Source organism: Limimaricola variabilis (assembly GCF_014195545.1).
Taxonomy (GTDB): domain Bacteria; phylum Pseudomonadota; class Alphaproteobacteria; order Rhodobacterales; family Rhodobacteraceae; genus Limimaricola; species Limimaricola variabilis.
The window spans coordinates 1-113,242 of the sequence record NZ_JACIBX010000004.1; the positions used below are offsets into that span (position 1 = coordinate 1).

The 113,242-nt window shown below is 69.8% G+C and carries 96 protein-coding genes, 1 pseudogene and 1 riboswitch (1 of these 98 cut by a window edge); of the genes and pseudogenes, 27 read left to right on the plus strand and 70 right to left on the minus strand.

Going from position 1 to position 113,242, the window contains the following annotated elements:
* Positions 1-434: 434 nt before the first annotated feature.
* From FHS00_RS06950 to FHS00_RS06980, 7 genes are all read right to left on the minus strand, one after another.
* Positions 435-1,493, minus strand: coding sequence for an ABC transporter ATP-binding protein (locus FHS00_RS06950; RefSeq protein ID WP_183471236.1), 1,059 nt, complete (start codon positions 1,491-1,493; stop codon positions 435-437).
* The gene (locus FHS00_RS06955; RefSeq protein WP_183471238.1) at positions 1,493-2,767 is read right to left on the minus strand and encodes an MGH1-like glycoside hydrolase domain-containing protein; all 1,275 of its coding nucleotides are present in this window, start codon (positions 2,765-2,767) and stop codon (positions 1,493-1,495) included. The genes FHS00_RS06950 and FHS00_RS06955 overlap by 1 nt, the downstream gene beginning before the upstream one ends.
* Positions 2,768-2,772: 5 nt before the next feature.
* Entirely contained in the window at positions 2,773-3,981 is a 1,209-nt protein-coding gene (locus FHS00_RS06960) for a carbohydrate ABC transporter permease (protein WP_183471240.1), read from the minus strand.
* Positions 3,978-5,282, minus strand: a complete 1,305-nt coding sequence (locus tag FHS00_RS06965) for a sugar ABC transporter permease (protein ID WP_221188750.1) — start codon at positions 5,280-5,282, stop codon at positions 3,978-3,980. The genes FHS00_RS06960 and FHS00_RS06965 overlap by 4 nt, the downstream gene beginning before the upstream one ends.
* Positions 5,283-5,370: 88 nt before the next feature.
* Positions 5,371-6,717: an ABC transporter substrate-binding protein gene (locus FHS00_RS06970; protein ID WP_183471242.1), complete on the minus strand. Its 1,347-nt coding sequence runs from the start codon at positions 6,715-6,717 to the stop codon at positions 5,371-5,373.
* A 23-nt stretch (positions 6,718-6,740) separates the two neighbouring features.
* A complete protein-coding gene (locus FHS00_RS06975; protein ID WP_343064588.1) occupies positions 6,741-7,847 on the minus strand; it encodes a LacI family DNA-binding transcriptional regulator in 1,107 nt (368 codons plus the stop codon).
* 153 nt (positions 7,848-8,000) lie between these two features.
* Positions 8,001-9,278 (minus strand): glycerate kinase type-2 family protein, encoded by a 1,278-nt coding sequence (locus FHS00_RS06980; RefSeq protein ID WP_183471244.1) that lies wholly within the window; start codon positions 9,276-9,278, stop codon positions 8,001-8,003.
* A gap of 125 nt (positions 9,279-9,403) precedes the next feature.
* Here FHS00_RS06980 and FHS00_RS06985 point away from each other — a divergent pair, with 125 nt between their 5' ends.
* Both FHS00_RS06985 and FHS00_RS06990 read left to right on the plus strand, forming a co-directional pair.
* Positions 9,404-10,414, plus strand: coding sequence for a LacI family DNA-binding transcriptional regulator (locus tag FHS00_RS06985; protein ID WP_183471246.1), 1,011 nt, complete (start codon positions 9,404-9,406; stop codon positions 10,412-10,414).
* Positions 10,415-10,433: 19 nt separating this feature from the next.
* Positions 10,434-11,654, plus strand: coding sequence for an AGE family epimerase/isomerase (locus tag FHS00_RS06990; protein WP_183471248.1), 1,221 nt, complete (start codon positions 10,434-10,436; stop codon positions 11,652-11,654).
* Between the two features lie 73 nt (positions 11,655-11,727).
* Here FHS00_RS06990 and FHS00_RS06995 read toward each other — a convergent pair whose 3' ends face one another.
* The 8 genes from FHS00_RS06995 to uxuA form a co-directional block, all read right to left on the minus strand.
* Complete coding sequence (locus FHS00_RS06995) at positions 11,728-12,021, minus strand: DsrE family protein (RefSeq protein ID WP_183471250.1); 294 nt, start codon at positions 12,019-12,021, stop codon at positions 11,728-11,730.
* A gap of 1 nt (position 12,022) precedes the next feature.
* The gene (locus FHS00_RS07000) at positions 12,023-12,754 is read right to left on the minus strand and encodes an ABC transporter ATP-binding protein (RefSeq protein ID WP_183471252.1); all 732 of its coding nucleotides are present in this window, start codon (positions 12,752-12,754) and stop codon (positions 12,023-12,025) included.
* Entirely contained in the window at positions 12,739-13,509 is a 771-nt protein-coding gene (locus FHS00_RS07005; RefSeq protein ID WP_221188751.1) for an ABC transporter permease, read from the minus strand. Before FHS00_RS07005 ends, FHS00_RS07000 begins: the two co-directional genes overlap by 16 nt.
* Positions 13,506-14,507 (minus strand): ABC transporter substrate-binding protein, encoded by a 1,002-nt coding sequence (locus FHS00_RS07010; RefSeq protein WP_183471254.1) that lies wholly within the window; start codon positions 14,505-14,507, stop codon positions 13,506-13,508. The genes FHS00_RS07005 and FHS00_RS07010 overlap by 4 nt, the downstream gene beginning before the upstream one ends.
* Positions 14,508-14,899: 392 nt before the next feature.
* Complete coding sequence (locus tag FHS00_RS07015; protein WP_183471256.1) at positions 14,900-16,147, minus strand: extracellular catalytic domain type 1 short-chain-length polyhydroxyalkanoate depolymerase; 1,248 nt, start codon at positions 16,145-16,147, stop codon at positions 14,900-14,902.
* Between the two features lie 32 nt (positions 16,148-16,179).
* Positions 16,180-16,584, minus strand: a complete 405-nt coding sequence (locus tag FHS00_RS07020; protein ID WP_183471258.1) for a CopG family transcriptional regulator — start codon at positions 16,582-16,584, stop codon at positions 16,180-16,182.
* A 357-nt stretch (positions 16,585-16,941) separates the two neighbouring features.
* Positions 16,942-17,985 (minus strand): histone deacetylase family protein, encoded by a 1,044-nt coding sequence (locus FHS00_RS07025; RefSeq protein WP_183471260.1) that lies wholly within the window; start codon positions 17,983-17,985, stop codon positions 16,942-16,944.
* Between the two features lie 136 nt (positions 17,986-18,121).
* On the minus strand, positions 18,122-19,339 hold the full coding sequence (uxuA, locus tag FHS00_RS07030; RefSeq protein WP_183471262.1) for a mannonate dehydratase: 1,218 nt from the start codon (positions 19,337-19,339) through the stop codon (positions 18,122-18,124).
* 101 nt (positions 19,340-19,440) lie between these two features.
* Between uxuA and FHS00_RS07035 the strand changes: the two genes are divergently transcribed.
* A complete protein-coding gene (locus FHS00_RS07035; protein ID WP_221188752.1) occupies positions 19,441-20,154 on the plus strand; it encodes a GntR family transcriptional regulator in 714 nt (237 codons plus the stop codon).
* 132 nt (positions 20,155-20,286) lie between these two features.
* Here the strand turns inward: FHS00_RS07035 and FHS00_RS07040 are convergent, their stop codons facing one another.
* The gene (locus FHS00_RS07040; RefSeq protein ID WP_183471264.1) at positions 20,287-20,688 is read right to left on the minus strand and encodes an acyl-CoA thioesterase; all 402 of its coding nucleotides are present in this window, start codon (positions 20,686-20,688) and stop codon (positions 20,287-20,289) included.
* A 573-nt stretch (positions 20,689-21,261) separates the two neighbouring features.
* Between FHS00_RS07040 and FHS00_RS07045 the strand changes: the two genes are divergently transcribed.
* Complete coding sequence (locus FHS00_RS07045; protein WP_183471266.1) at positions 21,262-23,193, plus strand: peroxidase family protein; 1,932 nt, start codon at positions 21,262-21,264, stop codon at positions 23,191-23,193.
* A gap of 208 nt (positions 23,194-23,401) precedes the next feature.
* Here the strand turns inward: FHS00_RS07045 and FHS00_RS07050 are convergent, their stop codons facing one another.
* The 7 genes from FHS00_RS07050 to xdhA all read right to left on the minus strand — a co-directional run bounded on the left by FHS00_RS07050 (position 23,402) and on the right by xdhA (position 33,980).
* Positions 23,402-25,747, minus strand: a complete 2,346-nt coding sequence (locus tag FHS00_RS07050) for a Tex family protein (RefSeq protein WP_183471268.1) — start codon at positions 25,745-25,747, stop codon at positions 23,402-23,404.
* 141 nt (positions 25,748-25,888) lie between these two features.
* Positions 25,889-26,173 (minus strand): SH3 domain-containing protein, encoded by a 285-nt coding sequence (locus FHS00_RS07055; protein ID WP_183471270.1) that lies wholly within the window; start codon positions 26,171-26,173, stop codon positions 25,889-25,891.
* A 147-nt stretch (positions 26,174-26,320) separates the two neighbouring features.
* Positions 26,321-27,610, minus strand: coding sequence for a guanine deaminase (gene guaD / locus FHS00_RS07060; protein WP_183471272.1), 1,290 nt, complete (start codon positions 27,608-27,610; stop codon positions 26,321-26,323).
* A 57-nt stretch (positions 27,611-27,667) separates the two neighbouring features.
* A complete protein-coding gene (locus tag FHS00_RS07065; protein ID WP_183471274.1) occupies positions 27,668-29,257 on the minus strand; it encodes a permease family protein in 1,590 nt (529 codons plus the stop codon).
* 74 nt (positions 29,258-29,331) lie between these two features.
* Positions 29,332-30,183 carry a xanthine dehydrogenase accessory protein XdhC gene (xdhC, locus tag FHS00_RS07070; RefSeq protein WP_183471276.1) on the minus strand — a complete coding sequence of 284 codons (852 nt, stop codon included), beginning with the start codon at positions 30,181-30,183 and terminating at the stop codon, positions 29,332-29,334.
* Entirely contained in the window at positions 30,180-32,507 is a 2,328-nt protein-coding gene (xdhB, locus tag FHS00_RS07075) for a xanthine dehydrogenase molybdopterin binding subunit (RefSeq protein WP_183471278.1), read from the minus strand. Before xdhB ends, xdhC begins: the two co-directional genes overlap by 4 nt.
* Before the next feature lie 12 nt (positions 32,508-32,519).
* Positions 32,520-33,980: a xanthine dehydrogenase small subunit gene (gene xdhA / locus FHS00_RS07080; protein ID WP_183471279.1), complete on the minus strand. Its 1,461-nt coding sequence runs from the start codon at positions 33,978-33,980 to the stop codon at positions 32,520-32,522.
* Between the two features lie 153 nt (positions 33,981-34,133).
* Here xdhA and FHS00_RS07085 point away from each other — a divergent pair, with 153 nt between their 5' ends.
* Entirely contained in the window at positions 34,134-35,039 is a 906-nt protein-coding gene (locus tag FHS00_RS07085; RefSeq protein WP_183471281.1) for a LysR family transcriptional regulator, read from the plus strand.
* A 164-nt stretch (positions 35,040-35,203) separates the two neighbouring features.
* Positions 35,204-35,725 carry an ureidoglycolate lyase gene (locus FHS00_RS07090; RefSeq protein WP_183471283.1) on the plus strand — a complete coding sequence of 174 codons (522 nt, stop codon included), beginning with the start codon at positions 35,204-35,206 and terminating at the stop codon, positions 35,723-35,725.
* Between the two features lie 63 nt (positions 35,726-35,788).
* Here FHS00_RS07090 and FHS00_RS07095 read toward each other — a convergent pair whose 3' ends face one another.
* The 5 genes from FHS00_RS07095 to FHS00_RS07115 form a co-directional block, all read right to left on the minus strand.
* Entirely contained in the window at positions 35,789-37,186 is a 1,398-nt protein-coding gene (locus FHS00_RS07095; protein WP_183471285.1) for an L-serine ammonia-lyase, read from the minus strand.
* Between the two features lie 174 nt (positions 37,187-37,360).
* Complete coding sequence (locus FHS00_RS07100; RefSeq protein ID WP_246391161.1) at positions 37,361-37,915, minus strand: sarcosine oxidase subunit gamma; 555 nt, start codon at positions 37,913-37,915, stop codon at positions 37,361-37,363.
* 10 nt (positions 37,916-37,925) lie between these two features.
* Positions 37,926-40,919 (minus strand): sarcosine oxidase subunit alpha family protein, encoded by a 2,994-nt coding sequence (locus FHS00_RS07105; RefSeq protein WP_183471287.1) that lies wholly within the window; start codon positions 40,917-40,919, stop codon positions 37,926-37,928.
* Positions 40,916-41,215, minus strand: a complete 300-nt coding sequence (locus tag FHS00_RS07110) for a sarcosine oxidase subunit delta (RefSeq protein ID WP_183471289.1) — start codon at positions 41,213-41,215, stop codon at positions 40,916-40,918. The genes FHS00_RS07105 and FHS00_RS07110 overlap by 4 nt, the downstream gene beginning before the upstream one ends.
* Positions 41,216-41,224: 9 nt before the next feature.
* Positions 41,225-42,478, minus strand: coding sequence for a sarcosine oxidase subunit beta family protein (locus FHS00_RS07115; RefSeq protein ID WP_183471291.1), 1,254 nt, complete (start codon positions 42,476-42,478; stop codon positions 41,225-41,227).
* 107 nt (positions 42,479-42,585) lie between these two features.
* Here FHS00_RS07115 and FHS00_RS07120 point away from each other — a divergent pair, with 107 nt between their 5' ends.
* Positions 42,586-43,587, plus strand: a complete 1,002-nt coding sequence (locus FHS00_RS07120; protein WP_183471293.1) for a GlxA family transcriptional regulator — start codon at positions 42,586-42,588, stop codon at positions 43,585-43,587.
* Between the two features lie 13 nt (positions 43,588-43,600).
* On the opposite strand, the gene FHS00_RS07125 is transcribed toward FHS00_RS07120, so the two are convergent.
* The gene (locus FHS00_RS07125) at positions 43,601-44,827 is read right to left on the minus strand and encodes an aminopeptidase P family protein (RefSeq protein ID WP_183471295.1); all 1,227 of its coding nucleotides are present in this window, start codon (positions 44,825-44,827) and stop codon (positions 43,601-43,603) included.
* 114 nt (positions 44,828-44,941) lie between these two features.
* Between FHS00_RS07125 and FHS00_RS07130 the strand changes: the two genes are divergently transcribed.
* Together FHS00_RS07130 and bhcR are read left to right on the plus strand one after the other, a co-directional pair.
* Positions 44,942-45,844, plus strand: a complete 903-nt coding sequence (locus tag FHS00_RS07130; RefSeq protein ID WP_183471297.1) for a LysR family transcriptional regulator — start codon at positions 44,942-44,944, stop codon at positions 45,842-45,844.
* A 246-nt stretch (positions 45,845-46,090) separates the two neighbouring features.
* The gene (bhcR, locus tag FHS00_RS07135; RefSeq protein ID WP_183471299.1) at positions 46,091-46,918 is read left to right on the plus strand and encodes an HTH-type transcriptional regulator BhcR; all 828 of its coding nucleotides are present in this window, start codon (positions 46,091-46,093) and stop codon (positions 46,916-46,918) included.
* Positions 46,919-46,948: 30 nt separating this feature from the next.
* Here bhcR and FHS00_RS07140 read toward each other — a convergent pair whose 3' ends face one another.
* Together FHS00_RS07140 and FHS00_RS07145 are read right to left on the minus strand one after the other, a co-directional pair.
* Entirely contained in the window at positions 46,949-49,342 is a 2,394-nt protein-coding gene (locus FHS00_RS07140; RefSeq protein WP_183471301.1) for a bifunctional diguanylate cyclase/phosphodiesterase, read from the minus strand.
* A gap of 137 nt (positions 49,343-49,479) precedes the next feature.
* Positions 49,480-49,806 (minus strand): PilZ domain-containing protein, encoded by a 327-nt coding sequence (locus FHS00_RS07145; protein ID WP_183471303.1) that lies wholly within the window; start codon positions 49,804-49,806, stop codon positions 49,480-49,482.
* A gap of 249 nt (positions 49,807-50,055) precedes the next feature.
* Here FHS00_RS07145 and FHS00_RS07150 point away from each other — a divergent pair, with 249 nt between their 5' ends.
* A complete protein-coding gene (locus tag FHS00_RS07150) occupies positions 50,056-50,985 on the plus strand; it encodes a glycosyltransferase family 2 protein (RefSeq protein ID WP_343064589.1) in 930 nt (309 codons plus the stop codon).
* Between the two features lie 6 nt (positions 50,986-50,991).
* Here the strand turns inward: FHS00_RS07150 and FHS00_RS07155 are convergent, their stop codons facing one another.
* From FHS00_RS07155 to FHS00_RS07200, 10 genes and pseudogenes are all read right to left on the minus strand, one after another.
* Positions 50,992-53,283 carry a hypothetical protein gene (locus FHS00_RS07155; protein WP_183471305.1) on the minus strand — a complete coding sequence of 764 codons (2,292 nt, stop codon included), beginning with the start codon at positions 53,281-53,283 and terminating at the stop codon, positions 50,992-50,994.
* Positions 53,284-53,391: 108 nt separating this feature from the next.
* Entirely contained in the window at positions 53,392-54,981 is a 1,590-nt protein-coding gene (xrtE, locus tag FHS00_RS07160) for an exosortase E/protease, VPEID-CTERM system (protein ID WP_183471307.1), read from the minus strand.
* Positions 54,982-55,055: 74 nt separating this feature from the next.
* Entirely contained in the window at positions 55,056-55,271 is a 216-nt protein-coding gene (locus tag FHS00_RS07165) for a hypothetical protein (protein WP_183471309.1), read from the minus strand.
* Between the two features lie 133 nt (positions 55,272-55,404).
* Complete coding sequence (locus FHS00_RS07170) at positions 55,405-56,841, minus strand: hypothetical protein (protein ID WP_183471311.1); 1,437 nt, start codon at positions 56,839-56,841, stop codon at positions 55,405-55,407.
* Positions 56,842-57,292: 451 nt separating this feature from the next.
* A pseudogene (locus FHS00_RS17665) lies at positions 57,293-58,682 on the minus strand (acyltransferase family protein).
* Entirely contained in the window at positions 58,679-59,260 is a 582-nt protein-coding gene (locus FHS00_RS07180; protein WP_183471314.1) for an acyltransferase family protein, read from the minus strand. Before FHS00_RS07180 ends, FHS00_RS17665 begins: the two are co-directional and overlap by 4 nt.
* Positions 59,261-59,506: 246 nt before the next feature.
* Positions 59,507-60,682 carry a glycosyltransferase gene (locus tag FHS00_RS07185; protein WP_246391164.1) on the minus strand — a complete coding sequence of 392 codons (1,176 nt, stop codon included), beginning with the start codon at positions 60,680-60,682 and terminating at the stop codon, positions 59,507-59,509.
* A gap of 4 nt (positions 60,683-60,686) precedes the next feature.
* A complete protein-coding gene (locus FHS00_RS07190; RefSeq protein ID WP_183471316.1) occupies positions 60,687-61,898 on the minus strand; it encodes a polysaccharide biosynthesis/export family protein in 1,212 nt (403 codons plus the stop codon).
* Positions 61,882-64,128, minus strand: a complete 2,247-nt coding sequence (locus FHS00_RS07195; protein ID WP_183471318.1) for a Wzz/FepE/Etk N-terminal domain-containing protein — start codon at positions 64,126-64,128, stop codon at positions 61,882-61,884. The genes FHS00_RS07190 and FHS00_RS07195 overlap by 17 nt, the downstream gene beginning before the upstream one ends.
* A 70-nt stretch (positions 64,129-64,198) precedes the next feature.
* Positions 64,199-65,647 carry a hypothetical protein gene (locus FHS00_RS07200; RefSeq protein ID WP_183471320.1) on the minus strand — a complete coding sequence of 483 codons (1,449 nt, stop codon included), beginning with the start codon at positions 65,645-65,647 and terminating at the stop codon, positions 64,199-64,201.
* Between the two features lie 194 nt (positions 65,648-65,841).
* On the opposite strand from FHS00_RS07200, the gene FHS00_RS07205 reads away from it, so the two are divergent.
* From FHS00_RS07205 to FHS00_RS17860, 4 genes are read left to right on the plus strand one after another with little or no spacing between them, the layout of a single operon-like run.
* On the plus strand, positions 65,842-67,233 hold the full coding sequence (locus FHS00_RS07205; protein WP_246391166.1) for an oligosaccharide flippase family protein: 1,392 nt from the start codon (positions 65,842-65,844) through the stop codon (positions 67,231-67,233).
* 56 nt (positions 67,234-67,289) lie between these two features.
* Positions 67,290-68,138, plus strand: coding sequence for a sulfotransferase family 2 domain-containing protein (locus FHS00_RS07210; protein ID WP_183471323.1), 849 nt, complete (start codon positions 67,290-67,292; stop codon positions 68,136-68,138).
* A gap of 5 nt (positions 68,139-68,143) precedes the next feature.
* On the plus strand, positions 68,144-69,238 hold the full coding sequence (locus FHS00_RS07215; RefSeq protein ID WP_246391186.1) for a glycosyltransferase: 1,095 nt from the start codon (positions 68,144-68,146) through the stop codon (positions 69,236-69,238).
* Complete coding sequence (locus FHS00_RS17860) at positions 69,235-70,299, plus strand: glycosyltransferase family 4 protein (RefSeq protein ID WP_183471327.1); 1,065 nt, start codon at positions 69,235-69,237, stop codon at positions 70,297-70,299. Before FHS00_RS07215 ends, FHS00_RS17860 begins: the two co-directional genes overlap by 4 nt.
* Positions 70,300-70,363: 64 nt before the next feature.
* On the opposite strand, the gene FHS00_RS07225 is transcribed toward FHS00_RS17860, so the two are convergent.
* Positions 70,364-71,035 (minus strand): calcium-binding protein, encoded by a 672-nt coding sequence (locus FHS00_RS07225; protein WP_183471329.1) that lies wholly within the window; start codon positions 71,033-71,035, stop codon positions 70,364-70,366.
* 519 nt (positions 71,036-71,554) lie between these two features.
* On the opposite strand from FHS00_RS07225, the gene FHS00_RS07230 reads away from it, so the two are divergent.
* Positions 71,555-73,258: a hypothetical protein gene (locus FHS00_RS07230; protein ID WP_183471331.1), complete on the plus strand. Its 1,704-nt coding sequence runs from the start codon at positions 71,555-71,557 to the stop codon at positions 73,256-73,258.
* A gap of 2 nt (positions 73,259-73,260) precedes the next feature.
* On the opposite strand, the gene FHS00_RS07235 is transcribed toward FHS00_RS07230, so the two are convergent.
* Both FHS00_RS07235 and FHS00_RS07240 read right to left on the minus strand, forming a co-directional pair.
* Positions 73,261-75,084 (minus strand): sialate O-acetylesterase, encoded by a 1,824-nt coding sequence (locus FHS00_RS07235; RefSeq protein ID WP_183471333.1) that lies wholly within the window; start codon positions 75,082-75,084, stop codon positions 73,261-73,263.
* The gene (locus FHS00_RS07240; protein WP_183471335.1) at positions 75,084-75,344 is read right to left on the minus strand and encodes a spike base protein, RCAP_Rcc01079 family; all 261 of its coding nucleotides are present in this window, start codon (positions 75,342-75,344) and stop codon (positions 75,084-75,086) included. The genes FHS00_RS07235 and FHS00_RS07240 overlap by 1 nt, the downstream gene beginning before the upstream one ends.
* Before the next feature lie 215 nt (positions 75,345-75,559).
* Here FHS00_RS07240 and FHS00_RS07245 point away from each other — a divergent pair, with 215 nt between their 5' ends.
* Positions 75,560-76,771: a polysaccharide pyruvyl transferase family protein gene (locus tag FHS00_RS07245; RefSeq protein WP_183471337.1), complete on the plus strand. Its 1,212-nt coding sequence runs from the start codon at positions 75,560-75,562 to the stop codon at positions 76,769-76,771.
* Here the strand turns inward: FHS00_RS07245 and FHS00_RS07250 are convergent.
* On the minus strand, positions 76,732-77,997 hold the full coding sequence (locus FHS00_RS07250; protein ID WP_183471339.1) for a glycosyltransferase family 4 protein: 1,266 nt from the start codon (positions 77,995-77,997) through the stop codon (positions 76,732-76,734). The two genes, FHS00_RS07245 and FHS00_RS07250, sit on opposite strands and share 40 nt — an antisense overlap.
* A gap of 532 nt (positions 77,998-78,529) precedes the next feature.
* Here FHS00_RS07250 and FHS00_RS07255 point away from each other — a divergent pair.
* Positions 78,530-79,198 carry a sugar transferase gene (locus FHS00_RS07255; protein WP_246391168.1) on the plus strand — a complete coding sequence of 223 codons (669 nt, stop codon included), beginning with the start codon at positions 78,530-78,532 and terminating at the stop codon, positions 79,196-79,198.
* A 43-nt stretch (positions 79,199-79,241) separates the two neighbouring features.
* On the opposite strand, the gene FHS00_RS07260 is transcribed toward FHS00_RS07255, so the two are convergent.
* From FHS00_RS07260 to araD, 4 genes are all read right to left on the minus strand, one after another.
* Positions 79,242-80,489 carry a hypothetical protein gene (locus tag FHS00_RS07260; protein WP_183471343.1) on the minus strand — a complete coding sequence of 416 codons (1,248 nt, stop codon included), beginning with the start codon at positions 80,487-80,489 and terminating at the stop codon, positions 79,242-79,244.
* A complete protein-coding gene (locus tag FHS00_RS07265) occupies positions 80,381-81,916 on the minus strand; it encodes a S8 family serine peptidase (RefSeq protein WP_183471345.1) in 1,536 nt (511 codons plus the stop codon). Before FHS00_RS07265 ends, FHS00_RS07260 begins: the two co-directional genes overlap by 109 nt.
* Before the next feature lie 334 nt (positions 81,917-82,250).
* Positions 82,251-83,180 carry a Gfo/Idh/MocA family protein gene (locus tag FHS00_RS07270; protein WP_183471347.1) on the minus strand — a complete coding sequence of 310 codons (930 nt, stop codon included), beginning with the start codon at positions 83,178-83,180 and terminating at the stop codon, positions 82,251-82,253.
* Entirely contained in the window at positions 83,180-84,922 is a 1,743-nt protein-coding gene (gene araD / locus FHS00_RS07275; RefSeq protein WP_183471349.1) for an L-arabinonate dehydratase, read from the minus strand. Before araD ends, FHS00_RS07270 begins: the two co-directional genes overlap by 1 nt.
* Before the next feature lie 184 nt (positions 84,923-85,106).
* Here araD and FHS00_RS07280 point away from each other — a divergent pair, with 184 nt between their 5' ends.
* From FHS00_RS07280 to FHS00_RS07305, 6 genes are all read left to right on the plus strand, one after another.
* Positions 85,107-86,054 (plus strand): LysR substrate-binding domain-containing protein, encoded by a 948-nt coding sequence (locus FHS00_RS07280; RefSeq protein WP_183471351.1) that lies wholly within the window; start codon positions 85,107-85,109, stop codon positions 86,052-86,054.
* Positions 86,055-86,260: 206 nt separating this feature from the next.
* Positions 86,261-87,349 (plus strand): cache domain-containing protein, encoded by a 1,089-nt coding sequence (locus FHS00_RS07285; RefSeq protein WP_183471353.1) that lies wholly within the window; start codon positions 86,261-86,263, stop codon positions 87,347-87,349.
* 122 nt (positions 87,350-87,471) lie between these two features.
* Positions 87,472-88,686, plus strand: a complete 1,215-nt coding sequence (locus FHS00_RS07290; RefSeq protein WP_183471355.1) for an HlyD family secretion protein — start codon at positions 87,472-87,474, stop codon at positions 88,684-88,686.
* On the plus strand, positions 88,683-90,671 hold the full coding sequence (locus tag FHS00_RS07295) for a glycosyltransferase family 2 protein (RefSeq protein WP_343064590.1): 1,989 nt from the start codon (positions 88,683-88,685) through the stop codon (positions 90,669-90,671). Before FHS00_RS07290 ends, FHS00_RS07295 begins: the two co-directional genes overlap by 4 nt.
* 24 nt (positions 90,672-90,695) lie before the next feature.
* Positions 90,696-91,274 (plus strand): hypothetical protein, encoded by a 579-nt coding sequence (locus tag FHS00_RS07300; protein ID WP_183471357.1) that lies wholly within the window; start codon positions 90,696-90,698, stop codon positions 91,272-91,274.
* 134 nt (positions 91,275-91,408) lie between these two features.
* Positions 91,409-91,696: a hypothetical protein gene (locus FHS00_RS07305; protein ID WP_183471359.1), complete on the plus strand. Its 288-nt coding sequence runs from the start codon at positions 91,409-91,411 to the stop codon at positions 91,694-91,696.
* 51 nt (positions 91,697-91,747) lie between these two features.
* Here the strand turns inward: FHS00_RS07305 and FHS00_RS07310 are convergent, their stop codons facing one another.
* The gene (locus FHS00_RS07310; protein WP_183471361.1) at positions 91,748-92,365 is read right to left on the minus strand and encodes an autoinducer binding domain-containing protein; all 618 of its coding nucleotides are present in this window, start codon (positions 92,363-92,365) and stop codon (positions 91,748-91,750) included.
* Positions 92,366-92,747: 382 nt separating this feature from the next.
* On the opposite strand from FHS00_RS07310, the gene FHS00_RS07315 reads away from it, so the two are divergent.
* On the plus strand, positions 92,748-93,422 hold the full coding sequence (locus FHS00_RS07315) for an SDR family oxidoreductase (RefSeq protein WP_183471363.1): 675 nt from the start codon (positions 92,748-92,750) through the stop codon (positions 93,420-93,422).
* Here FHS00_RS07315 and FHS00_RS07320 read toward each other — a convergent pair.
* The 12 genes from FHS00_RS07320 to FHS00_RS07375 all read right to left on the minus strand — a co-directional run bounded on the left by FHS00_RS07320 (position 93,419) and on the right by FHS00_RS07375 (position 103,218).
* Entirely contained in the window at positions 93,419-93,727 is a 309-nt protein-coding gene (locus tag FHS00_RS07320) for a hypothetical protein (RefSeq protein WP_183471365.1), read from the minus strand. The two genes, FHS00_RS07315 and FHS00_RS07320, sit on opposite strands and share 4 nt — an antisense overlap.
* Positions 93,728-93,927: 200 nt before the next feature.
* Positions 93,928-94,407, minus strand: coding sequence for a hypothetical protein (locus FHS00_RS07325; protein WP_183471367.1), 480 nt, complete (start codon positions 94,405-94,407; stop codon positions 93,928-93,930).
* A gap of 156 nt (positions 94,408-94,563) precedes the next feature.
* A complete protein-coding gene (locus FHS00_RS07330) occupies positions 94,564-94,782 on the minus strand; it encodes a DUF1127 domain-containing protein (RefSeq protein ID WP_183471369.1) in 219 nt (72 codons plus the stop codon).
* 165 nt (positions 94,783-94,947) lie between these two features.
* Positions 94,948-95,973: an L-threonine 3-dehydrogenase gene (tdh, locus tag FHS00_RS07335; RefSeq protein ID WP_183471617.1), complete on the minus strand. Its 1,026-nt coding sequence runs from the start codon at positions 95,971-95,973 to the stop codon at positions 94,948-94,950.
* Positions 95,974-95,987: 14 nt separating this feature from the next.
* The gene (locus FHS00_RS07340; protein ID WP_183471371.1) at positions 95,988-97,172 is read right to left on the minus strand and encodes a glycine C-acetyltransferase; all 1,185 of its coding nucleotides are present in this window, start codon (positions 97,170-97,172) and stop codon (positions 95,988-95,990) included.
* A gap of 67 nt (positions 97,173-97,239) precedes the next feature.
* Positions 97,240-98,205 (minus strand): HesA/MoeB/ThiF family protein, encoded by a 966-nt coding sequence (locus tag FHS00_RS07345; RefSeq protein ID WP_183471373.1) that lies wholly within the window; start codon positions 98,203-98,205, stop codon positions 97,240-97,242.
* The gene (locus FHS00_RS07350; RefSeq protein ID WP_183471375.1) at positions 98,202-98,816 is read right to left on the minus strand and encodes a thiamine phosphate synthase; all 615 of its coding nucleotides are present in this window, start codon (positions 98,814-98,816) and stop codon (positions 98,202-98,204) included. The genes FHS00_RS07345 and FHS00_RS07350 overlap by 4 nt, the downstream gene beginning before the upstream one ends.
* Positions 98,813-99,580: a thiazole synthase gene (locus tag FHS00_RS07355; RefSeq protein ID WP_183471377.1), complete on the minus strand. Its 768-nt coding sequence runs from the start codon at positions 99,578-99,580 to the stop codon at positions 98,813-98,815. Before FHS00_RS07355 ends, FHS00_RS07350 begins: the two co-directional genes overlap by 4 nt.
* Position 99,581: 1 nt before the next feature.
* The gene (gene thiS, locus FHS00_RS07360; protein ID WP_183471379.1) at positions 99,582-99,779 is read right to left on the minus strand and encodes a sulfur carrier protein ThiS; all 198 of its coding nucleotides are present in this window, start codon (positions 99,777-99,779) and stop codon (positions 99,582-99,584) included.
* The gene (locus FHS00_RS07365) at positions 99,763-100,734 is read right to left on the minus strand and encodes an FAD-dependent oxidoreductase (RefSeq protein WP_183471381.1); all 972 of its coding nucleotides are present in this window, start codon (positions 100,732-100,734) and stop codon (positions 99,763-99,765) included. Before FHS00_RS07365 ends, thiS begins: the two co-directional genes overlap by 17 nt.
* Positions 100,731-101,531, minus strand: coding sequence for a bifunctional hydroxymethylpyrimidine kinase/phosphomethylpyrimidine kinase (gene thiD / locus FHS00_RS07370; RefSeq protein WP_183471383.1), 801 nt, complete (start codon positions 101,529-101,531; stop codon positions 100,731-100,733). Before thiD ends, FHS00_RS07365 begins: the two co-directional genes overlap by 4 nt.
* Positions 101,532-101,582: 51 nt before the next feature.
* Positions 101,583-101,681, minus strand: a riboswitch (TPP riboswitch).
* 100 nt (positions 101,682-101,781) lie between these two features.
* Entirely contained in the window at positions 101,782-103,218 is a 1,437-nt protein-coding gene (locus FHS00_RS07375) for a helix-turn-helix domain-containing protein (protein ID WP_183471385.1), read from the minus strand.
* A 158-nt stretch (positions 103,219-103,376) separates the two neighbouring features.
* On the opposite strand from FHS00_RS07375, the gene FHS00_RS07380 reads away from it, so the two are divergent.
* Both FHS00_RS07380 and FHS00_RS07385 read left to right on the plus strand, forming a co-directional pair.
* The gene (locus tag FHS00_RS07380) at positions 103,377-104,900 is read left to right on the plus strand and encodes an aldolase/citrate lyase/malate synthase family protein (RefSeq protein WP_183471387.1); all 1,524 of its coding nucleotides are present in this window, start codon (positions 103,377-103,379) and stop codon (positions 104,898-104,900) included.
* Positions 104,901-104,963: 63 nt separating this feature from the next.
* A complete protein-coding gene (locus FHS00_RS07385) occupies positions 104,964-106,592 on the plus strand; it encodes an isocitrate lyase (RefSeq protein WP_221188754.1) in 1,629 nt (542 codons plus the stop codon).
* 74 nt (positions 106,593-106,666) lie between these two features.
* On the opposite strand, the gene FHS00_RS07390 is transcribed toward FHS00_RS07385, so the two are convergent.
* The 4 genes from FHS00_RS07390 to FHS00_RS07405 form a co-directional block, all read right to left on the minus strand.
* A complete protein-coding gene (locus FHS00_RS07390) occupies positions 106,667-107,317 on the minus strand; it encodes a hypothetical protein (RefSeq protein WP_183471389.1) in 651 nt (216 codons plus the stop codon).
* A 233-nt stretch (positions 107,318-107,550) separates the two neighbouring features.
* Positions 107,551-108,168 carry a hypothetical protein gene (locus FHS00_RS07395; RefSeq protein ID WP_183471391.1) on the minus strand — a complete coding sequence of 206 codons (618 nt, stop codon included), beginning with the start codon at positions 108,166-108,168 and terminating at the stop codon, positions 107,551-107,553.
* Between the two features lie 74 nt (positions 108,169-108,242).
* Complete coding sequence (locus FHS00_RS07400) at positions 108,243-109,412, minus strand: acetyl-CoA acetyltransferase (RefSeq protein ID WP_183471393.1); 1,170 nt, start codon at positions 109,410-109,412, stop codon at positions 108,243-108,245.
* 83 nt (positions 109,413-109,495) lie between these two features.
* Positions 109,496-109,927 (minus strand): Lrp/AsnC family transcriptional regulator, encoded by a 432-nt coding sequence (locus FHS00_RS07405; protein ID WP_183471395.1) that lies wholly within the window; start codon positions 109,925-109,927, stop codon positions 109,496-109,498.
* A gap of 123 nt (positions 109,928-110,050) precedes the next feature.
* Between FHS00_RS07405 and FHS00_RS07410 the strand changes: the two genes are divergently transcribed.
* On the plus strand, positions 110,051-111,106 hold the full coding sequence (locus FHS00_RS07410; protein ID WP_183471397.1) for an ornithine cyclodeaminase: 1,056 nt from the start codon (positions 110,051-110,053) through the stop codon (positions 111,104-111,106).
* Here FHS00_RS07410 and FHS00_RS07415 read toward each other — a convergent pair.
* From FHS00_RS07415 to FHS00_RS07430, 4 genes are all read right to left on the minus strand, one after another.
* Positions 111,103-111,507: a type II toxin-antitoxin system VapC family toxin gene (locus FHS00_RS07415; RefSeq protein ID WP_221188755.1), complete on the minus strand. Its 405-nt coding sequence runs from the start codon at positions 111,505-111,507 to the stop codon at positions 111,103-111,105. The two genes, FHS00_RS07410 and FHS00_RS07415, sit on opposite strands and share 4 nt — an antisense overlap.
* Entirely contained in the window at positions 111,504-111,752 is a 249-nt protein-coding gene (locus FHS00_RS07420) for a type II toxin-antitoxin system Phd/YefM family antitoxin (RefSeq protein WP_183471399.1), read from the minus strand. Before FHS00_RS07420 ends, FHS00_RS07415 begins: the two co-directional genes overlap by 4 nt.
* 52 nt (positions 111,753-111,804) lie before the next feature.
* Positions 111,805-113,037: a urate hydroxylase PuuD gene (locus FHS00_RS07425; protein WP_183471401.1), complete on the minus strand. Its 1,233-nt coding sequence runs from the start codon at positions 113,035-113,037 to the stop codon at positions 111,805-111,807.
* A 124-nt stretch (positions 113,038-113,161) separates the two neighbouring features.
* Positions 113,162-113,242, minus strand: partial view of an NAD-dependent epimerase/dehydratase family protein gene (locus FHS00_RS07430; RefSeq protein WP_183471402.1) — the final stretch only. 951 nt of this gene lie beyond the right edge of the window; only the last 81 of its 1,032 coding nucleotides appear in the window; its start codon lies beyond the right edge, outside the window; its stop codon occupies positions 113,162-113,164.

The window sequence follows — 113,242 nt, forward strand, 5'->3', positions numbered from 1 at the left end:
CGCCGAGGTGTTCCGGGCCAAGATGCTGGAGAAGAGGACGTGAGCGCCCTACCCTCCAACCACCGCGGAGTCGCGGTTCAAGTATCGCTCACCACACTTCTGCTTTGCAGAGCCGGTGACAATTCTGCTTGGTTGCAACATCTAATGAAGCTGTGTGCGCCGCTCAGGCTCAGACCTCATTACGTTCCCCGACGCGCTAATGCACCCTCCATGCCCGAGGGGTTGGATGCGTGGCTTCCTTCGCCTGCCACATATTCCGGGTCCCCGGAAACCCAGTTCGGCATCGCATGCATGCACCGCCTCCCGGCCCTCGCAAGGGCCGAGAGTTACCCACCAATAAGAGGCTCGATCGGAAAAAGGCGTGGCAGGACCTGTTTCCCTGCAGCATTGCGTCTCCTTATGAATTCCCAAGCGCGGGCTTCCGGGCCGAAGCCTCAGGCTGACCTGACGCTTTGCTCCTGAGCATCGAAGAAATGGAGCTGCGACGTGTCGAAGCCGAGGCCGACCCGGTCGCCGGGGACGAGCGTCGTGCCGCCGATGACCCGCACCGTCACCTTGCCCAGGGTGCCGCCGCAATCGACGATCACGTTGGTGTCGGCGCCGAGATATTCGAGCAGGTCCACCGTGCCGTCGCAGGCCCCCTGCCCCTCGGGCAGCATTTCGATGTGCTCGGGCCGAATGCCGAGCGTCACCGCCTCCGTCGCGCCGGTAAACATACCTCCGCGCCCGCCTTCGAGCTGCCATTCGCCACGCGCGGTGCGGCAGGGCAGCACGTTCATCTTGGGGCTGCCGATGAACTGCGCGACGAAGAGGTTGGCAGGATGCTCGTAGAGCTCCTTGGGCGTGCCGACCTGCGCAATCTGCCCCGCCGACAGCACGACGATCCGATCGGCCAGGGTCATCGCCTCGATCTGGTCATGGGTGACATAGATCATCGTCGATTTCAGCGTCTGGTGCAGCTTGGCGATCTCGTAGCGCATCTCGACGCGCAGCGAGGCGTCGAGGTTCGACAGCGGCTCGTCGAAGAGGAACGCCGTCGGCTCGCGCACGATCGAGCGGCCGATGGCGACGCGCTGGCGCTGGCCGCCCGAGAGGTCGCGGGGCCGCCGGTCGAGATACTCCTCGAGCCGGAGCGCGCGCGCGGCCTCCGCCACCTGCCGCTCCCGCTCGGCCGGCTTCACGCCGGCGGCCTTGAGCGAGAAGCCCATGTTCTCGGCCACCGACATGTGCGGGTAGAGCGCGTAGGATTGGAAGACCATGGCGAGGCCGCGCTTGGAGGGCGGCTCGGCGGTGGCGTCGCGATCGCCGACCATGATCTGCCCACGCGAGGTGCCCTCGAGCCCGGCGATCATCCGCAGGAGCGTGGACTTGCCGCAGCCCGACGGCCCGACGAAGATGACGAATTCGCCCTCCTCGATGGCGAGGTCGACACCCTTGATGACCTGCACCTCGCCGAACCACTTCTCGACGTCCTTGAGCTCGATGGATGCCATCACGCACCTCCTTTCGTGTCGGCCGCCAATCCCGCCCAGGTGAGCCAGATCGCCGCCGTCCAGGTGAAGGCATCGCCGCCGCAGGGCGTGCCGTCGATCGGATCGAAATATTCGAAGAAGCCGTGCGCCTCGATCAGCTCCGCGGTCTCGCGGCGCAGCCGCTCGGCGGCCGCGTGGTGGCCGCGGTCCTTCAGCCCGATCGCCATCAGCGCGTTGACCACCGGCCAAGAGGGCCCACGCCAGTAGCGGCGCGGGTCGAAGTCGGCCGAGGCCGGATCGGCCGAGGGAAAGCCGTAGCGCACCGCGTCCCACAGCTCGGTCATGCGGACGTCCAGCTCAGGGCTTTCGACGCCCGCGAGATAGGCGAGGAAGGCGGCCGAGCCGATCCGCCCCGAAAAGCGCCCGGTCTTGAGGTCGCGCGCGTCGTATCCACGCGTCTCCGCGTTCCAGATCGACGGCACGGCGGCGCGCAGATCGGCGGCCCAGCCCTCGATCTCGCTCACGTCGTGGCCGAGCGTGCGGCCCATGGCGGCGAGGTCGTCATGCGCGCGCAGCAGGATGAAGGTGATGCCCGGATCGGCCATCAGGAACGGGCCGTTCTTCACGATCTCGGCCTGGTCCCAGCCACATTCGCGACCGAACTGCACCATGGCGATGTAGCGGTCGTAGTCGGCCTTGCCGGGACGCATGGACGGGTCGACATGGCCGGTGTCGCGGCGGGTGTATTCGCCGACATTCGAGCCGTCGACATTTCTCATCCCGATGTCCCAGTCGGGGCAGTTGTCGCGCCCGGATTCCCAGGGATGGGTGATCGCGACCACGCCCGAGCCGCAACGGTAGTCGCGCCACCAACGGTGCCAGGCGAGCATTTTCGGGTAGAGCGCCGCGATGCGGTCGCGGCCCGCCTGCGCGTCTATGTCGAGGATCAGCCGGGCCATGGTCGCGGCCACGGGCGGCTGGCTGATGCCGGAGGTTTCGGGCGACTTGCCCGTGCCCCAGACATCGGGACCGGGGAAGTAGCCCGGATCGGGCTTGTGGAAGATGATGTGCGGCACCATGCCGTCGTCCCATTGGGCCGAGAACAGCGTGTCGAGTTCGGTCCAGGCCCGGTCGAGGTCGAAGGTCGCGAAGCCCCAGGCGGCAAAGGCGCTGTCCCAGTTCCACTGGTAGGGATAGAGCCCGTCGGTCGGCACGGTGTAGCCGCCGCGGTCGTTGCCGCGCAGGATCGCGCGGGCCTGCTCATCGAGGGCGGGCGAAATGCGGGGGTTGGTCATGGAAGTCATCCTTTGACGGAGCCTGCGGTGAGGCCTTTGGTCATGAAGCGTTCGAGCCCGAGGAACAGCGCCATGATCGGCACGGTGGCGATCACGGAGCCCGCCATCAGGTGCTGGCGCGGGATCTCGGAGGAGTTGAGGGCGGCGATGCCGCGGGTGAGCGTGAATTTCGACGGGTCGTCGAGCAGCATGAAGGCCAGCAGGAACTCGTTCCACGCGATCATGAAGACGTAGAGCGACACGCTCGCCAGCGCCGGCATCGACAGCGGCAGGGTGATCTGCCAGATCACCTTGAGCCGCGACAGCCCGTCCATGAGACCGGCCTCCTCGATCTCGGCCGGTAGCCCGCGGAAGTAGCCCTGCAGCATGTAGAGCGCGACCGGGATCGTGGTGACCGGGTAGATCAGGACGATGCCGAAGATCGAGTTGCGCAGGCCCAGCATCGAGAAGGCGATGTAGATCGGCAGCGCCAGCACGATCATCGGCACCATGTAGATCAGCAGGATCGAGCGTGAGATCATCGCCCGTCCCGCGAAGCGCAGCCGCGCCACCGCGTAGGCGCCGGGGATGGCGAAGATCAGCGTGATGATCACGGTGAGCACCGAGACCAGGAACGAGGTCCACAGGTAGCTGCCGAAGTTGAACTGGCCGAACAGCTCGGCATAGCTGCGAAACAGCCCCCAGCCCTTGGACAGGTCGATCGAGAAGTCGAGCGGGTTCTGGATCAGCTCGGACTGGTTCTTCAGCGAGGTCATCACCATCACGTAGAAGGGGATGGCGACGATGGCGGTGAAGAAGATGTAGCCGAAGCCGTTCAGGAAGCGGATCACCGCGGCCTCGAATTCGTGCCGGGTGAGCGCGCCGGGGCGGCAGCCCTGCATCATCGCCGCGATCGGCCAGCCAATGGCGGCACCGGCAACGCCGCCCGCCAGCAGCGCGGTCCAGAGCGCGACGTCCGGCCCGGTGACCACCGCCGCCACCGGCGTGACGGCGAGGATGGCGCCGAGGGCGAGGCCCACCGGCCCGGCCAGCCGCGGCATCGCCACGGCGAGGGTGCCGAGACCGGCCCCGAGAAGTCCCGCGCCGATGCCGCCGGGGCGGTAGGCGCCGCCCGTGGCGAAGGAGAAGACGACGGCGGTGGTGGTGGCGATGACCAGCGCCCAGAGAAGGCCCAAGAGCGGCCCCGCGACATATCCGTGACGGAACATGCTCATAGCCCCTCCTCCTGGCTGATGAAGCGGAAGAACAGGAAGCTGAACACCAGCAAGCAGCCGAAGATCACCACGGCCACGGCCGCGCCCGCCCCGATGTTGGAGACGGCGAAAGCCTGTTCATAGACGTTGACGGTGAGGGTCCGGGTGCCGGCATTGCCGCCAGTGAGCAGGAAGATGTCGTCGAACTTGTTGAAGGTCCAGATGAAGCGCAGCAGGAACAGCACCGACAGGATGCCCAGAAGCTGCGGCATCGACAGGTACCAGAACTGCTGGAACGGGCTGGCCCCGTCCATGTCGGCGGCCTCGTACATGTCGGTGTCGATCGACTGCATCCGGGCGAGGATGAAGAGGAACGAGAGCGGGAAGTAGCGCCAGACCTCGAACAGGATCACCATGATCAGCGCCAAGGGCCGCTGGCCGAAGAAGTTGATCGCCTCGGTCGTCACGCCCATCTGGATCAGCAGCGCGTTGGCCGAGCCAGAGAACGGGTCGAACAGGATGATCCAGGTGAAGGCCACGGCGATCACCGGCGCGACATAGGGAAAGAGGTAGAGGCCGCGCAGCACCCCCTGCCCCCGGAACGACTTGTCCAGCAGCAGCGCCGCGAAGAGACCGAAGAGCAGCGCGCCAATGGTGCCGAAGACGGTGTAGACCAGCGTCACCCACAGCACGCCCCAGAACTCGGAGCCGTCGAAGACGCGGGCGAAGTTCTCGAAGGTGAAATTGCCGGAGGTCAACACGTTGGGGGCCTGGCCGGTGAGGCCCGGCGGGCTGTCGGGCAGCTCCATCCCGGCATCGGCAAAGCCCTGACCGATGGTGACCGGGATCTCGATGGTTTCGCGGTGGCCGCCCTCGAAATCGCCGAGCTCGCAGGTCAGGGCCAGCCCGTCGAGCGCGCAGCGCGGGTCGAGATCGCCGATCTCCAGCCCCTCGGGCAGGGTGTCGGTGAGGACCACGCCGGTGATCACCTGATCCTGGCTCGAGTTGCGCAGCCGGTAGCGCAGCGTGGCGTCGTCGCCCACCGCTTCGGGGCGGCCGCGCAGATCCTCGCTGACCACCGGGGTCGGCGGGCGCAGATCGGCGAGGCCGACAGGCTTCACGCTGATCCAGAAGATCGCCAGCAGCGGCAGCACGACCACGAGGGTCACGGCGGTGACGGTGGGCAGCAGGAGCCCCCAGGCAAGACGTGCCTCGCGGCGCTCGAGCGGGTTGCGGCCCTTTGGGGGGCGCGCGGCGGGCCGGCTCGTCTCGGCGCTCTGGCCGAGCGGCACTGGCCCACTTCGTGGGGTCTGGGCGGTCATGGTCCGGTCCTCGCGGATGGCGGATGGAAAATGGGGATTTGCGGGCGGCCCCGCGCGGGGAGGAACGCGCAGGGCCGCCAGGCCGCGATCACTGGATCGCGGCCAACTCGTCGTTCATCGCCTCGATGGCGGCCGGTGCGTCGATCTGGCCATCGATGTACTGACGCACCACGCGGTTGATGGCCTGCGAGTTGATCATCTTGGAGGCCAGCGCCAGCTGCCCCTCCTCGACGCCCCAGCGCTTGGCCACGTCGAGGCCGCCGACGATCTCGTCGATCATCTCCTGGTCGTAGAGCTCGGACATCGGCTTCTTGCGATCGACGCCCATCGGAAGGGCGGCCCAGGATTCCGAGAACTCCTCCGGGTTCTCGGCGGTGCCGCGCCGCACCGGGAACTTGCCCTCGGGCGCGATCGACAGCGTCTTGGTGTAACCCTCGTTCATCGAGAACTCGACGAACTCCATCGCCGCGTCGGTCGAGGCGTCGTTGGTGATGCCGAAATAGCGGATGTCGGCCCAGGCCGCGCCCTCGGGATTCGAGGGGCCGGAGAAGTTGGTGACGATGCCGGTCTTCGAGGCCAGCTCGGGCGAGGTCGGATCGTCGTTGATGGTCGGCGGGTTGCTGTCGCGCAGGCCGGCAAGCTCGTCGAGGATGAAGGGCGACCAGATGATCATCGCCGCATCGCCGGAGAAGTAGAGCGAGCGCGACTGGTCCCAGTAGAGCTCGCCCGGCGGCGAGGCTTCGGCGATCGCCTTGTAGAACTCCAGCACCTCGGTGGTCTTCTGCTCGTCGAGCGGCTGGAAGCCGTCGGGGCCGACCGGCGAGACGCCGTTGGCGAGGAAGACGTGCTCGAGCACCTGGCTCATGAAGTTCTCGTCGACCTTGGTGGCGGCGACGAAGCCGTACATCTCGGGCGGGTTGTGCAGCGCCTCGATCGCGGTGCGGACCGCGTCGAAGGAGGTCGGCGCTTCGAGCCCGGCTTCCTCGAACAGGTCCTTGCGGTAGATGATCATCTGGGTCCAGCCATCGACCGGCACGCTGGCATAGCCGCCGCCTTCCAGCGCCGCCATCTCGAGCGCGCCGGGCGCGAAGGTGTCCGCACCGAGGTTCTCGATCACGTCGGTCGCGGCATCGATGTCGAGGATGCCGGCCTCGGCCCAGGGCAGCGCGTATTGCAACGTGTGATAGATCACGTCCGGCAGGTCGCCCGCCGCATAGGCCGCGGTGGCGCGGGTGCCCAGATCGCTCTCGGTGACCGGGATCACTTCGACCGAATGGCCCGAAGCCGCCTCGAACTCGGCCGCCAGCTCCTGCTGGGCGGCGAGCCGCTCGGGCTGCTCCTCGGTGGTCCAGAAGCGCAGGTTCTCGGCCTGCGCGGCCCCGGCGCTCAGCGCGATCAGCGCGGCACCTGCCATCAGGCGGGTCTTGTAGGTCATGATGTCTCCTCCCTTGGTGAAAATCATGTGGTTTCGGTGGCGAGGCGCTTCGACAGCGCCTCGGAACTCAGCCGTGGCGGACCGGCCGATCCGCGATCCGCGAAAGCGGCGCGGGCGGTCTCGCGCAGGGTCTCGGGGGCGGCGCCGCGGATGCGGTCGATCAGCAGTTCCGCGAGCCGGTGTCCCGCCGCGCGGGTGTCGACCGTGAAGGAAGACAGCGGCGGTTGCACATGGGCGCCGTCCGGCACGCCGTCATAGCTGATCACCGAGACGTCGCGGCCTACCGCGAGCCCCCGTTCGGCGCAGGCCCGGTAGAGGCCCAAGGCCGCGTGGTCGACCGCGAATACCACTGCCGTGGGCGGCTGCGGCAGCGCCAGCAGAGCGCGCGTTTCCCGCGCGCCGTCATCGGTGTTGAGCGCACCGCCGCGGATCAGCTCCGGATCCTCCGGCAGCCCGGCCGCATCGAGGCCGTCGCGGTAGCCCTGAAGGCGCAGGCGGCTGTAGTTGTAGGCAGTGCCGCCATTGACGAAGGCGATCCGCCGGTGGCCGAGACCGGCGAGATGCAGCACCGCGTCGCGCATCGCCGCCTCGCCGAGGATGTCGAACCAGGCGCAGCCCTCGGGATCGGCGGTGCGGCCGAACATCACGAATGGCACGCCCCGTGCGCGCAGCAGCGCCACGCGGGCGTCATGCGACAGGGTGCGCGGCAGGATGAAGCCGTCGGCCTTCCGGTCCTCGACCAGCTGCTCCATGGTGCGGACCGCGTCGGCTTCGCTGTCGGCCGTGGCCACGGTGAGGGTCCAGCCCTCGGCGCTGGCGGCCACGGAGATGCCGGCGAGGAAATCCGCGAGGAACGGGCGTTGTGCGTCGTGATCGCCGATCTGCACCACCAGCCCGAGCGCCCGCACCCGGCCGGTCCGGATCGCCTGCGCGTGGCTGAGCGGGCGGTAGCCCATGGTTTCGGCGCCCCGGCGCACCCTCAGACGGGTCCGCTCCGAGATGTCGGGATAGCCGTTCAGCGCACGGCTCACGGTGCTCTTGCTGAGCCCCAGTGCCGCCGAGAGCGCGGTGATCGTCACCCGCCCCGGCTGCGCCTCGCCCTCCCCGCGATCTTGGATTGCCTTGGTCACTTCGAATCTCCCTTGATTCGAAGCTCGGCTCCGAAACCGGTTTCGGCAATTGGTATTTCGTTAAAGCAGGGAAATTTCGACGCTGCAGCGCCGCATAAAAAGACCGGCAGTCGTGAACTGCCGATCCTTGTGGTTTCTTTGAGGCCCTGTGCCTCAGCCTTGAGGAAGGATGAGCAAGGCCCTGAAATCATTGACGTTGGTCAAGGTCGGCCCGGTCACGACCTGCGCGTTCACGCGGGCAAAGAAGCGATGCGCGTCGTTGTCCGTGAGCGCGGCTTCCGCCGCCTCCCGTCCCGCCTTGGCCAGGCTGTCAGGCCCGACGCAGGCCCCGGCCACTTCGTCCGCGCCGTCGACCCCATCAGTGTCGCAGGCCAGAACATGGATCCGTGGATCGCCCTCCAGGGCGATCGCTGCGGCCAGCGCGAACTCGGCATTCGGGCCGCCCCGTCCCTTGCCGCGGCGGGTCACCGTGCATTCGCCGCCCGACAGGAGCAGAACCGGCGCGCTGTCCGACGTCATCGCATCCGCGATCCCGCGCGCCATGCGTACCTGTTCCCGCGCGAGGTCGCGCGCTTCTCCTTCCAGCGCGTCGCCCAACATCCGGACCTCGCAGCCCGCCTGGCGCGCCAAAGCGGCCGCCGCCTCGAGCGATTGCGACGGCGCGGCGACGGTCCGGGTCTCGGAGCGGGCCAGCCGGGGATCGCCGGGCCGCACAGGGTCGGTCCCGGCCGCCAGCGCCGCGCGCGCCGAATCCGGCACGGCGATGTTCCAGCGCTCGATGATGTGGAGCGCCTGCTCGGGCCTGCTGATGTCGGCAACGGTGGGCCCGGAGGCAATCTCCGACGGGTCGTCGCCGGGGACGTCCGAAATCACCAGCGTCATGAGCCGCGCCGGGTAGCAGGCCGCGCCGAGCCGTCCGCCCTTCACGCGGCTCAGCTGCTTGCGCACCACGTTCATCGCCGAGATCGGCGCACCCGATGCCAGCAGCGCCTCGTTCACAGCCTGCTTGTCCTCCAGCGTCATTCCCTCGGGCGGCGCGCAAAGCAGCGCAGAGCCACCGCCCGAGATCAGCGCTAGCACGTGATCCTCGGGCCCCAGCCCCGCCAGCATGTCGAGGAGCCGCTTCGTGGCTTCGAGCCCGGCCCGGTCCGGCACCGGATGCGCCGCCTCGACGATCTCGATGCCCATGCAGGGCCGCGCATAGCCATAGCGCGTCAGGACCAGCCCCTCGCAAGGGCCATAGACCGCCTCCACCGCCTCGGCCATGCGGGCGCTGGCCTTGCCCGCCCCAATCACCAGCAACCGCCCCTCGGGCCGCGGCGGCAGGTGGTCGGCCATCACCTCCATCGGATCGGCCCGCGCGACGGCGGCGGCGAACAGCGCTTCGAGAAAGACGCGCGGATCATTGGTGGGCTGTGGAACGGTTGTCATGCGGTGTCCTCCTCGCCGACGGGATCGATTGCGACGCCGTTTCGGCAGACAGACGTTGCGCGGCCGAGGTATAACGTTGTATCACGTGGCTGGAAAGCACTAGCTGCGCGGGCGGAACACGGAACATGGCGCACAGACCCAAGCTCAGCACCGTCGCCGCCGCAGCCGGTGTCTCGACCGCCACGGTCAGCCAGGTGCTGCGCGGCACGGGACGGATATCGCCGCAGACGCGGGACAAGGTGCTCGCGGCGGTACAGGAGGTGAACTACCTCCCCGACGGACGCGCCGCCGCGCTGCGCTCCGGCGAGAACCGCGAGATCGGGCTGGTGCTGCATCACCTCGCCAACCCGTTCAACGCCGAGGTCGTCAGCGGGGTGAGCGACCGGCTGGAGCGGGCCGACCACCTCGTCTCGGTGCTCGATTCCCGCGACGATGCGGCGCGGGAGGGCCGCAACCTGCGCGCCCTGATCGCCAGCATGCGCGGCGGTCTGATCTGGGTCCCGGCAAGCGGCACCGACGCCGCCACTCTTGACCTGCTCGTGGCGCAGCGCCTGCCGGTGGTCACCTTCCTGCACCGGGTCGCGGAGCGCTTCGACCATGTCGGGCTGCGCAACGCGGCGGCGCTCGGTCGCGCGGTCGACCACTTGGTCGAGCTTGGCCATCGCCGCATCGCCTATCTCGGCGGCACCTCGCCGCGCGCCCCACGCGCCGAGCGGATCGCGGGCTATGCCGCGGCCCTCGCGGCGCATGACCTCGGCGCGCCCTTGGTGCTTCCCTGCGAGGACAGCAAGGCCGGTGGCCTCGCCGCCATGCTGGAGCTGCGCAATGCGCATCCGGAGGTTACGGCGATCGTGTGTAACGGCGACATGGTCGCGCTCGGCGCCTGCCTCGGACTGCACCGGCGCGGCGAAACGCCGGGGGGGGAGGTTTCGGTGATCGGCTTCGACGACGTCGCCGACGCGGCGCTGGCCACCCCGGCGCTCACCACCCTTTCGATCGCGCCTTACGAGCTCGGCCAGCACCTGGCCGAGCGGCTTCTCGCGCGGCTGGCCGACCCCGCCGCCGCCCCCGTTCACCAGGATCTCGATGCCTCGCTGGTCCTGCGCGACACCACCGCGCCGCCCCTGCCCCGATGACCTTTCCGGAGACGCCGTCATGACACTCGCCCCCCGCTGGACCGACCGGCCCGACCACCGCCAATGGCTCGCCCGCGAAGCGGATGATCTGCTGCGCCTGTTCGAGACCGAGAGCATCGACCCCGAGGGCGGCTTCTTTCCACTCGACGCGCAAGGCCGCGCCATCCGCGAGGAGAGCCTGCGCGAGATCCACGTCACCACGCGCATGGTGCATTGCTATGCCCTCGCCGCGCAGATGGGCCGCCCCGGGGCGATGACGATCGTCGATCACGGCCTGCGCTTCCTGCGCGAACGGCACCGCCAGCCGAATGGTGGATATGCCTGGGGCGTCACCTCTCGGGACGTGCCCGACCCGCGCCTGACGGGCTACGGCCACGCCTTTGTCCTGCTCGCCGCCGCCAGCGCGAAGAAGGCCGGGCACCCGGATGCGCAGGGGCTGCTGGATGACGTGACCCGGGTGATCCGGGACAGGTTCTGGGAGGAGGACGCCGGCGCGATCCGCGAGGGCTTCGACGCCGAGTGGCGCGAGATCGAGCCCTATCGCGGCCAGAACTGCAACATGCACCTGACCGAGGCCCTGATGGCCGCCTTCGAGGCCACCGGCGACGCGGAGCATCTGCGCATGGCCGAGCGGATCGCCGAGCTGATCGTCAACCGCCGCGCGCGCGAGAATGGTTGGCGGCTGGCCGAGCACTTCCACGCCGATTGGAGCGTCGATCACGGCTATGACGGCGATCCGATGTTCCGCCCCGCCGGGCTGACGCCGGGCCATTCGCTCGAATGGGCGCGGCTTCTGGTGCAACTCTACGAAACCGGTGGCCGCAGGCTCGACTGGGCGCCCGAGGCGGCGCGCGCCCTGTTCGATCGCGCGGTGACGGATGGCTGGGACCGGGAAAAGGGCGGGCTCTACTACACGCTGGGCTGGGACGACCGCCCCGCCATTTCCGAGCGCTACTGGTGGCCGGTCTGCGAGGGCATCGGCGCGGCTCATGCGCTCTCCGAACTCGACGGCGATCCCGCCTACGAGAAGTGGTACCGGCGTTTCTGGGACTTCGCCGCGTTGCACCTGATCGACCGCGAACATGGCGGCTGGCACCCGCAGATCGATGCCGATGGTCGCCCGTCCTCGGACCCGTTCTTCGGCAAGCCGGATCTCTACCACGCGCTGCAGGCCTGCATCATCCCGCTGCATCCACTGACCGGCAGCCCATTCGCGCAGCCGCCCAAACCGGCCGGATAGGGTCAGGCAGGCGGCGCCGTTTCACCGCACCGGCCCCCCGCCTCGAGGCGCGGGGCCGTGCGATGCCGAAACCTCAGGCCCGCATGTATGCCCAGCCGTCGTGCTGCCGCGTCGCGATGTGCAGCACGGCGGCGGGAACGATCCGCGCCGATTGCGGAGCGGTGAGATCCTGCGCGGCCAGCGTATTGCCGCAAAGCAGGAGCGGCGGCTCCAGCTCGCCGGAGTCGAGCGCGGCGGGCACGGCACCGGCATTGGCCACGATCTCGACCTCGGCGGTGGGATCGGCGCGCAGCAGGTTGCGGGCGTTGGATCGGGCCCGCGCGAGCGCGGCCGGGGTGGGGGCGTGGATCAGCAGTCGCAGGACCATGTCACAGGGCCTCCTGGATGTCGGTGACGAGCGGCACGAAGCCCGGATCTTCGCGGCGATCCTGCAGCGGCAGCGTGACGCGGCGGTCGAGGGCGATGCGGGCGGGCTGGCCGGAAAGGACGATGACGCGCTCGCTGAGCAGGGCCGCCTCGGCGATGTCATGCGTCACGAACAGGATCGCAGCACCGGAGGCCGACCAGATCCGCAGCAACTCGTCCTGCAGCGCGCCGCGCGTCAGCGCGTCCACGGCCGAGAAGGGCTCGTCCATCAGCAACACGTCGGGGCGCACCACCAAGGCGCGGGCGATGCCGCCGCGCTGCACCTGCCCGCCGGAGAGTTGGTGCGGGTAGCGGTCGGCAAGATGCTCCATCCGGGTCAGTTGCAGCACCTCGTCGACCCGCTCGCGGCGTTCCTTCGCGGTGAGCGAGAGCCCTTCGAGCCCGTATTCGACGTTGCGCCGAAGCGTGCGCCACGGCAGCAACCGGCCATCCTGGAACACGATGGCGCGCCGGCGCTGGCCGGGCCGCTCGGGGCTGGTGAGATCGATGGTACCGGCATCGGGGGGCAGCAGCCCGGCGATGGCGCGCAGCAGCGTCGACTTTCCGACGCCAGAGCCGCCGACCAGCGAGACGAAGCCGCCCTTTTCGATGTCGAGATCGAAGTTCTCGAGCGTCGGCCTCTCGGCGCCGGGGAAACGCAGGGTGAGCCCGCGCGCGGTCAGGACGGGCGCCATGCGAGCAGCCTCCCCTCGATCAGCGAAAACAGCGCGTCGGAGAGCGTGTAGACCACCGAGATTGCCAGCATGTAGACCACCACCGCCTCATAGGCACCGACGCCGGCGGCGGCGTTCATTTCCTGGCCCATGCCGGGCACGCCCAGAAGCTCGGCCGCGATCAGCGTCATCCAGGCCTGGCCGACGCCGGTGCGCAGCCCCGACAGGATGCCCGGCGAGGCGGCGGGCAGGGTCACCGAGCGGTGCCGCTTGAAATAGGCGCTCTGGCCGAAGGCGCGGGCCAGTTCGTGGTAGCGCGGGTCGACGTTGCGCACGGCGGCATAGGTGGCGAAGTAGTTCACCCAGAACACGCCGATCGAGATCACGAAGGCCGCGCCCGCATGGCTCACCTTGAACCAGGCGATGGCAAAGACCACCCAGGCCAGCGGCGGGATCGGCCGCAGGATCCGCGCCAGCCAGGCATGCGCGGCGTCGAGCCATGGCATGGTGGCGGTGGCGAGGCCGACAGCCACGCCCAGCACCGACCCGAGGGTCAGCCCCCAGACATAGTGGATCAGCGAGGAGCCGATCGCGGGCATCAGCCGCCCCGAGGCGATCTCGTCCCGGATCGCGGCCGGCACGAGGAACGGATCGGGCATGGTGCCGGGCGAGGTCCAGCCGAAGCTGCCCGCCGCCTTCCACAGCGCGATGAAGGCGACGAGACCGGCGGCGCCATACACGGCCCGCCGCATCCCGCGCGGCGCGGCGGTGCTCATCGTGCGGCTGCGCGCTCGAAGACGTCGAGGTCGAACAGCGCGTCGAGATCGACCGGCTGCGCCAGCGTGCCGAGCTCGATCTGGAAGTCATGCATCGCGCGGGTGCCCTCGACGATGCGGTTCGGATCAGCGACGAACTGGTCCGAGGAGCGGGTGATCGCGGCCTCGACCACGGCCGGGTCGAGACGGCCGCCGCCGACATGCTTGGCCACCATCGGCGCGGTTTCCGCGGGATTGTTGGCAAGCTGCTCGGTCGCGGCGATATGGGCCGCGACGAGGGCCTCGACCGCCTCGGGCGACTGCTCGAGAAGCCCCTCGCGCACCGCAAGCACCGCGCCCGGCTGGTCGGGGAACATCTCCGCCCCGGCCGCCACCACCACCGCGCCCTCGACGCGGGCCAGCGTCGTCGAGACGACCGGCTCGAGGATCGCGGCGCCGTCCACGGCCCCGGTCAGCAGCGCCTGCTGCACCTGCGCTGTGCCCTGATGGATGATCTCGATCAGGTCGGGATCGATCCCGGCCTCTTCGCGCAGCCAGTATTGCAGCACGGTCTCTGGCACCGAGCCGGTCGGGAAGGTGGAGATCACCGGCTTACGGCCTTCCCGCGCGGCAAAGGCTTCGAAGGCCGCCGCGGCGTCGTTGCCCTCGAAATCCGCCGCCAGCGGCGGCAGGGCGACGAGCGAGATCTGCTCGACGATGTTGGAGGCGACGACCTTGATGTCGGCGCCGCGGCCGCGCGCCACCATGGCGGGACCGATGCCGAGATAGGCAACGTCGAGCTGTCCGGCGAGCAGCGCCTGCACCATGGCCGGGCCGTTCTGGAACTCGACCAGATCGGTGGAGAGCCCGGCCTCGTCGAGAGCGCCATTCTCCAGCGCCACGAAGAGCTGCGACACCGGCAGGATCGGCATGTAGCCGATCTCGATCTCGGTGTCCTGCGCCAGCACGGGGGCTGCTGCCAGGCTGGCGGCGAAAAGGGTGGTGATTGCGGTCTTCATTTCGGGGCCTCGCGCTGGTGTGGCAGTGACTTAGCCCGGCCAAGCGACCGGCGGGAGGAGGGGCCCGAGAAAAGGGAAAGCCGTCTTCGCGCGCCTTGCCGGAAAGACCATGTGTTCCGCACCGCGCCCAGGATTGAGAAGGCAATTCCCGTCCGAGAGGCGGAAGTGCGCGCGGCACTGCCCTTTGCCCGCGGCCTGATCGGCCACGCAACGAATTTGCCGGAATCGCGCCCCGCCGAAGCGGTCGGGGAAAGGCTGCGCGTCCCGACTGTTTCGAAATCGGGCTGCGATGAAATGCCGGTCTTTCAGGGTGAGGGCCATGTCGGCGTGGCAGTCGAAGGACGCGGGATGCCGTTGCACCGCCGCGCCCTCCGACCTCCGCCGGTTTTCGCTCAGTCGTCTTGAAGGAAGAACCGGATCATGGCCTTTGAGGCGTCGGGCCCCTGCGGGTCGGTATAGGTGCCGGCGGAGCTTCCGCCGGACCAGGCATGGCCCCCGCCTGCCACGATCCAGCTCTCGGCCCGGACCCGGCCCTCCGTGTCCTTGTGGAGCCTGCGGCGATAGGGGCGCGCCGACGCGTCTTCGACCGGGGCGGCGTCCTCGCCCTGCGATCCGAGGATTCGCTGCGCGTTGGAGATATCGACCGTGCGGTCGGAGTCGCCATGGATGACGATCAGCCGCGGCCCCGTGGCAGCGGCGGCACGTCCCGCCGAGCCCTGCCCGCGCATCGCGGAGAAGGCCGACACCATGTCCTGCGCGGCACCTGCGGGCAGTCCGGAATGCACCCCGATCGCCCCGAAGAGGGCGGGATGCGTCTCGGCAAGGATCGCCGCCATCGCGCCGCCCGCCGACAGCCCGGCCACGAAGCAGCGCTTCGGCCCGAGCCCGAACTCGGCGCGCAGCGCCTCCGTCAGCCCGGCCAGGATCGCGGGCTCCCCCTGCGCGGCCCGCTGATGCCCTGCCTCGAACCAGTTCCAGCACGCCATCATGTTGTGCTCGCGGGTCTGCTCGGGCCAGGCGACCGCGAAGCCGGCCGCCTCGGCGGCGGCGTTCATGCCGGTCCCCCGCGCGAAATCCTCCGGCGTCTGGGTGCAGCCATGCAGCATCACCACGAGGCCCTGCACCTGCGCGGCGCCGCAGGAGGGAATGTAGAGCCGGTAGTTGCGTGTACCTTGGGCGCAGCTATGGCTGCGCGACAGGAACTGCGCCCCTTCGGGCATCTCCGGCACCGCCGTGGAGCCGGGCGAGACGCCAACTCCGTTCGGCAGGCCCTGCCCCGGCAGCCCGGCGAAGGCACCCGTAGGCAATCCGGACCGCGCGCCGCCAAGCGGGCCGCAATCGGCACAGCCGGACATCTGCGCTTTCAACCGTGCGAACAGCGAGTTGGCCGGGGAGGTTTCGGCCTTGCCGCCTTCGCTCGCGTCCTCGCCACCGACGATCTCCGCGTCCTCGACGTGCGGATCGCGCCGCCATTTCGCGGCACGCGGCAGGCGGGGGGGCGTCGTCGCCGATTGTTCCGGCCGTTCGGACCCTGCGGTCCCGTTCAGCGCGGCCTGTATCTCGCGGGTGGCGCCCATCGGATCCTGCGCGCGCACGGCCGCCAACGCCCGCTTCATCGCGGCGCTCATATCGAAACTCATCTGCTCGTCCTTTCACGGCCCCCTGCGGGGCATCACGTCATCCTGTCCGCCAGGGCGGTCTTGAGAGCAGGGCTCGCCTGAAGCGCGCCCAGAACGGTCAGCGAGGCGATGGTCTGCCGCGCTAGATCGGGATCGATATCGGAGGCGAAGCGGGCCAGCCCGACGACGCGGATATGGAGCATTTCGCCGCGGTCACGCAGTGCTTCGAGATCGGCACGCAGAAAGTCGTAGAGACCCATCTCTAGCTGGTGCCGGGCAACGGAGCGGTCGATATCGTTGGACTGCGCCGCCAGTTGGGTGCGGATCGCGGTCCGGATGAAGTCGGTCCGATTGGTGAAGAAGCCCTCCTGCACGAGAAGATCGATCCGACCCAGATCGACCGGGCCGAGATTTATGGTGATCTTCTCGGTCTCGGCGGTCTTGTCCCTCTTGGCCATTCCAACTTCCCTGCGCCATCCACATGGATGGTATATGGAGGGCGAAACATGATTGGCAACCACTGTGTGTCGGCCGTGACGTCACGACTATGCGAGCGGTGTACGCAGGAGAGGGGGCCTCGATCCGGGCAGGATTGGCATGCATGAATTTTGAGTGGGTGCCGGGCCCCGACGGCTCATGTCGCTCGCGATCGTAATCCGGAATTCCTCCGCTGAAATCGCGTGACCTGGCCGGGGAGTTCAAACGGCGCGCTGAAAGGCCCGCCCCGCAATCCTTGCGGGGCGATGCCATCCGCCAAGAGGCCGGGGTAATCGCGGGCAGAGAGGCCGCCATTCAGGCGGCGCTTGCCCGCTTCGTCAGGTCGTGCGAACCGGAGCCGCCGCTTCCATCGCGCCACCGAGGAAGGCCGCGAGGTTGTCGGTGAGGTCGTCCGAAAGATAACCGCCCTCTTGGACCATCGCGAAAGGCAGGCCCGCTTCGGCGATCATCCGGCCCGCGACGCGGAAGCCCTCGGTCGTCACCGCCAACCCGCGCAGCGGATCGTTCTCATGCGCGTCGAGGCCGAGCGAGAGCACCATGGCGCCGGGGGCGAATTCGGCGATCCGGTCGAGCCCGCGGCGGATGGCCTCGTGCCACGGCGCGTCATCGCTGTCGCGCGCAAGGACGAGGTTGAGGTTGAAGCCCTCGCCTTCCCCCTGCCCCGTCTCGTGGGCATGGCCGTTGAAGAACGGGTAGTAATCCATCGGATCGGCGTGGATCGAAACCGTCAGGACGTCGGCGCGGTCGTAGAAGATCGCCTGCGTGCCATTGCCGTGATGCACGTCGATGTCGAGGATGGCGACCCGGTCGTGCTTTCGGCGCAGATAGGCGGCGGCGATGGCCGCGTTGTTCAGGAGGCAATGCCCCGAAGCGCTGTCGGCATCCGAATGATGCCCCGGGGGACGGCACAGCGCATAGGCCATGGGTTCGCCGTCCAGCACCGCCTGCGCGGCGGCGACGGCGCAATCGGCCGCGCGACGCGTGGCGATCCAGCTGTGTTCGCCGATCGGCGCGGAGGGATCGGCGAGGTGCCAGCCCGCACGCCCCAGGATATGGCGCGGATAGCTGGCGCGGTGCTTTTGCGGATGGGTGTTGGGCACAACCTCGGGCCCGGCATTCGGCAGTGCCTGCCATTCCGTCCAGGCGGTTTCGAGGAAGGCCACGAATTCCGGCGTGTGCACCGCCGTCAGATCGCTCGCCGCGCAGGCAGGCGGCGCCTGCGTCGCAAGCCCCAGCCGGTCGAGCCCGGCGAGCAGGAGCCGCCCGCGCTCCGCCCGTTCGGCGTTGCGCGCGACACGCCCATGGGTAAGGCGGAACTCCGGGTCGTGATCCATGGTCTCTGGGGCGTGAAAGCATTTCATGCGGGCCGGTCCTCCTGTCGCGCGGCGGGCTTGGGCGCCGAATGACGCCGTGCCGCCACGCTTGCAGATCATTGGGCGAAAATCCAACCCGTCCGCTGCCAGCGTCGAGCCGGATCGCCGGACCGGGCCAACCCGGTCATGGCTTCAGCCCATGCGCGGGATGGTCGAGCGCGGTCATGACGCCGCGCAGCTCGGCCAGCCCCTTCAGCCGTCCGATCGCCGGGTATCCCGGCTGGGCGCGGCGCTTCAGGTCGTCGAGGATGTCCTGCCCGTGATCGGGCCGGAACGGGATCGAGGCATCGGCGCGGCCCTCGGCCCGGCGCCGCGCTTCCTCGCGCAGCACTGCCGCGATGAATGCCACCATGTCGGTGTCGCCGCCCAGATGCTCGGCCTCATGGAACGAGCAAGGCGTGCCTTCGCTTTCGCGGGTCACGTTGCGCATGTGCAGGAAATGCACCCGGTCGCCGAGCCGCGCCATCATGCCGGGGATGTCGTTGTCGGCCCGCGCGCCGAGCGAGCCGGAGCACAGCGTGATGCCGTTGGCGCGCAGCCTCACGGCCTCGATCACGGCGCGGTAATCGGCCTCGGTCGACATCACGCGCGGCAGACCGAGGAGGGGAAACGGCGGATCATCGGGGTGGCAGCAGAGCCTGAGCCCCAGCCGCTCGGCCACGGGCGCGACTTCCGACAGGAAATCGATGAGGTGGCCGCGCAGCCTCTCGGCCGACATGTCGGCATATTCGGCCAGATGACCCCGCACATCCTCGAGCGTGAAATGCTCCGCCGCGCCCGGCAACCCGAACACGATATTGGTCGTGAGCGCCCGCCGCGCCGCGTCATCCATCCGCGCGAAACGCTCCGCCGCGATCTCGGCCACGCCGGCGGGAAAGCTCTCCGCCGCGCCGGGCCGCTTCAGGATATGGATGTCGAAGGCCGCGAAATCATGCAAGTCGAAGCGCATCGCCGTGCCGCCATGGGCGACGCGGTAGGCCAGATCGGTGCGGGTCCAGTCCAGCACCGGCATGAAGTTGTAGCAGATCACCTCGATCCCGGCGGCGGCGAGGTTCTCCATGCTCTGCTTGTAGATCGCGAGATGCGCGCGCCAGTCGCCGGTCTGCTTCTTGATGTCCTCGGATACCGGCAGGCTCTCGACCACCTCCCAGGCGAGGCCGGATGGGCTGCCATCGGCGCGCGTCGCGATCTCGCGCTGCCGCCGCGCGATCTGCTCCGGCGTCCAGATCTCACCAGTCGGCACGTGGTGCAGCGCCGAGACGACGCCTTCGACCCCGGCCTGCAGCATGTCATCGATGCCGACCCCGTCCTTCGGTCCGAACCAGCGCCAGGTTTGCCGCATGATGATCCACTCCTCGGTATGCGATGGACCGTAGTCTGCAGCCTGCAAGTTTACAAGTATGGTAGTATACGTTAGCTTTGGGGCGGAACAAGAGAGCGCCCATGCCAGAAACCCAGCCCCGCCGTTTTGCCCTCGACGCCATGATCCCGGTCGGCCTCCAGCTCATCACGAGCCTGCGTGACCGCATCGTCGTCGGTGAACTGGCGCCGGGAACGCGGCTCTCCGAGCAGGACATCGCCACCGCCTACGGGCTGTCGCGCCAGCCGGTGCGCGAGGCGTTCATTCGGCTGGCCGGGGAAAAGCTCGTCGAGGTCCGGCCTCAGCGCGGCACCTTCGTGCGCAAGATCGACCTGGCAGAGGTCGAGACCTCGCGCTTCATTCGCGAGGCGATCGAAGCCGATATCGCGCGACTGGCGGCGGAGCGCGCGGATGCAGACGCCGTGGCCGAGCTGAAGCGCCTGATGGCGCAGCAGACAGAGATCGCGTCGCATGCGGGCAGCAGCTTCGTCGAACTCGACGAGCTGTTCCACGCCACCCTCGCGCGGATCGCCGACCGGGCCGACGCCTGGAGCTATCTCCAGCCGATCAAGATGCACATGGACCGTGTGCGGCATCTCACGGCGGCGAAGTTTCCGGTCGACCGGCTGGTCAGCCAGCACTGCGCCATCGTCGATGCGATCGCCGCGCATGATCCCGATGCCGCCGAGGCGGCGCTCCGGGCCCATCTCCGCGGGGTGCTTGAGGACCTCCCGAAGATCGCGCAGGCCCATCCCGATTTCTTCATCGCAGAGACGCTCAGGTCTGGTCGGTCATGAGGTGTCCGAGCCTGCGCCGATCTCCCCTGCCCTGAAGTTGAGTGACCAAAGCGCCGCGCGGCGAGCGCTCCTGCCGGCAGCACGGTTAGGATCTGGTAAGCCCGACAGGAACCGAGGGCCGTATGGTCCGCATCAGTCCTCCGGCAGGGCGCGCGAGCGGCCTTCGGCGTCGAGCGCGACGAAGACGAACTCGGCTTCGGTCACCGGAAAGCTCTCCATGGAGAAGCGATTGCGCGCCCAGGCCTCGACCCGGATCTTCATCGAGCTGCGGCCGGACGATTGCAGCCGCGCATAGAGCGTCACCTCGTCGCCGACCTTGACCGGGCGCAGGAACTGCATGCCGTCGACCGCCACGGTGGCGTTGCGCCCGCGCGAACGGGCGGCCGCGAGATTGCCGGCAGCGAGGTCCATCTGCGCCATCAGCCAGCCGCCGAAGATGTCGCCCGCCGGGTTGGTGTCCGCCGGCATGGCGATGGTGCGGATCACCAGATCCCCTTCGGGGCGCTTGCCGGAACTGCTCCGAATTTCGACCATGCCGCGCCCTTCCCTGCCACTTCCCCTACGAGGCAAGCGCACCGACCCCCGGAATTCAATCGGAGATCCCCCAGCCGCTATTTCAACGGCAGGCAATGCACCGGAAACGAGGAAATCCATGCCGTGGCAGAGCGTTGCGGGCGATCTTCTCAGCACCGCTGCAACCTATTCGGAGCGGCTGGTTACGGGTGACAAGAACTGCGTCCGAACATCACGAACCGTGAATATGACCAATACATCGATCTAGGCCAAGTACAACAAACTATAGGACAATCGCGCATCACGCTTTCGCCGAACCCCCTCCGAAACCTCATGAAATCGGCCGCAGCCGGGTTTCAGGAACAAACAGCGTCCCATCCCGATTCGGGCTCTCCTTCCTAGGAGAATTCATTACAAGCACGGCCCAATTTCTCACGAAAAATTGTGTTAATATGGACCTGTCCCCGAGACTCGTCCCATCGCATGATCCCGGCCCCTCAGAGGGCCGATGGCGGCTTTGTGCCTCCAGACCCTATCCCCATGGGTCCCCCTCCTGCGGCTTCGGGCGAGCCTGTATTGTTTTTGGAGGTTGAGATGCCCGTTTCCCCGAACCCCTTCCTGCGTCCCGCCGATGGCCGCTACACCCATCCCGACCACCCCGACTGGGGCGCCACCGGCACCGCCCTGCTGCGGATGCCGTATTATGACCCGGCCGCCTATGGCGCGATGTCGAGTTACGGCCGCCCCAACCCCCGGGCCATTTCGAACGCCATCGCGGTTCAGGAGGGCGACACCCCGAACGCGGCGGGAGCCTCCGACTTCCTGTGGATCTGGGGCCAGTTCATCGATCATGACATGTCTCTGACCAGCCCGGGCCACAGCGAGACCGCCCATATCCCGGTGCCACAATGGGACCCCCATTTCGACCCCGCCGGCCATGGGACCGCAGAGATCCCCTTCACACGTGTCGAAGCGCATGACGGGCACTACACCAACGAAATCACCGCCTATATCGACGGCTCGATGATCTACGGCTCGGACGAGACCCGGCTCGCCGAGTTGCGCACCGATGGCGGCAAGCTGCTCCTGACCGAAGAGGGCAACATGGTGCGCGACGGTCATGGCTTCATGACCGGCGACGTGCGCGCCGCCGAAAACGTGGCGCTGTCGTCGATGCACACCATTTTCGCCCGCGAGCACAACCGCGTGGTCGACGAGCTCTTTGCGGCGGATTCCTCGCTGACCGGTGACCAACTCTTCGCCATGGCCCGCGCGCGGGTCGAGGCGACGATCCAGGCCATCACCTACAACGCCTTCCTACCCATGCTACTCGGCAAGGACGCGATCGGGGGCTATGGGGGCTACGACGAAACGGTGAACCCCGGCATCACGATCGAGTTCTCCACCGCCGTGTTCCGGCTCGGCCACACGCTGCTTTCGGCCAATCTGCAGCGGATGAGCGAGGACGGCACGGCCTACCAGCCGCTCGCGCTACGCGATGCCTTTTTCAAGCCCGCGATGATGAGCCAACCGGACGTCATCGAGAACCTCATGCGGGGCGCCGCCACCCAGACCGCCCAGGCGCTCGACAACGCGGTCGTCGAGGATGTGCGTTCCTTCCTCTTCGGCGCGCCCGGCGCCGGTGGCTTCGATCTCGCCGCGCTCAACATCCAGCGCGGCCGCGATCTCGGCATCGGGAGCTACAACGACCTGCGCGAGGCCGTCGGGCTCGCGCGGGTGACGAGTTTCTCCGAGATCACCTCCGATGCCGCCCTCGCCGCAAAGCTGGCGTCTGTCTACGCCAATCCCGACGATGTCGATGCATGGGTCGGCGGACTCGCCGAGGACCCGGTCAATGGTGGGCTTCTCGGCGAGACATTCTCGCGCGTCATGATCGACCAGTTCACCCGGCTGCGCGACGGCGACCCCTATTGGAGCGAGGGCCGCGCGGATCTCTCCGACGCCGAGAAGGCGGCCCTGTGGGACACCACGCTGTCGGATGTCATCCTGCGCAACACCGATGTCGAGGCGCTGCAGAAGGACGTCTTCATCGCCATGAACCGCATGGTCGGTACCGACGGCCATGACAAGATCATGGGCGGCGGGGAGCGCGACTTCATCTTCGGCGACAATGGCAACGACAAGCTCTATGGCCGCGATGGCGGCGACGACCTGCAGGGCGGCAGGGGCCGGGACAAGCTCATGGGCGGAAACGGCGACGACTATCTCGATGGCGGCGCCGGCAACGACATGCTGGTCGGTGGCAGGGGCGACGACATGCATGAGGGCGGCGCGGGCCGGGATCGCTTCGACTTCAACGTCCGACAGGGGGGCCACGACACCATCAAGGATCTCGAGATCGGCATCGACGGCGTCAAGATCACCGGCGTCTCGCTGCGCAAGCTCGATATCAGCGAGGTGGATGGCGAGCTGACCCTTTCCTACGGACGCACCGATTGGAGCTTGACGCTCGAGAACCTCACTCTGCAGGACTGGAACCAGCACGGCTGGAACATCCTCGGCTAGGTCTTTGCGGGATACCGTCCCGAGCGGCGGCGCCCCAGCGGGACGGCGCGCCCTCGGGATTGCCGCGCGGCGTCCGTGGACGCCGAGGACATCCCTCCGAGGCGACCGATGACGCCGAGCATGGAGGCGGGCGTTTCGGAACCCCGGCCCTCACGCACCGCAAGCCCGGCAGGGACGCCGCCGGGCCCGCGTGACACGTCATGCGCCGTCAGCGCTTCTTCATCGCCTCGAGCAGGGCCGAGCCGAGGGCGCCCGGCTGGTCCGCGCCCTTGGCCGCGCCGCCCTTCCGACCATCGCCCTGGAGCGGCTTGCCGGGCTTGCGCGGCGCGTCCTTGCGCCGCTCCTGCCGCTGATCGCCCCTTGCGTTGCGATCCTCCTTGGCCGAGGCGCCGCCATCCTTGCGCATCGTCAGACCGATGCGCTTGCGGGCCACGTCGACCTCGGTGACGCGCACCTGCACCACGTCGCCGGCCTTCACCACCTCGTGCGGGTCCTTCACGAAACGGTCCGCCAGCTGGCTGACATGGACGAGACCGTCCTGGTGCACGCCGATATCCACGAAGGCGCCGAAGGCCGCGACGTTGGTCACGGTGCCTTCGAGGCGCATGCCCTCGCGCAGGTCGGTGATCTCCTCCACGCCCTCGGCGAATGTCGCCGTCTTGAAGCTCGGGCGCGGGTCGCGGCCCGGCTTTTCAAGCTCGGCGAGGATGTCGCGCACCGTCGGGAGGCCGAAATGCGCGTCGGCATAGGCCTCGGCCCGCACGCCGCGCAGCGCCTCCGGGTTGGACTGGAGGCTGCGCAGATCGCGGCCGCAATCGGCGACGATCCGGCGCGCCACGTCATAAGCCTCGGGGTGGACGGCAGAGGCGTCGAGCGGCTCCTTGCCATCGCGGATGCGCAGGAAGCCGGCGCATTGCTCGAAAGCGCGCGGCCCGAGGCGGGCGACTTTCAGAAGCTCCTTGCGGGTGGTGAATGGTCCGGTCTCGTCACGATGCGCGACGATCGACTCCGCCAGCCCCGGGGTCAGGCCGGAGACATGTGACAGCAGCGGCGCGGAGGCGGTGTTGAGGTCGACACCGACGGCGTTCACCGCGTCCTCGACCACCGCTTCGAGCGATTTCGACAGGCGGCGCTGGTCGACGTCGTGCTGGTACTGGCCGACGCCGATGCTCTTGGGTTCGATCTTCACCAGCTCGGCCAGCGGGTCCTGCAGGCGCCGGGCGATGGAGACCGCCCCGCGCAGCGACACGTCGAGATCGGGGAACTCCTTCGAGGCCAGCTCGGAGGCCGAATAGACCGAGGCGCCCGCCTCGCTGACGATCACCTTGGTCGGTTTCTTCACGTCGCCGGGCAGCAGCGCGAGCGTGTCGGTGACCAGCTTCTCGGTCTCGCGAGAGGCGGTGCCGTTGCCGATCGCGATGAGTTCGATGCCATGCACCTTGATCAGCCGCAGAATCGCGGCCTGCGCGCCTTGAACGTCCTTTTTCGGCTGGAAGGGATAGAGCGTGTCGGTGGCCAGGACCTTGCCGGTCGCGTCGATCACCGCTGCCTTCACCCCGGTGCGGATGCCCGGGTCGAGGCCGAGCGTCGGCCGCGCGCCCGCAGGTGCGGCGAGCAGGAGATCCTTGAGATTGCGCGCGAAGACGGCGGTCGCCTCCTCATGGGCGCGGGCCCGCAGTTCGGCGACGAGCTCGGTCATCATCGTGGTCGAGAGCTTCACCCGCCAGGCCCAGCTCGCCACCTCGCGCAGCCAGCGATCGCCCGGCCCGTCGCCCGAGGGGCGCAGCCGGGCCGCGACCATGGACTCGCAGCGGGGTTCGCCGACCTCCTTGTCGGGGCCGATGTCGAAGCGGATGACGCCTTCCTTCATGGCGCGCAGCAGCGCCAGGGCGCGGTGCGACGGCATGGTCGACCACTTCTCGGAATGGTCGAAATAGTCCGAGAACTTGGCCCCCGCCTGCTCCTGGCCGGCGACCACCTTGGCGGTGACGATGGCCTCCTTGCGCAGGTAGTCCCGCAGCTCGCCCAACAGCTCGGCGGTCTCCGACAGCTCCTCGGTGAGGATGTCGCGGGCACCGTTGAGCGCCTCCCGCACCTCGGGCACCGCTTCGCTCAGATAGGCTTTCGCGAGCGCCTCCGGGTCCTTGGAACGGTCCGCCATGATCGCGTCGCGCAGCGGCTCGAGCCCGTTCTCGCGCGCGATCATCGCTTTGGTCCGGCGCTTGGGCTTGAAGGGCAGGTAGATGTCCTCGAGCTGCGTCTTGGTCTCGGCGGCGTCGATGGCGCGTGCCAGCGCGTCGGTGAGCTTGTCCTGCTCGCGGATCGACTTGAGGATCGCGTCACGCCGGTCGTCGAGCTCGCGCAGATAGCCCAGGCGGTCGGCCAGCAGGCGCAGCTGCGCGTCGTCGAGCCCGCCCGTGGCTTCCTTGCGGTAGCGCGCGATGAAGGGAACGGTCGCGCCCTCGTCGAGCAGCTTGATCGCGGCGGCGACCTGGGCGGCGTTCGCGCCGATGTCCTGGCCGATGGTCCGGTTGATACGGGTGGCGCGATCCATGGTAGTCCTTTCATCCCCTGCAACGGCCTGCATACGCGCGCGGGCGGACGGACAAAAGGGTGGCCGCTGCTGCCCCCGCCCAGGCGGGCCCGCTGGGCAGGACTTCGCCGCCGCGCGTGCGCCGAGGAGGAAGGGGTCGGGTCAGGAATCCGAGAGGTAGTCCTCGGAGACGTAGCCGGTGATCTCGGGCGTGTCGGCGAGCGAGACGCGGCACCACAGCTGTCCCACCTCGGTCACGCAGTTGCGCCGGATCAGCGGCGTGCCGTCGGGAATGCCCAGGATCACGCTGTAATCGAGCCCGGGCCCCGCGCGCAGGTTGAGCAGCTCGTCGGGGCCGGCGCCCTTGACCACGGTTCGGGTCCCTGACCCGGCGCAGCCGGAGAGGAGCATCAGCATCAGGGTCGCGGCGATGGCGGGGCGGCGCATAAGCTCACCTTCTTGGTTTCCGTCTCGTGCCCTTTTGTCAGGCCGGTCGCCGCGAGTGAAGCAGGAACTCCGCCCGTGGCGGCGCGCCGCTCGTGGACGTATGGCGATCCCCCGGCGCGGCCCTGCTGCCGCGCCGGGGCGAGGCGGTCATTTCTGCGGACGGCCCGCCACGTAGGTCTGCGCCACCGCCCGGTCATCGCCCAGCATCTGCAGCACGAACAGCTCGTCCTCGAGGCGCTCCACCCGCTCCATGCGCAGCGCCATGGCCGGGGTCGCGCGGGCGTCGAGGATGACGATGTCGGCCTCGGTGCCCGCATCGAGCGTGCCGATCCGATCCGCCAGACCCAGCGCGGCGGCGTTGCCACGGGTGATCCAGTCGAAGGCCCGCAGCGCGTGCAGGCTCTGGTTCTGCAGCTGCAGGATCTTGTAGCCCTCGTTCAGGGTCTGCAGCATCGAGTAGCTGGTGCCCGCGCCGATATCGGTGGCGATGGCGTTGCAGGCGCCTGCGTCGCGCATCCGCGCCTCGTCGAACAGGCCGCTGCCCAGAAACAGGTTCGAAGTCGGGCAGAAGACCGGCCGCGCGCCGGTCTCGGCGATCCGCGCCACCTCGCGGTCGCTCAGATGGATCGCGTGACCCAGCAGCATCCGGTCGTTCAGCAGGCCGTAATGGTCGTAGATGTCGAGATAATCGCGCGCCCGCGGGTAGAGCGAGGTGGCGAAGGCGATCTCGTCGCGGTTCTCGGACAGGTGGGTCTGCACGTGGCAACCGGGATGCGCGGCGACCAGCGCGCCCGCCATCTCCATCTGTTCGGGCGTCGAGGTGATCGCGAAGCGCGGCGAGATGGCGTAGCCCGCCCGCCCGCGCCCGTGCCATTTCGCGATCAGCGCCTCGGTCTCGTCATGGCCCTGCTGCGCCGTGTCGCGCAGATTGTCGGGGGCGTTCCGGTCCATCATCACCTTGCCGCCGATCATCCGCATGTCGCGCGCCGCCGCCGCCTCGAAATAGGCGTCGGCCGAAGCCGGGTGGACCGAGCAATAGGCCACTGCGGTGGTGGTGCCATGCGCGCAGAGCAGGTCGAGGAAACGCGTCGCCATGGCCTGCGCATGCTCCGGGTCGACGAAGCGGGCCTCCTCGGGGAAGACGTAGCCGTTCAGCCAGTCGAGAAGCTGTCGGCCCCAGGACGCCACGACCTGGAGCTGGGGAAAGTGGATATGCGGATCGATGAAGCCCGCCATCATCAGATGCGGGCGATGGTCGATCACCGTCGCACCGCCCGCCTGCGGGGCCACCTCGTCATGCGTGCCGGAGGCGAGGATGACGCCGTCGCGCAAAAGCAGCGCGCCGTCCTCCTCGTAGCGATAGGCGCCGGTGTCGTCGGGGTCCTGCGGCTGCGCCGAAAAGCTGAGCAGTCGGCCGCGAAGCAGTGTGTCGGTCATGGGTCGGATCCTTGGAGAGCGCCCGGCCCGCATGCGTCGCGGGCCGGGCAGGTTGCATCATTCGGCCGGCGCGGCGGCCGTGGTGGGAGGAAGGGTGGCGTCGCCCGCCGTCTCCGGTTCGGCCTGCCGCGCGATCAGCGGGTAGACGAACAGGAAGGCGGCGGTGATCAGGTAGCCCACCGTGATCCCGTCGAGCTGCGGCCACTGCAGCGAAGCGGCGTGCAGGATGCCGACCGAGGACATCACGGCCGCGGCCAGCGCGAAGCCCGCGGCGTTGCGGAAGCGCGCGTCGATCACCGAGGCCACGATCGCGCCCCAGACGAGACCGGTGATGATCGCGCCCTGCGCCAGGGCGAGATGGCCCTCGTAATGCGCGCCCTCCTGCATCAGCGCCGCGGTGAGCGCCGCGTCTCCCAGCGCCGGTGCGCCCTCGACCCCGACCGCGTTCATCGCGTTGGCGAGCGAGCCCCACTTGGTGACCAGGAAGCTCGAGATATGCGGCAGGATCGCGATGGTGACCGCAGCCATGCTCTCGGGGCGGACCGAATGGGCGGTGTTGGTGATCAGGCTGATCGCCACGAAGACCAGCACCGGCGCGGCCGCCGCGATCGGGATCAGCCCGTTGAGAAGTGCCAGCAGCCCGAACACCGCCGACAGGCCGATCACGCCCGCCACGCCGATGATGTAGCCCGCATGCGCCTCCATCCGCTTGTAGGCGGGATGGCCGATATAGACCGTGGTGGGAAAGGGCGAGCCGAACACCGCCCCGATCATCGTCCCGGCCCCGTCGGTCAGCTGGCACAGCCCGACCGGGTAGACGTCACCCGCGGCCTCGGCGCTCTCGACGTTGTTCATCGTCTCGATGAAGTTGTAGATCTGCACCGGCACCAAGACGAGCAGCAGCTCGGGGTTGGCGATGAGGTAGCTCACCCCCGCCATCAGGTCGCCGATCCAGGGCAGCGGCGGGTAGAAGCCGATCTGCTCGACCTGCCAGGACGACTGCCCCAGCACGATCGCGGCGATGGTGCCGACGCCGATCGCCAACAGTCCCGCCGGGATGTCGAAGGGCAGCCGGAACCGCCCGACCAGCCCCCACAGGATGATCACCAGCGACGAGAAGCCGATCACCGGGTTCTCGAAGATGGTGGCCAGCGGCACCGATCCGATGAACACCAGCGCGATGCCGCACAGCGTGCCGAGCATGCCCGCGCGCGGCGTGATCCGCTTGAGCAGCGGGCCGACCAGCGCGCCGCAGGCGGCGACGATGCCGCCCAGGAAACCCGCGCCGATGCCGACCTGCCAGGCCAGCAGCGCATCCTGCGTCGCCCAGTAGATCGGCCCGATCACCCCGAAGAGATAGACGAACATCACCGGCGTGGAGATGCCGTAGGGCAGCGCCGTCACGTCGCGCCCGGTCCGCTGCGCGATCCGCCGCGCCAGCCAGACATAGACCGCGACCCCGGCCAGGATGGCGATGGCCGCCCCCGGCACGATCCGCCCGTAGACGATCTCGGGCGGCATGCGGAACAGGAACTGGCAGACGCCCGAAAGCACCATCAGGTTCACGAGGTTGTCGGTGAACAGCGCCCAGAACGCGCTGTAATCGCTCCGGGCGAATATCTTGTAGCTGTAGCCTTGTCGGGTCATCTTCGGGCTCCTCCCCTTGTCCCCACCCGCCCGCACCGCCGCAGATCCTCCCCCGCGCGGCCCGAGCGGAAAATTCACGTCATGACGTGGTTTTTCGCGTGCTCCTCAACACGCGCCTTTGCGCCGCTCCTCGCTGCGGCGGCATGGCCCAGCACCGCGGCCAGCGCCTCGGCCGCGACGAAGGCCGCAATCACCTCTGGCCGCTTGTCATCGGCATGTGCACCCATCGGGCAGACCAGCCGGTCGACCGGACGATCGGGCCATTGCGTGCGCAAATAGCGGGCGAACTTGGCCCGCTTCGTCGCCGATCCGATCATGCCCGCATAGGCCGCGTCGTCGCGTGCCAGCGCTTCGGCGGCGAGCAGGAAATCGAGCGCGTGATCATGGGTCAGCACCACGAAGGCCGAGCCCGGCGGCGCGGCGCGGATCAGCGCCTCCGGCAGCACGCTGAGCCGGGTCTCGACCTGCGCCGTGCATTGCGCGAGCTCCCCGGCCCGGCTGTCGACGAGGACGACGCGCAGCGGCAAGGTCTGGGCGATCTGCGCCAGCGCCCGGCCGACATGGCCCGCGCCAAAGATGTAGAGATGCGGCCGGGCGCGCGCCTCGGCCTCGGCGTCGGCCAGCATCGCCGCGCGCACGGCATCATCGAGCCGTTCCAGCGCGATCTCGACCCGCCCGCCGCAGCATTGGCCGATCTCGGGGCCCAGCGGCACGTCCATGCGCGCACGCTTCTCGCCATCGCGCAGCATCGCGCGGGCGCGGTCGATCGCCATGTATTCGAGTTGACCGCCGCCGATCGTGCCGTGCAGGGCAGCCGCGCCGACCACCATCTCGGCCCCCTCCTCGCGCGGGCACGAGCCGCGCACCCGCACGAGGCGCAGCCGCACCGCCTCCGGCATCCGCGACAGAGCCCGCGCCAAAGTCATGCCCGCGCGCCCCTCAGACGTTCGACCGCCATCAGCACCCGCTCGGGCGTGGCGGGCGCGTCGAGCCGCGGGCAGACCCGGTAGTCCGCCACGCTCGCCACCGCCATCGACAGCGCCTCGAACACCGAGATGCCGAGCATGAAGGGCGGCTCGCCCACGGCCTTGGACCGCTTGATGGTCGGCTCGCGGTTCTCGCTCCAATCGGCGAGGGCCACGTTGAAGACGCGCGGCCGGTCGGAGGCGAGCGGGATCTTGTAGGTCGAAGGCGCATGGGTGCGCAGCTGCCCGGCCTTGTCCCACCACAGCTCTTCGGTGGTGAGCCAGCCCATCCCCTGCACGAAGGCGCCCCCGACCTGCCCGATGTCGAGCTCCGCGTTCAGAGACCGGCCAACATCGTGCAGGATGTCGGTGCGCTCGACCCGGTATTCGCCGGTCAGCGTGTCGATCGACACCTCCGAGACCGAGGCGCCATAGGCGAAGTAGTAGAAGGGCCGTCCCTTGCCGGCGGCGCGGTCCCAATGGATCTTGGGCGTCTTGTAGAAGCCCGCCGCCGAGAGCTGGACCCGCGCCATGTAGGCCGCGCCGATCAGCTCCTCGAAGCGCATGGTGGTGTCGCCGACATGCACCCGGCCCCCTTCGAAGCGGATCGCCTCGGGCGCGACGCCCCAGCGCTCGGCCGCGAAATCGACGAGCCGCGCCTTGATTTGCTGGCAGGCGTCGAGCGCCGCCATGCCGTTGAGATCCGAGCCGGAGGAAGCCGCCGTGGCCGAGGTGTTGGGCACCTTTTCGGTGGTGGTGCGGGTGATCTTCACCCGGCCGAACTCCACGCCGAAGGCCTCGGCCACGATCTGCGCGATCTTGGTGTTGAGCCCCTGCCCCATCTCGGTGCCGCCGTGGTTCAGGTGGATCGAGCCGTCATTGTAGACATGCACCAACGCGCCCGCCTGGTTGTACCAGGTGGCGGTGAAGGAGATCCCGAACTTGACCGGCGTCAGCGCGATGCCGCGCCGGATCACGCCGCCCCTGGCGTTATGCGCGAGCACGGCGGCGCGGCGCGCCTGGTAGTCGCTCGACGCCTCCAGCTCGTCGACGATCCGGCCGATCACGTTGTCCTCGACGCTCTGGTGATAGGGCGTCAGGTCGCGGCCATCGCCGGGCTGGCCGTAGAAATTGGCGCGCCGCACCTCCAGCGTGTCCTTGCCGAGGCTGTAGGCGATCTCCTCGATGATCCGCTCCGCCGCGATCACGCCCTGCGGGCCGCCAAAGCCGCGAAACGCCGTGTTCGAGACGGTGTTGGTCCTCAAAGGGTGCGAGCGCAGGCGCACATTGGGATAGAAATAGGCGTTGTCGGCATGAAACAGCGCCCGGTCCGTCACCGGCCCCGAAAGGTCGGAGGAGAAGCCGCAGCGCGCCGCGAACTCGCCGTCCAGCGCGGTGATCCGGCCGGTCTCGTCGAAGCCGACATCGTAATCGATGACGAAGTCGTGCCGCTTGCCGGTGGCCTGCATGTCGTCGTCGCGGTCGGGGCGCAGCTTGACCGGCCGGTTCCAGCGCTTCGCGGCGAGGGCCGCGACGGCGCAGAACAGGTTCATCTGCGTCTCCTTGCCGCCGAAACCGCCGCCCATGCGCCGCACGTTCACCGTCACGTCGTTGGAACGTATCCCGAGCACCCGCGCCACCATGTGCTGCGCCTCGCTCGGGTGCTGGGTCGAGGAGTGGACCAGCACGTCGTCATCCTCGCCCGGCAGGGCGAAAGCGATATGCCCTTCGAGATACATGTGGTCCTGCCCGCCGACCCGCATCCGCCCCCGGATCCGGTGCGGCGCGGCCGCCAGCGCGGGGCCGGGCTCGCCGCGCTCGAGCGTGAGCGGCGGGGTGACGTAGCCGTCGCCCGCCGCCCGCGCCGCGTCGATGTCGAGCAGCGGCGGCAGGTCCTCGTAGTCGATCTCGGCCAGCCGCGCGGCCCGGCGCGCCGCGTCGCGGCTCTCCGCCACCACGGCAAAGATCGGCTGGCCCCAGAACTCGACCTTGTCGGTGGCAAAGATCGCCTCGTCGTCCCGCCCGGTCGGGCTCACATCGTTGATGCCGGGAATGTCGGCGGCGCTCAGCACGCCGACCACCCCGGCCGCGCCGCGCACCCGTGTCAGGTCGATGGCGCGGATCCGGGCATGGGCCCGGGTCGACAGCCCCAGATAGGCGTGCAGCGTGCCGACGGGTTCGGGGATGTCGTCGGCATATTCGGCCCGGCCGGTGACATGCTTGACCGCGCTGTCATGGCGCGGATCGGTCTGCGTCAGCGCCGTCTCTTCGGTGAAGTCCTTCATGGCAATGATCCTTCAGGCTCGGGCCAGGCGCACCGGCTCGGCCAGCCCCGCATGTTCGAGGAAGACCCGGCGAAACAGGTTGCGCGCCACGCTCAGGCGGTACTCGGCGCTGGCCCGCCAGTCGGCCAGCGGCGTGAAGTCCTCGGCCAGCCGCTCCGCCGCGGCGACGAGCGCCGCCTCGCTCCAGGGCTGGCCGCGCAACACCGCCTCAGCGGCCGCGGCGCGTTTGGGCGTGCCGGCCATGCCACCCATCGCGATCCGTGCCGTCACGATGCGGCCCGCCTCGACATGCAGGTTGAAGGCGGCGCAGACCGAGGAGATGTCCTCGTCGCGGCGCTTGGAGATCTTGTAGGCCGCGTGGATCCGGTCCGGCTGCGGCGCAGGCAGGTGGATCTCCTCGATGAACTCGCCCGGCACGATGTCCTGCCGCCCGTATTCGATGAAGAAGTCCTCGATCGGAAGGCGGCGGCGGTTCTCGCCGTGGCGCAGGACGATCTCGGCGCCGAGCGCGATCAGCACCGGCGGCATGTCCCCGATCGGCGATCCGTTGGCGATGTTGCCGCCGATCGTGCCCATGTTGCGCACCTGCCAGCCGGCGATGCGGGACCAGAACTCGCGCAGATGCGGATAGGCGTCGCACAGCGCCGCCTCGCTGTCGGAATAGCTCGCCCCCGCCCCGATGCGCAGCCCCTCCGGCCCGCGCTCGACCCGGCGCAGCGCGTCGAGATGGCCGAGCAGGACGACCGGCGAGATGTCCTTCAGGAACTTGGTCACCCACAGCCCGACATCGGTGGCCCCGGCCACCAGCGTCGCTTGGGGGTGGGCGCTCAGCACGCGCGCCAGATCGTCGATATCGGCGGGCAGGATGGCGCGGCTGTCGCCACGGCGCAGCTCGACTCTGCGGCCATCGCGCAGTGCTGTCAGCCGGGCGGTCACGGCCGCCCGCTCGCGGTTCAAGGCGTCCTCGGCGGGGCTGCCATAGCGGGTCACCGCGCGGGCGGCGCGGATGATCGGCGCATAGCCGGTGCAGCGGCAGAGATTGCCCTGCAGCGCGGTCTCGATCTCGGTCTCGTCGGGATCGGCGTTCTGCATCCACAGCGCATAGAGCGACATCACGATCCCCGGCGTGCAGAAGCCGCACTGGCTGCCGTGATGCTCTACCATCGCCTGCTGGACGGGGTGCAGCCGACCTCCGGGGCCCGACAGGTGCTCGATCGTCACGACGTGGCAGGCGTCGAGCGACGCGGCGAGGCGGATGCAGGCATTCACCGGCTCGTAGCGCAGCCCGGCCTCGCTCAGCCGGCCCACCAGGACCGTGCAGGCCCCGCAATCGCCCTCGGCGCAGCCTTCCTTGGTGCCGGTGAGGCGCCGCTCCAGCCGCAGCATGTCGAGCAGCGTGTCGCCCGCGCCGACGGCCCCGGTAGTGACCTCCGTGTCGTTCAACAGGAACCGGATCTCGGATCTCGGCTGCATGGCGTCACCTCCCCGCGCTGTGGCGGTTGGACCCTGCCGCAAATCCGGCTTCGAAAATACGCCTGTGGAGGTTAAGCTTTATCAACGTTTCGTTGAAAAAGAGCCGGGCGCTGCTGGTGCATTCTGGCCCGGTCGCATCCGAGGATCGGTCCCATGCCCTATATCGAAAGCCTGCATGTCTTCGTGCGCGTGGTCGAGCTGGGCTCGATCACGGCGGGCGGGCGCGACCTGCGGCTGACCCCGGCGGTCGCCAGCAATCGCGTCAAGGAGCTGGAGCGGCGGCTCGGCGTTCGGCTGTTCAACCGCACCACGCGCAGCCTGTCTCCGACCGAGGCCGGGCAGAGCTTCTATCACCATGCCCGCCGGGTGATCGAGAGCCTGCAGGACGCCGAGGCGGCGATCGCGGGGTTCTCGGGACATCCGCGCGGCACGATCCAGGTCACCGCGCCGCTGGGCTTCGGCAAGCGCTACGTCGCGCCGCTGGTCCCGCGCTTCGTGGACGCCTATCCCGACGTCTCGGTCCGGCTGCGCCTGTCCGACCGCAAGGTCGACATGCTCGAGGACGGGCTCGACATCGCCTTCGTCGTCGGCCAGCCACCCGAGTCCACGCTGAAGCTGCGCAAGATCGCCGACTGCCCGCGCGTGCTCTGCGCCTCTCCCGACTATCTCGCGCGGCACGGTACGCCCCGCACGGCAGCCGATCTCGTCACAGGCGGGCACAACTGCCTGCTGCTGCGCTATCCCCGCTCGCCCGAGTATTTCTGGACGCTGGAAACCCCGGAGGGGCCGCGCAAATGCGAGCTGTCGGGCAAATATGACAGCGACGACGGCGACGTGCTGACCGCCTGGGCGCTCGATCACCGCGGCATCGTCAACAAACCGCGCTTCGAGGTGGCGGCCCATCTCGCGCGGGGCGATCTGGTCGAGATCCTGTCAGACACGCCGCCCATCGCCGCGATCGCGGGCTGCCTCTATCCGCATCGGCGGCTGCAGGACCCCAAGCTGCGGTTGTTCCTCGACTTCATCACCCCCCGCTGCCGCGAAGCACTCTCGGCCTGAGGTCGCCCGGAACGGGGTGCTTTCCCTCGAAAAGGAACACGCAACTCCTCCGCGACGGACCACAGGGTCGCTGCGGCTGAGGGTTTATCAACCATCCATAGATAATCCCCCGCGCCATTCGCGGTTAACCTAGGGGCCGGTCGAGGCTTTGGGAGGAGCTGAGCATGGATCTGGAAATCACCGCCATCCGCATCGAAACCTTCGCGCCCTATGGCGAGATCGTCCCCGCCGGTTCGGTCGAGGAGCACCTGATGGATGCGCGGATCTACGCGCGTTTGCGGCCGGGCGGCGCGCCCTGCCCGCCGCGCCTGCGCCGCCAGACGGCCCGGCCGCCGCAACTGCCCTTCGCGCTGCATTGCCTGCAGCGGTACAGGACCACGCGCTGCCTGTGCCTGCCCGACCCGGGGAGCCAACAGCTGATCGTGGTGGCGCGGGCGGATCGCTTCAGGCCGCGGGACATCCGGGCGTTCGAGTTCGGCGGGCACCTCGCGCTGAACCTGCGCGAGGATGTCTGGTTCGGGGCCTTCACCCCGCTCGGCACCGCTGCCGGCGCAACGATCATCGAGGCCTCGGCCGCACCGGTCGAGACGCTGGTGCTCGCGACACCGCTGCGGATCACCTCCGGCACGCGGCAGCGCGTGCCGGAGCCCAAGGCGCCGATTCGGAGCCACGGCATTTACGGGTAAGGGGGCCGCATCCTCGGCGGCGGGGGCGTGGGAGCCCCCGTCACCACCCACCGCGTCGCGGTCTCAGCACTCCGGCAGGTTCACGGCGATGCCGCCGGTCGAGGTTTCCTTGTATTTTGTGCTCATGTCCCGCCCGGTCTCGAGCATCACCTTGATGCAGTTGTCGAGCGGCATGAAATGCGTGCCGTCGCCGCGTAGCGCCAGTGCCGCCGCCGAGACTGCCTTGATCGCGCCAAGCGCGTTGCGTTCGATGCAGGGCACCTGAACGAGCCCGCCCGCCGGATCGCAGGTCATGCCTAGGTGATGTTCGAGCGCGATTTCGGCGGCGTTCTCGATCTGCGCGTTGCTGCCGCCCATCGCGGCGCAAAGCCCGGCGGCGGCCATCGCGGCCGCCGAGCCGACCTCGCCCTGGCAGCCGACCTCGGCGCCCGAGATCGAGGCGTTGGTCTTGATGATCCCGCCGATCGCAGCGGCGGTGAGCAGGAAGTCGCGGCGCCGCGCATCGCTCACGCCGTCGCAATGGTCGAGCCAGTAGCGCAGCACCGCCGGCACCGTGCCCGCAGCACCATTGGTCGGCGCGGTGACGATCCGTCCGCCGGCGGCGTTCTCCTCGTTCACCGCCATGGCATAGACGCTCATCCATTCATTGGCGACATGCGGCGCGGGGCGGTTGTTCTGCCGCTCGGCGAGCAGCGCCGCGTGGATCGCACGCGCCCGCCGCTTCACCTTCAGCCCGCCGGGCAGGATCCCCTCCTGCGACAGACCCCGGTCGATGCAGGCGTTCATCGTCTCCGACAGCGCGTCGAGCCGGGCATCCAGGTCGCGCATCCCGCGCGCCACCTCGTTGGCCCGCGTCATCGCCGCGATGCTGAGCCCTGCCGCATCGCCCATCGCCAGCATCTCGCGCGCTGAGCGGAAGGGATGCGGCAGCGCTTCGCCCCCCTGCTGCGTCGAGCCCTCGCGCGATGCGAGCAGCTCGGCCTCGGTCTGCACGAAGCCGCCGCCGACCGAGTAGTAGGTCGTGGTCAGGAACGGGTTCCCGGCCCGGTCGAAGGCCCGGAAGATCATCCCGTTGGCGTGCAGCGGCAGCGCCGGGCCGTAATCGAACAAGAGGTCGGTGTCCGGATCGAAGGCGAGCGGCGGCAGCCCGTCGAGGACGAGCTTGCCGCTCTCGCGCAGCCCGGCGATCAGCCGCTCGGCCGCGTCGGGGTCGAGCGTTTCGGGCCGCTGGCCCAGCAGCCCGAGGATCACCGCGCGGTCGCTGGCGTGGCCCTTGCCGGTGAAGGCGAGGCTACCATGCAGCGACACCCGGACCGAGGCCACCTCGCCCGCGCCGGGGATCCGCTCCGCGCCGCCGCGCAGATCGTCCAAGAACCGCGCGGCGGCGACCATCGGCCCCATCGTGTGCGAGGACGACGGGCCAATGCCGTGCTTGAAGATCTCGAAGACCGGAACGGACATCGGATCAGCCGCGGTTCGGGAGGCTGGCGCGTCTGCGCGCCGGGGCCTCGGCGTCGTGTGACATCCGGTCGATGCTGCAGGCGTCGCGCATGGCGGGCCTCCCTTGGCTGCGGGCCCGGCCGCGCCGGTGGTCACCGGCGGGGTCGGGCGTCTTCGGGTGCGACCGGCGCGGCCCTAGAGCCCGGCGTCGATCTCCGCGCGGCCGATGTCCAGCAGCGCGCGCACATGCGGCGCGAAGCTGCGCCAGACGTCAAGCCGAAAGGCCTCCGGCCCGTCGCGCCACAGCACCACCTGCGCGCTGTCGAACACCGTGCGGACGGCCTCCCCCGGCGCCAACCGGTCGAGGTCGCGCGGGCAGGCGATGGACAGCAGTTCCTGCGCCGCCGGGCCCGAGATCGCGTAGCTGATCTCCCGATCGGAGATCTCGGTGAGGCTGTGCGACGCGGCGACATACGCATCCCGCGCCGCTTCGACGATCGCATCGCGGGCCGCCTCGGGCGCGCAGATCAGCCATTCGTCCGGCCCGAGGCAGAGCGCCTTGCGACCCTGCGCTTCGGCGATCTGGCCGATCCGTCCGGGCAGGTCGAGCCCGAGCGCCTGTCCCAGAACGGGCGCGTTCGTGGGCCGGACCCGCAGGGAAAACCGTGCCTCGGGGGCCAGTTCTTCGATCCGCAACCGGGCCCCGGCCTCCGAGGTCACGGGAAAATCATGCGTCTGATCTGTCATCATGCGCCCCTCCTCAGAGCTTCAGCCGGCTGCCATCGGGGTCGTAGAAGGCGGTCGAGGTGATGCGCGCCCGGTGCGTGCCGTCCGGCATCGGAAGATAGACGTCGCGCCCCTCCATATCATGCCCACCCTCGATCAGCGCCATGGCGATGGACCGACCGAGCGTCGCGCTATGATAGGACGAGGTGACGTGACCGACCATCTTCATGGGCAGGGGCTGATCGGGATCGAGCACGATCTGCGCGCCCTCCTCGAGCTTCACACCGCCATCCTCGGTCAGAAGACCGACCAGCTGCTTGCGCCCCGGGGCCACGAGGTCAGGCCGCGCCAAGCTGCGTTTACCGACGAAATCGGGCTTTTTCTTCCCGATCGCCCAGCCGAGACCGGCGTCTTCCGGCGCCACCGTGCCGTCGGTGTCCTGTCCGACGATGATGAAGCCCTTCTCGGCGCGCAGCACATGCATCGTCTCGGTGCCGTAGGGGGTGATGTCATGCGGCCTGCCCGCTTCCATCAGCGCCTCCCACAGCGCCAGACCATGCCGCGCCGGCACGTTGATCTCGAAGCCCAGCTCGCCGGTGAAGCTCAGCCTGAACAGCCGCGCGGGGAAGCCCGCGACCCGGCACTCGGCCACCGACATGTGCGGCATCGCCTCGGCCGAGAGGTCGACGCCCTCGACCAGCCCCTCGAGCACCTTTCGGGCGTTCGGCCCGTTCAGCGCCACGGTCGCCCATTGCTCGGTGGTCGAGGTCAGCCAGACATCGAGATCGGGCCATTCGGTCTGGAGGTAGTCCTCCATCATGTTCAGCACGCGCGGCGCGCCGCCCGTCGTGGTGGTGACATGAAACAGCTCGTCCGAGAGTCGCCCGATCACGCCGTCGTCGCGGATATAGCCGTCCTCGCCCAGCAGCACGCCGTAGCGGCAGCGGCCCGGCGCCAGCTTGGTCCAGGGGTTGGTGTACATCCGGTTCATGAACTCGACCGCGTCCGGCCCCGCGACCTCGATCTTGCCCAGCGTCGAGGCGTCGAAGATGCCGACCGAGGCGCGCGTCGCGCGGCATTCTCGCGCCACTGCCGCCTCCATGTCCTCGCCGCCTTTGGGGAAGTACCAGGCGCGACGCCACAGCGAGACCGGCTCGAACACCGCGCCATTCGCTTCGGCCCAAGGATCGATCGGGGTGCGCCGCGTCACTTCGAAGGTGGCGCCCCGGTGATAGCCCGCGAAGGCGCCGAAGGTCGTTGGCGTATAGGGCGGGCGGAAGGTCGTCAGGCCGACCTCGGGCGGCGCCTTGCCCACCGCGTCGGCGGCGATCATCAGCCCGTTGATGTTCGACATCTTGCCCTGATCGGTCGCCATGCCGTTGGTGGTGTAGCGCTTGACGTGCTCGATCGAGCGCATCCCCTCGCGCACCGCGAGGCGGATGTCCTTGGCGGTCACATCGTTCTGGAAGTCGATGAAGGCGCGCACGCGCGACGATCTGCGATCGGTCGGCAGCTCCCTGTGGCTCTCGCCCGTGCCGGGGCGGTCATGCGCCACGGAAAGGGGCGCGGCCTTGGCCTCATTTCCGAGCGCCCGCGCCGCGTCGGCACCGGCCTTGGCCCCGTCGGTCAGCGCCGCCTCGAAGCCCCAGAGTCCGCGCCCGGCGCCGGCGATGTGGCAATTCTCGGTCATCCGGCCGGGCAGGAAGGTGTTGCTCTCCGCGTCCCACTGCAGGCTGCCCTTGGTGTGCGAGAACAGGTGCAGCGATGGGGTCCAGCCGCCCGACATCAGCAGGCAGTCGCAATGGATCATCCGCGGCTCGCCGACGCGGCCGCCCTGCACCGGGTTCACCGTGACCGACGCCACCCGCAGCCGTCCGCGCGTGCCGGTGACGGTGTGCCCGGCGAGCAGCTCGATCCCCCGCACCCGCGCCTCGGCGCGCAGCGTCTCGGGCGGGGCCGCGCGGGTTTCGACGATGGCGACGATCCGGGTTCCGGCGGCGGCGAGATCGAAGGCCGCGTGATAGGCGCTGTCATGCGAGGTGACGATCACCGCCCGCGTGCCCACCTTCACGCCGTAGCGGTGCAGGTAGGTCTGCGCCGCGCCCGCCAGCATCACGCCGGGCCGGTCGTTGCCGTGGAAGACCAGCGGCTTCTCCAGCGCGCCCTGCGCCAGAACCACCCGCGTCGCCCGCACCCGCCACATCCGCTCGCGCGGGGCGTTGTCGGCGATCTCGTCGAGATGATCGGTGAGCTTCTGGCACAGGCCGATCATGTTCTGGTGGTAGTAGCCGATCGCCGTGGTCCGGGTCATCAGCCGCACGCCGAGGGATGCGAGTTCGGCCAGCGTCGCGTCGAGCCAGTCCCAGGCCGGCCGACCGTCGATCTCCACGCCCGGATCGGAGAGGAGCGCCCCGCCCATCTCCGCATTCTCGTCGACCAGCGTCACCCGCACCCCGGCGCGCGCCGCCTCGAGCGCTGCCATCAGCCCCGAGGGCCCCGCCCCCACCACCAGCAGGTCGGCATGCAGGTAGCGCGAGGCGTAGGTATCGGGATCGACCTCCGAGGGCGCGCGGCCAAGGCCCGCGGCGCGGCGGATCACCGGCTCGTAGAGCTTGTCCCAGAAGCTGCGCGGCCACATGAAGGTCTTGTAGTAGAACCCCGCCGGAAACAGCGGATACAGCGCGTCGTTCACAGCGCCGAAATCGAAGGACAGCGCGCCGAGCCGGTTCTGGCTTTCGCAGATCAGCCCCTCGCGCAGCTCCTGCACGGTGGCGCGGGTGTTCGGCTCGAACCGCCCCGGCCCGCGCGAGGTGCCGATCAGCGCGTTGGGCTCGGCCGAATCCGCCGTCACCGGGCCGCGCGGCCGGTGATACTTGAACGAGCGGCCCATCAGGTGGACGCCATGGGCGAGCAGCGCCGAGGCGACGGTGTCGCCGCGCAGGCCGGTATATTCGCGATTGTCGAAGGCGAAGCGCACGGTCTTGGCGTGATCGACCCGGCCCTTGCCGGGAATGCGGAACTGGCTCACTGCGCGGCCTCCAGCGATGCGAGATCGGGGCGCGGCTCGCCCGCCTTGTAGGTCAGAAGAAATCGGTCGCTCACCGTGTCGCGCACCGCGTTGAAGAAGCGCGCGCAGCCATGCACGTGGCGCCAGCGCTCGAAATGCGGCCCCTTGGGGTTGGAGCGGATGAACAGGAAGTCGCGCCATTCCTCGTCGGACATGGTCGAGGGATCCTCGGGCCGGGCGATATGCGCCTCGCCCGCATAGGCGAACTCCAGCTCCGGCAGGGTCTCGTCGCAATAGGGGCAATGGATCAGCAGCATGGGTCTACCTCAGTGCGCGACGGCGGCGGCGGCCGCCTCGTCGATCAGCCGCCCCGTGCGGAAGCGGTCCAGCGTGAAGGGGGCGTTGATCGGGTGCGGCTCGCCGGTGGCGACGGTATGGGCCAGCGTGTGCGCCGCCCCCGGCGTCGCCTTGAAGCCACCGGTGCCCCAGCCGCAATTGACGAAGAGGTTCTTGACCGGCGTCTTGCCGATGATCGCCGAGCGGTCCGGCGTCACGTCGACGATGCCGCCCCATTTCCGGAGCATCCGCATCCGGTTGAAGATCGGGAAGATCTCGCAGATCGCCGCCACCGTGTGCTCGATCAGCGGCAGCCCGCCGCGCTGTGAATAGCTGGTGTACTGGTCGGTGCCCGAGCCGATCACCAGCTCGCCCTTGTCGGACTGGCTGATATAGGCGTGCACCGTGTTCGACATCACCACGCAGGGGAAGACCGGCTTCACCGGCTCGGAGACCAGCGCCTGCAACGGGAAGCTCTCCAGCGGCATCCGCACCCCGGCGCTCTCCATCACGACCGATGTGTGCCCGGCCGCCGAGACCGCGACCTTCTTGGCGCCGATGAAGCCCTTGGCGGTGTCGACGCCGGTCACGGCGCCGTCCGGGCCGCGCCGGATCGCGATGACCGGGCAGTTCTGGATGATGTCGACGCCGCGCGCCGCCGCCGCCCGCGCATAGCCCCAGGCCACCGCGTCGTGCCGCGCGGTTCCGGCGCGCATCTGCAGCGCCGCGCCCATCACCGGGTAACGCGCATCGGGCGAGATGTTGAGCGGCGGGCAGAACGCCTTGGCTTCCTCGGCCGAGAGCCAGCGGTTGTCGACACCGTTCAGCCGGTTGGAATGGACGTGGCGCTGGAAGGACTGCACGTCGTGCACGTTATGGGCCAGCATCATCACGCCGCGCCGCGAGAACATGACGTTGTAGTTCAGCTCCTGGCTCAGCCCGTCCCAGAGATCGAGCGCGTGGTCATAGAGCTTCGCGCTCTCGTCATAGAGGTAGTTCGAGCGGATGATCGTGGTGTTGCGCCCGGTGTTGCCGCCGCCGAGCCAGCCCTTGTCGATCACCGCGACATTGGTGATGCCGTGCTCCTTGGCGAGGTAGTAGGCCGCGCCGAGCCCGTGCCCGCCCGCACCGACGATGATCACGTCGTATTCCTTCTTGGGCTGCGCATCGGGCCATTGCTCGCGCCAGCGGGTGTGACCGGTGAGCGCGTTCTTCACGACGGCGAAGGCGGAATAGCGGGGCATGGCGCGGTCCTCGGCACGGGGCGGGGCAGTGGGGCTATCCACCTCCTTGGCACGAAACGCGCGAGCGGGACTGGATGGATGCGGCATTTCGACGTTATGTTTGCGACATGAACGACGCCTCCCTTCCGCTTTCCCGCCCCAGGCTGCGCGTCGGCTTTCTCCTCGCGCGGCGCTTCACGCTCTCGGCCTTCGCCAATTTCGTCGACGTGCTGCGGCTTGCCGCCGATGAGGGCGACCGGTCGCGGCCGATCCTGTGCAGCTGGCGGGTGATCGCCGAGGACCCGGCCCCGGTGCGGTCGAGCTGCGGCGTCACAGTCGGTCCGGAGGAACGGCTCGGCGATCCGGGCCGCTTCGACTACATCGTGGTGATCGGCGGGCTGATCGAAGAAGGCGGGCTGCCCCCGGCGGAAATCGACTTCCTGCGCCGCGCCGCCGCGAGCAAGGTGCCGCTGATCGGCGTCTGCACCGGCGCTTTCATCCTGCACCGCGCGGGGCTGATGCAGGGCTACCGCTGCTGCGTGAGCTGGTTCCACCACGACGACTTCCTGGAGCAGTTCGACGGGTTGGTCCCGGTTTCGGACCGGGTCTTCGTCGAGGATCGCGACCGGCTGACCTGCTCGGGCGGCGCCAGCTCGGCGCATCTGGCCGCGCATCTCGTCGACCGGCATATCGGCCGGGCGGCGGCGCGCAAAAGCCTGCACATCATGATCATCGACGAGGCAATGGCCGCCGATGATCCGCAGCCGGGCCTGCCGCTCGACCTCAAGACGCGCGACCCGCTGGTGCGGCGCGCGCTCCTGCACATGCAGCAGAACCTCGACGCCGCCCCCGGCGTGGGCGACATCGCCGCGCGGCTCGGCGTCAGCCGTCGCAAGCTCGAGCGGCACATGCGCGAGGCGCTCGGGCTGAGCCCGGCGGCGGCGTTCCTCAAGGTCCGCCTGGCCCATGCGCGTTTTCTGCTCGCCCGCCCCGATCACAGCGTCACCCGCATCGCCGCCGAGGCCGGGTTCTGCGACGTGTCGCACCTGATCCGGGTGTTCCGGCAGCACGAGGGCATGACGCCGGAGGCCTGGCGGCAGGCGAACGCCGCACAGCGCCTGCAGGTGTGACGGCGGGCCTGGGTCAGGCGGCCCTGGCCTTGCCCTTCACGATCAGATGCTCGGGCCCGTAGGGGAAGCCGGTGATGTTGCGGTTGCCCCCCTCCTCGATCACGAGGATGTCGTGCTCACGGTAGCCGCCGGCGCCGGGCATGCCTTCGGGAATGGTGATCATCGGCTCCATCGACACGACCATCCCCGGCTCCAGCACCGTCTCGCAATCCTCGCGTAGCTCCAGCCCCGCCTCGCGGCCGTAGTAATGGCACAGCACGCCGAAGCTATGGCCGTAGCCGAAGCTGCGATACTGCAGCAGGTCCTCCTCGGCATAGATCTCATTGAGCTCGCGGGCGATCTCCGAGCACTTCTTGCCCGGCACCAGCAGCGCCTTGCCGCGATCATGGACCTTGCAGTTGATCTCCCACAGGCGGAGATGCGCGTCGCTGGCCTCCTCGGCGAAGAGCGTGCGCTCGAGCGCGACGTAGTAGCCCGCGACCATCGGAAAGCAGTTGAGCGACAGGATGTCGCCGCGTTCGATCCTGCGGCTGGTGACCGGGTTGTGCGCGCCGTCGGTATTGATGCCCGACTGGAACCAGGTCCACGTGTCGAGCAGCTCCGCTTCGGGCCAGTTCCTTGCGATCTCGCGGACCATCGTGGCGGTCGAATGCAGCGCCACCTCGTGTTCGGGCACGCCCACGGCGGTCGCCTCGACGCAGGCCGCGCCACCGATATCGGCGATGCGGGCCATCTCGGTGATATGCGCGATCTCCTCGGCCGACTTGATCATCCGCAGCCGCATCGCAGCCCCCGCGATGTCGACGAAGGCGACGCCCGGGAACTCGGATTCGAGCTGGCCGAGAAGCTCGATGCTGACCTGGTCGTGCTCGATGCCGATCCGCCTGGCCCTGCCGATCAGCTGCCGCACCGCATGAAAGAAATTGTCCTTCTGCCAATCGGTATAGGTGACGTTTCCGCCGAATGTCCGGCGCCATGGCTGGCCGCCGTCGATGCCCGCGCTGATCGTCGTGGCGCTGTCGTGATCGATCACGAGGCCATAGCGGCGACCGAACTGGCAGTAGAGGAAATCGGCGTAGTAGTTGATGTTGTGGTAGGAGGTGAACAGCGCCGCATCCACGCCCGCTTCGGCCATGTAGGCCCGGATCGCGTCCTGCCGGCGCTGCATCTCGGCGGCGGAAAAGCTCGGCTTCGCCTTCTCGCCAATGCCAACATAGTTCTGAAGCCGTTCACGCTGCATGATCGCACCTCCATCCGCCGGTATTGAAACTGGCCCGAGGGTCCGGCGGATGGCGCCCCTTGTCAAAAGACGATAATTCATCCTCGTATGAGTTATTCTCATGTGGAGCTTCCGGTGTCGCTTCCCCCGCTGACCGCCCTGCGCGCCTTCGAAGCGGTGGCCCGCCTCGGCAGCTTCAACGCCGCCGCAAAGGCGCTCTTCGTCACGCAATCGGCCGTCAGCCATCAGGTCAGGCATCTCGAAAGCTGGCTCGGCCGACCGCTCTTCGACCGCTCCGGGGCGCGGCCGAAGCTGCTGCCGCCAGGCGAGGCGCTGGCGCGCGATCTCGGACTGGCGCTCGGCGGCATCGAGGCCGCCTGCGCCCGGGCCCGCGCCGGGGACGAGCGCCGAGCCCTGGTGATCGCGGCGATCCCATCCGTGGCGCTCTGCTGGCTGATCCCGCGGCTTTCGTCGTTCCGCGACGCGTATCCCGAAATCCCGGTGCGGATCATCTACGCGATCCATGGCCAGGGGATCGATTTCCGGGAGGTCGACCTCGCCTTCACCTATGCGCCTGCACCGCCGGTCCTGTCCGGCGCCCGCACCGAGCCGTTCCTGCCGGGGATCAGCGTGCCGGTCTGCAACCCGGCAGTCGCCGCCGGGCTGTCGCGGGACATTGGCCCGGCCGAGGCCATGCTGCAGGCCGGTCTCCTGCACGACACCGACACCTCCGGCTGGGCTGGCTGGCTCGCCCGTGCCGGGCTGGAAACGGGGACGCCGCTCGACGGCCCGGTGTTCGAGGATTTCAACCTCCTGCGCGTGGCGGCGCTGGCCGGACAAGGCATCGCGCTCTGCCCCGCCGCCATGATCCGCGACGACCTGAAGCACGATCGCCTGGTCCAGCTGTCGGAGCAGACCGCCCGCGACGGCTACGGCTATTACCTCCACGTCGCCGAGGCCGCCGACCCGGCCATGGGTCCGGCACGAGACGTGTTTCGCGATTGGGCCCTCGCGATGCGCGACGCGGATAAAGCGTGAAGGATTACAGCACTTAGAGGGTCGAACCTGACGCAGTCGCTCAACTACGACGGCTCATCCTGCCTGCCTCAGCGGCTGATCCGAAGACGACCGCTCAGGCGCCGGTTTTCTCACGTTTGTTTTCACCTTGCCCACGACCCGCCCCTGTAGGACGTCGCAACATGGCAAACTGTCCGCTCTGGCGCTTTGATATGGGCGCCCATACCGCATTAAGGTCAGGGCCATGACCGCAGGGAGGCCGCAAGAATGGAGACCGAACCCTTGACGCCGCGCCGCCGGGGACGACCGCGCGGGAGCATCAAGGATACCAAGCCCGCACCGGTCAAATCCCTCGATCGGGCCATCGACGTGCTGGAGAGGGTCGGGGCCGGGGGCACGTCGCTGTCGCAGCTCGCCGCCGATCTCGATGAATCCCCCGCGACGCTCTACCGGGTCCTGCTGACGCTGGAGGCCCGCCAGCTCGTGGAGTTCGAAGAGGATGGGCAGATCTGGCATGTCGGCCCCGGCGCGTTTCGCCTCGGCTCGACCTTCCTGCGCCGCACCAACCTCGTCGACCGCGCCAGACCGATCCTGCGCCGCCTGATGGAAACCACCGGCGAGACCGCCAATCTCGGGGTCGAGCGCGACGGCCGTGTGCTGTTTCTCAACCAGGTCGAGACCCACGCCCATATCCGCGCCTTCTTCCCGCCGGGGACCGTCTCGGCGATGCACGCCTCCGGGATCGGCAAAGCCTTGCTCGCCGCCTTCGAAGCCGCGCGGCGCGACCGCATCCTCGACGCCTACCCGCTCGAGCGGTTCACCCCGCGCAGCCTCACCGAGCGCGCCGCGCTGCTCGAGGATCTCGAACGATGCGCCGCGCGCGGCTACGCCGTCGACGATCAGGAACGCAACGAGGGCATGCGCTGTCTCGCCGCCGCGGTGCACGACGCCCAAGGCGAGGCGGTGGCCGGAGTGTCCGTATCCGGCCCCGTGGCGCGGCTCGCCGATACCGACCTGCCGCGGCTCACCGAGGCGGTGCGCGATGCGGCGCGGCAGCTGACGACGGCGATCGGGGGCGTCGCGCCGAAAGGGTGACCCGCCGCCCGGCAGCGGCGGGGACCCGGCTCATTCCGCCGCGATGTGGTCGGCGGCGGCGGCATCGGCGAGCAGCGCGGTGGCGCGGGTGCCATCCATCGGGCGGCCCAGGAAGAAGCCCTGCGCCACGTCGCAGCCCAGCTCCATCAGCCGGGTGATCTGTTCGGAGCTTTCGACCCCTTCGCCGACCGCGCCGACCGACAGCTCGCGCGCCATGTTGGTCACCGCCTGCGCCACCGCCCAGGCCTTGTGATCCTCCTGCGCCACATTGACGAAGCTGCGGTCGATCTTGATCTGGTCGAGCTCGAAATCGCGCAGATGGGTGAAGGAGGAGTAGCCGGTGCCGAAATCGTCCATCGCGATCTTCACCCCCATCGCCCGCAGCGCGATCAGGTTGCGCGCGAGATGCGCGCCGTCGCGCACCAGCGCTGTCTCGGTCAGCTCGAGCGTCAGGCGCTGCGGCGCGAGATCATGCGCGGCCAGCGCCCGGCGCACCACCTCGACGATCGAGGGCAGCCGCATCTGCATCGGCGAGACGTTGACCGCGACATGCACCTCTTCGGGCCATTCGGCGAGCTGGCGGCAGGCCTCCTCGATCACCCATTCGCCGATCTGAACGATCATGCCGTTCTCCTCGCTCAGCGGGATGAACTCGGCCGGGGAGACCAGCCCGCGCAGCGGGTGGTCCCAGCGGATCAGCGCCTCGAAGCCGAGGATCGCGCGGTCGGAGAGCCGGCAGATCGGCTGGTAGTCGAGCCGGAACTCGCCGCATTTCAGCGCCTGTGTGAGGTCGCTCTCCATCTGCCGCCGGGCCAGCGCCTTCTCCATCATCCCGTCCTCGTAGAACTGGATCCGGTTGCGGCCGAGGCTCTTGGCCCGGTAGAGGCCGAGATCGGCGCGCTGCAGCGCCTCGGAGGTGTTGGTGGCGCCGTCGATCAGGCTGGCACCGATGCTGCAGCCGATGCTGATCTTGTGGCCGTCGACGTCGAAGGGCCGGCTCAGGCTCTCGATGATGGCGCGGCCGATCTCGGTCGCCTCGACCTCGCCGGCGCCATCGAGCACCACCACCATCTCGTCGCCGCCGAGGCGGAACACCGTGGCGCCCTTGCCGGCTGCGTCGAGCAGCCGCCGCGCCACCTGCACCAGGAGCCCGTCGCCGACCGGATGGCCCAGCGTGTCGTTGACCACCTTGAAGTGATCCAGATCGAGCATCAGCAGCGCGCGCGGCGTGGTGTCCTCCATGATCGCGGCCATGTGGTCGCGGAAGCTGCGGCGGTTGGGCAGGCCGGTCAGCGCGTCGTGGAAGGCCATATGCGCGATCTTAGCCTGGGCGGCGCGGTGCTCGGTGAAATCGTCGAAGGTCAGCACCACCTCGCCGGTGGGCACGCCGCGGCTGGAGATGCACAGCACCCGGCCATTGGCGAACTCCTCCTCGCTGCGCAGCATCTCGGTGCCGCGCATCCGCTCCAGATGGGTGTCGACGATCGCCGAAAAGCGGGCCTGCTCCCAGGCGCGGCCCGCCTCGATGACCTCGACCAGCCGCTCGATCCGATCGCCTGCGACGACCGAGCCTTCGGCAATGCCGAACAGCTCGTAGCAACGGTGGTTGATCGCGGTGATCGACCGCTTTTCGTCGACCATCACCAAGGCGTTCGACATGTTCTGCAGCGCCGCGACGAAGGACGCCTCCTTGCGGGCGACCTCCTGACGGGCACTGCTGAGCCGACGGCGATGCACCATCGCGGTGATCGCGGCGTAGCACAGCGCCAGCGTGGTCAACGCGGTGAAGCTCGACAGCAGCTGCCGGTCGATCCCCTCGCCCGCCGCGCCGCCGATGATCTGCAGCCCCATGCCCGATATCGCGGTGAAATGCAGCGTGCAGACCCCGAGCACGAGGCCGGTGCCGCGCGCCCAGCGGGCGGCGAGGCCCATGCCGCTGACCGCCATCGCGGGCGCGAAGAAGGCCATGCCGAACAGCATCGCCAGCACCGTGCTGCCGATCTCATGGTGCATCGGGTTGTGCATCGCCGCCATGCCGGTGAAGTGCATCGCCCCCACCCCGGCACCGGCCACCGCGCCCAGGCCTGCGCGGGCCCAACGCGCGCGCTGCAGCGAGGCCAGCGCCAGCGGGACGCCGACCCCGATCACCCCGACCAGCGCCGACAGCGCCGTGATGGTCGGATCATAGCCCACCGCCGCGGCGGGGCGGTAACCGATCATCGCGATGAAATGGGTGGTCCAGACCCCGCCCCCGGCGACCAGCGCGATCCAGAGCAGCGGCACGAGGCGTCGACGCCCCTGATTCAAGCTCACTTGGCGCATCAACAGCACCAGGGTCAGGGCCATCCCCCCGCAGACCACCGCCGCCATCGCGACAAAGAGCGGGTGGGTCTGCACAAGACCCTGAAGAATCGTCGAAAACATGCCGTAGGCCCCCAGATCAATTGGGCCGACGCTGCCCGCCGACTAAGACCGAAACATGGCCAAAGCGGCATGATCATGGGTATTTTTCCGGGAGATGCCGCGGCGTCACTACCGCCGCGTCCCGGATCGCGCCACAATCAGCGCAGTTCGCGGAAGCCGTGATGCCCGCCGGCGCCGCCACGCATCTGGCTGGCCATCACGCCGCGCAGCGCGGCGAGATCCTCTGCACCCAGTGGTTGCAGGAACTCGACCCCGACATAATGCTCGTTCGACCAGACGACCCGCGCCTTGATACGGCGATAAAGATGGCACAGCGTCACATGGGTGTCGTTCGTCAGTGCCGCGATTCCACGCAGCCGCGCGCCGGTGGGGCTGATGTCGACAAGCCGGGCCCGGTGCTGCGTTCCCTCATGCTCGACCCCGAGCTCGCTGTTGGCCGGATAGCGAGGCGCGCGGTAACGCATGATCAAGTCCAATCTATTCAAAGGCTTCGGTCAATCCTACCGCATCAAGCCGGGAGGGGCCAGCTATCCAAGGGTCGATAATGGAGATGCCTGCCGATTGGGACTTTTCCGCAAGGGCTGATCAGGCGTCACGCGGCGCTGCGCATTTTAAGGGCTCCGCGTGGATCAGCGACGATTTTCGCTTGTGCTGAAGGCCGCAGGGATCGACATTAACTCCCGTATTACGAGTGTCAAAGTCAGGTTCAGACAGTGCTTACAGACCAGCCACGAATCGCCGTCGTCATCTGTTCCCTCGGGCGCCCCGAGATCGTCCGCAGCCTGCTGCCGCATCTGCTGGCGCAGACCTCGCCGCCCCGGGAGATCGTCTTTGCCGTGACCGGCCCGGCGGACCTACCCGCCGATATCGACTGGGCCGGCTTTCCGGTGCCGGTGCGCGTCATCACCTCGCCCAAGGGGCTCTGCGTTCAGCGCAATCGCGGCCTCGACGCGGCCGTGGACGAGAACGACATCATCGTGTTCTTCGATGACGACTTCGTGCCGAGCCGCTTCGCGCTCGAACGCATCGCCCGGGCCTTTGCCCTGTTTCCAAAGGTCTCCGGCCTCACCGGGCGGGTGCTGGCCGACGGCGTCTGCAGCGGTGGCATCGAGGCGGAGGCGGCGGCGCGGATGGTCGCGGACTGGGATGCGGACCAGACCGATCCGGGCGCCGATCCGAAGATCCTCGCCTCGGGGCTGGTCGGGCTCTATGGCTGCAACATGGCCTTCCGGACCAGCGCGATCGGGGGGCTGCGCTTCGACGAAAGGCTGCCGCTCTACAGCTGGCTCGAAGATGTCGATTTCGCCAGCCGCGTCCCCGGCGAGAAGGTCCGCAGCGACGCGCTGGTCGGCGTGCATTGCGGCGTCAAGGCCGGGCGCGAGCGCAACGGGAGGTTGCTCGGCTACAGCCAGATCGCCAACCCCTACTACCTGTTCCGCAAGGGGTCGGTGCCCCTGGCCTTCGCGCTCAGGCTCGGGCTGCGCAACACCGCCGCCAACCATCTGCGCGCCGCCCGACCCGAGGACTGGATCGACCGGCGCGGACGGATGCGCGGCAACTGGGCCGCGATCACCGATATCCTGCGCGGCCGCTCCGCGCCCGAGCGTGTGCTGAACCAAGTCGCGCCCCCGCAGGCGGGCTGACCCCGCTCAGAATAAGATGTCGCCGTCCAGCGCGTCGTATTCCGCCCGGGAAAAGGCCTGAAGAACGATCTGTCCGCCGCCCTCGATGTCGATCAGGGTGCTGCGCCCGCTCGAGCCGAGGAAGCCGACCTCGTAGCTCGCGCCGCGCAGGTCGATCCGATCCTCGGCCGAAAAGTCGTGGATCACGTCACGCCCGTTCTCGATCACGTCGAGGACGAAGATATCGGCGTGGCGCGGACCGCTGCGGCCCATGTCGCCGCGCAGCCAGTCGTCGCCGAGGCCCAGGAGCAGCACATCCGCGCCGATATCGCCATAGAGGCGGTCATCGCCATCTCCGCCATCGAGCCGATCGTCGCCGCCGCGCCCCTTGAGCACGTCGTGCCCGGCCCCGCCGAAGACGAAATCGTCCCCCCGTCCGGCCGAGATCACGTCATCACCGGCCAAGGCGCGGATGATGTCGGCGGCCTGACTGCCGGAGAGCCGGTCGTCGGCGTCCGTGCCACGCAGCTCGGCACCGACGGGGCTCTCGCCAAAGCCTGTAACCGGTGTCGGCGACGGCGACGCGGATGACGCGGCCATCTCGTTGCCGTCGATGATGTCGCTGTTGCGGTGCAGCGCCCGCAGCTCGGCCTCGCTGCGATCCGCGTCGGCCTCGAAGAGCCGGATGTGGCGGCGGGCCACGTCGCCATCGGCATTGCCATTATCCTCGACCACGAAGTCGAGCCGGTCGCCCTTGCGCAGCATCAGCCCCCGCAGGGTAACGTCGCCCGCGCCCTCGATCACCACGCGCTGCAGCTCGACCCCGTTGAGCCGGACCGAAACCGCGATGCCGTCGGCGCTCTTGGCGCCCACCGCATAGCTCGCCGCAATGTCGACCGGGCCGTCGGCCTCGGCGACGTACCGGTCGACGGGGTTGCGGTCGTCGCGGCTGGCGCGGCTGAAATCGGCGCCGCGCAGCTCGGCCGCGTCGATCCGCAGCGGCCGGGTCCAGCGCGAACCGAGATAGGGGTTCCAGCTTTCGTCGGCGCGCTCCTGCCCGCCCATGATCTCGACCTGCTCGATGCTGCTGCCGCGGGCCGTGACCTTCTCGATATGCTGCGACCAGCCACCATCGCCGGATTGCTGCAAATCGAATTCGAGATGGCTGTCGGCGATCACGCCGCCGCCTTGGACCGCGAGGCCGCGCGCCTCGACGAAGATCGGCTCCACCCCGATCCGGTCGGGGGGCGCGATCTCCCGGCCAAAGAGGTCATGCACCACGATATCCTCGCCCGAGAGGTGGAGCGTCTGCGGCGCGCCCCAGATCACGAACTTGCCGGGGTCGAGTTCGTAGACGCGCAGCGTGCCATCTGCCTCGACGCGCCGGGCCGACCCGGTTTCGAGCATCGTCTGCAGATGCGCAAAGGTCGCGGCAGTGTCGTTGGGGGCCTGCACCCGGTCGAACAGCCCCATCTCGGGATGAGCCGAGCGATCCTCGTCATAGAGCGAATACCAGGCCGCCGAGTCGATGCCGTGGCTGGCCAGCGCGGCGGTCATCTTCACCAGATGCGCCGCCTTGGCCGCCGCGCCGCCGGCGAGGGCCGACTGGCCGAACTCGGTCACCAGCAGCGCCGGGCGCTGGTCCGCCGGCAGCCGGTCGAGCACGGCGTCGAGCGCGTCGAGCGCCTCGCTCGCGGCCTCGGCGCTCAGCCCGTAGGGGTGAAAGCTCAGCGCGTCCATATGCGCAAAGGCACCGGCATCGGCGAGGTGCTGCACGAAGCCGGTCGGCACGGAATGCAGCCCGGCGCCGATGATCTGAACCTCGGGATGGCTCTCCCCGACCTTGTCGGACACCGCCTGCAGGAGCCGCGTCAGCAGCGCCGCCTTGTCGGCGAGGCTGCCGGACGCGGCCTCGCCCGAGACGAACTGCGTCGACAGGCTGTTGAACTCGTTGCCGATCTCGATCCGGCCCAGCCCCGGGAACCGGTCCAGCACCGCGACCACGAAATCCGCAAAACCGTCGATCGCCGCCGCGTCGGAGGCCCATTTGCCGCCTTGGTAGTTCAGGTTGCCCTGCGGCAGCAGCGTCAGGATCGGGTCGCCGCCGGAGGCCAGCACCTCGTCGAGGTAGCGGCTGCGCGGATCGCTGAAATCATAGCTGCCGGGCGTCGCCTCGACCCGGTGCCAGTTGAGCCCGTCGCGGATGAAATCGGCCCCGATCATGGCGAGATCCGAGCCCGGCGTGTCGTCGTACCGGCCGCCCTGCCCGTACCGTGTGGCCACACCGAGGGTGAATTGAGATCCGCTCTGAAAGGTCATGCCTGCTCCGCCAAGTCGTGAACAGTGGCGGTTGTCCGGGCGGATTGTGGCAAGAATGAGATGGATCATGGCCCCTCGGCGGGTGCCCGCCGGGGGTTTGAATCGCCTTCAGAGCAGTTCGGACCGCCGCAGCAGCAAAGCCGCGAGCGCGATCAATGCGTTCGCCGCCATATGGGCGAGGATCGCATCCCCCAGCGCGCCGCGCCGCCGGGCCAGCGCCGCGAAGACCAGCCCGGCAAGCGCAGCGGCGATCCAGCGGTCGTGCAGCGCCGCGAAACACGCGGTGCTGACCGCGAGGCCGAACCAGAGCCGCGCCGGGGCTGCGCCCGGCGGCGCGATCCGGCCCAGAAGGTAGCCGCGAAAGAACAGCTCCTCGACCACTGGCACGAGCACCGCCATTCCGACCAACCGGAAGACGAGCCACGCCCCGCCGACCAGCGCCGGAGTCGCGCCTTCGGGCGGCGGCGCGGCGGTGACGATCCAGGCCGCCCCGACCGCAAGCCCGGCGGCGAGCGCGACCGGGTCCAGCCCGATCCGGTGCCCGCGCAGCCCGGGCCAGACGAAGGCCAGCGCCACGGCCATCGCCAGCGCCCGGAGCGGGTAGGCCACCGCCGGCTCGGCGAAGAAGGCGGAGACCAGCAACCCGCTGGCCATGAAGGCGGCGAAGGGCAGCAGCTGCGCCACCTCCGGGTCCTGCCGGAACGGCAGCGGCGCGCCCCGGCGCGGCGCGGCCAGCGGCACCGCCCGACGGCGCAGCCCCGGCAGCGCATGCGCGGCCAGCATCATCGCGCAGGCCAGCAGCACGAAGCTCAGCCAGCCGGCATTCGAATGGAACGCCCCCACGGCGAGATCGGGCGACGCTTCGGCGCCGAGCACCATCAGCACCGCGATCCGCAGGATGTTGAAGCCGAAGCTGACCACGAGGCCGAGCGGGAACAGCCAGAAGACGCGCGGAAAGCGCAGCTCGCGGCGAAAGATCACCATGTAGATCGCGAGAAAGACCGAGATCAGCGCGAAACCCTCGATGCCCGAGCAGCGCTTGCCGACCTCGACCACGAAGCCGTCGATGCCGATGATGCGCTCATGCGGGAACAGCAGCACGTCGTAGCCGAGCCCGCCGAGCAGCGCCGTCACCGCGTCGAAGGTCAGGCCCGACAGCAGTTCGAGCCGCCAAAGCGGCTGCAGAAGGTCCGACAGTTCCGGCAGCAGAGCGCCCAAGGCCAACGCGGGCAGGATCGCCGCCCATCGGCCGTGCAGCGCCCGGCGCCAAACACCCGCCGGGGCGATGAGGCCCAGCAGCCCAGCCGCCGCAAGTCCGGCCCCGCCAACCCATGACAGCAGCGCCGCGCCGAAGGCGACCGGGCCGGCGCCCTCGGACAGGAATCCCCATGGCAGCAGCGCCACCAGCACACCGGCCGCATGCAGCGCCAGCGGTCGCCGCCAGCCCTGCCCGGATCGCGCCGGGAGCCGCAGCGCCAGCGCGAGCAGGCCGATCACCAGCGCCATGCCGCTGGCGCGCGGCACGATCCGCGACAGCCCCTCGCACAGCGCCGCGGGCGCGCTGTCCCGACAGGTGAAGGCGAAGCCGTGCTTGTAGAGCAGGCTGGCGAGGATGAAATCCGCCAGCACGAGGCCGCACAGCAGCGGCACGCGGCCGATCGGCCCGTGGCGCGGCAACCTAGTCGCCCGGATGAGCATGGGTCTCTCCTGTCGTCATCGGGGAAGGAGGGGCCGCGCCCGACCCGCTCGGGGCGGGGCGCGGCCGGTTGCGCTCAGGCGGCGCGGCGGTGCCGTTCCCAGACGATCAGCACGATCGCCGCCAGCGCCGCGAGGGCAGCGCCGCCCTGCAGCGCGTCGATCTCGGGCACCCGGGTGATATCGCAACTCGGCAGGGTCGGGTTGGTGGCGCAGACCGAGGCGAGAGCCTGGCCCGGCAGGGCCGCCGCGGCCCCCAGCGTCGACAGGGTGGTGAGGAGGTGTTTGCGCATGTGATCGCTCCTTGCATGCAGCGGTCGGGGGCCGCCTTGGTCCGGCGGATGCGGGGCGCATCCGCGCGCGCGGGCGGGGTCCCCGATGCCCCCCGCCCGTGGCCTGCGGCGCGGGCGCCGCCGGCCGCTGCCGTCACAGGATCAGGCAATCCTGCTCGAGCATTTCGAAAGCCAGGCCGACGACGAAGGGCTGGTGGTTGCCGTCGCTCTCGGCCGCGGCCGTCGGCTGCAGGATCAGGCCGACCAGATCGTCCGCCCCCGCCTCGAAGCCGTCGCCCTGGGCCAGCGCCATGTCGTAGATCTTGCGGGCGTTGGCGGTCTTGCCGAAGGCGGGAAAGACTTCGTTGACGAAGACGAAATCGTCGAGCAGCCCCCAGATCGCGCCCTGGATCTCGGCCTGGGTAAAGGTGCCGCCGCTGACGTTGGACATCGCGGTGAAGTCCTGGTTGAGGATCCAGTTCACCTCGTCGAGATGCTCGGGCCGCTGCACCGTTCCGGCCGGGATGCTGTCGGCATCGGCGAGATACATCTCGAAGGCGATAGTCTGGCCGATGTCGAACGGCTCATGGGCCGCCGCGCAATAGGCCGCGTCGATGGTCAGCCCGTCGAGGCGCGCGTCGCCGGTGCCGGTGATCGTCAGGTCGTAGAAGGCCGACCCGGCGGTATCGAGCGTCACCTTGAACAGCCCGCCCTGCGGCAGGCTCGCCTCGATGGTGTCGAGCGTGTTGAGCGCGCCGTGCAGTGTGACGTCGACCCGCGCGGTGTCGAAGCCGCCGGCGCCGTTCGAGATCTCGTAGACGAAGCTGTCGACCGCGGTGCTGCCGATCAGCAGATCGCCCGCCGCGACGCTGGCGCCGTCGACATCATAGGTGCCGGTGGCGCTGTCATAGCGCAGCGTGCCGTCTTGGGTGAGGGTCACCACCGCGCCGCTGTCGAGCGTGACGCTGTCGCCCGTGGCCAGCGCGACGCCCGCGACCCGCACCACGCCAGCCGCGCCGATGTCGTTGGCCAGCACGTCGAGCGTCACGCTCTCGGTGGCGCAGAGCGCGCCCGCATCGTCCTGCGCGTCCGCGATCCCGCCGGCCATGCCCGCGAGCTTGAGCGAATCCTCGCGGCTGCCCTCCGGTCCGACCGAAGTGAGCCGGACGCCGAACCGCATCTGCGCGATCAGTTCGAGCGACAGGTCCCCGGCCGAGGAAGACAGGGTGAAGCCGGTCTGGTCGATGTCATCCTTGCCGATGCCCGGCGTGCCGAAGGCGATGCCGGCGTCGAAGCCGTTGCCCTTCTTGGTCAGGGCGCCGTTCATGTTGGCGCCGTTGCCGAGATCGGTGACGGCGTCGCGGGCGAAGCGGCTGGTGGTGACGTCGGCGCCGCTCACCGAGAGGCCGCCGAGCAGGGCGCTGTCGGCGACGTCGAAGAACAACCCGCGCAGATCGGCCTGCGCGCCGCTCTCGTCGAGCGTGACGTCGAAGCGCAGCGATACGATCCCGGTCAGCGGATCGGTGATCTCCTCGACCCGGATGATCGTGCCGACATCACCGGGGATGGTGAAAACTAGTGAACGTCCCATTGGCGGCTCCAGAACTGGTAAAATGACAGGGCCGGGCCGCGGGCCGAGGGCGACCCGCCGCGCATCGCCGGGGCGGCCGAAGGGATAGGCCGCCGGGTTTCAGGATTGTCGCGTACGCCCGCGAACGGGTCCGCCACGGGGGCGGGCCGTCGGATGGCGCTATGATACCGGTCGTCTCCCTCGCAAACTCACACCCCACCTGCCCCGGGTTGTGCCTCGCTCGGCGCGGCCTTCTCTCCGGGGGATCTCCAAACAACGGACCGGATGAAGGAAGGGACAGAACACTCGTTAAACACGTCCCGCGACACGAAAAAATGTGGCGGAAACAAGGCGACTATGGCCGGGCCATTTTCGCCCTGTCAATTGGCTGTATGGCTCGTCCGCGCCGCGCCGCGTTGCCGGTACTCGGACGTGGCAGATCGGTCGATGAGCGAGCCATCCACATCGGCCCCTACCCTTCGATCATCGCGTCGAGGCGCGGCATCAGCATGCTCAGCAGCGCCTCGGCACCATGGCCGTTGAGGTGGTTGTCGTCGAAATAGAGCGGCCGGTCGCCGCGCAGCGCCGGGCAGCGGCCATCGGCGCAGAGCGCGCGGCGCGGGCGCAGCACCTCGACCCCGGGCAGCGCCTCGAGCGGCTCGACCGTGTCGATCGCCATCGCGCAGCGCCCGCGCGTTGAGATGGCGCGGGATGTCCCACGGCATCGTCGGGATCTGCGACACCAGCAGCACCGACTTGCCCGCCGCCGCATAGGCCGCGATCTCGCGCCGCAGGGCGGTCCCGATCGCCGCGACCCGCGCCGCCGGCATCGGCCCGTAATCCTCGCCGTAACAGAGGTCGCCGCAGCCGAGGTAGCGGGACCAGTTGGCGGAGATGACCACGATCTCGATCTCGGGCGAGGCGATGATGTGCTCGCGCGCCTGCACCACGAACTCGGCGCAACCGCGCGCATCCTCGGGCAGCGCGACCGGCAGGCAGGCGTTCCACAAGAAGGCCTGCACCGCGAAGCCCTCCTCACCGGCCCGCTCGCTGGCGCGCCAGAACAGCTCCTTGCCATGGCTGTCGCCGATGAAGGCGACGGTCGGCCCGGCCGTCTCGCCAAAGACGCAGTAGCCGTCGAAGCTCTCCGGCAGGCTGTTGCCGCAGCTGTCGCGATAGGGGCTGACATCGGTCTGGGCGCTCGCCAGCAGCAACCGCGTCTCGTCGAGCCGGCCCGGCAGGCCGCCTTGCAGATGCACCGCCATCCCGGCGGCGATCATCGCCGCGAGGCCGGCGCCGCCGAAACCGAAGACCGCGCCGCGCCCGATCCGGGCCCGGTCGCGGAACGGCGCCTCGATCACCGCCCAACTCGCCCAGGCGATCAGCAGCGTCGCGGCGATCATCGCGCCCCAGCCCCAGCCGGGCAGGTCGCCGACCAGCAACCGGGTGAAGACGAAGAGCGGTTGGTGCCACAGATAGGCGCTGTAGCTGACCAGCCCGACCCCGACCATCGCGCGCAGCGTCAGCAGGCGGTAGGCCAGCGTGCCGGGCGCCGCGAAGGCGATGATCGCGCAAGCGCCGAGCACCGGCAGCAGCGTCGGCAGGCCCGGGTTCGGCGTGGTGTCGTCCCACAGGAGATAGGCCGCGAGGATCGCCACGAGACCAGCCATCGACAGCGCGTCGAGCAGCCATGCCGGGCGCCGCGACCGCCACTCCGCCGCCCCGCCCCAACAGGCCAGCATCGCCCCGGCGAGCAGCTCCCAGCCCCGGCCCAGCGGCATGAAGAAGTTGCTGTCGGGCGCGACGCCGGTGCCGTGCAGCGCCCAGCCGAAGCTCGCGAGCGCGAGCGCCGCGAGGATCATCGCGACCCGCCCCGGCGCCAGCCAGGCCAGCCCGCCAGCAGCAGCGGGAACACCAGGTAGAACTGTTCCTCGACGCTGAGCGACCAGGTGTGCAGCAGCGGCTTGAAGTCGCCGGCGCGCAGGAAATAGCCGTTCTCGGACGCAAAGAAGACGTTGGACAGGAACGATCCGGTGGCGACCATGCTCTGGCCGAAATCGCGGAACTCCTTGGGGAGCATGACGATCCAGGCGGCGACGAAGCTGACTGCGACGACCACGAACAGCACCGGCAGGATCCGCCGGGCGCGGCGCTCGTAGAAGTCGATGATCGAGACCCGCCCCTCGCGGTCGAGCTCGCGCAGCAGGATCGCGGTGATCAGGTAGCCGCTGATGACGAAGAACACGTCGACCCCGAGATGCCCGCCGCCGAGGCCCGCGAAGCCGGCATGGGTGAACAGCACCGGCAGCACGGCGAGGGCGCGCAGCCCGTCGATCTCGGGCCGGTAGGCGAGCGCCGGGCGAGCCTTCGCCAGGCTGGGCGCGATCAGGGGGGCCGGACCGGCCTGCGCCGGTCCGGTCTGCACTGCAAGCTCGGACATGGGAATACCTTGATAACGAGAGTCACTGGTCTACGTGGCAACCAATAGGTGTATCCACCTCAGGTTGAAACCCATGCTATGCGGTTTTCCCGCGCCCGCGATCGCCTTCTGCCGCGATCTGCCACGGCAATCGGCAGCCCGCCGCGCTTTGCGGCGGATCGCGATCGGTCATGCAGAAACGGCGCCTCCAAGGAGACGCCGCAACCATCGCTTGCAAGTCAGGGAGCCGGCGACGCCGACTGATGGTCAGATCGCGCCGAGTTCGGCCAGCGAGGCGCGAATGCCCTCCTGGAACCGCGCCTCGTTGAACCCGGCGGCGTGGCGGACCAGCGCCGCGGGGTCGGCCTGGCCGAGCCCGGCCGCCTCGAAGGCCTCGACTGCCGCCATCAGCCCCTCGACCGACTGGTCGCGGAACAGCAGCCCCGTCTCGCCGTCGATCACCGTGTCGCAGGCCCCGCCCCGGCCATAGGCGATCACCGGCCGCCCCGAGGCCATCGCCTCGACCGGGATGATCCCGAAATCCTCCTCGCCGGGGAAGATCAGCGCCTTGCAGCGGGCCATGTGCGATTTCAGCGTCTCGAACGGCACCTTGCCGAGAAACCGGGTCTTCGGTCCCGCCTGGCGGCGCAGCTTCTGCATCGTGGCGTCGGGGCCGCCGATCACCACGAAGGGCCGGTCGAGCCGGCGCATCGCCTCGACCGCGAGGTCGGGCCGCTTGTAGGGGGCGAGTTCGCCAGCCCAGAGGTAGAAATCGCCGACCTCCTCGCGCGCGACCGGGGCGAAATCCTCGACCGCGACGGGCGGATGCACGACCCGCGCCTCGCGGCGCCAGTATTTCGAGATCCGGTCGGCGACGTGGTGCGAATTGGCGGCAAATCCGTCGACCCGCGCGGCGCTGCTCACATCCCATTGCCGCAGCCGGTGCGCCAGCATCGGCATCATCGCGCGGGTCACCAGCCCCGCGCCATCCCGATAGACGTGGTACTGGTCCCACAGATACCGCATCGGCGAATGGCAATAGCACAGATGCGGCGCGTCGGGCGGCGCGATCACCCCCTTGGCCGGGCCCGCCTCGCTCGAGATGACGATGTCGTAGCCGGTCAGGTCCACCTCCTCGAGCGCGCGCGGCATCAGCGGCAGGTATTTCTGGTAGGCCCGCGCCGCGAAGGGCAGCCCGGCGATGCGCGTGGTGACGATACGGTGTCGGCGCAGCGTCTCGGAGAGACGTTCGGGCACCGCGACATGGGTGACGATGTCGGCCTGCGGAAACATCCGGCACAGCGACTCGAGCACCCTCTCGCCGCCGCGCATGCCGACCAGCCAGTAGTGGATGATGGCGACGCGGGGCTCCGGCCGGGGCCGGTGACGGGGTGCCGGGCGCATCGGCGCGGCGGTTTCGGAACGGGGATAGATGTCATGCATGGGGTCAGCCTTCGCTCGCCAGGCGGGTTACCTCGACCCGGACGGCATCGCCCGGGCGCAGCGGGGTCGCGGCATCGGCATCCGCGCGGATCTCGCCGCTGCGCCCGTCGATCACCGCGTAGTCGACCTCGAACAGGCCGTCATCGATCAGCGCCGAGAGATTGCCGTCCGACAACAGCGCGGACTGGGTCTCGGCGGTGCCATAGCGGATCCGCAGCGCCGCGAGCTGGTCGCGCGCGGCGCGCAGCTCGACCAGCAGTTCCTCGCGCCGGTTGCGCAGGAAGCCGTCGCGGCCGCGCCGCGCCTCGGAGATGCCGCGCTCGATCCCGGCCAGCGCCGCCTGCAGCTCGAAGGTGCGGGACTGCGCGTCGCTGACGGTCCGCTCGGCGGTGTTGAGCGCGTTGGTCGTGGCCAGCCCGCGTTCGGCCAACGACCGGGCGGCCTCCAGCTCGGCGCGCTGCGCCTCGGCGATCCGGTCCTGCAGCGCCATCCGCTCCTCCAGCAGCGTCTTCTGGCGGGTCAGCGCCGCGATCTCCTCGTCCCAGCCCGCGACCAGCTCGGCGCTGCGGGCGCGGGCGTTCTCGAGGATCGCCTGCTGGTCGGCCAGCGCCGCCTCGAGCCCGGCGGTGTCGAGCGCCGGGACCGCCCGGCGCAGCTCCGGGCCCGCCACGACCTGCGGTGCGGCGTCGTCCAGCTCGGCCTCGAGCCGGGCGATCCGCGCGGCGGTCGAGGCCATTTCGCGGCGCAGCCCGAGCAGCCCGCCCTCGATCTCGGCGCGGGCGCGCATCAGCTCCAGCCGGTTGGTGCCGCGGGTCTCCGAAATGCCGCCCGACAGCCCGACCGCGACCTCGACGGTCAGCTGCGGCAGGTAGTCGAGCCGCCCGGGCGTGGCGACGTCGCCGGTGACCATCACCGGCGCGTAGCTGTCGATCGCGATGTCCACGTCGGGCGCGACGAAGATCCCGGCCTCGGCGACCGCGGTCTCGATCGCCGCCTCGGCGTCGTCCAGCGTCAGCCCCGCCACGGGCACGCCGCCGACGCTGCGGATCCGGACGCTGCCATCGGCGCCGACCTGCATCACCACCGGCGCGTCGCTCGGCGACAACGCCAGCTGCACCCGGTCACCGGCGGTGAGCCGGTAGGGCTCGGCGCTCGCGACGCTGCCGGCCAGCAGCACCGCCAGCGCGAGGGCCGTGCGCTCAAGCGCCATGGACATAGGAATACTCCGCCGCATGCCGGACCCCCTCCTCGCGCAGATCGGTCATCGTCATCACCAGCCCGGCCGGCTCGATCTGCATGTCGCGCAGCCGTTGCAGCGCGTCGCGCAGCTGGCCCGCCGTGGTCGCCCGGTGGCGCAGCGCCAGCAGCACCGCCTCGGCCTCGCCACAGCAGATCAGCGACTCCGAGCCCGAGAGCAGCGGCGGCGCGTCGATCACCACCCGGTCGTAGCGGCGGCCCAGCTCCTCGAGCAGCGCCCGCACCGCGCCAGGCGTCAGCTCGCCGCCCGGCAGCGGCGCCGGGGTCAGCGTGGTCAGCAGGTCGAAGCCCTGATCGGGCAGCGACCGGATCGCCGCGTCGAGGCTGCAGCGCCCCTGCAGATAGGCCGGCAGATCGTCGCCGCCCGCCAGCTCCAGCGCCCGCCGCAGCGGCGAGCGGCGCATGTCGAGATCGAGCAGAAGCACCCGCCGCCCGGCCTTGGCCTCGAGAAAGGCGAAGGCGAGCGCGGTGCAGGTCTTGCCGTCGCCGGCCAGCGGCGAGGTGAAGAGCACGCTGCGCGGCGGCCGTTCGCCGCGCGGCCCGTTGAGCACCGCGCGAAGCTGGCGGATGCGGTCGGCGAAGACCTGGTGCGGCGATCGCGCCAGCGCCTCGAGCATCCGGTCGCAGCCGCGCCAGCGGCCGCGCGGCAGCGCCGCCAGCACCCGTACGCCGGTCGCCCGCTCGACCTCGCGCGGCAGGCCGAAGCCGCGCCGCATGAACACCGCGAGGAAGGCGAGCACCAGCCCGATCGAAAAGCCGACCACCCCGCCGAAGACAGTCATCAGCTTCGGCCGTGGCGCCGAGGGGCCGCCGGGCACCACCGCCCGCTCGACCAGCCGGGCATCCGGGCTCTGGAACTGCTCCACGGTGCGGGTCTCGTTGAAGCGGGCCAGCGCGTCCTCGTAGGTGCGGCGCGCCGAATCCGCCTCGCGTTCGAGCTGGCGCAGCTCGATCGAGGCCTGCGAGACCGAGGCCTGCCGGTCCTCGAGCGCGGCGAGGCTGTCGCGCAGCGCGCTCTCGCGGGCGCGGGCGACGGCGAGGTCGTTGTTCAGCCCGGCGACGATGGCGCCGATCTCGCGACGCATGTCGCGGTCGATCAGCTCGATCTGGGCGGCGATGCGCTGCCGCTCGGGATGCTCGGGCCCGTAGAGCGATGAGAGGTCGGAATCCTGGCGGCGCAGCTGCGACAGGTCCTGGCGCAGGGTCAGCACGAAGGGCGAGCTGACCAGCTCGGCCGCCGCGTCGATGCCGTCACGCTCGATCACCCGCGCGATTTCGTTGTGACGGCCAAGCGCCGTGGCGGTGTCGGCCTGCGCCATGGCGAGCTGGGTGTTGAGCTGCATCTGCTGCTGGGTGATCGCCTCGAGCGAGATGCCGTCGCCGCTCAGCTGGGCGGCGCGCGCCTCCTCGACCCGGGTCTCGGCCTGTTCGAGCTGGCGGCGCAGATCCTCGGCCCGCTGGCCGAGCCAGGTGGTCGCCGCGCGCATCGTCTCGCCCCGGTCGCGCAGCGAGCGGGCGATGTACTGGACGGCGATCTGGTTGGCGAGCCGGGCCGCGATCTCCGGCGAGATGGTCTCTACCGAGATCTTGATCACGTAGGAATCGCCCGACCGCCAGATCCGGGTGCTGCGCCGGATCTCGCCCACCAGATGGCGGCGGCGCTGCTCTTCGGGCGACAGGGCGTTGGCCGGCGGCACGGCGGCCACCTCGGTCCCGGCGTCGGCTTCGGGCTGCGGCCGGACCCGGTCCAGCAGACCGCCGATCGCACCGCGCAGCGCGTCGATCGGCCCGGGCGCGGCCTCGGGCGCGTTGGCGGGGTCGAGCGGCGCCAGCAATTCGGGCTCGAGACTGTCGATCACCTCCTCGAGCAGCAGGTTCGACATCAGCACCGCGACCGCCGATTCCATCAGCCCGTCATTGAGATCGGGGTCCGAGACCACCGACTCCTGGGCCATGACCCGCACCGTGCGCGGGTCGAGCATCAGGCTGCTTTGGGCGGTGTAGAGCGGCGTCTGCCGCGACACCATGACATTGGCTAGAAGGGCACCCAGCAACATGCAGGCGAGGACGATCCATTTCTTTCGCCACAGGGCCGCGAACAGCGCCCCGAGGTCGATCCCGTCATCGTCGAATTGCGTGTTGTCCACCGGGCGGGCCAAGGGGCGCGCACTGGTCAATCTCTGTTCCACTTGTAAATCCGGACGGCCATCCCCGAGCAGGGACGACCGGTTCAATCGCTAACGAAACCAGCATGCCGCGTCATATGCTGCGCTGCAACATCGAACTTGCGGATCGCAGCCCTGCACGCGCCGTCCGGGGCATCGGCATCACGGCCCTGCTCAATCCGAAGGCAAGCCCGGCCATGGCGTAGAAGAAGGAGTCGAGATTGGGCGTCGGCTGGCTCAGCAGCGCTGAAAGCAACTGTGCCACGCAGCCATATTTGAAGCCGCGGATCAGCGCGTCGCGATCGTCCCGCCTGGCATCGACGCCGCCCGCGCGCAGCAGGAAAAGCCGGGCAAGGAAGGCCAGCAGCAGCGCCGTGCCGATGATCCCGGTGCTGCCGAGCGCGGCAAAGATCCAGCTCGACGCGCGCATCGAGCCGAGCCCGGTGCCGAGCAGGTTGGTGTCGATCAGGTTGCGCAGCGCCTGGGTGTTCCAGCTCATCCGCTCGACCCCGGAATCGGTCTCGAGCTTGTCGAAGAGCGACCGGTCGACAAAGGCCTGGAAGCCCGGCACCATCTCGTAGGTGAGGTAGAGCGCGTAGACCACCACCGGCAGCAGCGCGAGGAACCCGACCAGGAGCGCCGCGCCGCGCCGCGACAGCAGCCCGCCCACATTGCTCATCAGCGAGACCAGCACGAACAGCCCGCAGAAGGCCAGCGTCGCCACATAGGTCGAGGAGGAGGTGCTGCGCAGCACCACGAACACGCTCAAGAGCAGCATCACCGGCACCAACCGGCCGCGCCGGCTGCCGCTGATCCAGTAGCTGATCCAGAACCCCATCAACCCGACCGAGTAATAGCCGAAGGCCGAGGCCTCTGGGAAACCGCCGACCATCCGCTTCATCCCGGCCATGCGGTGGCCGATCGCCATCGCGTAGTTGGCGGTGCGGAACGGCTCCATCAGCGCCTCGAGCCCGGCGGCGTAGCTGAGGATGTCGGCCAGCCCCAGCGCGACGTTGATGGCGGTCGCCACCACCATCAGCCGCAGCACGTAGCCGATGTCGGGCCGCCGCGAAACCAGCGCCGCGCAGGTCGCGAAGATCATCAGGCCGAGCATCAGCCGGTACATCTGCGAGATGTTGCCGTTGCCGGGCCGCAGGAGGGTCAGCACGATGCCGTCGGCATTGGCGCTGCGGCCGATGCCGAACACCTCGACATCGCCTGCAAAGAGCCGCGGCAGAAACGCGCTGGCGACGGCGGCGTAGAGCAGGAACAGCAGCAGGAACACGCCGGGCGTGCGGGGCATGAAAGCCGCGGCCAGCCGGGCGGGATGGGCGTCGCGCCCCAGCAGCACAAGGCCGAACAGCGCCGCGACCGCGACGTCGATGACGGTGATGGAGGTGCCGCCGAGCGCCGGGAGGTTGATCGCGGCCATGGCGCCCATCGGCGTCACCGCGAAAAACAGAATCAGCCCGCGATAGGGGCCCCTGGCGGCGATCAGCGCCAATATCGCAAATGCGACAATAGTACTCGAAACAAACTGCATGGCTGTCCTGTGGGCATCCAGCCGGCATCGGGACACGGATTCGCGATTTCCCGGCAAGCTCCTCTGTAACAGTTTGATCCGATGCGTCATAGTCGGGGGCGACGACTTAGTGACGAGTGTTTGTTTTGAGTGTTTTTTCAATGACGCGCCCCTTCGGGCCGCGTGGTCGCCGTATCGCGTTCGCCGGATTCGCCATGACGGCCAGGGGACTCGAACAGGTCTACCTGCTGGTCGTGATGCTACTCGCCGCGCGCTTCATGCTGCCGGCGGAATACGGCGTTTACAGCATCGCCGTCATCTTCGTGACGCTGATCCAGACGCTGACCTATACTGGCTTCTACCATTTCATCATCACCTCGCCCGCCGATGACCGGCCGGTGCTCGACACCGGCTTCTGGATGCTGTTCGCGCTCGGCGCGGGCGGGGCGGCGCTGCTGTCGGCGCTGGCCATGCCGCTGGCGCAGCTCTTCGAGGCGCCGCAGCTCGCCCTGGTGCTGACCCTGCTGGCGCTGGCGCAGCCGCTCGCCTCGCTCGAGGCGTGGTTCGCGGCGATGATGCTGCGCCGGCAGGCGGTGAACCGGCACTTCATGGTGATGTTCGCCCAGAACGCCGTCGGCCTCGTGGTCGGGGTGACGCTGCTGTGGATCTGGCAGTCGGTCTACGCGCTGGTGGTGTTCCGCTATGCCAAGCTCCTGGTCAGCATCTCGCTCTACGCGCTGGCCTCGCGCGCCTGGCCGGGCCTCTCGTTCAGCGCCGCGCTGGCGCGCCGGGCCACGATGTTCTCGGGCGGGCTCTACGGCGCGCAGGCGATGGGCTTCCTGTCGCGCTACGGCGCGGATCTGGTGCTGGGGGTGATGTTCACCACCGCCGAGGCCGGTCTCTATCGCTTCGGCAACCGCGTCGCCTCGGGCGCCACCGACGTCGTGGTGCAGCCGATGCGCAGCTTCGCCCAGACCCAGTTCGGCGCGGCCGGGCGCAAGGGGCTGCCGATGGACGAGCAGCTCGCCCGCTTCGCCGGCACGGTGACGGTGCTCGCGGGCGGCATCGCCATGGTGATCGTCACCTTCGCCGCCGACATCGTCGAGCTGGTGTTCCAGCCCGCCTATCTCGCCGCGATGGTGGTGACGCAGGCGCTCGCGGTGCGCGCGGTGCTGGCGGTCGGGCCGTTCCTGCTCGAGCCGGTGGCGGCGGGGCTGGGGCGGACCGGCATGGTGATGCGCTACAACATGTTCGGCGCGGCGGTCTCACTCGCGGCGGTCTTCGCGGCGGCGCCCTTCGGTCTCGCGGTGCTGGCCTGGTCGCAGGCGGTGACCGGCGGTCTGCTGACGCTGGGCGCGATCGCGGTGATCGGCCGCTCGGGCGGGCTGCGCACCGGCCCGGCGCTGCAGCGCTTCGGCCTCGCGCTGCTGCTGACGCTGGGCTACGGCGCGGTGCTGCACCTGATCCGCCGCGCCACCGCCGAGGTGATCGCCGATCCGGTGACGGCGCTGCTCGCGGGCCTCGCGCTGGGGGTGCTGGCGGGCTTCGCCGCGATCGCCGTGGCGGCCCGGCTGCGGGTGTTCCAGCTCGCCGCCTTCTCCGGATAGAGCCGCCGTTTTTTCCTTCTTTTCCAGTGATGTGTTTTACCAGTTGGAGACGCCACGTGAAGTACTCAGCCGACAAGAACCTGTTCTTCGTCCAGGTCCCGAAATGCGCCGGCCTGTCGATCTATCGCGGCCTCGACCCGATCGCGGATTTTCCATGGGCGGCCTTCGCCCGCGACAACGGCCTATCGGAGGCCGAGATGCGCGCGCGGGTCACGCCCTTCGGTTATCCGCATGATCGGCTGGGCGAGATCCACCAGGCGCATATTCCCCTGCCGATCCTCGCCCGGGACTTCCCGCGCTGCTTCGCCCTGCTCGCGCGGAGCACCTCCTTCGCGGTGCTACGCGACCCGCGCAGCCGCTTCGTCTCGGCGCTGCGCCAGCACCTGCGCGAATTCGACGGCATTGGCGCGCTCAGCATCACCGACGACATGCTGCGCGCCGCCGCGATCCGGGTGCGCGACTGGCTCGCCCATCGCGAGGTCTTTGCCGATCTGCGCTACATCCACTTCACCCGGCAGAGCGACTACGTGATGCTCGACGGGCGGCAGGTCGTCGACCGGCTGTTCGCGATCGAGGACCTGCCCCGGCTCGAGGCCTGGCTGCATGACAGCTACGGAGCGCCGCGCTTCCTGGCGGCCCCGACCAATCAGAGCCGGCAGCCCAAGCGCTGGTTCCGCCACGCCCAGCCGGTGGTCCGCGCCCTGTCGCGCAACGTCCTGCCGCAGCCGCAGCGCGCCGCGCTGCGGCCCCTCTGGCTCCGGAGCGGGCTCTACGAGACCGCGTCGCAGGGCTACGACCGCCTCGCCTTCGACGCCGAGACCGAGGCCTTCATCGCCGAGCGCTATGCGCAGGATGCCCGGCTGCACGCCGCGGCGCGGCGTCACCCTCTCTCGAGCGCGGCGTGATCGCCATGTGGGATGTCGATTTCTCGCTCGCCCTGCGCAACCGCACCGGCAAGTACTTTATCGGTCGCGACATCATCCGCGACAATGCCGACCGGATCGCCAGCGTCCGCTATGGCCGGTTCCGGCGCGCGCCCGGATCAGAGCTGCGGGCCCCGGACGGGCTCCGCCGCTCGCTGATCGAGCGCGGCTCGGATGCCGAGATCGCGCTGCGGCAGCGCTTGCCCTCCGGGGTGGCCGGGCTGCGGGCGCGCCGCCCCGTGCTGCATCTCGACCCCTACACGGTGCGGCTCTACCGCACCGGGCCGCGTGATCTGGTGCTGTGCCACGACATGGGGCCGCTCACCCATCGCGAGCTGTTCGATGACCGGGTCTGCCGCCTCTATGACGAGGCGTACCGCCAGATCGCCGAGACCAAGCCCGGCATGGTCTTCGTCAGCCGCGCTTCGCGCGACGCCTATGTCGAGCTGTTCGGCCCGCTGCCCCGGATGGAGGTGATCTACCCGCCGCTGCGGCCCGAACTGGCCGCCGCCGCCCCGGCCCCGGTCGAGGAGGTCCGAGCGCCCTTCCTGCTCACCGTCGGCTCGATCGGCCGGCGCAAGAACCAGGCCGCCGCGATCCGCGCCTTCGCCGCCAGCGGGCTGGCGCAGCGCGGCTACCGCTACGTGCTGTGCGGCGCGCGCGAGCCGGGCGCCGACGAGGTGGCCCGCCTCGCCGCCGCGACCGAGGGGGTGGTGCTGCTCTCCTATGTCAGCGACGCGCAGCTCTCCTGGCTTTATCGCAACGCGGCGGGCTTCGTGCTGGTCAGCCTGCTCGAGGGGTTCGGCGTCCCGGTCGCCGAGGCGATCGCCGCCGGGCTGGTGCCGCTGGTGGCCCGCGACAGCGTGCTCGAGGAGGTGGCCGGCGACGGTGCCTTCAGCGCCGACCCGCTCGACGAGGCCGAGATCGCCCGGATGATGCGGCAACTGGTCGAGCTTGAGCCCGAACCGCGCGCCGCGCGGCAGGCGGCGCTGGCCCGCTCGATCGCGCGCTTCACCCCGACGGCCTTCCGCGACAATTGGAGCGCCGCGCTGGCGCCCGCCATGGCAGGGATCGACGCATGAAGAGACGGATCACCGTGAACGGCAAGTTCCTCGATGCGGGGCTCAACGGCGTGCACCGCACGGCGGCCCATTACGCCAGCGAACTGACCCGGCTCGACCGGGTCAGGATCGTCGCGCCGCGCGAGCACGAGCCCGACCCGGAGTTTCCCGCGCTCCGTCCCGAGGTGGTGCCCGGCCATTGCGGCAGCGGCCAGGGCTGGGAGATGCTCACCCTGCCGCGCGTCGCGCGGGGCGACACGCTGATCAATTTCTGCAATCTCGCGCCGCTCCTGCACGGCAACTCGGTGGTGATGATCCACGACGCGCAGACCTTCCTGCACCCGGAGGACTACTCCGGCCGGCAGGCGGCGGCCTACCGGGCGCTGCTGCCCTGGATCGCGCGCCGGGCGCGGCGCATCCTCACCGTGTCCGAGTTCTCGCGCCAGTCGCTCGCCGCGCATGGCATCGGCCACCCGGACAAGATCGACGTCATCTACAACGGCACCGATCACCTGATGCGGGTGCCCGCCGATCGCGGCGTGCTGCGGCGCCACGGCCTGGCACCGGGCGGCTACGTCCTCGCGCTGGGATCGGCCAAGGGTTACAAGAACATGCGCGTGCTGTTCGATGCCTGGCGCGACGCCGGGGCGACGTTGCCGCGGCTGGTGATCGCGGGCGGGCCCGGCGCCGACGCCTACGCGGCGCGCGGCTGGCAGCCCCCGGCGGGGACGCTGTTCACCGGGTTCGTGTCGGATGGCGAGTTGCGGGCACTCTACGAGGGCGCGGTCTGCTTCGCCTTTCCGTCCCTGACCGAAGGGTTCGGCCTGCCGCCGGTCGAGGCGATGTGGTGCGACACCCCGGTGGTGGCGGCCCGCGCCGGGGCGATGCCCGAGGTCTGCGCGGCGGCCGCGCTCTACGCCCCGGCCTCCGAACCAGCGGCCTGGCGCGAGACGATCCGGCGGCTATGCGGCGACGCCGCGCTGCGCCGCGAAATGTCCGCCCGCGGCCGGGCCCGCGCCGCCCAGCTGACCTGGGCGCGGGCCGGTGAGCGGCTGCGCGAACTGATCCTGCAAGTTGCCTGAGGCCCGAAACGGCGACAGGAGCCCCGAAGGGCTCCTGTCAGTCGGTCCGCGATCCGAGGCGGGATCAGTACAGCATCGGGTCGATATCGAAGATCTGATTGATCTGCGCGGCGCTCAGCGAATCCGAGGCGCCGGGCGAATCCTGGCCGACGCTGAAGTCGAGCGTCGCGATGTCGGCCTCGGAAAGCTCCACGTTGTAGAAGATCACCGTGGTGTCGCCATAGGTCAGCTTGGTGTTGTTGCTGACCGCGTTGTAGAACAGCGTGTGGTCGCCGCCGTCGAGCAGGACGACCTTGTCCTCGCCCTTGGTGAAATCCATCACCCGGTCGTTGCCGTCGCGCCGGTCGAAGATGAAGACGTCGCTGTCGGTCTCCCCCTCCGGACGGATCGCGTTCGGACGGCCGCCGTACAGCGTGTCGTCGCCCGAGTTGCCGGCCAGGATGTCGTTGCCCCAGCCGCCATAGACGTTGTCGTTGCCGCCGCCGCCGAACACGGCGTCGTCGCCTTCGCCGCCGCGCACCCGGTCGTTGCCGTTGTCGCCGTTGATGTAGTCGTTGCCGTTCTGCCCGTTGACGATGTCGGCGCCGATGCCGCCATAGACGCGGTCGTTGCCGTTGCCGGCCTCGATCGTATCGGCGCCGTAGCCGGCGGTGAACTGGTCGTCACCCGCCGTGCCGATGACGAAGTTGTCCTCGCCGATGTTGGACGCGTTCAACAGGGTATAGGAGATTGCCATCTCTCAGGTCCTCACACTGGTAAAACCGATGGGCACGGCCGGAGCCGTTCCACCACGCAAACATTTCTGGCCGCCGCCGGAAAAAAAGGCGGAGAGGCGGAGGCCGTCACGGACGTCGTCTGTCCGGCCTTATCCGTGACACATCGCTGTTCCTCCTTTCAACACCATATCGACATAGTTGATCGTTTAAAAGATCATTCAACCATGGGTTTAGTATGATCCGGCGCTGTGATCTGATCGCGCCACCCGGAAAATCCTTGCTTTGGTCAGCCGGAACGCTCGCCGCGTACGATATCGAACCGGCGCCCCGCATCGCGCCGATCCCGCCGCCCGCGGTCCGGCCCGGGCGCACGCGGCATGGTGCCGGAACTGCCTGCTGCGGCGCGCCGCGATTCGATACCCGACGCTTCCCCGTGCGATCCGCCGACGCGGGCAGTTTCGGCCCCGACCGCCCTCGCCGCCGCCCGCGCGCTCCGCTAGGCTCGCGCATGTCATTGTTCCCGGTACCGGTTTTCATCCATGTTGCGCTCCCTCCCCCGTCTCGCGGCCCTGTGCCTCGCCGCCTGGCCTGCCCTCGCCGCCGCGCAGGACGACGCTTCCCCCACGCCCCTGCCCATGACCGCGCCCCTGCTCGGGGCGGCATCCAATTTCGGTCAGGGGGTGCAGCCAGGCATGCTGCGCAACGCCGTCGCGCTCGGCGTGACCGATCTGCGCGACGGCCTGAACTGGGGCCTCGCCCAGACCCGCGCGGATGCCTACGACTTCTCCGATCCGCGCGCCGCCTATCCGCGCGACGTGCTCGACGCGGGGCTGCGCCTCAGCCTGACGCTGAACTGGGGCAACCCGCTCTGGGAGGGCGGCGACACGCCGGTCACGCCCGAGGGCATCGCCGCCTTCGGCCGCTTCGCCGGCGCGCTGGCGCGGCAATATCCCGGCCTCGACGCGGTCGAGATCGGCAACGAGTTCAACAGCGCCGATTTCCTGCGCGGCCCGCTCGAGACCGCCTCCGCCACCGCGCGGGCCGAGGCGCATGCCGCGCTGCTGGCCGCCGCCGCGCAGGCGCTGCGCGCCGAAGATCCTGATATCCGGCTCCTCGGCGGGGCCAGCCACTCGATCCCGCTGGGCTATCTCTGGGCGGTGCTCGACGCGGGCGGGGCCGCGCATATGGACGCGCTGGCGATGCATCCCTACACCACCCCGCCCGAACAGCTCGCCCGGCAGGTGGCGGTGCTGCGCCGCCATCCGCAGGCGGCATCGCTGCCGATCGAGATCACCGAGTTCGGCAGCGCCGATCCGGCGGCGGCGGCGGGCTACATGCTGCGCGACTATTGCCAGATGGCGCTGTCGGGCGTGACCCGGGCGGTGTGGTACCCGCTCAACCCGCGCGGCGACGGGCTGGTGCCGCTGCTCACCGCCGATGGCCGGATCACCGGTGCGGGCTTGGCCTTTCGCATCATCACCGGGGAGTTCGCCGGGCGCGAGGTGCGCGACGCCGCGCCCGATCCCTTCACCTATGGCTGCCGCTTCGGCGAGGACACGATGCTGCTATGGGGCGCACCGCGCGAGTTGCGCGTGGCCGATGGGATCGAACTGCGCGACCCGGAAGGCCGGGCGCTGGCACCGCCCTACGCGCTGTCGCGCGAGACCCCGCTGATCCTGCGCGGCACCACTGGCGGGATCGATATCGGCAAAGGGGTCGAGCTCGGCCCGCAGCGCCTGATCGCCGACAGCTTCGACCAGTTCGGCTACCCTGCCGCCGACGGCAGCCGCCCCGAGGGCGATCCGTTCGAGCGGTTCCTGCGGATCGACGGCCGCGAAGCCCCGCTCGCGACCATGCCGGGTCAGGAGGCGGGCGGCACGCTCTGGACGCCCTATCTCGGCGAACCGGGGCAGCGTCCGCTGCGGCTCACCGCCGATCAGCTGCTGCCCGGCGGATCGGCCGCGCATCCGGTCGAGATCGTGCATCGCTGGACCGCGCCCGAGGCGATGCGCGTCGCCCTCACCGCCCACTTCGACGTCGCTGCCCGCAGCGAGGACGGCATCACGGTCGCTCTCACACTCAATGGCGAGGAGATCGCCGCCGAGGAGAGCGGCGGGGTGATCGAGATCGCGCCGCCGCCGATGTCGCTGGCGGCGGGCGACGTGTTCGAAATCACGGTGGGTCCGGGCGGCAGTGCGGCGGGCGACGTGACCCAATATCATATCACCCTGCGCGCGCCCTGACCTCAGCCCGCCGCCGGACGCAGGCAAAGGAGATGCGGATTGGAGTTGCGCGACGCGCCGCCGTCGATCGTGGCAGTGACCGCGTCGCCCACGCTCTGCGCGCTGGCCGCGCCGCCCGAGCCCATCGTCATCGAGAGCTGCACGCCCGAACTGCCCTGCCGGGTCACGTCGTAGCGCTCCGCGAAATCCGACAGGTCGGGATCGCCGCCCCAGCTCGCGCTGTGCAGATTGGCATAGACTACCGCATAGAGGACATGCGTGCCCGCCGGCACGTTTGCGGCGACGAGCCCGGCCACCAGGGAGTTGCCGGTCGCGGTCGTGCCGGGCTGCACCACCGCCAGCGGGTCGGCCGGATCGACGCCGCGCCAGGCCGAGACGATGCCGGTGCTGTAATAGCTCGCACCCTGCGTCAGCTCGACGCCCGGCTCCCCGTCGGCGGCGATCTTCCAATAGAGAATGCCGCGCACCTGGTCGGAACTGGCATTGCCGCTCCTGACCTCGGGCAGTGCGATCCAGTCGGGCGGCGTGGTGGCGACATGGTTGGTCGAATGCGTGCCGACATGCAGCAGCAGCAAGTCGCCCGCCTGCAGCCCGGCGGGCATCGCGACGACATGCGCGCCCTTGGCGGTGTCGGGCGCCCCGGCCCCGACAAAGGCCACGCCCGAGGATGGCGGCGCGGCGGCGGCGGTGGTCACCGACCAGACGCCTGTGACCCCGCCGATGGTCAGCGTCGCCTGCGTAGCGGTTTCCGCCTCGGCGCTGGAGCTGACGCGCAGCTGCACCTTCTGATGCTTGTGGATGCGCCCCGGCGCGGAGGTCCAGTCCACCGCCACCGTGTCGTCGGGGTTGGCGATCCGGTAGGCGCCGCCGGTGACCGTGATCGGCGCGTCCCGCTCGTATCCCACAGGCGTCACCAGCTCGGAGGTGACGGGGGAGGACGGCGCCGCGCCGCTCCGCGCGGCGAAGGCAAAGGCATCGGGCGCGGCGTCGGTGATCTCGCCATGATGAGCGGCATAGCTGCCGGTCCAGGCGCGATAGGCGCGCCGCCCGCAATCCTCGGCCCAGGCCGCGCGCGGGTGCAGCTCCGAGAACGGCGCGCCGCCGGTCGCCGCGTCGGTGTCGATCACCATGGCGTTGCCATCGGCCAGTGCCACGTCGAGCTGCGCCTTGCGCACCGCCCAGGTGTTCGCGGTGGCGGTGGCGCTGTCGAGCCGCGGGCGGGTGCGCTCGACGATGAACAGCCCGGTCGAGATCCGGGCCCGGAACTCGGCCAGCAGATGCGCGAAGTTGCCCGCGTAATCGCCGCCGTGGCCATTCGCCATGTCGTATTCGCCCTGCGTCCAGATCGTCACCTCCTCGGGCGTATCGGAGAGCGCCACACGTGCCGCCGCGACGCGGGATTCGAGCTGTTCGAACAGCATCCGCCCCGAGGTCCGGACCGTCGGGTGCCAGTCGTCGCGCCCGGCCTCGGCTGGCAGGCCGGTGCCGCCCTGCGCGCGCTTGACGATGCGGATCGGCCGATCGACGCCCGCCTGCCGCAGCTGGTGGGCGAACTCGGCCTCCGAGCCCCAGGCATTGGCGCTGTCGTCACCCGCGTTGCTTCCGGGCGCATAGGGCTCGAAGCCGCCGCTGGCGGGGTTCCAGACCTCGACATCCTGCATGGCGGCGTATTTCGCGGCCGGTGTCGCGCCCGAGGTGCCCTGCTTGTCGGCGTTGGACTGCCCCGCGACGATCAGCAACAGCGGCGCCGTCACCGGCACGATGACGGGCGGCCCGGCCTCCGGCGCCGCGACGGCGCAGAGCCCGAGCCCGGTTCCCAGCCGCATCACGTCAGCCCCACGATCCCGGTGGCGGTGGTGCCGGTCGCCCAGACCCGGCGGACCCGGACCGGCAGCACCGCGCCCGCCGCCAGATAGAGCGTCGCCACCGTGCCGCCGATCGCGGTGACGCGGATCGTGCCGGGGTTCGTCGCGGTGATCGCTCGCGTCCAGACCGCGAGGTCGGCGCCGTCATCGGGCGTGATCGGGTGCAGGTCGCTCGCTGGGCTGTCCAGCCCGGATTGCCGGTTCGCAAACTGATCGCTCATCTCGTTCCTCCATCGCCGCCCGCTGCGGGGCTCGGGCCGCCACCAGCAGCCCCGGAACGCGACAATACCGCCCCGATCGCGATGATTTCCTGAGCCCTGCGCCCGCAGCGCGGCAGCGGCGCGCAACACCCCCCGCCACGGGTGCGGCACGGCTTGACCCTTGCCGCGCCGAGGCCCACACCAAGGCGTGTTCCGCCGAAAGGTTTTTAACGATCATGTCCTTGTCCCCCCGCATCCGCTGCTTCAACGCCCGCTACAGCCCCAATCTCGGCGACGGCCTGCTTTCGGAATGTCTCGAGCATCAGCTGATCGCGCTCGGCGCTGCCCCCGACACCGCCTCGATCGACCTCGCCGCCCGCGGCGCCTATGGCGACGTCATGGCCGGGCGCGGCACGATCATGGCGGTGCTCGACGCGCTGCCCGGCCCGGCCCGCCGGGCGGCGGTGCGGCTGCCGCTGGCGCTGCAGGCGCGGCGCCGCTGGCAGCCGCATTACCGGGCCGGCCTGCGCGGCGCCGAGGCGGTGGCGATCGGCGGCGGCAACCTGCTCGCCGATCTCGACCTGAACTTCCCGACCAAGCTGTCGCTGGCGCTCGGCGAGGCGCGCAAGCGCGGCCTTCCTGCGGCGATCTATGCCTGCGGCATGTCCGGCGGCTGGAGCGCGACCGGGCTGCGGATGGCGCGCCGCGCCTTCGCCAACGGCGCGCTCAAGGCGGTGTTCCTGCGCGACACGGCCTCGCGCGATCTCTGGGCCGAGCTGATGCAGCCCCATACCGGGATCGCGGCCGAGGTGGTGCGCGATCCGGGCCTGCTGGCGGCGCGGGTCTTTCCCGCCGCCAAGGCCGCCCCGCGCCCCCGCCCGGTCGCCGGGATCGGGCTGATGAGCCATCTGGCGATCCGCTACCACGCCGAGGCGGCGCCGGAGGCGGACCAGCTCGACGACTGGTTCGTCGGGCTCGGCCGGGCGCTGCTCGACGCGGGCTTCCACCTGCGCGTCTTCACCAATGGCAGCCCCGAGGATGTCAGCTACGCGGCCCGGCTGCGGCCCCGGCTTGCGGCCCTGGCCGGGCCCGGGCGGATCGCCTTCCCGACCCAGCGCACCCCGGCCGAGCTGTGCGGCCATATCGCCGATCTCGACGTGCTGGTGGCCTACCGGCTGCACGCGGTGATCGCCGCAACCTCCTACGGGGTGCCGGCGATCGGGCTGGCCTGGGATCGCAAGCTGGCCTCGTTCCTCGACTCGATCGGCGTCGGCGACCGGCTGCTCGACGTGACCCGCGTGGCGCCCGGCGCGGCGGCGGAGCGGATGGTCGCGCTGGCCCGACAGCCGCGCGACGAGGCGGCGCGGCAGGCGCTGCTGCGCGAAGCGGCCGAGGATGTGGGCCGGCTCTACGCCGCCCTTGCGGGGGCTTCGAGCGCGGCGCGGTAGCGGCCGATCTGCGCCTCGATCCATTCGGCGGGCGTGGTGCAGAGCCCCGCCGCGCCGGAATGGCCCCGGCGGCTGATCGCCTCGATCTCGGCCGCCGGCATCGCGTCGATCCGGGCCAGCGTCGCGGCGAAGGCCGCCGGGTCGCGCGTGTCGCAGGCCAGCCCGAGGCCGAGCCGCTCTATCTCGGTGCCGAGCAGCGCGTGCCGCCCGAGGATCACCGGCAGGCCCGACAGAGACGCCTCGGCCGCCACGAGGCCGAAGGGCTCGGGGTAGCGGCTCGGCATCACCAGCGCGCGGGCATCGCCGATCGCGGCGCCGATCTGCTCCCGCAACATCCAGCCCAGGAACCGCACCTCCGGATGCGCTTCTTCGAGGCCCTCGCGCAGCGGGCCGTCGCCGATCACGGTGAGCGGCACGCCCGCCCGCGCGGCGGCGGCGACCAGATCCTCGATCCCCTTCTCGGCCTCGACCCGGCCGACGAAGACCACGCCGCGATTTGCCTCGGCCGCGACCCGCTCCTCGCGAAAGCCGATCGCCGGGTTGCGCAGCGCCGTCAGCAGCCCCGGCGGGTAGCCCGACATCTCGAGGAAGGGCCGCATCGCCGGGTGGATCATCAGCAGCCCGGCCCAGTCGGCGCCGCGCTCCAGCGTCCGCCACAGCGTCGCCTGCCGGGTCACCCGCCAGAGCTTCTGCGCGTAGGAGCGCTTGTCGCAATGGGTGGACAGGCAGTCGGCCGAGAGCGGCTTGCGGCTGCAGGGCGCGGCCGCGCGGTAATCCATGAAGGCGCCGTTCGGGCAGGCGAGAAAGAAGTCATGCGCGTGCAGGAAGCTGCGCGCCCGCACCGGGGCCAGCGCCGCGAAGATGCTGGGCGACAGCGTCTTGGAGAAGCCGTGCACGTGGAAGACGGTGCGCTCGTCGGCCATCTCCTCGACGATCTCGGCGAGGAAGCGGCGCGCCGCCGGGTTGTAGATGCCGCGCGTCGCGGCCTGCGCCCGCGGCGCCTTGATCAGCTGCTGACCGCCCAAAGCGCGCAGATCGACGCCTATCGCGCGCAGCTCGGCGTTGTCGCCGCTGTCGCCGGCCGCAAAGACCACCTCGATGCCGCGCTCGCGCAGGAGGCGCGCCTGCAGCAGCGCCAGCCCGGTCGCGCCGCCGCGGGCGAGGCTGGCATCGTTGATCACGACCACCCTGAGGCCGCCGGTCGCCCCTGTCCGAATCGCTTTCATGCGCCGCTCCCGCGTGGTGTCACTCTACCTGTGATTGATCTGCGCGCCTTGGCCCGATTGCAAGCCATAGCGGCAGCGACGAGCGGTCGGCGCGCGGAATGTCCCTTCGGACAGGCAGCAGGGGAGCGAAACGCCCGTCTGGCGGGCGGCTGATAGCGAACGATTTGTTTCGCGAGGCGAGCCGATTCCAGCCCGCGCGCGGCCTGCGAAACCTGCCATTCGCCTCGAAATTGCCGCATTCGCTGCGCGCGAAACGGGCAGCATGACACACGTTTAAGGCGAAAATTCTGCTTGCATATTCTCCCAATGCGGAAGAAATCACATTCATCCGAGGCAGATGACGCGTTTATGGTCAAACGCCCCGGTGGCTCTGCCAGCGGCTTCGGCCCTCGGATTGACCATGTTGTCATGACGCTGTCAGGCTTGTGTCGAAGTGATGGCGTCCGCAGCCTGTTTTGTTTTTTCTGCGATGCGGCGTCGCTTGTTACCAGTTCGGTCGCCCCGGCGGCCCTTTGTTGAAGAGTTGATGATTATGAGTGTTACCTCCAAGTCGCGCAGCGACCGTCTTCGCTCGTCCGCAATCGAAGGTTTCTACGCCCGTCGTGGCAAACGCCTTCTGGATCTCTTCCTTGCCCTGGTGATGCTGCCGACACTGGCCCTGGTCATCGCCGTCCTCTGGGTGCTGGTACGCTCGGATGGTGGCGGCAGCGGCTTTTACGGCCATCGCCGGGTCGGCCAGAACGGGCGCGCGTTCCGCTGCTGGAAGATCAGGACGATGCGCCCCGATGGCGACGAGATCCTCGCCCGGCATCTCGCCAACGATCCCGAAGCCGCGGCCGAATGGGCGCGGGACTACAAGCTTACCAACGATCCGCGGGTCACGCGGATCGGCAATTTCCTGCGGCGGACCAGCCTCGACGAGCTGCCGCAGGTCTGGAACGTGCTGCGCGGCGAGATGAGCTTCGTCGGGCCGCGCCCGATCGTCAGCGACGAGCTGGCGCGCTACGAGGGCTACCAGTGGTGCTATCTCACCGCGGTGCCGGGCATCACCGGCCTGTGGCAGGTCTCGGGCCGCAACGATGTCAGCTACGAGGAGCGGGTGCAGCTCGACATGCAGTACCAGGCGCGGCGCTCGCTGATGCTCGACCTCGCCGTCATCCTGCGCACCGCCGGCGCGGTGGTGAACCGGACCGGCAAGTGAACCCACCGGGCCGCCCGCCCGTCGGGCGGCCCGGACATCCCTCTCAGGCAAAGACCAGCGTCGCGCTCTCCGCCCCGTCGAGCACGCCGTGCAGCGACAGCGCCCCGCCACCGGTCATCGCCACCTCGAACAGGATCTCGGCCCCGTTCTCGCCCAGATAGGCGACATTGGTGCGGCCTGCCTCGACGACGATCCGGAACGATCCCTCCTCCATGCCCTCGGCATTCTGCAGCAGGATCCGGTCGCTTTCGCGGTGATCGAAATCGCGGACGAAATCGACCGCGTCGATCTGCGCGCGATCGGAGACGAAGCTGTCGGCCCCGGCCCCGCCGATCAGCACGTCGCGGCCGCGCCCGCCATCGAGCGCGTCGTCGCCGCCCCCGCCATAGAGCCGGTCGTCCCCCGCCCCGCCCGCCAGCGCATCATGCCCGGCCTCGCCCCACAGCACGTCGCGGCCGGTGCCGCCCGACAGCATGTCCGCGCCGCCGCCGCCGATCAGCCGGTCGTCGCCGCCATCGCCATGGATCTCGTCATCGCCGGCGCGCCCGCCCAGCCGGTCGGCCCCGCCGAGCCCGCGCATCAGGTCCGCGCCATCACCGCCATCGCGGCGGTCGTCGCCCTCCGTGCCGGTATAGGTCCAGATCGGCTCGGGTTCGGGTTCGGGTTCGGGTTCGGGAACAGGTTCAGGGGCGGGTTCGGGCGCAGGCTCCGGCGCCGGGACGGGCTCGGGCGAAGGCGCGGGCGCGGGTTCCGGTTCGGGCGCGGGCACCGGTTCCGGCTGCGGCTCGCCCCCATCGGTCCAGAGCCGCGTCAGCTCGGCGGTGCGGTAGAGCAGGTCGGCGAACTCGACCAATTCGATGCCGGAGATCCGGGTCAGCGCATCGCCGGCCAGATCGAACAGCAGCTCGCCCGTGGACAGCACCGAGCCCTGCACATCGGCGAAATTCGCGCCCACCACGAAGCGGTCCTGCCCGGCGCCGCCTTCGAGCCGGTCGCGGCCGTCGCTGGCGCGCAGCGTGTCGTCGCCCCGCCCGCCGCGCAGCCAGTTGTCGGCGCCGCTGCCGATCAGCAGGTCGTCGCCATCCCCGGCAAAGGCGTTCTCGATCCCGCCGCCGATCCGTAAACCGACGCCGTCGATGCGGCTGCCCTGCCCGCCGCTCAAATCGATCAGGCTGCCGCTGGTCACCATCGCGGCGTTGATCGCGTCGGTGCCGCCGTCGCGGTCGATGATGCGCCGTCGCCCGGCCTCGGCGGCGGCCGTGTCGGCATATTCGTCCGAGAAGAAGAACACGTCGTCTGCCAGTTTCTCGCCCGGCCATGCAGGGTCAGGGTGATGTCCCTGACCTCGCCGACATGGACGTTGCCATGGCGGTCGAGCGCGTCGGGCGCGCGGTCGTGGATGTCGACGGTCCAGGTGCCGGCGCTCATCTCGCCCATGGTGGCGACCGAGCCGAACTTGAAGTTGCGCAGATCGCCGATCCCGCCTTCGAGCGGGATGTCGTGCACCAGCCGGATCCTTGTCCCCTCCGGGCTGGTCAGCCAGACGTCGAGATCGGCGGTGTTGCGCCAGAAGAATTCGAGCTGCAGCTGCACGTGTTCGATCGCGATGTCCTGGCCGACCTCGATCTCGAACTGCAGGTGATCGACGCTGCCGCCGACCAGCTTGGCGCCCGGGGTCTCCGTCTCGACCTTGACGGTGGTCCGGTTCTGCGCGGTCTGCTGCAGCGTCCACGTCTCGGCCAGCCGCACCGCGTCATGCGCGTTGAGAAAGCCGAAACCGAAGGAATCGCTGAACGCCTTTCCGCCGCCGTTGAAATGGCCGTTGCCGTTCATCACCCAGCCGTCGCCCCAGGCGATGCCGTTGCCCAGCCCCTCGCGCCGGGCCGAGAGGCCGAGGATCTGCTGCACGTCGCGATAGCCGAGATCGGCATTGGCCTCGAGGATCAGCCCCGCCACCGCCGAGACCGCCGGCGCCGAGAAGGAGGTGCCGGTGGCGCGGGTCTCGAAGCGCTCGCCCGGCTCTGTGGTGAAGACCTCGCGCCCGGCGGCCGAGAGCAGCACGTTGGCGCCGAGACTGGTGAAGGAGGAGGCCGCGCCGTCGCGGTCCACCGCCCCCACCGCGATGGCGAGCGGCGAGTTCTGGAGATTGTGGAAGTTCGAGGAATCGTCGCCGCCGCCATTGCCGGCCGAGAACACCGCCACCGTGCCGAGCCCGTCGCGCCCGCTCGTCACCGGATCCTCCAGCGCCTCGCGGAGCGCGGTGGCGCGGCCGAAATTATCGGCGAAGGGGCGGTTGAAGCTCCAGCTGTTGTTGACTACGTCGACCGCGCTGGCGGCGTGCAGCGCCGCGATCGCCTGGTCGAGCGCGTTGGGGCTGGCATAGTTCACCGCGAGCCCGACCAGCGTCGCCTCGCTGGCGATGCCGACGCTGCCGATGCCGTTGCCGCCTTCGGCGGCGATGACGCCCGCGACCATGTCGAAATTGTAGTCACGGGAGAGGTCGTAATTGCCGTCGAGCTCGGCGTGATTGAAGTCGATCTGGGAATCGACCACGCCGATCTTCACCCCCGCGCCGCGATACTCCGCCCAGACGGATTCGATGTCGATGTTCACGGCCGAGCGGTTTTGTGCGAAATACCAGCTGCGATACATCACCGGATCGTCGAAGACGGCGGCGCCCGAGACGGAGGTCCCGGAAATGGTGTTTGAAATCGGCATTGCGTGTCCCTCAATCATGTCGTGGTCGAACGGCCGTCATCGGGCTGGACCGGGTCGAGGGTCTGATGCGAGGCTTGGACGAGGCAAAGTTTTGGGCATGGCGAGCTTGGCTCTTCACCATCGAAACTAATTAAATGTCAGATTGTTATCGCCCATATAGCGAAGCGGTCCCTGAACCGCTCCAGTCGCGGATGCGGTGCAGTTTCGAGTCGAATGCTTGTCAAATGGTTAACGTCGCAGGGCGCGGCCGGGCCTTTGCGCAACGCCTGCGCAACGGCAAACGGGCGCCCGGCCCTGCGGCCGCGCGCCCGTCATTTCGCTTCATGGGGTCCGTTCAGAACTCGAACGGGGCCACGCGCAGGCGCCGCCCGAGCGTCATGGCGTCGGCGACATGGATCATCGGCGCGAGGTCGACATCGCTTTCGCGCTTCGCCACCAGCTCGGCCATCCGGGCATAGAGCGCGGGGTATTCGCCGGGATGCTCCGGCAGCGGCGCCGGTGTCCCGTCGATCTCGAGCCGCGCCCCGCCGTCGCGCAGGGCGATCGCGCCCTTGTTGGTTTTGATCTCGATGTCCCAGCTCTGCGGGCCTTCCTGCCGCCAGTCGAACACCGCGCCGACATTGCCGGTGAAGTCGAGGCGGGCCGCGATCGGGGTGTCTCGGTTCTCGGGAAACTCCAGCTCGGCGGAGACGAGGTGCACCGGTTCGGGCAGGATCTCGGTCAGGATCGACAGCGCGTTGATGCCCGGGTCCATCACCCCCATGCCGCCCGGCTCGAAGACCCAGTCCTGGCCCGGATGCCATTTGCGCACATCCTCCTTCCAGGTGATGCGCACGCTCTGCACCACCCGCTCGACCAGCCGCGACTTCGCCGCCGCGACGCCCGCCGCCATGCGGCTGTGCCAGCTGGCATAGAGCGTGACGCCCTGTGTCGCGGCGAGCCGCTGCAGCGCCTGCACCTCGGCCAATGTCTGGCCGGGCGGCTTTTCGAGCATCACGTGCCGCCGCGCCAACAGCGCCTTGTGGGCATAGTCGAAGCGCGGCTGCGGCGGCAGGCAGAGCGAGATCACCTCGATGTCGGGACGCGCCGCGAGGAAGGCGTGGAAGTCGCGATGCGCCTCGACCCCCTCGACCGTGCCGGATCGGCTCACCGTCGCTGCGAGCTCCCAGTCGGGGCTCGCCTGCAGGGCCGGTACGTGCTGGTCGCGGGCGATCTTGCCAATGCCGACGAGGGCGATCTTGCGGGGGCTGGTGCCGTCGGCCATCAATGGCTCTCCTTGCCGACTGCGTTGCCGCGACAGCCGACCAGGAAATCGAAATCGGCGCCGGTCTCCGGCCCCATCACCCGCTCGTGGTAGAGGCTGGCATAGCCCGAGGCGGGGGCCTTCACCTGCGGCGTCCATGCGGCCAGACGCGCCGCCAGCTCCTCGTCCGAGATGTCGAGATGCAGCCGCCGCGCGGCGACGTCGAGCTCGATCATGTCGCCCGAGCGCACCACCGCCAGCGGCCCGCCCCGCGCCGCCTCGGGCGAGGTGTGCAGCACCACCGTGCCATAGGCGGTGCCGGACATCCGCGCGTCCGAGATCCGCACCATGTCGGTGATGCCCTTGCGCAGCACCTTGGGCGGCAGGCCCATATTGCCGACCTCGGCCATGCCCGGATAGCCGCGCGGCCCGCAATTCCTAAGCACCATCACGCAGCTCTCGTCGATGTCGAGATCCTCGTCATTGATCCGCGCCTTGTAGTCGTCGATGTCCTCGAACACGACGGCCCGGCCCCGGTGCTGCATCAGCGCGGGCGTCGCGGCCGAGGGTTTGAGCACGGCACCCAAGGGCGCGAGGTTGCCCTTGAGCACCGCGATGCCGCCCGACTTGGCCAGCGCGCGCTCGACCGGCAGGATCACGTCCTCGTTCCAGTTCTGCACCTCCTTGACCTCGTCCCAGATCGCGCCGCCAGACACGGTCAGCGCCTCGCGGTGCAGCAGCCCCGCTTCGCCGAGCCGCTTGATGACGACCGGCAGGCCGCCGGCATAGAAGAACTCCTCCATTAAATGCTGGCCGGAGGGCATCAGGTTGACGATGGTCGGCACGTCGCGGCCGCAGCGGTCCCAATCCTCGAGCGTCAGGTCGATCCCGACCCGCCCGGCGATGGCGAGCAGGTGGATCACCGCGTTGGTGGAGCCGCCGATCGCCGCGTTGGTGCGGATCGCGTTCTCGAAGGCCTCGCGAGTCATGATGTCGGAGGGCTTCAGGTCGTCCTTGACCATGTCGACGATCCGCCGGCCGGTCAGATGCGCCATGACCCGGCGGCGGCTGTCGACCGCCGGGATCGCGGCATTGCCCGACAGCGCCATGCCGAGTGCCTCGGCCATCGAGGCCATGGTCGAGGCCGTGCCCATGGTGTTGCACGAGCCGGGCGAGCGGCTCATCGAGGCCTCGGCCTCGACGAACTCGGCTTCGGTCATCTCGCCCGCGCGCACGGCCTCGGAGAAGCGCCACAGATGCGTGCCCGAGCCCACCCGCTCGCCGCGGAAATGGCCGTTGAGCATCGGCCCACCCGAGACCACGATCGCCGGCAGGTCGACCGAGGCCGCACCCATCAGCAGCGCCGGCGTGGTCTTGTCGCAGCCGGCGAGCAGCACCACGCCGTCGATGCATTTGCCGCGCACCGCCTCCTCGACATCCATGGCGCAGAGATTGCGATACATCATTGCGGTCGGGCGCAGCGTCGATTCCGACGGGGAGAACACCGGGAACTCGACCGGCAGGCCGCCAGCCTCGTAGATGCCGAACTTCACCCGCTCCGCGAGGTCGCGCAGATGCGCGTTGCAGGGCGTCAGCTCCGACCAGGTGTTGCAGATGCCGATCACCGGGCGGCCGTCGAACAGGTCGGCGGGTAAGCCTTGGTTCTTCATCCAGCTGCGGTGATAGATCGCGTCCTTCGACGTGCCGCCGAACCATTCCTGCGAACGCAGCTTGCGGGGCCAGGGGGCGGGGGTGAAGCTCATGGAAGGCCTTTCGAAAGCGGGCGGCGCGACGGGCCGGACCGCGTCGCGGGGGAGATCGAGTCTGGTGCGACCGGTCGGAAGGGGCGGAAACCGCCCCGGCGCCGACCATCGCGCGAAGAGATATTGGCGATGTCTGGGATATGGTTCAAATAATGTTTCCGAATGAACCCATGATGGAATCGTCATGAATGACCGGCTGCTGCGACGCGGGCTCAAGCTCGGCCACCTCGAATTGCTGGCGCAGCTCGAGCAGAGCGGCCAGCTCGGCGCGGCGGCAGAGGCGCTCGGCATTGCGCAGCCCGCGGCCTCGCGGCTGCTGTCGGAGGCGGAGCGGATCGCCGGCTGCGCGCTGCGGCGGCGCGACGGGCGCGGCATCCGGCTGACGCCGGAGGGCGCGGCGTTGGCGCGGCGGGCCGGGCGGGTGCTGGGCGAGATCGGCGATGCCGGGCGCGAGCTGGACGAGATCGCCTCGGGCCTGTCTGGCGAGGTGCGGATCGGCGCGGTGACCGGCCCGGCGATGGACCGGGTGCTGCCGGCGCTGCGCCGCGCCCGGACCGAGATGCCGAAGCTGCGCGTGCATGTCGAGAACGGCGACTCGGAGGTTCTGGGCGAGGCGCTGCTCGAGGGGCGCATCGACCTGGCGCTGGCGCGGCTGCCGCATGCCCATCCGGCCGAGCGCTTCGACATCCGCCCGATCGGCCCCGAGCCGGTGGCGCTGGTGGTGCGGCGCGGTCACCCGCTGCTGGCCGATCCCGCGCCCACCCCCGAGGCGATCCTCGCCCATGACTGGGTGCTGCCGGCGCGCGGCACCCTGCTGCACGACGCGGTGCAGCGGCGTCTGGCGCGGCTCGGCCTGCCGCCGCCGCATGTGCCGGTGACGACATCCTCGGTGCTGCTGACGCTGGCGCTGGTGCAGGATGGCGACGCGGTGGCGCCGCTGGCGCGGGCGGTGGCGGCGCATGTCGCGGGTGCTGGCTGCACGGTGGTCCCGGTCGATCTCGGCCTCTCGGTGGCGCCCTACGGGCTGATCACCCGGGCCGGCGCGCTGCTGCCGGTGGCGGCCCGCCGGATGGCCGAATTGCTGCTGCGCGACGCGCCGGACCCCGAACCCGCGGCGCCACCCGAAATGTGACGCTTCCGAGGCGGCGCGCCCGGCCCGGCCGCGGGCCGGGGTGCCGATCCGTCGACAATCCCCCTGTGCCGACAGGACCGGCCCGGCCCGGAGCGGCTTTTTGCCGACACCATGCCGCCCGACACCGCCCCGCCGCGGAAGGGTCCGAACCCCGCCCAGATTCCTCCTTAGGTGTTGATCCAACTTTAAATTTGGAGGGATGCAGAATGCAGACCCGCGCGATCCACCGACTGCCCAGCCTCGCCACGGCCCTGTTCGGCTTCGTCGCCATCTTCGCCTTTCTCGGCCTCGGCGCGCTCGCGCTGCTGGCCGAGCGCCGCCTCGAGGAGGTCGGCAACCGCGTCCAGGCCGAGGCGGTGCAGCTGCGCGGCGAAGCGCTGCGGATGAACTTCGGCAAGGCGCTCGGCCGGGAATGGAACTCGGTCAACGCGGTCGCCGGGACCATCGACATGGGCACGATCGAGGCCACCCGTCCGCGACTGGCCGCGATCTCGCGCATCTCCAACGCGATCGCCTGGACCGGCATCGCCGACAGCTCGGGCCGGCTGCTCGCCTCCTCGCGCCCGCTGCTCGAAGGGCAGGACGTCTCCGGCTCGCTGTGGTTCCGGCGCGGCCTGAACGGCAAGTATATCGGCTCGGCCGAGACCGACGACCGGCTGGCCCGCCTGGTGCCCGGCGCGGGCGACGGCCCGGTGCGCTTCGTCGACATGTCGGTGGCGATCCGCGATCCCGAGGGGCGCGCCGAGGGCGTGCTGCTGTACCGGCTCAACGTCACCTGGATCCAAGAATACCTGATCGAGAGCGCCGGCGTGCTCGAGCTCGACCTGTTCCTCGTCAACGGCCGCGGCGACGTGCTGTTCGAGCATTACGAGCAGATCGGCCAGAGCCTCTCGCCCCGCGCCCGCCAGGTCGTGACCTCGGGCCAGCAGGGCGTCTTCCAGGTCCCGCTGGAACAGAATGGCGAGGCCTTTTTGGCGCTGCTGCCCAAGATCGTCACCGGCGACATGGCCTCGCTCGACTGGCGGCTGGTGGCGCGGGTGCCGGCGCAGGTCGCGGGCTTCGGGCTGGGCCGCGTCGTGTTCTCGCGCGACATCTTCTGGGTGGTGCTCGGCTTCGGCGCGGCGCTGGCACTGGGGACCGCGCTCTTCGCCCGCTACTTCCTGGCGCCGCTGCGGACCCTGTCGCGCGACGCCGAGGCGATCGCCGAGGGCCGCGACACCTACCCGGCCGAACAGCGCAGCAGCCGCGAGGCGCAGACCCTCTCCGCCGCCATCGTCAGGCTGCAGCGCGGCTGAGCGGCGCTACGGCAACAGCCGCGCCTAGCGGCGGGTCGCGACGTACCGTCGTCATTGCCCGCCGCCACCCCACGCGCGACAGCGACCCGACCTGCCGCGTGCCCCCTTGAAGGACATCCCCCATGCGTCTTACCCGCATCCTCATCGGCGGCCTGCTCATCGTGGCGGCGATCTGGGTGATCGTCGGCGAGCGGCTCGGCGGCACCAGCGCCAACGCCATGGTCAACGCCCGGCTGGCGACGCTGCGCAGCCCGATCGCCGGTATCGTCACCATCCCCGACATGGCGCTCGGCGCGACGGTGCGGCGCGGCGACGAGCTGGCCTCCGTCGCCGATCCGCAGGTCGACCGGATCCGGCACAACGACCTCGTGCTGCAATGGCAGAACGTCCAGTCCGAGCGCGACCGGCTGCGCGATCTGATGACCGAGACCAAGCAGGTAATGGAGCGGCTCGCGGTGCGCGCCGCCACCTTCGAGCGGGGCAAGACCCGCGAGGTCGAGATCCGGCTGATCCATGCCCGCAGCCGGCTGGCGCTCTTGCAGCGCGAGGCGCCGGAGCACGCGGCGCAGCTCGCGGCCGTGGTGCCCCAGCTGCCGGCCGATCCGCGCGGCCGCGACGGCGCGACCAGCGATGCCGCCGCCGTTCCCCTCATCCCCGAGGAGATCCCGACCGAGCTGGCGCTGGCGATCGAGCACGCCCGCGAGGAGGTGGGCGTGCTGGAGACCGCACTCGCGGCGGCGCGCGACGGGGTGCATCTGGTCGACGGCTTCAACGACGCGCCCTTTGCCAGCCAGCGGCTGGCCGAGCTGCGCGCCCGCCACGACGCGCTCGAGGCCGATCACGCGTCGCAGGTCCGGCAGGTCCGCGCCCTCGCCGCGCGCATCACCGAGGAGCGGGTCAGCGTCAACCGGCTGGCCGAGGCGCCGCTCGCCACCACCTTCGACGGGCGGATGTGGGAAGCGCTGGCGCATGACGGCGAGAACCTGCAGCGCGGCGACGCGGTGATGCGGCTGCTCGACTGCGAGAGCCTGATCGTCACCGGCTCGGTCAGCGAAGGGGTCTACAACCGGCTGCGCCCCGGCGATGCCGCGCAGTTCCGCCTGACCGGCTCCGGCGAGCTGATCGAGGGCACGGTGGAGCGCCTCGCGGGCAGCGGCGCCGCTTCGCTCTACGACACCCTCGCCATCGCGCCGTCGGGCGAACATCTCGAGCGCTACGACGTCGCGGTCAGCGTGCCCGGCCTCGCCGGCCTGACCGACGACCACTGCCCCGTCGGCCGCACCGGCCGCCTGTTCTTCGAAAGCCGGCCGCTCGACTGGCTGCGCGACCTGCTGTGATCGCGCCGCATGTCTGGCTGAGCGAGGCGCAGTTCAGCCTAGCGCAGATGGCGCTGGCGCTGGGGGTGGTGGTGGTGCTGCCGCTGGTAATCGACACAAGCCGCACGCTGCACCGGTCGCTGATCCTTGGCGCGTCGCTGCTGCTGGCGCTGCGCTACATCTGGTGGCGCGGCACCGAGACGCTGCCACCGCCCGGGCTCGACGCCGACTTCATCGCCAGCCTGACGCTGTTCGTCATGGAAATGGGCGCGATGCTCGGCACGATGAACGCTGCGGTGATGCTGGCGCGGCGCCGCGACCGGCACCGCGAGGCGACGGTCCACGCCAATTGGTGGCTGCCGGGCCGCCCGCCGCGGGTGGCGGTGATGATCGCGACCTACAACGAGGATCGCGAGATCCTCGAGCGCAGCATCGTCGGCGCGGTCTCGGTCGACTGGCCCGAGGCCGAGGTGCTGGTGCTCGATGACGGTCGCCGCGACTGGCTGGCCGAGTTCTGCGCCCTGCATGGCGTGCGCCACGTGATCCGCCCCGACAACGCCCATGCCAAGGCCGGCAACATCAACCATGCGCTCGACATGCTGGCGGCCGAGGGGCGCGCGCCGGACTTCGTGGCCGTGCTCGACGCTGATTTCGTGCCGCATCGCAACTTCCTGCGCCGCGCCGTGGCGCTGTTCCACGACCCCTCGGTGGCGCTCGTCCAGACGCCGCAGCACTTCTTCAACGCCGATCCGATCCAGCACAATCTCGGCCTGTCGCGCTCCTATCCCGACGAGCAACGCTTCTTCTTCGACCACGTGCAATCCTCGCGCGACGCCTGGGGCATCGCGATCTGCTGCGGCACCTCCTCGGTGATGCGCTGGAGCGCGCTGCGCGAGATCGGCGGCTTTCCCACCGACAGCGTCACCGAGGACTTCCTGCTCAGCCTGGCGCTGCAGGAACGCGGGCTGCAGACCGTCTATCTCAACGAGCCGCTGACCGAGGGGCTCGCCCCCGAGGGGATCGGCGAATACATCACCCAGCGCGCGCGCTGGTGCCTCGGGCTGATGCAGATCGCGCGCGGCCGGCTGGGACCGTTCTCGCGCAACGGGCTGCGGCTGCGCGACCGCTGGAGCGTGATCGACACCATGCTCTACTGGCTGGCGAGCTTTCCCTTCCGGCTCGCGGGCCTCAGCTTTCCGCTGCTCTACTGGTATTTCGGGATCATCGTGGTCGAGGCCCATGTCGCCGAGGTGCTGTCCTATTTCGGCGTCTACTTCGTCTGGTCGGTCGGCGTGCTGAACCTGCTGTCGCGCGGCACGGTGGTGCCGATCCTGCACGATGTCAGCCAGATCGTCGGTGCGATCCCGATCAGCCGCGCCGCCTTTTACGGGCTGCTGCGCCCCAAGGGGCACAAGTTCAAGGTCACCGCCAAGGGCGGCGACCGCAGCCGCATCGTCGTGCAGTGGCGGCTGATGATGCCGTTCCTGGTGCTGCTGGTGCTGACGTTGGTGGGGCTGCTGCTGGGCAGCGCGCTGGACGGCTTTGCCCGGGCCGAGGCCGGCGACGGCATGCAGGTGGTGCTGTTCTGGTCGATCTGCAACTGCTTCGTGCTGGCGCTCACCATCCTCGCCTGCATCGAGCTGCCGCGCCATGAACGGCACGTCGCCGACCGGCCCGAACGGGTGATCTTCCTCGCCGATGGCGGCCGGGCGCAGCGGCTGTGGCTCGCCTCGCTGACCCGCGACACCGCGCGGTTGCGGGGCGCGGTCTACAAGCCCGGCACCCGCGGCGTGCTGCGCATCCTCGGCGTCGGCGACATGCGCGCCACGGTGATCGCGATGACGGCGGAGGGCGCGCGGCTGCACCTGTGGCCGGAGGCCGAGACCCACAAGGCGCTGCTGCGCCGCTTCTACACCGAGGGCGCGGCGCCCGGCGTGGTCGACGTCCGGCTGAGCCGGCTGATCGGCGACATGGCCCGCCGGCTGAGCTTCACCGCCCCCGACTGACCCCCTTTCGAAAGGACTGCCCCCATGCGCCCCCTCTTCCGCCCGCTCCGTGCCCTCGCCATCGCGCTCTGCCTCGCCCCGGCCGCCGCCCGCGCCGATGGCGAGTTCGCACAGCTCGATTTCGGCGCGGACGACCTCACCACCGTGGCGAGCTTCACCCGCGGCGCGGTCTCGGCGGGGGCGGTGTTCTCGACCTACGAGGGCGGCGAGGGGATCGGCTTCTCGATCACCGGCGGGCGCGACATCAGCCTCGGCAGCCAGCCAGTGACGCTGCGCTTCGGCCCGACGCTCTCGGCCGGTGACGGGCTGGAGCTGGGCTTCAAGGCGGTGGCCGAAAGCTATGTCGCGACCGATTGGGGCGGAGTGTTCGCGATCGGCGAGATCAACAGCATCGACACCGCCTATTTCGCCATGCTCGAAGCCGGCCACGCCGCCAGCGGCACCGGCCTCGCGCTGGTGCTGACCGGCGACGACACCGGCTACGAGGAACAGAGCCTCGTGCTCAGCCGGTCCATCGGGCTGGACGGCGATCTGCGGCTCCGGATGGGCTACCGGCTGCAGGCGCGCGAGCTGTTCGTCGGGGTCGCGATCAACACCTTCTGAGCGCCGCATGACGCCATGCGCGGCGTGCATGGCGGCCCTTCGGATCCGGCATTGGCGGCACGGGTGACAGCGCGGCTGTGCCGGACTATGTGCGCGTCTCCCGACGCCCACCCGACTCGCAAAGGAACCTGCCCGTGTCCGTCCTCGCCCCCGCCGCCCCCGCCACCGCCTTCCGCCCGCTGTCGCGGCTGCGCGCCGCTCTCGGCCGCCTCGTCGCCGACCGGCAGATGCTGTGCGACCTCGCCCTGCTCGAGGACGCGGATCTGGCGCATCTGGGGATCACCGGCGGCCAGCTGCGCCAGGTGCGGACGATCTGCCGGGTCGCCCGGATCGCCAAGCCGCTGCCCGCGGGCCCGGCGGCCGCGCCGCAGCTGCGCCCGACCCCCTTCGGCCTGCTCGCCTCCGCCGCGCTGCGCCGCTGACACCCCCGCCGCGCGGACCCCGGGGCGCATGTTTCCCCGGAGCCCGGCGGCTCAGATCTCGCCGCGCATCTGGGCGGCGTGCACCGCCTCGACCGTGGTGCGCGCGCCGAGCGCCAGCCGCGCCGATTTCAGCTGCGCCTTGAGCGCGCTCTCCGAGATGCCGATGATCGCGGCGGCGCGCATGTGCCGCTCGCCTTCGGCCATCAGCCGCAGCGCCTCGCGCTGCGCGGCGGTGAGCGCCGGCGCGCCGGGCGGGCCCTTGTGCAGACGCTCGATCACCGCCAGGGCGCGCTGCGCCTCGGTGGCGGTGAAGGGCCGGTCGACCCGCGCCAGCCCGCAGAACGAGCGGATGTCGCCGCTGCCGGTCGCCACGGTGATGCCATGCAGCAGCCCGTGCGCCCGCGCATCGGCCAGCACCCCGGCGGGGTCGTTCGGCTCCAGCGTCGCCCAGTCGATCACGCCGTCATGGCCGAGCGCCCAGCCGACCGTGGGATCGCGCAGGAAATAGGACTGCCGCTCATAGGCGTCGCGCCAAGCGGGCGGAAAGCAATTCTCGACATGGACCGCGCGACCCCGGTTGACCCGCAGCACGGCGATGAAGCCGAGCGGCGAGACCCGGATCAGGTCGTGGAAATCATGGGGGGCATATCCATGCAGATGCAGGGTCATGGGAGAAACATCCTCGAACGGGCAAACAACACACGACACCGGGGCAACACGATCCGGAGTCATCCCGATAGAGAGGGAGTCCGCGCGTCGGATTCAAGATGCCGCGCCCGCTTGACCGGTTTCTTTGGTCAACTCTCTCCATACGTGTGCCTTCGGCTACACCCGCGCGCAATTATCGGGCATTTTAACCAGTTTTGGAGGGATCTCCGGGGTCCAGATCGAATATATACAGCCTAGGGTAGAATCACGGCGCCCGTTCGAGAGCGCCCGAACCGCACGCGCACTCGGCCCCGGCGCCCCCCTTCCCGGGACGGCAACCTTGCCGCCCTCCTGCCGCGCCCCAGCTTGCAGCGCAACGACGCCAACGCATCGGGAGACCGTCATGACGCAACGCACCCTCTTCATCACCGGGGCCTCCTCCGGCATCGGCGCGGCCACCGCCCGCGCCGCGGTCGCGGCGGGCTGGCATGTCGGGCTGATGGCCCGCAGCAAGGAAAAGCTCGACGCGCTGGCCGAGGAGCTGGGCGCGGCGGCGCTGGCGCTGCCCGGCGACGCGACCGATCTCGCCCAGCAGCAGGACGCGGTGGCGCGGCTGGTAGCCGAGAAGGGCGGGCTCGACGCCGCCTTCGCCAATGCCGGGACAGGGCTCGACACGCCGGGCACCGAGGCCGGCGATCCCGAGGAATGGCGGGCGATGATCGATCTCAACATCATGGCGCTGCTCTACACCGCGCGCGTCGCGCTGCCGGAGCTGAAAAAGCGGCGGGGGCATCTGGTGCTGACCGGATCGGCGGCCGGCAAGCGGCACATCGCCGGCTCGATCTACGGCGCGACCAAATGGTTCGTGCACGGCTATGCCGGCAATATGAGCGAGGAGATGCGCGAATGGGGCGGGCGCTGCACGGTGATCGCGCCGGGCATGGTCGACACGCCGTTCTTTTCGGAGCCCAAGCCCGGCAAGATCCGTCCCGAGGATATCGCCCGCGCGGTGGTCTTCGCGCTTGACCAGTCGGAGACCGCCGACCTGCGCGAGATGTTCATCATGCCGACGGGCTAGCCCAGCTCGCCCTCGGCCTCGGCCAGCTGCTCGATGGTGTAGTAATCCGAGCCGTGCGACAGGATGCAGCTCACCCCGTCTGGATTGGTCAACAGCACCGTGAAGCTGCCGCTTTCGGGGTTCGACCAGACCTCGAGCATCGCCATGGCGCTGGCCTGCAGGCCAGCGCCGGCGAGGCTCTCGGCATAGCCTTCTTTCAGCCGCTCGACGATATGGTCGCGGGGCGCGCAGCCCTGCGCCAGCGCCGGCGGCGCGGTCGCCGCCATGCCGAACAGAAGTCCCGTGGTCAGCAGTCTCTTGAACATTTTCATCTCCTCCTCCGCAGGAGGACGGATCGAGGAGGAGATGCTGCGGAGACCATAGCCCCCTCCCCCCATATGTGGGGCCGGGAGCCGTCGCGTCAAAACGCGGGGGCATCAACAGATGCTGATGCCCCCGGCCGAAACCCGATCCCGTCCACGGGGGTTGTCTTGTCCTGCGACGGACGGCTGGACGGCGCGACAGCTCATTGCAGCATGATCTCTCCGGTGAAGTTGTTGGTGTAGTCCGCACCTTCGCCGCCGGCATCGAAACTGCCCGAGCCGGTGGCCTGCTGCCACTTGCCGGTGCCGCCGGCGATCTCCCAATCGCCCATGGTCCGGCCCTCCTCGCTCATGCCGGTGACGGTCCAGCGCATGACGGCCATATCGCCGTCGGCGTCGGTGTAGAGGCAGTTGCCGCTGCCTTCGGCTGCACCGTCGATCATCGACACCGCGCCGAAGCAGGGGCCCGTCAGGCTCGCCATCGGATGCGTCTCGTCGCCCATGTCGAGGCGTTCGTACTGGGTGTTGGCATGGACCACCATCATGCTGTCGCCCGCTTCCATCACCTCGGAGCTGGCGGTGCCGTAGCCGGTCCCGGTGGCGTCGTAGGTCTCGGCCAGGCCCATGCCGGCCGGTAGCGTCATCGCCGCCGCAACGGCCGCGATCGTGTAACGGTTGGACATCTCGTAACCTCCCACTCGGCGGCCCGGATGGCGGGCCGACCCCCCCAATCTATCATGGGCGCCCGAGCTGACGTAGCGGAAACATGAAATGGCGGCGTCCCCGGCCAGGGACGCCGCCATTTTCGGGCCGCCTGCGCGGCCGAGGGAGCGCCGCGCTCAGATGGCGCGGGCAGCCTCGAGCGCGATGCGCTGGATGTCGCCGCGGCCGATGCCGAGATCGGCGAGATCGCGGTCGGTCAGCATGCCGAGTTCGCGCTGGGTCTGGCGGTAGGCGCGGTTGCGCGCGAACGCCGTCTTGATGCGCGCGGTGATCGCGGTGAGGCCCCAGGCTTCGCTGTTGTTGGTGGTGCGCTGGTCGATGGTGGCGTAGCTCATGTCAGTATCCTTGATCGTCGGGTCCGTGCGGCCCTTGTCGCGGGCCTGATCGAGGCGGCGCCCATCGCCGCTCCGTTGCACCCTAATTGGTAGCGTTAACGACCAAAGAAAACCGACAAGGTGACAGCCCCGCCATGCAGTTTCTGCATGGGCCGCGCCGCCCCCTCAGCGCCAGTCCAGCACCACCTTTCCGGAGGCGCCTGAGCGCATCGCGTCGAAGCCCGCGACGTAATCATCGACCTTCATGCGGTGGGTGATGACCCCGCGGATGTCGAGCCCGTTCTCCAGCATCGCGATCATCTTGTACCAGGTCTCGAAGATCTCGCGGCCATAGACGCCCTTGATGGTGATCGCCTTGAACACGATCCGCGACCAGTCGACCGGCGAACGGCCCGGCGGGATGCCCAGCATCGCGATCCGCCCGCCCATCACCAACCGCTCGACCATCTGGTCGAGCGCGCGCTGGTTGCCCGACATCTCCAGCCCGATGTCGAAGCCCTGCTTCATCCCGAGACGCGGCACCACCGAGGCGAGGTCCTCCTCGGCGACATTGACCGGCACCACGTCGGCCACCCGCGCCGCGAGGGCGAGGCGGTCGGGGTTGATGTCGGTGATCACCACATGGCGCGCGCCGACATGGCGGGCGACGGCGGCCGCCATGATGCCGATCGGTCCGGCGCCGGTCACCAGCACGTCCTCGCCCACCAGATCGAAGGAGAGCGCGGTGTGGACCGCGTTGCCCAGCGGATCGAGAATCGCGCCGATCTCGTCGTCGATCGCATCGGGCAGCGGCACCACGTTGAAGGCCGGCAGCCGCAGGTATTCGGCGAAGGCGCCCTGCTCGTTGACGCCGATGCCGCGCGTCTCGGGGTCGAGGTGGAACTTGCCCGATCGGCTCTGGCGCGAATGCTTGCCGATCAAGTGCCCCTCGCCCGAGCAGCGCTGGCCGATCTCGAGATCGGTCACGTTGCGGCCCAGCTCGACGATCTCGCCGGCGAACTCGTGGCCGGTGACGAGCGGCACCGGCACGGTGTGCTGCGCCCACTCGTCCCAGTTCCAGATATGCACGTCGGTGCCGCAGATCCCGGTCTTGTTGACCCGGATCAGCACGTCGTCGGGGCCGATCTCGGGCACCGGCACTGTCTCGCGCCACAGCCCCGGCTCGGGCCGCGCCTTGACGAGGGCGCTCATGCCGTTGGGGCGGCTCACGAGATCACGCCCAGTTCGCGGCCGGCCTGCGCGAAGGCCGCCAGCGCGGCATCGAGATCCGCCCGGGTCAGGGCGGCGTTCATCTGGGTGCGGATCCGCGCCGCGCCCTTGGGCACCACCGGGAAGAAGAAGGCCGAGACATAGACGCCCAGCTCGTCGAGCCTTGCAGCCATCTTCTGCGCCAGCTTGGCGTCGTGCAGCATCACCGGGATGATCGGATGCTCGCCCGGCAGGATCTCGAAGCCCAGATCGGTGAGGCCACGGCGCCAGTATTCGGCGTTCTCGAACAGACGGGCGCGGAGCTCGTCGCCCTCCTCGACGAGGCGGATCGCCTCGATCCCGGCGGCGCAGACCATCGGCGGCAGCGCGTTGGAGAACAGGTAGGGCCGCGCCCGCTGCCGCAGCAGGTCGATCACCGGTTGCGGCCCCGCGATGTAGCCGCCGATCGCGCCACCCAATGCCTTGCCCAGCGTGCCGGTCAGCAGATCCGCCTGCACGCCGAAATGCGCCGGGGTGCCCGCGCCCTTCGGCCCCATGAAGCCGGTGGCATGGCAGTCATCGACCATCAGCAGCGCGTCGTAGCGGTCGGCCAGCGCCCGGATTTCGTCGAGCTTGGCGAGATAGCCATCCATCGAGAACACGCCGTCGGTGGCGATCATCACGTGGCGCGCCCCGGCCTCGCGGGCCTCTTGGAGCTTGGCCTCCAGATCGGCCATGTCGGAATTGGCGAAGCGGTAGCGCTTGGCCTTGCACAGCCGGATGCCGTCGATGATCGAGGCATGGTTGAGCGCGTCCGAAATCACCGCGTCCTCGGGGCCGAGGAGCGGCTCGAACAGCGCACCATTGGCGTCGAAGCAGGCGGCGAAGAGGATCGTGTCGTCATGGCCCAGATAGGCGGCCAGCCGCCGCTCCAGCTGCCGGTGCAGATCCTGCGTGCCGCAGATGAAGCGCACCGAGGCCATGCCGAAGCCGTGGCTGTCGATGCCTGCCTTGGCGGCGCGGGCGAGGGCGGGGTGGTCTGCGAGGCCGAGATAGTTGTTGGCGCAGAGGTTGATCACCTCGCGCCCACCGAGATCGACGCGCCCGCCCTGCGGGGAGGTGATCTCGCGCTCGGTCTTCCACAGCCCCTCCTCGCGGATCTCCGCGAGGCGAGAGTCGATGTCGTCGAGAAAGCGGGTCATTGCGGTTCCTTCCCTTTGGGCCCCGACTCTAGACCCGCCCTGCGCCCGCGCAAGCTCTGCCCGCGCGTCAGGGACCGAGCGCCAGCAGCGCGATCTCGCCCTCCCAGACCGCGCCGAGCCGCGCCGCCGCCCGCCAGGCCCTGAGACCCGAGCGGCAGGCCAGCACGGCGCGCGCGCCGTGCGGCGGCAGCAAGCCACCCGGCCCGAAATCCTCGACCGTCAGCCGCGCCGCCCCCGGCAGGGGCGGGCCGGGCTCGTCACGGGCGCGCAGGTCGACGAGGTGATCCCCGGGGCCGATCTGCGAGGCGGCGACGAAGCCCGGCGCGCGGGCGGGTTCGGGCGCGCCGGCAAAGCCGAAGCCGCCCATCCGCCAGCTCGCGGCGTCGAAGCTCACCAGCCGCCCCAGCGGGGCGGGGTCGAGGCCGGCAGCGATCGCCAGCGCCATCTGCGCCTGCACCCCGCCGATCGTGCCGACCACCGGCCCCAGCACGCCCTCGGAGGCGCAGGAGCCGAGCCGTGCGGGCAGGTCCGGAAACACCGCCCTGAGCGACGGCGCGCCGCCGCAGAAACCGCCCGCATATCCCGCCCGCCCCGTCGCCGAGGCCGAGACCAGCGGCAGCCCCGCCGCCATGCAGTGGTCGGAGGCCACGTAGCTCGCGGCAAAGCTGTCGGCGCAGTCGAGGACGAGATCGACGCCCGCGCAGAGTGCCGCCGCGCTGGCCGGGTCGAAGCGGGCGCAGAGCGGCTCCAACACCGTGTCCGGGTTGAGCGCGCGCAGATGCGCCGCCGCGGCTTCGGCCTTGGGACGGCCGAGATCGGCTGCGCGGAAGATCACCTGCCGATGCAGGTTGCTCTCCTCGACGATGTCGGGATCGACCAGCCGGATCCGCCCGACCCCCGCCCCGGCGAGATAAGGCAGAACCGCCGCGCCGAGCCCGCCCGCGCCGATCACCAGCAGATGGGCGCGCGCCAGCCGCGCCTGCCCGGCGGCCCCCATGCCCGGCACCGCGATCTGCCGGTCATAGCGGCTCATCGCGCCGCCTCGAGCGGGCGGGTGGCCGCCAGCCATTCGCGGGTCCGCGCCTCGGGATCGGCGTTCAGGGTGATGTCGGTCACGACCGAGACGATGTCGGCCCCGGCGGCGAAGGCGGCCGGGGCGCGCGCCACCGACAGGCCGCCAATCGCGACCAGGGGGACGGCGCCGCAGAGCGCCTTCCACTCGGTGAGCTTCTCGACGCCCTGCCGCTCCCATTTCATCTTCTTGAGGATGGTCGGCCAGACCGGCCCCAGCGCGACGTAATCGGGTCCAAGCGACAGCGCCCGGTCGAGCTCCGCCCGGTCATGCGTGCTGACGCCGAGCCGCAGCCCGGCGCGGCGGATCGCGGGCATGTCGGCGGTGTCGAGATCCTCCTGCCCCAGATGCAGCCAATCGCAGCCCGCCTCGATCGCCGCCTGCCAGTGGTCGTTGACCACCAGCACCGCGCCCTGCGCGTCACAGAGCGCGCGGGAGCGGGCGATCTGCGCCGCGACCTCCCGCGGGTCGCGATCCTTGAGCCGGAGCTGCACCAGCCGCAGGCCGAGCGGCAGCATCCGCTCCAGCCAGGAGACGTCGTCGAAGATCGGGTAGAACCGGTCGAGCTTCACAGGAACGCCTTTCCAATCAGCGGGGTGGAGGGCGCGGCCATGTCGCGCGGCTCCATCATCCCGGCCTCGTATCCCAGCCGCCCGGCCTCGATCGCGCGGGCAAAGCCCTCGGCCATCATCGCCGGGTCGCAGGCCTTGGCGACGGCGGTGTTCAGCAGCACCGCGTCGAAGCCCATCTCCATCGCCTCGGCCGCCTGGCTGGGCCGCCCGAGACCGGCATCGACCACCATCGGCACCTCCGGAAACTGCGCCCGCAGGCTGCGCAGCCCGTAGCGATTGGCGAGCCCCAGACCGGTGCCGATCGGCGCGCCCCATGGCATCAGCACCCGGCAACCGGCATCGAGCAGCTTCTCGGCCAGCACCAAGTCCTCGGTCGTGTAGGGAAACACGTCGAAGCCGTCGGCGCAGAGTTCGCGCGCTGCCTCGACGAGACCCCAGGGGTCGGGCTGCAGCGTGTCGGCATGGCCGATCACCTCGAGCTTGATCCAGCTGGTCCCGAACACCTCGCGCGCCATTCGCGCGGTGGTCACCGCCTCGCGCGCGGAGTGGCAGCCGGCGGTGTTGGGCAGGAGCCGGACGCCGAGCCGGCGCACCAGTTCCCAGAAGGCGCCGCCATCGCCGCCCGCCGCCTCGCGGCGCAACGAGACCGTGGCGATGCCCGCGCCCGAGCGGCGGAAGGCCTCGGCGAGGATCGCGGGCGAAGGGTATTGCGCGGTGCCGAGCATCAGCCGCGACGCGACCTCGGTGTCGTAGAACGTGACCATCTCAGCCTCCCTGCATCGGCGCGAGGATCTCGATCCGGTCGCCGGGGGCGAGCCGGGTTTCGGCCCGCGCGGCGGCGGGCACGAAGACCTCGTTATGCGCCGTCGCCACCGCCGCGCCGCCATGGCCGAGCGCCTCAAGCGCCGCCGCCAGCGTGTCGGCCTCGACCTCGCGGGCGCTGCCGTTAACCATGATCCTCATCGCATACCTCCGGTGTGATGCCGTCGCAGAGCCGGTCCGCCACCATCCGGGCCATCGCGGGCGCCAGGAGGAAACCGTGCCGGAACAGGCCGTTGACATGGATGACGCCGCCCCGCCGCCGAATCCGCGGCAGGTTGTCGGCAAAGGCCGGGCGGGCGTCGGCGCCGATCTCCAGCACCTCCGCCGCGCCGAAAGCCGGGTGCAGCGCATAGGCTGCGCTCAGCAGTTCGAGCACCGCCCGCGCCGTCGCCGGACCGCGCCCCTCGCTCTCGATCTGGGTGGCGCCGAGCATGTAGAGCCCCTGCCCGCGCGGCACGATGTAGAGCGGGTGGCGCGGATGTAGCAGCCGCACCGGCCGGGTGATGTCGAGGTCGCGCAGCCGCAGCACGACCATCTCGCCGCGCACCCCGCGCAGATCCGGCAGCGCGTCGCGCGCCGCCAGCCCCCGGCAGTCGATGTCGCCGGGGCCGGGCCGGGCCTCGCCGGTCTCGAAGACCACGCCCTGCGCCGCGAGCCGGGCGCGCAGCCCCGCCAGCGTCGCGCGCGGATCGAGATGCGCCTCCCCGGCGACATGCAGCCCGCGCCGCGCCTGCCCGGCGAGATCCGGCTCCAGCGCCGCGATGCCCTCGGCCTCGAGCGGCGCACCCGGCACCCGCCGGGCAAAGCGTGCGAGCTCGGCCCGGTCGCGGTCGAGCGCCAGCACCAGCGTGCCGCGCCGGATCACCCGCGCGCCCTGCCCCGCCCACCAATCGGCGGCGGCGCGGCCCAGGCGCACCACCGGCTCCTCGGCTGTCTCGCCCTCGCAGTCGGGCGCCAGCATGCCGCCCGCCCACCAAGAGCAGTGATGCGGCCCGGCCTGCCGCTCTCGGTCGATCACCGTGACCGCGCGGCCCCGGCCCGACAGCTCGGCCGCGACCGCGAGGCCCATCACCCCGCCGCCGATCACCCGGATCATCGCCGGCCCTCGTGGAAATGGTCGACCGGGCCGTGGCCCGACCCGATGCCGAGCGCCGCGCCGCCGCGGATCGCCCCCTCGAGCCAGCGCCGGGCACGCTCCAGCGCCGCCTCGGGCGAGCGCCCCAGCGCCATCAGCGCCGCCAGCGCGGCGGCGAGGCTGCAGCCGGTGCCATGGGTGGCGCGGGTGTCGATCCGCGGCCCGGCGGCTTCGACAACCCCGTGACGCGTCACCAGCCGGTCGACGCAGCAGCCGCCCTGCGCATGGCCGCCCTTCATCAGCACCGCGCCCGCGCCAAGGTCGAGCAGCATCCGCCCCTGCGTCACGATCTCCTCGGCGCTCGCGGCCTGCGCCCGTCCGGTGAGCCGCGCCGCCTCGGGCAGGTTCGGCGTCAGCAGCGTCGCGCGCGGGATCAGCCGTGCGATCAGCGCCGCCACCGCCGCGTCGTCGATCAGCGCGTCGCCTGAGGTCGCCACCATGACCGGGTCGAGCACCACCGGCCCGGCATGATCGCCAAGCGCTTCGGCCACCACCTCGATGGTCTCGGCGCGGCCCAGCATGCCGATCTTGATGGCGTCGGGCGGGATGTCGGCCAGCACCGCGGCGATCTGCGCCGCGACCATCTCGGGCGCGACATGCGCCACGCCGCTCACGCCGCGGGTGTTCTGCGCGGTGATCGCGGTGATCGCCGAAGCGCCATAGACGCCGAAGGCGGCGAAGCTCTTGAGGTCGGCCTGGATGCCCGCCCCGCCGCCGCTGTCGGATCCCGCGATGGTTAGGGCCGTCTTGACGCGCATCTCGCTCCCCCTTTCCGGCGGGGGCGCGGACGGACTCCGGGCGCATCTGTCCCGGGTCGCGTCTCCGTTCCCTCCGCCGGTGCTAACCGGATCAGGTTCGATGGGTCGGCATTCGCCTCTCAGCCCTTGCGGGCACCCCAACGGATTCGAGCGCGACGTTAGCCGGGCGTCCCGGTTGACGCAAGGGAGGGGGCTCCGCCCCCGGGCCTCGCGGCCCTCCCCCGGCGTATTTGGGGAATGGTGAAGGGGATCAGCGCTCCCCTTCGAAGCGGTAGATCGCGAGGCCGCGCTCGCTTTCGTCGATCTCGAGCCTGCGATTGACGGGCGCGTGGGCGCGGCTGGCGCAGTTCGGCCGCTCGCACAGGTAGCAGTTGATGCCGATCCCGGTGGGCGTGATCCGGTCGAGATCGAGCCCCTCGGCATGGGCGAGGCGCGGCGCATAGGCGACGTCGCATCCCAGCCCGATCGCCAGCCGCGTGGCCGGCGCGCCGAGCGTGCCGCCATGCCGGGTGACGGTGCGCGCGATCGAGAAGTAGCGCGCCCCGTCGGGCATGGAAATCAGCTGCGTCTGCACCCGGTCGGGCGCCTCGAAGGCGGCGTGGATGTTCCATAGCGGGCAGGTCCCGCCGAAGGAGGAGAAGGGGAATCGCCCGGCGCTGAACCGCTTGGAGATGTTGCCCGCCTGATCGACCCGCACGAAGAAGAACGGGATGCCGCGCGCGCCCTCGCGCTGCAGCGTGGTCAGGCGGTGCGCCACCTGCTCGTAGCTGGTGCCGAAGCGGTGGCCCAGAAGCTCGACATCGTAGCGCGCTGCCTCGCAGGCTGCGAGGAACCGCCCGTAAGGCATCAGAAGGGCTGCGGCGAAGTAGTTGGCGAGCGTCACCCGCGCCAGCGCCAGCGCCGACGGATCGCTCAGCCCGGAGGCCGCGATCTCGTCGGCGATCTCCTGCCCCCGCTCCAGCCGCGCCAGCAGCACCGCCATCTGGAATCGGCGGCTGGGTTGGGCGAGAAGCTCGGACAGCCGAAGCTCGCTGCGATGGGCGACGTGCTGGCGCAACCGCCCGGCCATCACCTCCGAGGGCAGGATCCGCACCCTGATGCCATGCGCGCGCAGCCGCTCGGTCAGCGCGACATGCGGCTCCGAGCGGTGCAGCTGCATCTCTTCGGCGGTGGCCTCGGCGGCGCGGTCGAGCGCGTCGACATGGTTGCGCCGCTCGAACAGCCAGGCCCGCACGGCCTGCACCGCGCGCGAGCCTTCCTCGAGCACCTCGACCTTGTCGCGGTCGGCGAGCGGGTTGGCGTCGGTCTGGCGGGCCAGCACCAGCTGCCGGTAGCGGTCGTGCAGCCGCACCAGCGCGGCGGCGACGTTCGGCGCGGCCGAGAGCGCCTGCTCGATCTCGACCCGGCCGACATCCGCCTCCAGCGCCGGATCCTTGAGCGCTGCGGTCAGGTCGGCGGCGAGCTGCGCGTCGGTCTCCGGGGCCAGCTCGCTGACATTGATGTCGAAGGCTTCGGCCAGCCGCATCAGCAACTTGGCCGAGGCCGGGCGCTGGTTGCCCTCCATCAGCGTGACATAGCTGGCCGAGACGCCGAGCCGGCCGGCCATTTCGGCCTGTGTCAGCCCGAGCGAGACGCGCAGCGCCTTGAGCCGGGGGCCGATCAGGAGTTTTTCGCCGCGATCGCTCATTTCATGACTAACAATGTTTCACCAATCCCGCTGACATAACTTACAAGATTACCCGTTCGCAACAAAATTATGCTGCACGCGCGTCATGACCACACTAACCTTACAGACAGCAAGGCACCGATCCTCCCTTCGGCGCCACAACTGGAAAGGTCACGCAGATGCCTCTCGATCTCGTCCCCGCCCCCGCAGCGCCCAGGCCGGTCCTGCTGCGCGACGTGCCGGGCGCCGACCGCGTCCTGACCGACGACGCGCTGGCCCTCGCCGCCGAACTGCAGACCCGCTTCAACCCCAAGATGCAGGCGCTCTCGGTCGCCCGCGACCGCCGTCAGGAACGCGCCGACGAAGGCCGTCTGCCCGACTATCTCGAGGAGACCACCGGCATCCGCAAGGGCATCTGGTCCTGCGCCGCAGCCCCCGAGAGCCTGCGCGACCGCAGGCTCTGCCTCGCCGCCGCCGCCGAGGCGGGCGCGCTGGCCCAGGCCCGCGCCGCCGGGGCCTCGGCGCTGCTCGTCGATCTCGACGAGGCGACCGCGCCGGGCTTTGCCAACCTCGTCGCCGGCATCGCCGCCCTGGCCGAGGCGCCCGACGACCACACGCCGATGCTGATCCGCACCCGGCCGCTGGAGCGCGACGAACCGGCTCTGCTGATCGGCGGCCACCCGGTTTCGGCCGGGCTGTTCGACCTGGCGCTGATCATGGCCCATCTGGCGACGCCGCTCGCGGCCCGCGACATGGGGCCGAACCTGCAGCTCGGCGGCATCGACGGCCACCGCGAGGCGCGGCTGTGGAGCGAGATCCTCGCCCTTGCCGAGGAGCGCGACGGGCTGGCGCCGAACACGATCCGGGTCGAGGTCTCGCTCGAGACCGTCACCGCCGGCTTCGAGATGGACGAGATCCTGTGGGAGCTGCGCGACCGCGCGATCGGCCTGACCATGCGCCGCGCGCCGCTCACCGCCTCCTATCTGCGGCTGATGCGGTCCCATCCCGACGCCGTGCTGCCTGCGCTGCTCGACCCCGAGGCGGCGTTCCTGGGCACTTGCGCGGCGCGGATGGTCAAGGTCGCCCATCGCCGCGGCACCCATGCCATCGCCGAGGCACCCGAAGGCAGCGACCCCGCCACCTTGCGCCGGCCGCTCGACGAGGGCTGCGACGGGCTGCGGATCGACGGCCCCGACCGGATCGCGGCGGCGCGCGAGGCGATCGCCCGCGCCCTGCCCGGCGCCCACCAGATCGGACGCCCGCGCCAGTATTTCCGGATCAGCCCCGAGATGCTGCTCAAGCCGCATGCCGGGCCGGTCACCGAGCAGGGCCTGCGCGCGACGGTGCATGTCGCCATCGCGGCGCTGGCCGCCTGGATTGCCGGGCGCGGCCCGGTCCGGATCGGCGACAGCCTGCACGGTCTCGCCTCCGCCGATCTCGCCCGGGCCCGGCTCGGCCAGTGGCTGGCGCATGGCGCCATGGTCGAGATGGAGGGCGGCGACTCGCGCCGCATGACCGCCGACTGGCTCGCCGCGCTGATCCACGAGGAGATCGTGAGCCTGGTGGAGTGGCTGGGACCGCACAGCTTCCATCGCGGACGCTACGCCTCGGCCGCCCGGATCGTCCAGGAATCGGCCTGCGCCAGCCCGCAGCCGGACCACGTCGCGCGGCTTGCCGCGCCGCTCCTCGACACGCTCGACTGACATCCCGCCGGGGGCCCGGCCCCCGGCACCTCCCCCCCTTTCCATCCGAAGGACCGACCGACCATGACCGACATGACCCCGACCCGCCGCAAGAGCTATGCCGAGCGCCGCGCCGCGTTGCAGGCCCGCTTCCCGAAGGGGAGCGCCCCCGGCGGCGTCGCCATCGACGACATCCTGCAGCTGCAGATGCAGAACACCTACAACACCCATCTCGAGATCGCCCGCGAGATGGCGAAGGTGATGCGCGCCGACATGGCCGCCTATGACGCCGATCCCGAGCATTTCACCCAGAGCCTCGGCTGCTGGTCGGGCTTTCACGCCCAGCAGATGATCCGTTCGGTCAAGCGGCTGCGCGGCACCACCAAGGGCGCCTATGTCTATCTCTCCGGCTGGATGGTCGCGGGCCTGCGCAACCGCTGGGGCCACCTGCCCGACCAGTCGATGCACGAAAAGACCGCCGTGGCCGACCTGATCGAGGAGATCTACGTCTCGCTGCGCCAGGCCGACGAGGTCGAGCTCAACGACCTGTTCCGGGCCCTCGACAAGGCGCGCGAGAGCGGCGACGCCCAGGCCGAGCGTGACGCGGTCACCGCGATCGACAATTTCGAGAGCCACGTCGTGCCGATCGTCGCCGATATCGACGCGGGCTTCGGCAACGAGCACGCGACCTACCTGCTCGCCAAGGAGCTGATCAAGGCCGGCGCTTGCTGCCTGCAGATCGAGAACCAGGTCTCCGACGCCAAGCAATGCGGCCATCAGGACGGCAAGGTCACGGTCCCGCGCGAGGATTTCATCGAGAAGCTGCGCGCCTGCCGCATGGCCTTCGAGGAGCTGGGCGTTACTGAGGGCGTGATCGTCGCGCGCACCGACAGCCTCGGCGCCGGGCTGACCCAGAAGCTTCCGGTGAGCCAGGCCCCCGGCGACCACGCCTCCGAATACCTCAAGTGGATCGAGACCGAGCGCTTCGACGGCCAGCCTTCCGAAGGCGAAATCGCGTTGTGGCGCGACGGTGGCTGGGCCAAGCCTGCGCGGCTGCCGAACGGCCTCGTGCGCTTCAAGGAGGGCACCGGCCGGGCGCGGGTCATCGAGGATTGCGTGGCCTCGCTCAATGATGGTGGCGCCGACCTGATCTGGATCGAGACCGATACCCCCAACGTCGCCGAAATTGCGGGCATGGTCGCCGAGATCCGCGAGAAGGCGCCCCACGCCAAGCTGGTCTACAACAACTCGCCCTCCTTCAACTGGACCCTGAACCTGCGCAAGCAGGTGCGCGAGGACTGGATCGCCGAGGGCCGGATCGCCGAGACCGACTACCCGGACGGCACCCAGCTGATGAAGGCCGATTACGACGACACCGATCTGGGGCGCGAGGCCGATGCGCGGCTCAAGCGGTTCCAGTACGACATCTCGACCAAGGCGGGCGTGTTCCACAACCTGATCACCCTGCCGACCTTCCACCTGACCGCCAAATCGGTGGACGAGCTGTCGCGCGGCTATTTCGGCGAGGACCGGATGCTGGCCTATGTCGCCACCGTGCAGCGCGAGGAGATCCGGCGCGGCATCTCGGCGGTCAAGCACCAGCACGAGGTCGGCTCGGATCTGGGCGATACCTTCAAGGAGATGGTCGGTGGCGACCGGGCGCTCAAGGCGGGCGGCCATGCCAACACGATGAACCAGTTCGCCGCCGAATGAGAGCTTCCGCCGGTCGGGCCTGACCGGCGGACGAAGGATCGGGCCGGGGCCAAGCGCCCCGGCCCGATCGCGTGTCAGGCGGCGATGTCGGCCCGCTCGCCGGTCGAGGCGCCCGCTTTCGCGGCGGCGCCATAGGCCGCATCGGCCCGCGCGCTGCTCTGCGCACTGATCGGCGCGACGCCCAGATCGCTCTTGGCCGGCGCCCCGATCGAGGCCACGACGTTCTCCATTCGGGCATTGTTCTGCGCCTGGATCGCCGCCGCGCGCGCGACGGCAATGTCGGCGTCCCCGGCCTCTTCCGTCTCGATGGCGACGCTCTCACCCGCAGCCGGTGCCACGGTGGCTCCGGCTTTCGATCCGGTAAGGTTCGACACGGCGGCGGCGACGCGATCGGTCACGACCTGGGCCTCGTCGGCGACCTGAGCGACGCTGGCGGTCACGGGTGCGGTTGCGGTCTCGGCGGTCTCGGCGGCGGGCGCGGCCACGGCGGTCGTCGCCGCGGCAGGCGCCGCGACGGCGGCTTCGGTGGAGACGGCAGCAGGGGCAGCGGCGGCGGCCTCGGAGATCTCGATCTGGATCGCCGGGCTGCTGGCGGTGTCGGCCTTCGGCGCCGGAGCCGGCGCGTCGGCCTGCTTCGCGGCCTCCTTCTGCGCGGCGCGGGCCTCTTTCATCGCCTGCTGTGCGGCCTTCCAGAGGCCGTCGAATGCTTTGGTATCAATCTTCATGGGCGTTGCGGCCTCTTGGGAGTGACGATGAGGCCAAGTAGCGCGCCAATTGCGGCGGAAACCGCACAGCAATGGGACTATACGAAAGCATGGGCTATACTGTCGGATAGCGTACCCAACACAACCTTTAGGATAGGTCCTCTTGGGTCACCTCCCGAGCGTGGCGAAACAGCACGTCTCGACGGCGGCGTCCATGCCGGACACCGCCGCCGGAGTGCCTTCACCGCACCGGTTCAGTCGGCGGCAAAGCAGTAGAACAGCCCGTCGCCGCCCGTGCCCTGCAGCGCCTCGAGCCCGCAGCCGCGCGAGGGGTGCGAGGCGTTCCAGGACCGCGCCGCCTCCGAGTCGTCGAGCCCCATCCGGTCGTGATGCCCGACCATGGCCGAGCCCTCGCCGCTGCTGGTCCAACCCTCGCAGGTCTCGGCCGCCGCCATCCCGTCGGCCATCGTGCCGGTGAGGATGTCGTGCCGGTTCGGGGTGTCGCCGCGGCCATTCACCATCGCCCCGGTCTCGTCGAGCCCGGTCTCCTTGGAGATCATGTTGCCCTCGCCATGCAGCGCGTCGAGATCGGCGGCGATCTCGACCCCTTGGGCGTTGTGCCACGGGCCGGTGCCGATCCGGTCGCGCGCGTTCTCCTCCTCGGTCGAGAGATAGGCGCGCCAGTCGCCCGGCGCCCCGACGGCTTCGGCCAGCGCGGCGCAATGCGCATCCGCGCCCTCGAGACCGCCGAGATCGGCCCCCTGCCCGGGGTTGGTGCTGGTCACGAAGAAGCTCATCTCCGCATCCTGCGCCAGCGCCGCACCCCCCGCCCAAAGACAGATCGCGGCGGTCATCATCCTGAAACCGGCCATGTCGTACCTCCTGAATGGATGGCCGATCATAGCATCGCGGCTGCCGCGCCCGGCCCCCGAAGGTCGGTCTAGATCTAACCTACCCTTTCGAGCAGGGAGACATAGCTGGTCACCGCCGCGCCGCCCATGTTGAACACCCCCGCCAGCCGGGCGTCGGGTTTCTGCATGTCGCCGGCCTCGCCGGCGAGTTGCATCGCCGCCATGACATGCATCGACACGCCGGTGGCGCCGATCGGGTGGCCCTTGGACTTCAGCCCGCCGGAGAGGTTGACCGGCAGCCGTCCGTCGCGATGCGTCACCCCCTCCTCGATCACCCGGTGCCCCTGCCCCGGCGCCGCGAGGCCCATCGCCTCGTATTCGATCAGCTCGGCGATGGTGAAGCAGTCATGGGTCTCGACCAGATCGAGATCGTCGAGCGTCAGCCCGCCGCGCTCCAGCGCCTGCGCCCAGGCCCGCCGCGGCCCCTCGAAGGCCAGCGGGTCGCGCCGGCTCATGGCGAGGATGTCGTTGACATGCGACCGGGCGCGGATGGCGATGGCGCGCTGCATGGTCTTGGCGGTCTCGGCATCGGCCAGCACCAGCGCCGCCGCCCCGTCGGAGACCAGCGAGCAGTCGGTCCGCCGCAGGGGCGCCGCGACATAGGGGTTGCGATCCGACACCGCGTTGCAGGCCTCGAAGCCCAGATCCTTGCGCAGATGCGCATAGGGGTTGTGGACCCCGTTGGCGTGGTTCTTGGCCGCGATCCGCGCCAGCGCCTCGGAGCGGTCGCCGTATTTCTGGAAGTAGCCCTGCGCGATCCGGCCGAAGATCCCGGCAAAGCCGCCCGGCGTGTCGCCTTCCTCCTCGCGCCAAGAACAGCCGAGCAGGATGTCGCCCACCTCCGTTCCCGGCGTCGCGGTCATCTTCTCGGCGCCGACCACCAGCGCGATCCGGCCCCGCCCGGCGGCGATGAAATCCATCGCGCCGTTGAGCGCGGCCGAGCCGGTGGCGCAGGCGTTCTCGTAGCGCGTCGCCGGCGCGTGGCGCAGCCCGTCATGGCCCATCGCCACCAGCGAGGCCTGGAAATCCTGCCGCGAAAAGCCGTTGTTGAAGACGCCGACAAAGACCCCGTCGACCTCCTCGGCGCCGATCCCGGCATGCTCCAGCGCCGGGCCGGTCACCTCGGCCATCAGCGCCGCCGTGTCCGGCGCCGCGCTCTTGCCGAAGACGCTGTGCGCCCAGCCCACGATCCGTGCTTCGGTCATCCTCGTTCCTCCCGTTGCTGCCGCCTCCCCGCGGCGCCGCCATGCTCTGCCAGCCGGGCGGCGCTGGCAAGCCCGCCCCGCCGTCAGCCGCCGGCGCGCCCGAGCAGCAGGCAGGTCTCCGAGTTCAGCACGCCGGGAATCTCGCGGATGTCGTTCAGCACCTGGTCGAACTCGGCCAGCGAGGCGACCTCGATCCGCGCCACGAGATCCCAGGCGCCGTTGGTGGAATGCAGCTCGGAGACCTGCCGCATCCGCCGCAGCCGGGCCGCGACGCCGCGCGCCTGCGGGCCCTGCAGCTCGATCAGCATCACCGCGCGCACCATGTCGTCGGCATCCGGCGCGCCCAGCTCGACCGTGAATCGGCGGATCGCGCCCGAGGCGCGCAGCCGCTCGATCCGGGCGCTGACCGTGGCGCGCGAGATGCCCAGTTCGGCGGCGAGGGCGACCACCGGCATGCGGGCATCCTGCTGCAGCAGGCTCAGCAGGCGGCGATCGGTGGGATCGGGCGGCGTCATTTGGCAAATCGTCGGTTCATGCCGCAGTTTGTAGAAAGAACCGCGCGTCCTGCGCAATCCGCCCCCTCCCCGAAACGGCGGAAATGTCTCAGGATCGGCGCAAAAGCCCCGAAGGAGTGACAGATGACCGACGCCCCCGCCCCCTCCCGTCTCGCCATGGTGCCCTTCGTCTCGGTGGCGCGGATGATGGAAATGGTGAACGCGATCGGCCCGCGCCGGATGATGGCCGAGCTGGCTGAGTACATCGAAGAGGATTTCCGTCGCTGGGAGCGGTTCGACAAGACGCCGCGCGTCGCCTCGCATTCGCCCGAGGGCGTGATCGAGCTGATGCCGACCTCTGACGGCGAGACCTACGGCTTCAAATACGTCAACGGCCACCCTTCGAACCTCAAGCGCGGCTTCCAGACCGTCACCGCCTTCGGCGTGCTGGCGCGGGTCGACAACGGCTACCCGGTGCTGCTCTCCGAGATGACGGTGCTGACCGCGCTCAGGACCGCGGCCACCTCGGCCGTGGCGGCGCGCCATCTCGCGCCCAAGGGCGCCAAGACCCTCGCGCTGATCGGCGCCGGCGCGCAATGCGAATTCCAGGCGCTGGCCTTCCAGGAGATGCTCGGCATCGAGAAGATCCGGATTTACGACATCGACCCGGCAGCGACGCGCAAGGCCGCGGCCAATCTCGCCGAGAGCGGCCTCGACATCACCCCCTGCCAGAGCGGCGAGGAGGCGGTGGCCGGGGCGCAGATCATCACCACCTGCACCGCCGATAAGCAATACGCGACGATCCTGACCGACAACATGGTCGGCGCGGGCGTGCACATCAACGCGATCGGCGGCGACTGCCCGGGCAAGACCGAGCTGCATCGCGACATCCTGCTGCGCTCTGAGATCTTCGTCGAATACCCGCCCCAGACCCGGATCGAAGGCGAGATCCAGCAGCTCGACCCCGACCACCCGGTGACCGAGCTGTGGCGGGTCATCACCGGCCAGTCAGAGGGTCGGCGCGGCCCCGACCAGATCACCCTGTTCGACAGCGTCGGCTTCGCGACCGAGGATTTCTCGGCGCTGCGCTACGTGCGCGACCAGCTCGACCGGACCGGCCATTACGAGATGCTTGATCTCTTGGCCGACCCGGACGACACCCGCGACCTCTACGGCATGGTGATGCGGGCCAAGGGCTAGAACGGATCGAGCAGCGCCACCCCGGTCGGCTCGAAATCCGAGACGTTGCCGGTGACCACCGTGGCGCCATGGGCAAGCGCCGTGGCGGCGATCATCAGATCGGCGCCGCCATGGCCGATCTCGGCCGAGAGCCGCCCCCAGATCCGCGCCTCCTGCGGCCCGAAGGGCAGGATGCGGTCGGAAAAGAGCCGTGCGGTCCGGTCGAGCCAGTCGCGCAGATCGGCGGCGAAGCCGGGGTCGCGCCCCTCCTGCCGGGCGATGCCGCGCTCGATCTCGCCCAGCGTGACGGCGCTGAGGAACAGCGAGTCCTCGGGCTGGGCGCGCAGCCAGGCGGCGACGGCGGGCGCGCGGCCGTCGCGCCGCACCGCCGAGATCACGTTGGTATCAAGAAGATAGATCAAAACGCCACGTCGCGGGGCAGCGCCTGCGCCCGGTCCGGGCTTTCCGCCATGCCGGGAAAATCGAGCAGATGCTCGGCGAAGCTGCCCCGCTCCGCTCCCGCCGCCGCGACGAGCCGCGCATATTCGGCGGCCGAAAGCACGACCACCGCCGGTTTGCCGCGCCGCGAGACCTCCTGCGGCGCCCCGGCGAGCGCCGCGTCGACCACGGCGCTGAAGCGGTTCTTGGCGTCCTGCAGGCTCCACATATCCGAACTCCTGTCTAGCTACCTGTCTAGATAGGACGCCCGGACCGCGCGATCAAGCCCCCTGCCCCGCCCGGAACCAGCGCACCAGCTTGGCGCGGTCGGCCTCCGAAATCTCGGTGACGTTGGCGGGCGGCATGGCGTGGCTGACCCCCGCCTGCAGGTAGATCGCGCGGGCGTTCTGCGCGATGTCCTGCGGCGTCTCCAGCACCACCCCCTTCGGGGCCCAGCGGATGCCGTCCCAGACCGGCTCGCGCGCGTGGCACATCGAGCAGCGTCCGATCACGATCTGCTCCGCCTCGTGGAAGCCCTCCGCCTCCGCGAAGCGCTGCTCATAGGCGGTCATGGGCCGCGCCTCGGCCTCCTCGTAGCTGCCCCACATCGGCGCGGTCGACAGCCAGGCGAGGATCAGGAACAGGATGACGGTCACGCCCCAGGTCCAGTGCGGCCCCTTGCCGGTGGCGTGCATGGTGTTGAAGTAGTGCCGGATCGTCACCCCCATCAGGAACACCAGCGCCGCGATGATCCACGAGTAATCCGTGGCGAAGGCCAGCGGGTAGTGGTTCGACAGCATCAGGAACACGACCGGCAGGGTCAGGTAGTTGTTGTGCGTGCTCCGCAGCTTGGCGATCTTGCCGTATTTCGGGTCGGGCTTGCGGCCCGCCTTCAGGTCGGCCACCACGATCCGCTGGTTCGGCATGATGATCAGGAACACGTTGGCGGTCATGATCGTCGCGGTGAAGGCGCCCAGATGCAGCAGCGCCGCGCGGCCGGAAAAGATCTGGTGGTAGCCCCAGCTCATCGCCACCAGCAGCACGAACAGCAGCAGCATCAGCACCGTCGGCCGCTCGCCCAGGGGCGATTTGCACAGCGCGTCATAGACGATCCAGCCGATGGTGAGCGAGCCGGCCGAAAGCGCGATCGCCTGCCAGACAGCGAGATCGGCGCGCGACGGGTCGATCAGGTAGAGCTCGGCCCCAACCCAGTAGACGATCATCAATAGCGCCGCCCCCGACAGCCAGGTGGCGTAGCTCTCCCATTTGAACCAGGTCAGGTGTTCGGGCATCGCCTCGGGCGCCACGAGGTACTTGCGGATGTGATAGAATCCGCCGCCATGCACCTGCCACTCCTCGCCATGCGCGCCGGGCGGCAGATCCGGGGCCTTCCTCAGGCCGAGATCGAGCGCCACAAAATAGAAGGACGACCCGATCCAGGCGATGGCGGTGATGACATGGAGCCAGCGCACGGCGAAGCCAGCCCAGTCCCACAATATCGCAAAATCCTGCATTGCGTTCCCCTGTTACATCCGCCGCAGCCTAGCCGGGCGGGCCGGGCGCGGCCAAGCGGAGCCGCGTCAGAGCTGTTTCAAACGAAACCGGACAATCGCCCGCTGCCGCCGTGGCGGGCGCGGATCAGGCGCCGTGATAGGCGCGGTACCACTCGACGAAGCGCGCCACGCCCTCGGCCAGCGGCGTCTTGGGCAGTGGCCCGAT

Bases quoted from the DNA above. Each gene is read 5' to 3' on its own strand.
- FHS00_RS07050 (WP_183471268.1), bottom strand. From the start codon at position 25,747: ATGGATCGCGCCACCCGTATCAACCGGACCATCGGCCAGGACATCGGC.
- FHS00_RS07095 (WP_183471285.1), bottom strand. From the start codon at position 37,186: ATGTCCGTTCCGGTCTTCGAGATCTTCAAGCACGGCATTGGCCCGTCG.
- FHS00_RS07315 (WP_183471363.1), top strand. From the start codon at position 92,748: ATGACGCAACGCACCCTCTTCATCACCGGGGCCTCCTCCGGCATCGGC.
- araD (WP_183471349.1), bottom strand. From the start codon at position 84,922: ATGAGCTTCACCCCCGCCCCCTGGCCCCGCAAGCTGCGTTCGCAGGAA.
- FHS00_RS07125 (WP_183471295.1), bottom strand. From the start codon at position 44,827: ATGCAGCGTGAACGGCTTCAGAACTATGTTGGCATTGGCGAGAAGGCG.
- FHS00_RS07400 (WP_183471393.1), bottom strand. From the start codon at position 109,412: ATGACCGAAGCACGGATCGTGGGCTGGGCGCACAGCGTCTTCGGCAAG.
- FHS00_RS07155 (WP_183471305.1), bottom strand. From the start codon at position 53,283: ATGACCTTTCAGAGCGGATCTCAATTCACCCTCGGTGTGGCCACACGG.
- FHS00_RS07025 (WP_183471260.1), bottom strand. From the start codon at position 17,985: ATGAAATGCTTTCACGCCCCAGAGACCATGGATCACGACCCGGAGTTC.
- FHS00_RS07170 (WP_183471311.1), bottom strand. From the start codon at position 56,841: ATGGGACGTTCACTAGTTTTCACCATCCCCGGTGATGTCGGCACGATC.
- FHS00_RS07000 (WP_183471252.1), bottom strand. From the start codon at position 12,754: ATGGCGCCCGTCCTGACCGCGCGCGGGCTCACCCTGCGTTTCCCCGGC.
- uxuA (WP_183471262.1), bottom strand. From the start codon at position 19,339: ATGCGGCAAACCTGGCGCTGGTTCGGACCGAAGGACGGGGTCGGCATC.
- FHS00_RS07300 (WP_183471357.1), top strand. From the start codon at position 90,696: ATGCGCCCCCTCTTCCGCCCGCTCCGTGCCCTCGCCATCGCGCTCTGC.
- FHS00_RS07145 (WP_183471303.1), bottom strand. From the start codon at position 49,806: ATGCGTTACCGCGCGCCTCGCTATCCGGCCAACAGCGAGCTCGGGGTC.
- FHS00_RS07290 (WP_183471355.1), top strand. From the start codon at position 87,472: ATGCGTCTTACCCGCATCCTCATCGGCGGCCTGCTCATCGTGGCGGCG.
- FHS00_RS07230 (WP_183471331.1), top strand. From the start codon at position 71,555: ATGTTGCGCTCCCTCCCCCGTCTCGCGGCCCTGTGCCTCGCCGCCTGG.
- FHS00_RS07090 (WP_183471283.1), top strand. From the start codon at position 35,204: ATGGATCTGGAAATCACCGCCATCCGCATCGAAACCTTCGCGCCCTAT.
- FHS00_RS07055 (WP_183471270.1), bottom strand. From the start codon at position 26,173: ATGCGCCGCCCCGCCATCGCCGCGACCCTGATGCTGATGCTCCTCTCC.
- FHS00_RS07015 (WP_183471256.1), bottom strand. From the start codon at position 16,147: ATGAGTTTCGATATGAGCGCCGCGATGAAGCGGGCGTTGGCGGCCGTG.
- FHS00_RS07355 (WP_183471377.1), bottom strand. From the start codon at position 99,580: ATGGTCACGTTCTACGACACCGAGGTCGCGTCGCGGCTGATGCTCGGC.
- FHS00_RS07035 (WP_221188752.1), top strand. From the start codon at position 19,441: ATGCCAGAAACCCAGCCCCGCCGTTTTGCCCTCGACGCCATGATCCCG.
- xdhC (WP_183471276.1), bottom strand. From the start codon at position 30,183: ATGACTTTGGCGCGGGCTCTGTCGCGGATGCCGGAGGCGGTGCGGCTG.
- thiD (WP_183471383.1), bottom strand. From the start codon at position 101,531: ATGCGCGTCAAGACGGCCCTAACCATCGCGGGATCCGACAGCGGCGGC.
- FHS00_RS07280 (WP_183471351.1), top strand. From the start codon at position 85,107: ATGAATGACCGGCTGCTGCGACGCGGGCTCAAGCTCGGCCACCTCGAA.
- FHS00_RS07045 (WP_183471266.1), top strand. From the start codon at position 21,262: ATGCCCGTTTCCCCGAACCCCTTCCTGCGTCCCGCCGATGGCCGCTAC.
- FHS00_RS07410 (WP_183471397.1), top strand. From the start codon at position 110,051: ATGACCGACGCCCCCGCCCCCTCCCGTCTCGCCATGGTGCCCTTCGTC.
- FHS00_RS06965 (WP_221188750.1), bottom strand. From the start codon at position 5,282: ATGACCGCCCAGACCCCACGAAGTGGGCCAGTGCCGCTCGGCCAGAGC.
- guaD (WP_183471272.1), bottom strand. From the start codon at position 27,610: ATGACCGACACACTGCTTCGCGGCCGACTGCTCAGCTTTTCGGCGCAG.
- FHS00_RS07205 (WP_246391166.1), top strand. From the start codon at position 65,842: ATGACGGCCAGGGGACTCGAACAGGTCTACCTGCTGGTCGTGATGCTA.
- FHS00_RS07345 (WP_183471373.1), bottom strand. From the start codon at position 98,205: ATGAGCCGCTATGACCGGCAGATCGCGGTGCCGGGCATGGGGGCCGCC.
- FHS00_RS07240 (WP_183471335.1), bottom strand. From the start codon at position 75,344: ATGAGCGATCAGTTTGCGAACCGGCAATCCGGGCTGGACAGCCCAGCG.
- FHS00_RS06950 (WP_183471236.1), bottom strand. From the start codon at position 1,493: ATGGCATCCATCGAGCTCAAGGACGTCGAGAAGTGGTTCGGCGAGGTG.
- FHS00_RS07385 (WP_221188754.1), top strand. From the start codon at position 104,964: ATGACCGACATGACCCCGACCCGCCGCAAGAGCTATGCCGAGCGCCGC.
- FHS00_RS07100 (WP_246391161.1), bottom strand. From the start codon at position 37,915: ATGATGACAGATCAGACGCATGATTTTCCCGTGACCTCGGAGGCCGGG.
- FHS00_RS07190 (WP_183471316.1), bottom strand. From the start codon at position 61,898: ATGTCCATGGCGCTTGAGCGCACGGCCCTCGCGCTGGCGGTGCTGCTG.
- FHS00_RS07085 (WP_183471281.1), top strand. From the start codon at position 34,134: ATGCCCTATATCGAAAGCCTGCATGTCTTCGTGCGCGTGGTCGAGCTG.
- FHS00_RS17860 (WP_183471327.1), top strand. From the start codon at position 69,235: ATGAAGAGACGGATCACCGTGAACGGCAAGTTCCTCGATGCGGGGCTC.
- FHS00_RS07310 (WP_183471361.1), bottom strand. From the start codon at position 92,365: ATGACCCTGCATCTGCATGGATATGCCCCCCATGATTTCCACGACCTG.
- FHS00_RS07405 (WP_183471395.1), bottom strand. From the start codon at position 109,927: ATGACGCCGCCCGATCCCACCGATCGCCGCCTGCTGAGCCTGCTGCAG.
- FHS00_RS07115 (WP_183471291.1), bottom strand. From the start codon at position 42,478: ATGCCCCGCTATTCCGCCTTCGCCGTCGTGAAGAACGCGCTCACCGGT.
- FHS00_RS07235 (WP_183471333.1), bottom strand. From the start codon at position 75,084: ATGCGGCTGGGAACCGGGCTCGGGCTCTGCGCCGTCGCGGCGCCGGAG.
- FHS00_RS06955 (WP_183471238.1), bottom strand. From the start codon at position 2,767: ATGACCAACCCCCGCATTTCGCCCGCCCTCGATGAGCAGGCCCGCGCG.
- tdh (WP_183471617.1), bottom strand. From the start codon at position 95,973: ATGAGCGCCCTCGTCAAGGCGCGGCCCGAGCCGGGGCTGTGGCGCGAG.
- FHS00_RS07425 (WP_183471401.1), bottom strand. From the start codon at position 113,037: ATGCAGGATTTTGCGATATTGTGGGACTGGGCTGGCTTCGCCGTGCGC.
- FHS00_RS07185 (WP_246391164.1), bottom strand. From the start codon at position 60,682: ATGCATGACATCTATCCCCGTTCCGAAACCGCCGCGCCGATGCGCCCG.
- FHS00_RS07010 (WP_183471254.1), bottom strand. From the start codon at position 14,507: ATGAAGACCGCAATCACCACCCTTTTCGCCGCCAGCCTGGCAGCAGCC.
- FHS00_RS07020 (WP_183471258.1), bottom strand. From the start codon at position 16,584: ATGGCCAAGAGGGACAAGACCGCCGAGACCGAGAAGATCACCATAAAT.
- FHS00_RS07200 (WP_183471320.1), bottom strand. From the start codon at position 65,647: ATGCAGTTTGTTTCGAGTACTATTGTCGCATTTGCGATATTGGCGCTG.
- FHS00_RS07375 (WP_183471385.1), bottom strand. From the start codon at position 103,218: ATGAGCGATCGCGGCGAAAAACTCCTGATCGGCCCCCGGCTCAAGGCG.
- FHS00_RS07380 (WP_183471387.1), top strand. From the start codon at position 103,377: ATGCCTCTCGATCTCGTCCCCGCCCCCGCAGCGCCCAGGCCGGTCCTG.
- FHS00_RS07215 (WP_246391186.1), top strand. From the start codon at position 68,144: ATGTGGGATGTCGATTTCTCGCTCGCCCTGCGCAACCGCACCGGCAAG.
- FHS00_RS07340 (WP_183471371.1), bottom strand. From the start codon at position 97,172: ATGACCCGCTTTCTCGACGACATCGACTCTCGCCTCGCGGAGATCCGC.
- thiS (WP_183471379.1), bottom strand. From the start codon at position 99,779: ATGAGGATCATGGTTAACGGCAGCGCCCGCGAGGTCGAGGCCGACACG.
- FHS00_RS07250 (WP_183471339.1), bottom strand. From the start codon at position 77,997: ATGAAAGCGATTCGGACAGGGGCGACCGGCGGCCTCAGGGTGGTCGTG.
- FHS00_RS07245 (WP_183471337.1), top strand. From the start codon at position 75,560: ATGTCCTTGTCCCCCCGCATCCGCTGCTTCAACGCCCGCTACAGCCCC.
- FHS00_RS06960 (WP_183471240.1), bottom strand. From the start codon at position 3,981: ATGAGCATGTTCCGTCACGGATATGTCGCGGGGCCGCTCTTGGGCCTT.
- FHS00_RS07040 (WP_183471264.1), bottom strand. From the start codon at position 20,688: ATGGTCGAAATTCGGAGCAGTTCCGGCAAGCGCCCCGAAGGGGATCTG.
- FHS00_RS07255 (WP_246391168.1), top strand. From the start codon at position 78,530: ATGAGTGTTACCTCCAAGTCGCGCAGCGACCGTCTTCGCTCGTCCGCA.
- xrtE (WP_183471307.1), bottom strand. From the start codon at position 54,981: ATGCTCATCCGGGCGACTAGGTTGCCGCGCCACGGGCCGATCGGCCGC.
- FHS00_RS06995 (WP_183471250.1), bottom strand. From the start codon at position 12,021: ATGGTCCTGCGACTGCTGATCCACGCCCCCACCCCGGCCGCGCTCGCG.
- FHS00_RS07140 (WP_183471301.1), bottom strand. From the start codon at position 49,342: ATGTTTTCGACGATTCTTCAGGGTCTTGTGCAGACCCACCCGCTCTTT.
- FHS00_RS06990 (WP_183471248.1), top strand. From the start codon at position 10,434: ATGACACTCGCCCCCCGCTGGACCGACCGGCCCGACCACCGCCAATGG.
- FHS00_RS07320 (WP_183471365.1), bottom strand. From the start codon at position 93,727: ATGTTCAAGAGACTGCTGACCACGGGACTTCTGTTCGGCATGGCGGCG.
- FHS00_RS07285 (WP_183471353.1), top strand. From the start codon at position 86,261: ATGCAGACCCGCGCGATCCACCGACTGCCCAGCCTCGCCACGGCCCTG.
- FHS00_RS07165 (WP_183471309.1), bottom strand. From the start codon at position 55,271: ATGCGCAAACACCTCCTCACCACCCTGTCGACGCTGGGGGCCGCGGCG.
- FHS00_RS07120 (WP_183471293.1), top strand. From the start codon at position 42,586: ATGAACGACGCCTCCCTTCCGCTTTCCCGCCCCAGGCTGCGCGTCGGC.
- FHS00_RS07270 (WP_183471347.1), bottom strand. From the start codon at position 83,180: ATGGCCGACGGCACCAGCCCCCGCAAGATCGCCCTCGTCGGCATTGGC.
- FHS00_RS07180 (WP_183471314.1), bottom strand. From the start codon at position 59,260: ATGTCCGAGCTTGCAGTGCAGACCGGACCGGCGCAGGCCGGTCCGGCC.
- FHS00_RS07420 (WP_183471399.1), bottom strand. From the start codon at position 111,752: ATGTGGAGCCTGCAGGACGCCAAGAACCGCTTCAGCGCCGTGGTCGAC.
- FHS00_RS07065 (WP_183471274.1), bottom strand. From the start codon at position 29,257: ATGACCCGACAAGGCTACAGCTACAAGATATTCGCCCGGAGCGATTAC.
- FHS00_RS07365 (WP_183471381.1), bottom strand. From the start codon at position 100,734: ATGATCCGGGTGATCGGCGGCGGGGTGATGGGCCTCGCGGTCGCGGCC.
- FHS00_RS06980 (WP_183471244.1), bottom strand. From the start codon at position 9,278: ATGACAACCGTTCCACAGCCCACCAATGATCCGCGCGTCTTTCTCGAA.
- FHS00_RS07225 (WP_183471329.1), bottom strand. From the start codon at position 71,035: ATGGCAATCTCCTATACCCTGTTGAACGCGTCCAACATCGGCGAGGAC.
- FHS00_RS07395 (WP_183471391.1), bottom strand. From the start codon at position 108,168: ATGGCCGGTTTCAGGATGATGACCGCCGCGATCTGTCTTTGGGCGGGG.
- FHS00_RS07110 (WP_183471289.1), bottom strand. From the start codon at position 41,215: ATGCTGCTGATCCATTGCCCCTATTGCGACGAGACCCTGCCGGAGCTG.
- FHS00_RS06985 (WP_183471246.1), top strand. From the start codon at position 9,404: ATGGCGCACAGACCCAAGCTCAGCACCGTCGCCGCCGCAGCCGGTGTC.
- FHS00_RS07005 (WP_221188751.1), bottom strand. From the start codon at position 13,509: ATGAGCACCGCCGCGCCGCGCGGGATGCGGCGGGCCGTGTATGGCGCC.
- FHS00_RS06970 (WP_183471242.1), bottom strand. From the start codon at position 6,717: ATGACCTACAAGACCCGCCTGATGGCAGGTGCCGCGCTGATCGCGCTG.
- FHS00_RS07330 (WP_183471369.1), bottom strand. From the start codon at position 94,782: ATGAGCTACGCCACCATCGACCAGCGCACCACCAACAACAGCGAAGCC.
- xdhB (WP_183471278.1), bottom strand. From the start codon at position 32,507: ATGAAGGACTTCACCGAAGAGACGGCGCTGACGCAGACCGATCCGCGC.
- xdhA (WP_183471279.1), bottom strand. From the start codon at position 33,980: ATGCAGCCGAGATCCGAGATCCGGTTCCTGTTGAACGACACGGAGGTC.
- FHS00_RS07265 (WP_183471345.1), bottom strand. From the start codon at position 81,916: ATGCCGATTTCAAACACCATTTCCGGGACCTCCGTCTCGGGCGCCGCC.
- FHS00_RS07325 (WP_183471367.1), bottom strand. From the start codon at position 94,407: ATGTCCAACCGTTACACGATCGCGGCCGTTGCGGCGGCGATGACGCTA.
- FHS00_RS07390 (WP_183471389.1), bottom strand. From the start codon at position 107,317: ATGAAGATTGATACCAAAGCATTCGACGGCCTCTGGAAGGCCGCACAG.
- bhcR (WP_183471299.1), top strand. From the start codon at position 46,091: ATGGAGACCGAACCCTTGACGCCGCGCCGCCGGGGACGACCGCGCGGG.